Annotated in this window: 123 protein-coding genes, 5 tRNA genes, 1 riboswitch and 1 other annotated feature (1 of these 130 cut by a window edge); of the genes, 106 read left to right on the top strand and 22 right to left on the bottom strand. The window is 46.8% G+C overall.

Annotation, left to right across the window (positions count from 1 at the left end; translation table 11 throughout):
* The 55 genes from cysS to rpsI all read left to right on the top strand — a co-directional run.
* Positions 1–422: the end of a cysteine--tRNA ligase gene (cysS, locus tag AB1K83_RS10685; protein WP_413058188.1), read on the top strand. 979 nt of this gene lie to the left of the window's left edge; 422 of the gene's 1,401 nt are visible here — the last part of the coding sequence; the start codon falls outside the window, past its left edge; its stop codon occupies positions 420–422.
* A gap of 5 nt (positions 423–427) precedes the next feature.
* A complete protein-coding gene (locus AB1K83_RS10690) occupies positions 428–850 on the top strand; it encodes a Mini-ribonuclease 3 (protein ID WP_413058189.1) in 423 nt (140 codons plus the stop codon).
* The gene (rlmB, locus tag AB1K83_RS10695; protein ID WP_413058190.1) at positions 847–1,605 is read left to right on the top strand and encodes a 23S rRNA (guanosine(2251)-2'-O)-methyltransferase RlmB; all 759 of its coding nucleotides are present in this window, start codon (positions 847–849) and stop codon (positions 1,603–1,605) included. Before AB1K83_RS10690 ends, rlmB begins: the two co-directional genes overlap by 4 nt.
* On the top strand, positions 1,602–2,117 hold the full coding sequence (locus tag AB1K83_RS10700) for an NYN domain-containing protein (RefSeq protein WP_413058191.1): 516 nt from the start codon (positions 1,602–1,604) through the stop codon (positions 2,115–2,117). The genes rlmB and AB1K83_RS10700 overlap by 4 nt, the downstream gene beginning before the upstream one ends.
* A 98-nt stretch (positions 2,118–2,215) precedes the next feature.
* Positions 2,216–2,836 (top strand): RNA polymerase sporulation sigma factor SigH, encoded by a 621-nt coding sequence (sigH, locus tag AB1K83_RS10705; RefSeq protein WP_413058316.1) that lies wholly within the window; start codon positions 2,216–2,218, stop codon positions 2,834–2,836.
* A gap of 144 nt (positions 2,837–2,980) precedes the next feature.
* Positions 2,981–3,127 carry a 50S ribosomal protein L33 gene (gene rpmG / locus AB1K83_RS10710; protein WP_413058192.1) on the top strand — a complete coding sequence of 49 codons (147 nt, stop codon included), beginning with the start codon at positions 2,981–2,983 and terminating at the stop codon, positions 3,125–3,127.
* A gap of 53 nt (positions 3,128–3,180) precedes the next feature.
* Positions 3,181–3,366 carry a preprotein translocase subunit SecE gene (gene secE / locus AB1K83_RS10715; protein WP_413058193.1) on the top strand — a complete coding sequence of 62 codons (186 nt, stop codon included), beginning with the start codon at positions 3,181–3,183 and terminating at the stop codon, positions 3,364–3,366.
* Between the two features lie 144 nt (positions 3,367–3,510).
* Positions 3,511–4,044: a transcription termination/antitermination protein NusG gene (gene nusG / locus AB1K83_RS10720; RefSeq protein ID WP_413058317.1), complete on the top strand. Its 534-nt coding sequence runs from the start codon at positions 3,511–3,513 to the stop codon at positions 4,042–4,044.
* A 169-nt stretch (positions 4,045–4,213) separates the two neighbouring features.
* Positions 4,214–4,639: a 50S ribosomal protein L11 gene (gene rplK, locus AB1K83_RS10725; RefSeq protein ID WP_340746179.1), complete on the top strand. Its 426-nt coding sequence runs from the start codon at positions 4,214–4,216 to the stop codon at positions 4,637–4,639.
* Positions 4,640–4,760: 121 nt separating this feature from the next.
* Positions 4,761–5,459, top strand: coding sequence for a 50S ribosomal protein L1 (gene rplA, locus AB1K83_RS10730; RefSeq protein WP_413058194.1), 699 nt, complete (start codon positions 4,761–4,763; stop codon positions 5,457–5,459).
* A 44-nt stretch (positions 5,460–5,503) separates the two neighbouring features.
* Positions 5,504–5,649 (top strand) — a sequence feature (ribosomal protein L10 leader region).
* Positions 5,650–5,683: 34 nt separating this feature from the next.
* Entirely contained in the window at positions 5,684–6,184 is a 501-nt protein-coding gene (rplJ, locus tag AB1K83_RS10735; RefSeq protein ID WP_413058195.1) for a 50S ribosomal protein L10, read from the top strand.
* Positions 6,185–6,385: 201 nt separating this feature from the next.
* Positions 6,386–6,751 (top strand): 50S ribosomal protein L7/L12, encoded by a 366-nt coding sequence (gene rplL / locus AB1K83_RS10740; protein ID WP_413058196.1) that lies wholly within the window; start codon positions 6,386–6,388, stop codon positions 6,749–6,751.
* 122 nt (positions 6,752–6,873) lie between these two features.
* A complete protein-coding gene (locus AB1K83_RS10745; RefSeq protein WP_413058197.1) occupies positions 6,874–7,476 on the top strand; it encodes a class I SAM-dependent methyltransferase in 603 nt (200 codons plus the stop codon).
* A gap of 229 nt (positions 7,477–7,705) precedes the next feature.
* A complete protein-coding gene (rpoB, locus tag AB1K83_RS10750; RefSeq protein ID WP_413058198.1) occupies positions 7,706–11,239 on the top strand; it encodes a DNA-directed RNA polymerase subunit beta in 3,534 nt (1,177 codons plus the stop codon).
* 156 nt (positions 11,240–11,395) lie between these two features.
* A complete protein-coding gene (gene rpoC / locus AB1K83_RS10755) occupies positions 11,396–14,995 on the top strand; it encodes a DNA-directed RNA polymerase subunit beta' (protein ID WP_413058199.1) in 3,600 nt (1,199 codons plus the stop codon).
* A 134-nt stretch (positions 14,996–15,129) separates the two neighbouring features.
* Positions 15,130–15,378, top strand: a complete 249-nt coding sequence (locus AB1K83_RS10760; RefSeq protein ID WP_413058200.1) for a 50S ribosomal protein L7ae-like protein — start codon at positions 15,130–15,132, stop codon at positions 15,376–15,378.
* A gap of 101 nt (positions 15,379–15,479) precedes the next feature.
* Positions 15,480–15,899 carry a 30S ribosomal protein S12 gene (gene rpsL / locus AB1K83_RS10765; protein ID WP_413058201.1) on the top strand — a complete coding sequence of 140 codons (420 nt, stop codon included), beginning with the start codon at positions 15,480–15,482 and terminating at the stop codon, positions 15,897–15,899.
* 38 nt (positions 15,900–15,937) lie between these two features.
* Positions 15,938–16,408, top strand: coding sequence for a 30S ribosomal protein S7 (rpsG, locus tag AB1K83_RS10770; RefSeq protein WP_413058202.1), 471 nt, complete (start codon positions 15,938–15,940; stop codon positions 16,406–16,408).
* Positions 16,409–16,593: 185 nt separating this feature from the next.
* Entirely contained in the window at positions 16,594–18,672 is a 2,079-nt protein-coding gene (gene fusA, locus AB1K83_RS10775) for an elongation factor G (RefSeq protein ID WP_413058203.1), read from the top strand.
* Positions 18,673–18,803: 131 nt separating this feature from the next.
* Positions 18,804–19,991 (top strand): elongation factor Tu, encoded by a 1,188-nt coding sequence (gene tuf, locus AB1K83_RS10780; RefSeq protein ID WP_413058204.1) that lies wholly within the window; start codon positions 18,804–18,806, stop codon positions 19,989–19,991.
* A 538-nt stretch (positions 19,992–20,529) separates the two neighbouring features.
* Complete coding sequence (gene rpsJ / locus AB1K83_RS10785; RefSeq protein ID WP_041072006.1) at positions 20,530–20,838, top strand: 30S ribosomal protein S10; 309 nt, start codon at positions 20,530–20,532, stop codon at positions 20,836–20,838.
* A gap of 44 nt (positions 20,839–20,882) precedes the next feature.
* The gene (gene rplC, locus AB1K83_RS10790; protein WP_413058205.1) at positions 20,883–21,512 is read left to right on the top strand and encodes a 50S ribosomal protein L3; all 630 of its coding nucleotides are present in this window, start codon (positions 20,883–20,885) and stop codon (positions 21,510–21,512) included.
* 25 nt (positions 21,513–21,537) lie between these two features.
* Positions 21,538–22,161, top strand: coding sequence for a 50S ribosomal protein L4 (gene rplD / locus AB1K83_RS10795; protein WP_413058206.1), 624 nt, complete (start codon positions 21,538–21,540; stop codon positions 22,159–22,161).
* Positions 22,161–22,445: a 50S ribosomal protein L23 gene (gene rplW / locus AB1K83_RS10800; RefSeq protein WP_413058207.1), complete on the top strand. Its 285-nt coding sequence runs from the start codon at positions 22,161–22,163 to the stop codon at positions 22,443–22,445. Before rplD ends, rplW begins: the two co-directional genes overlap by 1 nt.
* A 45-nt stretch (positions 22,446–22,490) precedes the next feature.
* Positions 22,491–23,321 (top strand): 50S ribosomal protein L2, encoded by an 831-nt coding sequence (rplB, locus tag AB1K83_RS10805; protein WP_413058208.1) that lies wholly within the window; start codon positions 22,491–22,493, stop codon positions 23,319–23,321.
* Between the two features lie 60 nt (positions 23,322–23,381).
* On the top strand, positions 23,382–23,660 hold the full coding sequence (gene rpsS, locus AB1K83_RS10810; RefSeq protein ID WP_041071995.1) for a 30S ribosomal protein S19: 279 nt from the start codon (positions 23,382–23,384) through the stop codon (positions 23,658–23,660).
* A gap of 19 nt (positions 23,661–23,679) precedes the next feature.
* Entirely contained in the window at positions 23,680–24,024 is a 345-nt protein-coding gene (rplV, locus tag AB1K83_RS10815) for a 50S ribosomal protein L22 (RefSeq protein ID WP_413058209.1), read from the top strand.
* 3 nt (positions 24,025–24,027) lie between these two features.
* A complete protein-coding gene (rpsC, locus tag AB1K83_RS10820) occupies positions 24,028–24,684 on the top strand; it encodes a 30S ribosomal protein S3 (protein WP_413058210.1) in 657 nt (218 codons plus the stop codon).
* Between the two features lies 1 nt (position 24,685).
* The gene (rplP, locus tag AB1K83_RS10825; RefSeq protein ID WP_413058211.1) at positions 24,686–25,120 is read left to right on the top strand and encodes a 50S ribosomal protein L16; all 435 of its coding nucleotides are present in this window, start codon (positions 24,686–24,688) and stop codon (positions 25,118–25,120) included.
* Positions 25,110–25,310, top strand: a complete 201-nt coding sequence (gene rpmC, locus AB1K83_RS10830) for a 50S ribosomal protein L29 (protein WP_009499049.1) — start codon at positions 25,110–25,112, stop codon at positions 25,308–25,310. Before rplP ends, rpmC begins: the two co-directional genes overlap by 11 nt.
* 17 nt (positions 25,311–25,327) lie before the next feature.
* Positions 25,328–25,591 carry a 30S ribosomal protein S17 gene (rpsQ, locus tag AB1K83_RS10835; RefSeq protein WP_413058212.1) on the top strand — a complete coding sequence of 88 codons (264 nt, stop codon included), beginning with the start codon at positions 25,328–25,330 and terminating at the stop codon, positions 25,589–25,591.
* Between the two features lie 39 nt (positions 25,592–25,630).
* The gene (gene rplN / locus AB1K83_RS10840) at positions 25,631–25,999 is read left to right on the top strand and encodes a 50S ribosomal protein L14 (RefSeq protein WP_413058213.1); all 369 of its coding nucleotides are present in this window, start codon (positions 25,631–25,633) and stop codon (positions 25,997–25,999) included.
* Positions 26,000–26,035: 36 nt separating this feature from the next.
* The gene (gene rplX / locus AB1K83_RS10845) at positions 26,036–26,347 is read left to right on the top strand and encodes a 50S ribosomal protein L24 (RefSeq protein ID WP_413058214.1); all 312 of its coding nucleotides are present in this window, start codon (positions 26,036–26,038) and stop codon (positions 26,345–26,347) included.
* A 26-nt stretch (positions 26,348–26,373) separates the two neighbouring features.
* Positions 26,374–26,913: a 50S ribosomal protein L5 gene (rplE, locus tag AB1K83_RS10850; RefSeq protein WP_413058215.1), complete on the top strand. Its 540-nt coding sequence runs from the start codon at positions 26,374–26,376 to the stop codon at positions 26,911–26,913.
* Between the two features lie 20 nt (positions 26,914–26,933).
* Positions 26,934–27,119, top strand: a complete 186-nt coding sequence (gene rpsN / locus AB1K83_RS10855; protein ID WP_001085700.1) for a 30S ribosomal protein S14 — start codon at positions 26,934–26,936, stop codon at positions 27,117–27,119.
* 29 nt (positions 27,120–27,148) lie between these two features.
* Positions 27,149–27,547: a 30S ribosomal protein S8 gene (gene rpsH, locus AB1K83_RS10860; protein ID WP_191693418.1), complete on the top strand. Its 399-nt coding sequence runs from the start codon at positions 27,149–27,151 to the stop codon at positions 27,545–27,547.
* Positions 27,548–27,577: 30 nt separating this feature from the next.
* Entirely contained in the window at positions 27,578–28,117 is a 540-nt protein-coding gene (rplF, locus tag AB1K83_RS10865; RefSeq protein ID WP_413058216.1) for a 50S ribosomal protein L6, read from the top strand.
* A 34-nt stretch (positions 28,118–28,151) separates the two neighbouring features.
* Positions 28,152–28,514, top strand: coding sequence for a 50S ribosomal protein L18 (gene rplR / locus AB1K83_RS10870; protein ID WP_413058217.1), 363 nt, complete (start codon positions 28,152–28,154; stop codon positions 28,512–28,514).
* A gap of 22 nt (positions 28,515–28,536) precedes the next feature.
* The gene (gene rpsE, locus AB1K83_RS10875; RefSeq protein WP_413058218.1) at positions 28,537–29,037 is read left to right on the top strand and encodes a 30S ribosomal protein S5; all 501 of its coding nucleotides are present in this window, start codon (positions 28,537–28,539) and stop codon (positions 29,035–29,037) included.
* 13 nt (positions 29,038–29,050) lie between these two features.
* On the top strand, positions 29,051–29,233 hold the full coding sequence (gene rpmD / locus AB1K83_RS10880; protein ID WP_413058219.1) for a 50S ribosomal protein L30: 183 nt from the start codon (positions 29,051–29,053) through the stop codon (positions 29,231–29,233).
* Positions 29,234–29,266: 33 nt separating this feature from the next.
* Positions 29,267–29,707, top strand: a complete 441-nt coding sequence (rplO, locus tag AB1K83_RS10885; RefSeq protein WP_413058220.1) for a 50S ribosomal protein L15 — start codon at positions 29,267–29,269, stop codon at positions 29,705–29,707.
* A complete protein-coding gene (gene secY, locus AB1K83_RS10890; RefSeq protein ID WP_413058221.1) occupies positions 29,707–30,999 on the top strand; it encodes a preprotein translocase subunit SecY in 1,293 nt (430 codons plus the stop codon). Before rplO ends, secY begins: the two co-directional genes overlap by 1 nt.
* A gap of 47 nt (positions 31,000–31,046) precedes the next feature.
* Positions 31,047–31,703 carry an adenylate kinase gene (locus tag AB1K83_RS10895; protein ID WP_413058222.1) on the top strand — a complete coding sequence of 219 codons (657 nt, stop codon included), beginning with the start codon at positions 31,047–31,049 and terminating at the stop codon, positions 31,701–31,703.
* A gap of 418 nt (positions 31,704–32,121) precedes the next feature.
* Positions 32,122–32,340: a translation initiation factor IF-1 gene (infA, locus tag AB1K83_RS10900; RefSeq protein WP_060203457.1), complete on the top strand. Its 219-nt coding sequence runs from the start codon at positions 32,122–32,124 to the stop codon at positions 32,338–32,340.
* 38 nt (positions 32,341–32,378) lie between these two features.
* Entirely contained in the window at positions 32,379–32,492 is a 114-nt protein-coding gene (rpmJ, locus tag AB1K83_RS10905; RefSeq protein WP_084212378.1) for a 50S ribosomal protein L36, read from the top strand.
* A gap of 24 nt (positions 32,493–32,516) precedes the next feature.
* Positions 32,517–32,882 carry a 30S ribosomal protein S13 gene (gene rpsM, locus AB1K83_RS10910; RefSeq protein WP_060203459.1) on the top strand — a complete coding sequence of 122 codons (366 nt, stop codon included), beginning with the start codon at positions 32,517–32,519 and terminating at the stop codon, positions 32,880–32,882.
* 25 nt (positions 32,883–32,907) lie between these two features.
* Positions 32,908–33,297, top strand: coding sequence for a 30S ribosomal protein S11 (gene rpsK / locus AB1K83_RS10915; protein WP_413058223.1), 390 nt, complete (start codon positions 32,908–32,910; stop codon positions 33,295–33,297).
* 138 nt (positions 33,298–33,435) lie between these two features.
* Complete coding sequence (locus tag AB1K83_RS10920) at positions 33,436–34,380, top strand: DNA-directed RNA polymerase subunit alpha (protein WP_413058224.1); 945 nt, start codon at positions 33,436–33,438, stop codon at positions 34,378–34,380.
* Between the two features lie 32 nt (positions 34,381–34,412).
* Entirely contained in the window at positions 34,413–34,793 is a 381-nt protein-coding gene (gene rplQ, locus AB1K83_RS10925) for a 50S ribosomal protein L17 (protein ID WP_413058225.1), read from the top strand.
* A gap of 417 nt (positions 34,794–35,210) precedes the next feature.
* Entirely contained in the window at positions 35,211–36,056 is an 846-nt protein-coding gene (locus tag AB1K83_RS10930) for an energy-coupling factor ABC transporter ATP-binding protein (protein ID WP_413058318.1), read from the top strand.
* Positions 36,032–36,898: an energy-coupling factor ABC transporter ATP-binding protein gene (locus AB1K83_RS10935; RefSeq protein WP_413058226.1), complete on the top strand. Its 867-nt coding sequence runs from the start codon at positions 36,032–36,034 to the stop codon at positions 36,896–36,898. Before AB1K83_RS10930 ends, AB1K83_RS10935 begins: the two co-directional genes overlap by 25 nt.
* Positions 36,898–37,695 (top strand): energy-coupling factor transporter transmembrane component T family protein, encoded by a 798-nt coding sequence (locus tag AB1K83_RS10940; protein ID WP_413058227.1) that lies wholly within the window; start codon positions 36,898–36,900, stop codon positions 37,693–37,695. The genes AB1K83_RS10935 and AB1K83_RS10940 overlap by 1 nt, the downstream gene beginning before the upstream one ends.
* 12 nt (positions 37,696–37,707) lie before the next feature.
* Entirely contained in the window at positions 37,708–38,460 is a 753-nt protein-coding gene (gene truA, locus AB1K83_RS10945) for a tRNA pseudouridine(38-40) synthase TruA (protein ID WP_413058228.1), read from the top strand.
* A gap of 165 nt (positions 38,461–38,625) precedes the next feature.
* Positions 38,626–39,063, top strand: coding sequence for a 50S ribosomal protein L13 (rplM, locus tag AB1K83_RS10950; protein WP_413058229.1), 438 nt, complete (start codon positions 38,626–38,628; stop codon positions 39,061–39,063).
* A 19-nt stretch (positions 39,064–39,082) separates the two neighbouring features.
* The gene (rpsI, locus tag AB1K83_RS10955) at positions 39,083–39,475 is read left to right on the top strand and encodes a 30S ribosomal protein S9 (protein WP_340746154.1); all 393 of its coding nucleotides are present in this window, start codon (positions 39,083–39,085) and stop codon (positions 39,473–39,475) included.
* Between the two features lie 941 nt (positions 39,476–40,416).
* Here the strand turns inward: rpsI and AB1K83_RS10960 are convergent.
* Positions 40,417–41,337, bottom strand: coding sequence for an NERD domain-containing protein (locus AB1K83_RS10960; RefSeq protein WP_413058319.1), 921 nt, complete (start codon positions 41,335–41,337; stop codon positions 40,417–40,419).
* Between the two features lie 338 nt (positions 41,338–41,675).
* Entirely contained in the window at positions 41,676–42,194 is a 519-nt protein-coding gene (locus AB1K83_RS10965) for a YfiT family bacillithiol transferase (RefSeq protein ID WP_413058230.1), read from the bottom strand.
* Between the two features lie 202 nt (positions 42,195–42,396).
* On the opposite strand from AB1K83_RS10965, the gene AB1K83_RS10970 reads away from it, so the two are divergent.
* The 8 genes from AB1K83_RS10970 to AB1K83_RS11005 all read left to right on the top strand — a co-directional run bounded on the left by AB1K83_RS10970 (position 42,397) and on the right by AB1K83_RS11005 (position 51,551).
* Positions 42,397–43,764 carry a VWA domain-containing protein gene (locus tag AB1K83_RS10970; protein WP_413058231.1) on the top strand — a complete coding sequence of 456 codons (1,368 nt, stop codon included), beginning with the start codon at positions 42,397–42,399 and terminating at the stop codon, positions 43,762–43,764.
* A 495-nt stretch (positions 43,765–44,259) separates the two neighbouring features.
* Positions 44,260–44,628, top strand: coding sequence for a GntR family transcriptional regulator (locus AB1K83_RS10975; RefSeq protein ID WP_413058232.1), 369 nt, complete (start codon positions 44,260–44,262; stop codon positions 44,626–44,628).
* Between the two features lie 18 nt (positions 44,629–44,646).
* Positions 44,647–45,336: an ATP-binding cassette domain-containing protein gene (locus AB1K83_RS10980; protein ID WP_413058233.1), complete on the top strand. Its 690-nt coding sequence runs from the start codon at positions 44,647–44,649 to the stop codon at positions 45,334–45,336.
* Positions 45,333–46,160, top strand: a complete 828-nt coding sequence (locus AB1K83_RS10985; protein ID WP_413058234.1) for a hypothetical protein — start codon at positions 45,333–45,335, stop codon at positions 46,158–46,160. Before AB1K83_RS10980 ends, AB1K83_RS10985 begins: the two co-directional genes overlap by 4 nt.
* A 14-nt stretch (positions 46,161–46,174) precedes the next feature.
* Positions 46,175–47,380, top strand: a complete 1,206-nt coding sequence (locus AB1K83_RS10990) for a hypothetical protein (protein WP_413058235.1) — start codon at positions 46,175–46,177, stop codon at positions 47,378–47,380.
* Between the two features lie 205 nt (positions 47,381–47,585).
* Complete coding sequence (gene uvsE / locus AB1K83_RS10995) at positions 47,586–48,551, top strand: UV DNA damage repair endonuclease UvsE (protein WP_413058236.1); 966 nt, start codon at positions 47,586–47,588, stop codon at positions 48,549–48,551.
* A gap of 191 nt (positions 48,552–48,742) precedes the next feature.
* A complete protein-coding gene (locus AB1K83_RS11000; RefSeq protein ID WP_413058237.1) occupies positions 48,743–50,062 on the top strand; it encodes a Na+/H+ antiporter family protein in 1,320 nt (439 codons plus the stop codon).
* A gap of 67 nt (positions 50,063–50,129) precedes the next feature.
* Positions 50,130–51,551 (top strand): alanine/glycine:cation symporter family protein, encoded by a 1,422-nt coding sequence (locus tag AB1K83_RS11005; RefSeq protein WP_413058238.1) that lies wholly within the window; start codon positions 50,130–50,132, stop codon positions 51,549–51,551.
* A gap of 85 nt (positions 51,552–51,636) precedes the next feature.
* On the opposite strand, the gene AB1K83_RS11010 is transcribed toward AB1K83_RS11005, so the two are convergent.
* The 4 genes from AB1K83_RS11010 to AB1K83_RS11025 all read right to left on the bottom strand — a co-directional run bounded on the left by AB1K83_RS11010 (position 51,637) and on the right by AB1K83_RS11025 (position 56,277).
* Complete coding sequence (locus tag AB1K83_RS11010; RefSeq protein ID WP_413058239.1) at positions 51,637–52,476, bottom strand: pyridoxamine kinase; 840 nt, start codon at positions 52,474–52,476, stop codon at positions 51,637–51,639.
* A 120-nt stretch (positions 52,477–52,596) separates the two neighbouring features.
* The gene (locus AB1K83_RS11015; RefSeq protein WP_413058240.1) at positions 52,597–53,778 is read right to left on the bottom strand and encodes an amidohydrolase; all 1,182 of its coding nucleotides are present in this window, start codon (positions 53,776–53,778) and stop codon (positions 52,597–52,599) included.
* Positions 53,775–55,184 carry an MFS transporter gene (locus tag AB1K83_RS11020; protein WP_413058241.1) on the bottom strand — a complete coding sequence of 470 codons (1,410 nt, stop codon included), beginning with the start codon at positions 55,182–55,184 and terminating at the stop codon, positions 53,775–53,777. The genes AB1K83_RS11015 and AB1K83_RS11020 overlap by 4 nt, the downstream gene beginning before the upstream one ends.
* Positions 55,185–55,515: 331 nt before the next feature.
* Positions 55,516–56,277: a 3-oxoacyl-ACP reductase gene (locus AB1K83_RS11025; RefSeq protein ID WP_413058242.1), complete on the bottom strand. Its 762-nt coding sequence runs from the start codon at positions 56,275–56,277 to the stop codon at positions 55,516–55,518.
* Positions 56,278–56,345: 68 nt separating this feature from the next.
* A riboswitch (TPP riboswitch) is annotated at positions 56,346–56,444 on the bottom strand.
* Between the two features lie 207 nt (positions 56,445–56,651).
* Between AB1K83_RS11025 and AB1K83_RS11030 the strand changes: the two genes are divergently transcribed.
* The 6 genes from AB1K83_RS11030 to AB1K83_RS11055 all read left to right on the top strand — a co-directional run bounded on the left by AB1K83_RS11030 (position 56,652) and on the right by AB1K83_RS11055 (position 61,706).
* Positions 56,652–57,470 carry a squalene/phytoene synthase family protein gene (locus AB1K83_RS11030; protein ID WP_413058243.1) on the top strand — a complete coding sequence of 273 codons (819 nt, stop codon included), beginning with the start codon at positions 56,652–56,654 and terminating at the stop codon, positions 57,468–57,470.
* A gap of 42 nt (positions 57,471–57,512) precedes the next feature.
* The gene (fni, locus tag AB1K83_RS11035; protein ID WP_413058244.1) at positions 57,513–58,544 is read left to right on the top strand and encodes a type 2 isopentenyl-diphosphate Delta-isomerase; all 1,032 of its coding nucleotides are present in this window, start codon (positions 57,513–57,515) and stop codon (positions 58,542–58,544) included.
* Between the two features lie 110 nt (positions 58,545–58,654).
* Positions 58,655–59,164, top strand: a complete 510-nt coding sequence (locus AB1K83_RS11040) for a cupin domain-containing protein (RefSeq protein ID WP_413058320.1) — start codon at positions 58,655–58,657, stop codon at positions 59,162–59,164.
* A gap of 173 nt (positions 59,165–59,337) precedes the next feature.
* Positions 59,338–59,634, top strand: coding sequence for a rhodanese-like domain-containing protein (locus tag AB1K83_RS11045; protein WP_413058245.1), 297 nt, complete (start codon positions 59,338–59,340; stop codon positions 59,632–59,634).
* A gap of 223 nt (positions 59,635–59,857) precedes the next feature.
* Positions 59,858–60,571, top strand: a complete 714-nt coding sequence (locus tag AB1K83_RS11050) for an N-acetylmuramoyl-L-alanine amidase (protein WP_413058246.1) — start codon at positions 59,858–59,860, stop codon at positions 60,569–60,571.
* 76 nt (positions 60,572–60,647) lie between these two features.
* Entirely contained in the window at positions 60,648–61,706 is a 1,059-nt protein-coding gene (locus AB1K83_RS11055; protein ID WP_413058247.1) for an Mrp/NBP35 family ATP-binding protein, read from the top strand.
* 17 nt (positions 61,707–61,723) lie between these two features.
* Here the strand turns inward: AB1K83_RS11055 and gerD are convergent, their stop codons facing one another.
* On the bottom strand, positions 61,724–62,356 hold the full coding sequence (gerD, locus tag AB1K83_RS11060) for a spore germination lipoprotein GerD (RefSeq protein WP_413058248.1): 633 nt from the start codon (positions 62,354–62,356) through the stop codon (positions 61,724–61,726).
* A 143-nt stretch (positions 62,357–62,499) separates the two neighbouring features.
* On the opposite strand from gerD, the gene AB1K83_RS11065 reads away from it, so the two are divergent.
* Complete coding sequence (locus AB1K83_RS11065) at positions 62,500–63,177, top strand: KinB-signaling pathway activation protein (RefSeq protein ID WP_413058249.1); 678 nt, start codon at positions 62,500–62,502, stop codon at positions 63,175–63,177.
* A gap of 256 nt (positions 63,178–63,433) precedes the next feature.
* On the opposite strand, the gene AB1K83_RS11070 is transcribed toward AB1K83_RS11065, so the two are convergent.
* Positions 63,434–64,096: a hypothetical protein gene (locus tag AB1K83_RS11070; RefSeq protein WP_413058250.1), complete on the bottom strand. Its 663-nt coding sequence runs from the start codon at positions 64,094–64,096 to the stop codon at positions 63,434–63,436.
* Between the two features lie 183 nt (positions 64,097–64,279).
* Between AB1K83_RS11070 and AB1K83_RS11075 the strand changes: the two genes are divergently transcribed.
* The 15 genes from AB1K83_RS11075 to AB1K83_RS11145 all read left to right on the top strand — a co-directional run bounded on the left by AB1K83_RS11075 (position 64,280) and on the right by AB1K83_RS11145 (position 76,667).
* Positions 64,280–64,354, top strand: a tRNA-Asn gene (locus AB1K83_RS11075).
* Positions 64,355–64,361: 7 nt separating this feature from the next.
* A tRNA-Thr gene (locus AB1K83_RS11080) sits at positions 64,362–64,434 on the top strand.
* A gap of 195 nt (positions 64,435–64,629) precedes the next feature.
* Complete coding sequence (locus AB1K83_RS11085; protein ID WP_413058251.1) at positions 64,630–65,694, top strand: alpha/beta fold hydrolase; 1,065 nt, start codon at positions 64,630–64,632, stop codon at positions 65,692–65,694.
* 216 nt (positions 65,695–65,910) lie between these two features.
* Positions 65,911–65,985: transfer RNA gene (locus tag AB1K83_RS11090), tRNA-Glu, on the top strand.
* Between the two features lie 49 nt (positions 65,986–66,034).
* Positions 66,035–66,119, top strand: a tRNA-Tyr gene (locus AB1K83_RS11095).
* 51 nt (positions 66,120–66,170) lie between these two features.
* Positions 66,171–66,245 (top strand) — tRNA-Gln (locus AB1K83_RS11100).
* A 195-nt stretch (positions 66,246–66,440) separates the two neighbouring features.
* Complete coding sequence (locus AB1K83_RS11105; protein ID WP_413058252.1) at positions 66,441–68,174, top strand: putative bifunctional diguanylate cyclase/phosphodiesterase; 1,734 nt, start codon at positions 66,441–66,443, stop codon at positions 68,172–68,174.
* Positions 68,175–68,252: 78 nt separating this feature from the next.
* Positions 68,253–69,158 (top strand): arginase, encoded by a 906-nt coding sequence (rocF, locus tag AB1K83_RS11110; protein WP_413058253.1) that lies wholly within the window; start codon positions 68,253–68,255, stop codon positions 69,156–69,158.
* 198 nt (positions 69,159–69,356) lie between these two features.
* Complete coding sequence (gene sigW / locus AB1K83_RS11115; protein ID WP_413058321.1) at positions 69,357–69,920, top strand: RNA polymerase sigma factor SigW; 564 nt, start codon at positions 69,357–69,359, stop codon at positions 69,918–69,920.
* Positions 69,921–69,932: 12 nt separating this feature from the next.
* A complete protein-coding gene (locus tag AB1K83_RS11120; RefSeq protein ID WP_413058254.1) occupies positions 69,933–70,568 on the top strand; it encodes an anti-sigma factor family protein in 636 nt (211 codons plus the stop codon).
* Positions 70,569–71,029: 461 nt separating this feature from the next.
* Entirely contained in the window at positions 71,030–71,866 is an 837-nt protein-coding gene (gene cdaA, locus AB1K83_RS11125; protein ID WP_413058255.1) for a diadenylate cyclase CdaA, read from the top strand.
* Complete coding sequence (locus tag AB1K83_RS11130; protein ID WP_413058256.1) at positions 71,859–73,148, top strand: YbbR-like domain-containing protein; 1,290 nt, start codon at positions 71,859–71,861, stop codon at positions 73,146–73,148. Before cdaA ends, AB1K83_RS11130 begins: the two co-directional genes overlap by 8 nt.
* A gap of 26 nt (positions 73,149–73,174) precedes the next feature.
* Positions 73,175–74,524, top strand: a complete 1,350-nt coding sequence (gene glmM / locus AB1K83_RS11135) for a phosphoglucosamine mutase (protein WP_413058257.1) — start codon at positions 73,175–73,177, stop codon at positions 74,522–74,524.
* A gap of 144 nt (positions 74,525–74,668) precedes the next feature.
* Entirely contained in the window at positions 74,669–76,264 is a 1,596-nt protein-coding gene (locus AB1K83_RS11140) for a diguanylate cyclase (protein ID WP_413058258.1), read from the top strand.
* 37 nt (positions 76,265–76,301) lie between these two features.
* A complete protein-coding gene (locus AB1K83_RS11145; RefSeq protein WP_413058259.1) occupies positions 76,302–76,667 on the top strand; it encodes a response regulator transcription factor in 366 nt (121 codons plus the stop codon).
* A gap of 145 nt (positions 76,668–76,812) precedes the next feature.
* On the opposite strand, the gene AB1K83_RS11150 is transcribed toward AB1K83_RS11145, so the two are convergent.
* The 7 genes from AB1K83_RS11150 to AB1K83_RS11180 form a co-directional block, all read right to left on the bottom strand.
* Complete coding sequence (locus tag AB1K83_RS11150; RefSeq protein WP_413058260.1) at positions 76,813–77,685, bottom strand: AraC family transcriptional regulator; 873 nt, start codon at positions 77,683–77,685, stop codon at positions 76,813–76,815.
* Between the two features lie 391 nt (positions 77,686–78,076).
* Positions 78,077–80,902, bottom strand: a complete 2,826-nt coding sequence (locus tag AB1K83_RS11155; protein ID WP_413058261.1) for an ATP-binding protein — start codon at positions 80,900–80,902, stop codon at positions 78,077–78,079.
* A gap of 104 nt (positions 80,903–81,006) precedes the next feature.
* Complete coding sequence (gene pstB / locus AB1K83_RS11160) at positions 81,007–81,780, bottom strand: phosphate ABC transporter ATP-binding protein PstB (RefSeq protein WP_413058322.1); 774 nt, start codon at positions 81,778–81,780, stop codon at positions 81,007–81,009.
* A gap of 58 nt (positions 81,781–81,838) precedes the next feature.
* Positions 81,839–82,714, bottom strand: coding sequence for a phosphate ABC transporter permease PstA (gene pstA / locus AB1K83_RS11165; protein WP_413058262.1), 876 nt, complete (start codon positions 82,712–82,714; stop codon positions 81,839–81,841).
* 1 nt (position 82,715) lies between these two features.
* A complete protein-coding gene (pstC, locus tag AB1K83_RS11170) occupies positions 82,716–83,654 on the bottom strand; it encodes a phosphate ABC transporter permease subunit PstC (RefSeq protein WP_413058263.1) in 939 nt (312 codons plus the stop codon).
* A 206-nt stretch (positions 83,655–83,860) separates the two neighbouring features.
* Positions 83,861–84,802, bottom strand: coding sequence for a PstS family phosphate ABC transporter substrate-binding protein (locus tag AB1K83_RS11175; RefSeq protein WP_413058264.1), 942 nt, complete (start codon positions 84,800–84,802; stop codon positions 83,861–83,863).
* Between the two features lie 139 nt (positions 84,803–84,941).
* Positions 84,942–85,382: a YtoQ family protein gene (locus AB1K83_RS11180; protein WP_413058265.1), complete on the bottom strand. Its 441-nt coding sequence runs from the start codon at positions 85,380–85,382 to the stop codon at positions 84,942–84,944.
* A 156-nt stretch (positions 85,383–85,538) separates the two neighbouring features.
* Between AB1K83_RS11180 and AB1K83_RS11185 the strand changes: the two genes are divergently transcribed.
* The 6 genes from AB1K83_RS11185 to AB1K83_RS11210 all read left to right on the top strand — a co-directional run bounded on the left by AB1K83_RS11185 (position 85,539) and on the right by AB1K83_RS11210 (position 92,301).
* Positions 85,539–85,733 carry a YwbE family protein gene (locus AB1K83_RS11185; protein ID WP_413058266.1) on the top strand — a complete coding sequence of 65 codons (195 nt, stop codon included), beginning with the start codon at positions 85,539–85,541 and terminating at the stop codon, positions 85,731–85,733.
* A 185-nt stretch (positions 85,734–85,918) separates the two neighbouring features.
* Positions 85,919–87,073, top strand: coding sequence for a PstS family phosphate ABC transporter substrate-binding protein (locus tag AB1K83_RS11190; RefSeq protein ID WP_413058267.1), 1,155 nt, complete (start codon positions 85,919–85,921; stop codon positions 87,071–87,073).
* Positions 87,074–87,088: 15 nt separating this feature from the next.
* Positions 87,089–88,096: an NAD(P)H-dependent flavin oxidoreductase gene (locus AB1K83_RS11195; protein WP_413058268.1), complete on the top strand. Its 1,008-nt coding sequence runs from the start codon at positions 87,089–87,091 to the stop codon at positions 88,094–88,096.
* A gap of 137 nt (positions 88,097–88,233) precedes the next feature.
* Positions 88,234–89,973, top strand: coding sequence for a LytS/YhcK type 5TM receptor domain-containing protein (locus AB1K83_RS11200; RefSeq protein WP_413058269.1), 1,740 nt, complete (start codon positions 88,234–88,236; stop codon positions 89,971–89,973).
* Positions 89,970–90,701, top strand: coding sequence for a LytR/AlgR family response regulator transcription factor (locus AB1K83_RS11205; protein ID WP_413058323.1), 732 nt, complete (start codon positions 89,970–89,972; stop codon positions 90,699–90,701). The genes AB1K83_RS11200 and AB1K83_RS11205 overlap by 4 nt, the downstream gene beginning before the upstream one ends.
* A 142-nt stretch (positions 90,702–90,843) precedes the next feature.
* Positions 90,844–92,301: a carbon starvation protein A gene (locus AB1K83_RS11210; RefSeq protein WP_413058270.1), complete on the top strand. Its 1,458-nt coding sequence runs from the start codon at positions 90,844–90,846 to the stop codon at positions 92,299–92,301.
* 129 nt (positions 92,302–92,430) lie between these two features.
* Here the strand turns inward: AB1K83_RS11210 and AB1K83_RS11215 are convergent, their stop codons facing one another.
* Complete coding sequence (locus AB1K83_RS11215; protein ID WP_413058271.1) at positions 92,431–92,754, bottom strand: YbjQ family protein; 324 nt, start codon at positions 92,752–92,754, stop codon at positions 92,431–92,433.
* Positions 92,755–92,903: 149 nt separating this feature from the next.
* Between AB1K83_RS11215 and AB1K83_RS11220 the strand changes: the two genes are divergently transcribed.
* Positions 92,904–94,004, top strand: coding sequence for a serine hydrolase domain-containing protein (locus AB1K83_RS11220; protein ID WP_413058272.1), 1,101 nt, complete (start codon positions 92,904–92,906; stop codon positions 94,002–94,004).
* Between the two features lie 26 nt (positions 94,005–94,030).
* On the opposite strand, the gene AB1K83_RS11225 is transcribed toward AB1K83_RS11220, so the two are convergent.
* From AB1K83_RS11225 to AB1K83_RS11235, 3 genes are read right to left on the bottom strand one after another with little or no spacing between them, the layout of a single operon-like run.
* Positions 94,031–94,465, bottom strand: a complete 435-nt coding sequence (locus AB1K83_RS11225; protein ID WP_413058273.1) for an SMI1/KNR4 family protein — start codon at positions 94,463–94,465, stop codon at positions 94,031–94,033.
* A 48-nt stretch (positions 94,466–94,513) separates the two neighbouring features.
* Positions 94,514–94,903 carry a hypothetical protein gene (locus AB1K83_RS11230; protein ID WP_413058274.1) on the bottom strand — a complete coding sequence of 130 codons (390 nt, stop codon included), beginning with the start codon at positions 94,901–94,903 and terminating at the stop codon, positions 94,514–94,516.
* Positions 94,900–95,106, bottom strand: a complete 207-nt coding sequence (locus tag AB1K83_RS11235) for a helix-turn-helix transcriptional regulator (RefSeq protein WP_413058275.1) — start codon at positions 95,104–95,106, stop codon at positions 94,900–94,902. Before AB1K83_RS11235 ends, AB1K83_RS11230 begins: the two co-directional genes overlap by 4 nt.
* Before the next feature lie 178 nt (positions 95,107–95,284).
* Here AB1K83_RS11235 and AB1K83_RS11240 point away from each other — a divergent pair, with 178 nt between their 5' ends.
* The 9 genes from AB1K83_RS11240 (at position 95,285) to AB1K83_RS11280 (ending at position 104,963) form a co-directional block, all read left to right on the top strand.
* Positions 95,285–96,001 carry a MerR family transcriptional regulator gene (locus AB1K83_RS11240; protein ID WP_413058276.1) on the top strand — a complete coding sequence of 239 codons (717 nt, stop codon included), beginning with the start codon at positions 95,285–95,287 and terminating at the stop codon, positions 95,999–96,001.
* A 608-nt stretch (positions 96,002–96,609) separates the two neighbouring features.
* Positions 96,610–97,920, top strand: coding sequence for an ABC transporter substrate-binding protein (locus AB1K83_RS11245; protein WP_413058277.1), 1,311 nt, complete (start codon positions 96,610–96,612; stop codon positions 97,918–97,920).
* A gap of 85 nt (positions 97,921–98,005) precedes the next feature.
* Positions 98,006–98,872, top strand: a complete 867-nt coding sequence (locus AB1K83_RS11250) for a branched-chain amino acid ABC transporter permease (protein WP_413058278.1) — start codon at positions 98,006–98,008, stop codon at positions 98,870–98,872.
* Positions 98,873–98,878: 6 nt separating this feature from the next.
* The gene (locus AB1K83_RS11255) at positions 98,879–99,880 is read left to right on the top strand and encodes a branched-chain amino acid ABC transporter permease (protein ID WP_413058279.1); all 1,002 of its coding nucleotides are present in this window, start codon (positions 98,879–98,881) and stop codon (positions 99,878–99,880) included.
* A complete protein-coding gene (locus tag AB1K83_RS11260; protein WP_413058280.1) occupies positions 99,867–100,643 on the top strand; it encodes an ABC transporter ATP-binding protein in 777 nt (258 codons plus the stop codon). Before AB1K83_RS11255 ends, AB1K83_RS11260 begins: the two co-directional genes overlap by 14 nt.
* On the top strand, positions 100,627–101,331 hold the full coding sequence (locus tag AB1K83_RS11265; protein WP_413058281.1) for an ABC transporter ATP-binding protein: 705 nt from the start codon (positions 100,627–100,629) through the stop codon (positions 101,329–101,331). Before AB1K83_RS11260 ends, AB1K83_RS11265 begins: the two co-directional genes overlap by 17 nt.
* 27 nt (positions 101,332–101,358) lie before the next feature.
* Positions 101,359–102,867, top strand: coding sequence for a class I adenylate-forming enzyme family protein (locus AB1K83_RS11270; protein WP_413058282.1), 1,509 nt, complete (start codon positions 101,359–101,361; stop codon positions 102,865–102,867).
* Between the two features lie 13 nt (positions 102,868–102,880).
* Positions 102,881–104,035 (top strand): acyl-CoA dehydrogenase family protein, encoded by a 1,155-nt coding sequence (locus AB1K83_RS11275; RefSeq protein WP_413058283.1) that lies wholly within the window; start codon positions 102,881–102,883, stop codon positions 104,033–104,035.
* A gap of 46 nt (positions 104,036–104,081) precedes the next feature.
* Positions 104,082–104,963 carry a 3-hydroxyacyl-CoA dehydrogenase family protein gene (locus AB1K83_RS11280; RefSeq protein ID WP_413058284.1) on the top strand — a complete coding sequence of 294 codons (882 nt, stop codon included), beginning with the start codon at positions 104,082–104,084 and terminating at the stop codon, positions 104,961–104,963.
* 40 nt (positions 104,964–105,003) lie between these two features.
* On the opposite strand, the gene AB1K83_RS11285 is transcribed toward AB1K83_RS11280, so the two are convergent.
* Complete coding sequence (locus tag AB1K83_RS11285; protein ID WP_413058285.1) at positions 105,004–105,633, bottom strand: TetR/AcrR family transcriptional regulator; 630 nt, start codon at positions 105,631–105,633, stop codon at positions 105,004–105,006.
* Positions 105,634–105,859: 226 nt separating this feature from the next.
* Here AB1K83_RS11285 and AB1K83_RS11290 point away from each other — a divergent pair, with 226 nt between their 5' ends.
* Genes AB1K83_RS11290 through AB1K83_RS11300 form a run of 3 tightly spaced genes read left to right on the top strand, consistent with a single transcriptional unit; the run spans position 105,860 to position 109,355 of the window.
* The gene (locus AB1K83_RS11290) at positions 105,860–107,365 is read left to right on the top strand and encodes a long-chain-fatty-acid--CoA ligase (protein WP_413058286.1); all 1,506 of its coding nucleotides are present in this window, start codon (positions 105,860–105,862) and stop codon (positions 107,363–107,365) included.
* A 17-nt stretch (positions 107,366–107,382) separates the two neighbouring features.
* Positions 107,383–108,558 carry a thiolase family protein gene (locus AB1K83_RS11295; RefSeq protein WP_413058287.1) on the top strand — a complete coding sequence of 392 codons (1,176 nt, stop codon included), beginning with the start codon at positions 107,383–107,385 and terminating at the stop codon, positions 108,556–108,558.
* A 14-nt stretch (positions 108,559–108,572) separates the two neighbouring features.
* On the top strand, positions 108,573–109,355 hold the full coding sequence (locus tag AB1K83_RS11300; protein ID WP_413058288.1) for an enoyl-CoA hydratase-related protein: 783 nt from the start codon (positions 108,573–108,575) through the stop codon (positions 109,353–109,355).
* 151 nt (positions 109,356–109,506) lie between these two features.
* Here AB1K83_RS11300 and AB1K83_RS11305 read toward each other — a convergent pair whose 3' ends face one another.
* Entirely contained in the window at positions 109,507–110,316 is an 810-nt protein-coding gene (locus AB1K83_RS11305) for a helix-turn-helix domain-containing protein (RefSeq protein ID WP_413058289.1), read from the bottom strand.
* A gap of 315 nt (positions 110,317–110,631) precedes the next feature.
* Between AB1K83_RS11305 and AB1K83_RS11310 the strand changes: the two genes are divergently transcribed.
* Positions 110,632–111,228 (top strand): hypothetical protein, encoded by a 597-nt coding sequence (locus AB1K83_RS11310; RefSeq protein ID WP_413058290.1) that lies wholly within the window; start codon positions 110,632–110,634, stop codon positions 111,226–111,228.
* Positions 111,229–111,517: 289 nt separating this feature from the next.
* Here the strand turns inward: AB1K83_RS11310 and AB1K83_RS11315 are convergent, their stop codons facing one another.
* Entirely contained in the window at positions 111,518–112,393 is an 876-nt protein-coding gene (locus AB1K83_RS11315; RefSeq protein WP_413058291.1) for a CPBP family intramembrane glutamic endopeptidase, read from the bottom strand.
* Positions 112,394–112,731: 338 nt separating this feature from the next.
* On the opposite strand from AB1K83_RS11315, the gene AB1K83_RS11320 reads away from it, so the two are divergent.
* The gene (locus AB1K83_RS11320; protein ID WP_413058292.1) at positions 112,732–114,876 is read left to right on the top strand and encodes a DUF2339 domain-containing protein; all 2,145 of its coding nucleotides are present in this window, start codon (positions 112,732–112,734) and stop codon (positions 114,874–114,876) included.
* Positions 114,877–115,011 lie beyond the last annotated feature (135 nt).

Raw genomic sequence — 115,011 nt, forward strand, 5'->3', positions numbered from 1 at the left:
AGCATCGCCTGAAAACGTCGGCCGATCTTGGCGACCAGAAGGACATTTGGATCTATAAAGTCGATGAACTTGTCCGTTCCTTTGAAGCGGCGATGGATGATGACTTTAATACGGCAAATGGTATAGCTGCCATTTTTGAATTGGTGAAGTTGGCGAATGTGTATTTATTGGAGAAAAATACACAGACCGAAGTGCTGGAACATTTCATCGCCACATTCGACCGGTTGATGGGAGTATTGGGATTGCAACTTGCCGTTGATAATGAATTGCTTGATGGAGAAATTGAAGCATTGATTGAAGAGCGATTGGTCGCTCGTCGTGAACGTAATTTCGCCCGTTCGGATGAAATTCGGGACGAATTAAAAGCGAAAGGCATTCTACTGGAAGACACTGCGCAAGGCACGCGTTGGAAAAGGGGATGACGGCGATGTATACGTTGCGCGACCAGGACGTCAAACAGCTGAATGCCTTAGCCCTCGCCTATATGGGTGACGCCGTCTACGAACAGGCAATCCGGGAGCATCTGTTGCGCTCAGGCCGGGTGAAGCCCAACACCCTGCATAAAGAAGCGACACGCTATGTTTCGGCGAAATCACAGGCCGCTATTGTAAGAATGATGGAACAATCGGGTTTGTTGTCGGAGGAAGAGGAGGCTGTCCTTCGTCGCGGCCGCAATGCAAAATCCGGATCGGTCCCGAAAAATACGGATGTGGTGACGTATAACTATAGCTCTGGATTCGAGGCGGTGATTGGCTTTTTGTATTTACTTGGCAAGAAGGAACGGGTGGCAGAGCTGATTGGGGTCTCTATCCGATTCATCGAAGAACCGAAAGAGGAGGGGTCGCGATGACAGCGCCCGAAACAGAATTGATCGGAGGAAAAAACCCGGTTGCCGAAGCCTTGCGCTCGGGCAGGGAATTGAATAAGATCTGGATCGCGGAAGGTCTGAATAAAAAAAGCATCGGAGAGATTCTTGCTCTGGCCAAAGAGGCAGGCGTCCTTGTCCAAGCGGTTCCGAAACAGAAACTGGATGCCATGCTAGATATCAATCACCAAGGAATCATCGCTTCAGTCGCAGCTTACGCCTATGCGGAGTTGGAAGATTTGTTTGCAGTAGCGAAGGGTCGGGGGGAAGATCCGTTTTTCCTTATTCTCGACGAACTCGAAGACCCGCATAATCTAGGCTCTATTCTGCGTACAGCTGACGCCACGGGAGTGCACGGAGTCATAATTCCCAAACGACGTTCCGTCGGGTTGACAGGCGTCGTGGCAAAAGCGTCGACGGGGGCGATCGAGCATATCCCGGTCGTGCGTGTGAACAATTTGTCGCAAACTGTCGAGGAATTGAAAAAGCAGGGAGTATGGATTGCGGGGACAGACGCAACGGGCTCAGCCGATTACCGGATGATGGACGCGACGTTGCCTTTGGCTGTCATTATTGGCAGTGAAGGGAAAGGGATGTCCCGGATTCTGAGGGAAAAATGCGACTTCCTCTATCAACTGCCGATGGTCGGGCATGTTACGTCGTTAAACGCATCGGTGGCCGCTTCCGTGTTAATGTATGAAGTATTCCGGAATCGCCGCCCTCTTCCTGCAAGGAAATGAAAAAGGACATCCTGCTAGTAGACGGCTATAACGTCATCGGTGCATGGAAAGAACTTCGCCGGATCAAAAAGGAGCGGCTTGCCGATGCGCGTGACCGTCTCATCGAACTGATGGCGGAATATAAAGGGCATACGGGGTGGCGGGTCATCATCGTCTTTGATGCCCACCTCGTCCCTGGCATTGAAAAGCGGAAACGGCATCATGAGGTCGAGGTTGTCTTCACTAGAGAAAATGAAACGGCAGATGAACGTATTGAAAAGTTGGTTTCCGAATTAAGCGGACGTCGTGTGCAACTCCACGTGGCAACTTCTGATTTAACCGAGCAGTGGGTCATTTTCGCACAAGGAGCCCTCCGGAAATCAGCCCGTGAACTGGAAATTGAGATGGGGAAAATTCAAAAAGAAATCTCTGTCAAAGTGAAGGATATCCAAGACAAACGTCCAGTTTCAAAGATTCCTCTCTCGGATGAAGTTGCTGAAATTTTTGAAAAATGGCGGCGTGGAATCGAATGAACGGTTGACTGTAAAAAATTCCATACGGTATACTTGTTAAAACAGCAACAATGAACCGGGGTGATCTGTTGGTGGAGAAAGCATACTTTACAGGTGATATGTGGGATTTCACCGGCCTTTCCGATGCGGAGATCATTACGATCATCCATAAAGGAAATACAGAGGCGCTAGATTTTCTAATTACAAAATATCAACCATTTGTCAGATTGAAAGCGCGATCATATTTCCTCATGGGCGGCGATCGGGAAGATATCATTCAGGAAGGAATGATTGGTCTATACAAGGCGATCCGCGATTTCAAAGAGGATCGATTGAGCTCGTTCAAGGCATTTGCGGAGCTGTGCATCACAAGGCAAATCATCACGGCCATCAAGACAGCGACCCGCCAGAAGCATATTCCGCTGAACACGTCTGTTTCATTGGACAAGCCTGTTTTTGATGAAGAGTCGGACCGTACTTTGATGGACGTCCTTGCCGGGCCAATGCTCGACGATCCGGAAGATCTCATGATCCATAAAGAGGATTTTATCCGGATGGAAAAAGAGATGAATAAAGTGCTGAGCGGTCTGGAAAAGCAAGTTCTGTCCCTTTATTTGGAAGGGCAGTCCTACCAGGAGATTTCGGACGGCTTGAACCGACAAGTGAAATCGGTCGATAATGCGCTTCAGCGGATCAAGCGGAAACTTGAGCGCTACATGCAGGTCGGCGCTGTGCAATAGCCGTATTCCCCCTTGTATTGACACTATCCCCGTTAGATGGTACTCTTTAGCATGACCATAGGGAAAATAGGTAAACCTGATGGATGTGGAGACTTGCGGCTTACAAAGTCCGTTTATTGAATAGAATGTGTAGGATGAGGAAATATGAAGAAAATCAGTTTATGTTGCGATCAATGTGGATCACGTAATTATTCCGTCCCTGCCCAGAAAAATCGGCCGACGGAGCGTTTGACGATCAAGAAATTCTGCAAGCATTGCAATCAACATACCGTACACAAGCAGACCGCATGAGAAGTCCGCTCTGTTGACAGGCAATACATCTTTATTCGGAGGGTTACAGTAGAATGGGCAAGTTAACGGGTTTTTTCAAAGACGTCGTCTCTGAAATGAGGAAGGTCAGCTGGCCGAAACGCAGAGATTTGACGCGCTATACGATTGTCGTTATTTTTACCGTCATTATCATGGCAGTGTATTTCGGACTCATTGACCTCGGTATTTCACGAATCATGGAATGGTATCTAGCAATCTAAATTAGTGGCACGAATAATCCTCTTGAAAAATATCCCGTCTGTGTATGAACGGGTTTTTTCATTTTTCCGGGAATTCGCGCCTTGTGAATTTGATTAATACTTGACTAAAGGGAGGGGACGGGCGAGTCGTCCGCGTTTATGGAGATGGAGAAAAATTGGTATGTCGTTCATACGTATTCAGGTTATGAAAATAAAGTGAAAGCCAACCTGGAAAAACGTGTGGAAACGATGGGAATGCAAGATAAAATCTTCCGCGTCATCGTTCCGGAAGAAGAGGAAACAGATTTTAAAGATGGAAAAAAACGCACCGTCATGAAAAAGACATTTCCAGGTTATGTCCTGGTGGAAATTATTATGACGGATGATTCTTGGTATGTAGTCCGGAACACACCGGGCGTGACGGGGTTCATCGGATCCTCGGGAGGGGGCGCGAAACCGACGCCGCTGCTGCCGGAGGAAGTCGATTTCATCCTTAAACAAATGGGTGTCAAAGAGAAGAAAGCTGAAGTCGATTTCGCGCTCGGCGAAATGGTGCAAGTGCTGGAGGGGCCGTTTGCGCACTTCCAAGGAAAAGTGGAAGAACTTGATTTGGACAAAGGCAAAGTCAAGGTTTCTGTCGATATGTTCGGACGTGAAACGAAAATGGAATTGGACTTTGATCAAATTGAAAAATTATAACCAATTTCTACTTGCATGGAACGAGTAATAGTGGTATCATTTCAAAGGTCAGACTGTAATCTGATAGTCTGGACGGATTAACCAATTCTACCGGCGAAAGCCGGCAGGCACATATTGAGTGGGAGGGGCAACCCATTTACCACATCACGGACTTAAGGAGGTGTGTCTCGTGGCTAAAAAAGTGATCAAAGTTGTGAAATTGCAAATCCCTGCTGGGAAAGCGAATCCGGCACCACCAGTTGGACCGGCGCTAGGTCAAGCGGGTGTGAATATCATGGGATTCTGTAAAGAATTCAACGCGCGTACGGCGGATCAGGCAGGTCTAATCATTCCTGTTGAAATTTCCGTATTTGAGGACCGTTCATTCACATTCATTACAAAAACTCCGCCAGCAGCAGTGTTGCTGAAGGTTGCAGCAAATCTTCAAAAAGGTTCAGGTGAGCCGAATAAAAAGAAGGTTGCTACTGTGAAACGTGATAAGGTTCGCGAAATTGCAGAAACAAAAATGCAGGACTTGAACGCAGCGTCAGTTGAAGCGGCGATGGCAATGGTTGAAGGTACTGCTCGCAGTATGGGAATCACGATCGAAGACTGATCGAAGATCTTGTAAGGCGGTTTCTTTGGTAGTGGGGGTTGCGCTCGTTCCTTGGAACACGCAACCCTTATTCGTGGGAGGTTTAATCCGTTAAGACCACAAACAAGGAGGAAAATTTCAAATGGCTAAAAGAGGTAAGAAGTTCACGGAAGCTGCGAAGCTTGTGGACCGTACAAAAGCGTACGACTTGGAAGAAGCGATCGAGCTTGCGAAGAAAACAAGCACGGTCAATTTTGACGCAACAGTAGAAGTGGCATTCCGTCTAGGAATTGACACTCGTAAAAACGACCAGCAAATCCGTGGAGCAGTCGTGCTTCCACACGGTACTGGTAAAACACAACGTGTCCTCGTTTTCGCAAAAGGCGATAAACTTAAAGAAGCGGAAGCTGCTGGTGCAGACTATGCAGGCGATGCTGAATATATCACTAAAATCCAACAAGGTTGGTTTGATTTCGACGTAATCGTCGCGACTCCTGACATGATGGGTGAAGTTGGTAAAATCGGTCGTGTTCTTGGACCGAAAGGCCTTATGCCGAACCCGAAAACAGGTACTGTAACATTTGACGTCGCAAAAGCGATTGAAGAGATCAAAGCAGGTAAAGTGGAATACCGTGCGGACAAAGCGGGAATCATCCACGCTCCGATCGGAAAAGCATCGTTCGACAACGAAAAATTGGAAGGCAACTTCAAAACTGTTTTCGAAACGATCCAAAAAGCGAAACCTGCTGCAGCGAAAGGTACTTACATGAAGTCTGTCAACATCACGACTACTATGGGTCCTGCTGTTAAAATCGATCCTTCCAGCGTTGAAGTAAAATAATCATTGACATGCGAGAGAGTAGCTGATAAGATAGCTCTCGTTATGATTTATATCCATTTGTACCGTAGACAGCAGGGGCGGCTTGCCGCTTAATGATCCTGCCGAGGACAAGACGCTCTTTATTAGTAAAGATGACGACTTTTCTGCCCTCGTGTCTACTTCCGTAGACCGGGGGCTTTTTCATATCGGTATAAGTGACCCCAAACTTTTTAGGAGGTGTCCAGATGAGCAAAGTGTTAGAAGCTAAACAAGCAGTTGTTGGAGAAATCACGGATAAGTTGAAATCAGCGGCTTCCGTTGTTGTTGTAGACTACCGTGGCCTTAACGTCAGCCAAGTTACGGAACTCCGTAAACAGCTTCGTGAAGCAGGCATTGACTTCAAAGTTTACAAAAACTCGATGTCACGCCGTGCTGCTGAAGCTGCAGGACTGGAAGGGTTGAACGAACATTTGACAGGACCGAATGCAATCGCATTCTCTACTGAAGATGTAGTAGCCCCTGCGAAAATCTTGAATGATTTCGCAAAGAAAAACGACAAGCTTGAAATCAAAGCTGGTGTAATCGAAGGTACAATCGCGTCTGAAGCGGACGTTAAAGCATTGGCGGAACTTCCATCACGCGAAGGTCTACTTTCCATGCTACTCAGCGTACTTCAAGCTCCAATGCGCAACTTCGCACTTGCAACAAAAGCTGTTGCAGAGCAAAAAGAAGAACAAGGCGCTTAATCAAAATCAGCAGGAATTCAATTGCCAGCTGATTTCAATTAAGGCCTCCGGCGGATGTCACAGATTTTCAAAGGTAACTTTTCGAGCAAGCTCGAAAAAATCTGGACGCAATTACGCCAAGGCGCAATTGATTAAAAAGCAGCCTAACATACAACTTGCGGGGTAAGCCCGACAAAAAACAACTATTAGGAGGAAATACTAATGACTAATCAACAAATCCTTGACGCGATCAAAGAAATGACAGTTCTTGAATTGAACGACCTTGTAAAAGCTATCGAAGAAGAGTTCGGCGTAACAGCTGCAGCTCCAGTTGCAATGGTAGGTGGCGCTGCTGGTGGCGACGCTGCTGCTGAGCAAACTGAATTCGACGTAATCCTTGCTGCTGCTGGACAAGAAAAAATCAAAGTTATCAAAGCTGTTCGTGAAATTACAGGCCTTGGCTTGAAAGAAGCGAAAGAAGTCGTTGATAACGCTCCGAAAGCAATCAAAGAAGGCGCTTCTAAAGAAGAAGCTGAAGAAATCAAAACGAAGCTTGAAGAAGTTGGAGCAACAATCGAACTTAAGTAATCTCGTAAATAAGAAAAAGCTCGTCGGAAATAGACGAGCTTTTTCTTCATTTTATCTAATCGGCACAAGTGAAACCCATTTACACACGGTGGGGGAATCGATAAGGAGGGTGCGAAGACGGCATGTCTGAACATTATTACTCGGTTGATCCGAAAGTGAAAAGTGATCCGAAAGAATGGTCCGCTGAAATAAGAGGAATACGATTGCGATTTAAGACCGATGCTGGCGTATTCAGCAAGGGGGATGTCGATTTTGGTTCGAGGCTATTGGCGGAAGCGTTTGAATTGGCTGATGTAAATGGCGACTTATTGGATGTCGGGTGCGGCTATGGACCGATCGGCTTGTCGCTTGCGATGTCGTTCCCTGATCGAATCGTCCACATGGTCGATGTGAATGAACGTGCGCTTGCCCTTGCAAAACATAATGCGGAGCAGAATGGGATCAGCAATGTGCAAATCTATTCAAGCGATGCGCTCGATTCTGTGACGACGGAAGGTTTCGCGGCGATTTTGACTAACCCTCCGATTCGGGCAGGAAAAGAAACGGTGTTCAAGATTTATGAAGAAGCTTTTTCAAAACTTGGAGCCGGCGGCGAACTTTGGGTCGTCATTCAGAAAAAGCAGGGGGCCCCTTCGACGATAACCCGCTTGGAAGAACTGTTTGGAAACGCGGACACGGTCGTGAAGAAGAAAGGGTACTTCATTATCAAAGCAATTAAGTCTTGACTTGTGCTCTAATTTGCTCTATAATTATTAAATGCAGAAATTATTATATTGCGGTCGTATGCCCTTTTGCATGAAAATTGGAAATGAAAGGCATACTGACGATAGATAACGGATTGTCAAACCGAAAATGAGCTCTTGCCGGAACTCGTTTTCTTTTTGTTTTTTCGATATCATACACCATTTTTATGATTTCGCAAAGGACTAATATATGTTTTGAGGGGTGAAAGAGTTGACAGGTCATTTAGTTCAGTATGGTCAACACCGTCAGCGCAGAAGTTTCGCACGGATCAGCGAAGTGCTCGATCTGCCGAATCTGATTGAAATCCAGACGGCATCTTATGAGTGGTTCTTGGAAGAAGGATTACGGGAGATGTTCCACGATATTTCCCCGATCCAAGATTTCACTGGAAACCTTTCGTTGGAATTCATCGATTACCAATTGGGCGAGCCCAAATATCCAGTCGATGAGTCAAAAGAGCGTGACGTCACTTATGCAGCACCATTGCGTGTGAAAGTTCGCTTGCACAACAAAGAGACGGAAGAAGTGAAAGAGCAAGACGTCTTTATGGGGGATTTCCCTCTCATGACAGAAAACGGAACATTTATCATTAACGGTGCGGAACGGGTCATCGTTTCCCAGCTCGTCCGTTCGCCGAGTGTTTATTATAATGATAAAACCGACAAAAACGGAAAACGAGGTTTTGGAGCAACAGTCATCCCGAACCGCGGCGCGTGGCTCGAATATGAAACGGATGCCAAAGATGTGGTACATGTACGGATCGACCGTACACGGAAGCTTCCGGTAACCGTTCTTCTCCGTGCACTCGGATTTTCTTCCGATCAGGAGATTATCGAGTTGCTTGGGGATAATGAATATCTTCGAAACACGCTTGAAAAAGATAATACCGAAGGATCCGAGAAAGCCTTGCTCGAAATTTACGAAAGGCTGCGTCCGGGTGAACCGCCTACTTTGGATAGTGCTAAAAACCTCTTGTTCTCCCGTTTCTTCGACCCAAAACGTTATGATTTGGCCAATGTCGGCCGTTATAAAATGAACAAAAAACTACATCTACAAAATCGCCTGTTCAATCAAACCATTGCTGAAACGCTGGTTGACCCGGAAACAGGAGAAATTGTAGTTGAAAAAGATTCGTTGCTGGATCGTCGTACTCTCGATCGACTCATTCCGTATTTGGAAAAAGGAATTGGAATCCAAGAGCTTTCGCATGCAGGCGGAATTTTGGACGAACCGATCACTATCCAGTCAGTGAAAATTTATGCACCGAAAAGCGAAGAAAAACAAGTGATCAATGTCATTTCAAATGCCAGCATCGATGAAGCGGTCAAACATGTCACTCCTGCGGACATCGTGGCGTCGATCAGCTACTTCTTCAACCTCCTTCATGGAGTGGGGAATACGGATGATATCGACCACCTCGGCAATCGCCGTCTTCGTTCAGTAGGCGAGCTCCTACAAAATCAATTCCGTATCGGTCTTTCCCGTATGGAACGGGTTGTTAAAGAGCGGATGTCAATCAACGACACGCAATCGATCGTTCCGCAGCAGTTGATCAATATTCGTCCGGTTATTGCGTCCATCAAGGAATTCTTCGGAAGCTCCCAACTGTCGCAATTCATGGACCAGACGAATCCACTTGCCGAATTGACGCATAAGCGTAGACTTTCCGCGCTCGGACCTGGTGGTTTGACACGGGAACGTGCAGGGATGGAAGTCCGTGACGTTCACTATTCCCACTACGGCCGGATGTGTCCGATCGAAACACCGGAGGGTCCGAACATCGGGCTTATCAACTCCCTTTCGACATTTGCGAAAGTGAATAAGTTTGGTTTTATTGAAACGCCGTACCGGAAAGTTGATCCGATTACAGGAAAGGTTACTGCGCAGATTGATTACTTGACTGCGGATGTGGAGGACAACTATGTAGTCGCGCAAGCGAATGCCTTGCTCGCTGAAGATGGTTCATTTGTCAATGAAGAGATCGTCGGGCGTTTCCAAGGGGATAATACGGTATTCAAACGCGAACAGATTGACTATATGGACGTCTCACCGAAGCAAGTCGTCTCCGCCGCGACTGCCTGTATTCCGTTCTTAGAGAACGATGACTCGAACCGTGCCCTCATGGGAGCGAACATGCAGCGGCAAGCCGTTCCTCTCTTGAATCCGGAAGCACCACTTGTCGGTACAGGAATGGAGCATGTTTCCGCACGTGATTCAGGTGCTGCTGTACTTTCCAAAGTCCACGGTATTGTGGAACATGTCGAAGCAAAAGAAATCCGTGTTCGACGGATTGAAACAGTGGATGATAAAGAAGTGAAAGGCGACCTTGTCACATATCGTCTCGAAAACTTTATCCGTTCCAACCAAGGAACTTGCTATAACCAACGTCCGATCGTCAGCGTCGGCGACCGGGTCAAGCCTTTGGATATCCTAGCTGATGGTCCTTCCATGGAACAAGGGGAACTTGCGCTTGGCCGCAACGTTCTGACTGCGTTCATGACATGGGACGGCTTCAACTATGAAGATGCGATCATCATTAGTGAACGTCTTGTCAAAGATGACGTCTTCACTTCTGTTCATATCGAAGAGTACGAATCCGAAGCACGTGATACGAAACTCGGGCCTGAGGAAATCACGCGCGATATTCCGAACGTCGGTGAGGATGCACTCCGCAACCTTGACGACCGTGGAATCATCCGCATTGGTGCGGAAGTCCGCGACGGCGATATCCTAGTCGGGAAAGTAACTCCTAAAGGGGTAACTGAATTGACTGCCGAAGAACGCCTTCTTCATGCTATATTCGGTGAAAAAGCACGTGAAGTCCGCGATACATCATTGCGCGTACCGCATGGTGCTGGCGGAATCGTCTTGGATGTCAAAGTGTTCAACCGGGAAGATGGCGACGAATTGCCACCAGGTGTGAACCAGCTCGTCCGCGCATATATCGTCCAAAAACGGAAAATTTCCGTTGGGGATAAGATGGCGGGACGCCACGGAAACAAAGGGGTTATTTCTCGAATCTTACCTGAATCGGATATGCCGTACTTACCGGATGGCACGCCGATCGATGTCATGCTTAACCCGCTTGGGGTACCATCGCGGATGAACATCGGACAGGTCTTGGAAATGCACCTTGGTATGGCAGCTCGTAACCTCGGCATCCATACTGCTTCCCCTGTATTTGACGGGGCGAATGAAGAAGATGTCTGGAACACGATGGAAGAAGCCGGCATGAACCGTGACGGTAAAACGATTCTCTATGACGGACGTTCTGGAGAAGCGTTTGATAACCGCGTTTCTGTCGGGGTCATGTATTTGATCAAACTCGCCCACATGGTTGATGATAAACTGCATGCTCGTTCTACAGGGCCTTACTCGCTGGTCACGCAGCAACCGCTCGGCGGGAAAGCGCAATTTGGCGGACAGCGTTTCGGGGAGATGGAAGTATGGGCGTTGGAGGCATATGGCGCCGCTTATACACTTCAGGAAATCCTGACAGTGAAATCGGACGATGTCGTTGGACGCGTAAAAACGTATGAAGCAATCGTCAAAGGAGAAAGCGTTCCACAACCGGGCGTTCCGGAGTCCTTTAAAGTTCTGATCAAAGAACTGCAAAGCTTGGGCTTGGACGTCAAAATGCTATCCCTTGACTTGGAAGAAATTGAGCTTCGCGACCATGATGAAGACGATGATATGCAGCCGACCGATGCGCTGAATCTTATCAAAGAAGACCAGCCAGTCTGATTTCCGGAATGATATGCAGTGCTAAGAAGGGGCCCTTTGGTGCTCCTTCTCAGTATCTGCAAAAGTCCGGATTTGATGTACACGGAAAAAGTAGGATGTAGCGATTGATTTAGGGAAAGCCAACTGCAGCGATAAGACTAGAGGGAGGTAGGCTCCTTGATAGATGTTAACAATTTTGAGTATATGAAAATCGGCCTCGCTTCACCGGACAAGATTCGTTCTTGGTCATATGGTGAAGTGAAAAAGCCTGAAACGATCAACTATCGGACATTGAAACCTGAAAAAGACGGTCTGTTCTGTGAACGTATTTTCGGACCTACAAAAGATTGGGAATGCCATTGCGGAAAATATAAACGAGTACGCTATAAAGGTGTGGTCTGTGATCGTTGCGGAGTGGAAGTGACACGTCAAAAAGTTCGTCGTGAACGTATGGGACATATCGAGCTTGCCGCACCGGTGACACATATTTGGTATTTCAAAGGAATTCCGAGCCGGATGGGTCTCATTCTGGATATGACTCCTCGCGCTTTGGAAGAAGTCATTTATTTCGCCTCGTACGTCGTGGTGGACCCGGCAGATACGCCGCTTGAAAGAAAGCAATTGCTTTCTGAAAAAGAATATCGCGTATATCGTGAAAAATACGGCACTAAATTCCAAGCATTGATGGGTGCGGAAGCGATTGAAAGGCTTCTCATGGCAATCGATTTGGAGAAAGAGATGGAAACACTCAAAGAAGAGCTTAAGACAGTCCAAGGCCAACGCCGCACGCGTGCGATCCGCCGCCTGGAAGTTGTCGAGTCGTTCCGAAACTCCGGAAATAAGCCGGAATGGATGGTTCTTGAAGTGCTTCCGGTCATTCCTCCCGAATTACGCCCAATGGTCCAACTTGACGGAGGACGATTTGCGACATCTGACTTGAACGATCTGTATCGTCGGGTTATCAACCGGAACAACCGTCTGAAACGTCTTCTTGATCTTGGGGCACCTGGCATCATTGTACAAAATGAAAAGCGGATGCTGCAGGAAGCCGTCGATGCCCTCGTCGACAATGGCCGTCGCGGTCGTCCGGTTACTGGTCCAGGAAACCGTCCATTGAAATCCCTCTCTCACATGTTGAAAGGGAAACAAGGCCGGTTCCGTCAAAACTTGCTAGGAAAACGGGTGGATTACTCCGGCCGTTCGGTTATCGTAGTTGGTCCGAATTTGAAAATGTACCAATGCGGTCTACCGAAAGAAATGGCAGTTGAGCTATTTAAGCCGTTCGTCATGAAAGAGCTCGTCGAACGTGGTTTGGCGCATAATATCAAAAGTGCAAAACGGAAAATCGAGCGACTTCATTCGGAAGTATGGGATGTGCTCGAAGACGTGATCAAGGAGCACCCGGTTCTCCTAAACCGTGCCCCGACACTTCACCGCCTAGGGATTCAGGCATTTGAGCCGATCTTGGTGGAAGGCCGTGCTATCACACTTCACCCGCTCGTATGTACGGCGTATAATGCCGACTTTGACGGTGACCAAATGGCCGTACACGTTCCGCTATCGGCTGAAGCCCAAGCGGAAGCGAGACTTCTCATGCTCGCAGCACAAAACATCTTGAATCCGAAAGACGGAAAACCGGTCGTTACACCGTCCCAAGACATGGTATTAGGAAACTATTACCTCACTTTGGAACGCGAAGGTGCGACAGGCGAAGGAACTGTTTTCCGTGATGCGAATGAGGCGCTGATCGCCTACCAGAACGGTCACGTCCATCTACATTCCCGGATTGCGATCCAAGCAGGTTCATTGAATAATCCGACATTTACGGAAGAGCAAAATCGTCAACTTCTTCTTACGACAGTCGGAAAAATCATTTTCAACGAAATCTTGCCGGAATCATTCCCTTATATCAATGAACCGACGGATTTCAACTTGCAAATTGAAACACCGGAGAAATATTTCATTCCGGGAACTGTGGATCCGAAAGAGCATTTAAAAGAAATGGAAGTTGTTTCGCCGTTCAAGAAGAAAATTTTGGGGAATATCATCGCGGAAATCTTCAAACGTTTCCACATTACGGAAACGTCCCGAATGCTGGACCGGATGAAAGACCTCGGATTCAAATATTCTACTCGTGCCGGTATTACGATCGGTATTTCCGATATCGTTGTCTTGCCTAACAAAGATGAAATTTTGCAAGAAGCACAGGATAAAGTGGACAAAGTCATGCAGCAGTTCCGCCGTGGTTTGATCACGGAAGAAGAGCGATATGACCGCGTCATCTCGTATTGGAGCCATGCCAAGGATATTATCCAGGATAAGTTGATGGACTCCCTTGAACATACGAATCCGATCTACATGATGAGCGACTCTGGTGCCCGGGGTAACGCATCCAACTTTACGCAGCTCGCGGGTATGCGGGGATTGATGGCGAACCCGGCTGGACGGATTATCGAACTTCCAATCAAATCATCATTCCGTGAAGGGTTGACAGTACTCGAGTACTTCATCTCGACACACGGGGCACGTAAAGGTCTTGCGGATACGGCGCTTAAGACAGCCGACTCCGGTTACTTGACACGACGCCTTGTTGACGTAGCGCAAGATGTCATTGTCCGTGAAGATGATTGCGGTACGGACCGTGGTTTGGAAGTCGGAGCCTTGACAGAAGGTACGGAAATCATCGAGGGTCTCGAAGAGCGTATCGAAGGCCGCCATACGAAGAAAACGATCTACCATCCGGAAACGGGCGAAGTGATCCTTGCGAAAGACGCGTTGATCACTGCGGATGTTGCCCGTGCCATTATGGACGCTGGCCTCGAAACGGTGACAATCCGTTCTGCGTTCACTTGTAATACGAAGCACGGCGTATGTAAGAAGTGTTACGGCATCAACCTCGCAACAGGCGAGAACGTCGAAGTGGGAGAGGCAGTCGGAATCATTGCCGCCCAATCGATCGGTGAGCCGGGTACACAGCTTACGATGCGTACGTTCCATACGGGTGGAGTTGCAGGGGACGATATCACACAAGGTCTTCCGCGTATCCAGGAGATTTTCGAAGCGCGTAATCCGAAAGGGCAAGCGGTCATTTCGGAAATCAAAGGGGAAATTGTCGATATCGATGAAATCCGGGAAGGCCAGAAAGAAATTACGATCCAAGGCGACGTGGAGACACGTAAATACTTGGCGCCTTACAATGCCCGCTTGAAAGTGCAAGTCGGCGATACGATTGACCGGGGTGAAGTCATTACGGAAGGTTCGATCGATCCGAAAGAATTGATCGTCGTCAAAGACGTTGCCACTGTCCAAGAGTATTTACTGAAAGAAGTTCAAAAGGTATATCGTATGCAAGGGGTTGAAATCGGCGATAAGCACGTCGAAGTGATGGTTCGCCAAATGCTTCGTAAAGTTCGTGTCATCGAAGCGGGCGACACGGATCTATTGCCGGGGTCACTACTCGATATCCATCAATTTGCAGATGCGAATGCGGAAGTGCTGGTAGCAGGGAAAGTTCCTGCGACTTGCCGTCCTGTCATTCTCGGTATTACCAAAGCTTCACTCGAAACAGAATCCTTCCTATCGGCAGCATCCTTCCAAGAAACGACGCGTGTCTTGACAGATGCAGCCATCAAAGGAAAAACCGACGAATTGCTCGGTTTGAAAGAGAATGTCATTATCGGGAAACTGGTGCCGGCTGGTACGGGAATGCAGCGCTATCGTCATATCGAAATGGTGCATGACGAAGAGAACGCAGCCGAAAAAGTGGCAGCAGAGTAAGTTCTTAATTGAATAAACGGGGGGGGCTAAAAAAAATCCCCCCGTCTTTTCCTTTATGTGTTGACAGTTTTAACTTCAGGTGATAATATACAAAAGGTTGATAGTTACATGTCTGTGCTTTGGAGGATATGCTCATGTCTTATGAAAAAGTCGAACAGGCAAAAAAGACAATCATCGGTACAAAGCAAACAGTAAAAGCAATACGCGCCGGCAAGGTGACGGAAGTCATCATTGCGAAGGATGCTGAAGTTCGAATTGTTTCTCCTGTACTGGAAGAGGCGCAACTTCATGGCATACCCGTACACTATGTGGATTCGAAGGAAAAGCTTGGAAACGCATGTGGCATACAAGTCGGAGCAGCCGTCATCGCGATTACTGTATAATGGTTTTTGTGTGATTCACACAAAGACTTTGTTTTTACCCAAAAAATGAACCACCTGGATGTGTGGTCTTACAAAATCAAGTTCGAAAGGAGGAAAAACCGATGCCTACAATTAATCAATTGGTCCGTAAACCACGTAAATCTAAAGTGGCAGGATCCAAATCACCAGCGCTCGGAAAATCTTACAACAGCTTTAAAAAGTCAATGACCAACGTAAACTCTCCACAAAAACGGGGTGTTTGTACACGTGTTGGTACAATGACACCGAAGAAACCGAACTCGGCTCTTCGTAAATATGCGCGTGTACGTTTGACGAACTCGTTGGAAGTCAACGCATATATCCCGGGTGAAGGACACAACCTGCAAGAGCACAGCGTTGTACTAATCCGCGGCGGTCGTGTAAAAGACTTACCGGGTGTTCGTTACCACGTTGTTCGTGGAGCGCTTGACACAGCTGGAGTTACAGGTCGTATGCAAAGCCGTTCTATGTACGGTGCGAAAAAACCAAAAGAAAAGAAATAATTATCCTAAATTGATCATCTCGAAAGGAGGAAAACAACATGCCTCGTAAAGGTCCTGTTGCAAAACGTGACGTACTTCCGGATCCAATTTATAATTCGAAACTCGTCTCACGTCTCATCAACAAAATGATGGTTGACGGTAAAAAAGGTACATCCCAAAAAATCCTCTATGGTGCGTTCGAACTTATTAGAGAACGTTCCGGAAAGGAACCAATCGAAGTATTTGAAGCAGCGCTTAACAACGTTATGCCTGTACTTGAAGTCCGCGCACGCCGTGTAGGTGGAGCGAACTATCAGGTTCCGGTTGAAGTTCGTCCGGACCGCCGTACAACTCTCGGCCTTCGCTACCTTGTGAACTATTCCCGCTCACGCGGTGAAAAAACGATGGAAGAACGTCTTGCGAATGAAATCCTAGATGCTTCCAACAACACAGGTGCTTCCGTAAAACGCCGTGAAGAAATGCACAAAATGGCGGAAGCGAACAAAGCATTCGCTCACTACCGCTGGTAAGATCGGATCGTTCAATTTAACAGTCCTTTCCGTAAGGGCTGCTGAATTGAACATCCATTTTTACATTCAGCGTAACACTTATAGTTGAAGTGAGTGACTTTTGCACTTGTCGCTTCGCTTTCGGTATAAATCTATTTACTGAATGAAGTGAATACTCTAATCCGAATCGGAAGGAGATATACAAAATGGCTAGAGAGTTCTCCTTAGAGAATACTCGTAACATTGGTATCATGGCTCACATCGACGCTGGTAAGACAACGACGACTGAGCGGATCCTTTATTACACTGGTAAAATCCACAAAATCGGGGAAACGCACGAAGGTGCTTCTCAAATGGACTGGATGGAGCAAGAGCAAGAACGTGGAATCACGATCACGTCTGCGGCGACTACTGCACAATGGAAAGGTCACCGCATCAACATTATCGATACTCCGGGACACGTAGACTTCACAGTTGAAGTTGAACGTTCTCTACGTGTACTTGATGGTGCGGTAACTGTACTTGATGCTCAGTCAGGCGTTGAGCCTCAAACTGAAACAGTTTGGCGCCAAGCGACTACATACGGTGTACCACGTATCGTATTCGTCAACAAAATGGACAAAACGGGTGCAGACTTCGTATATGCTGTAAAAACACTTCATGACCGCTTACAAGCAAACGCACATCCAATTCAGCTACCAATCGGTGCAGAAGATAACTTCCGCGGAATTATCGACTTAATCGAAATGAAAGCTACTTTCTATGGTAACGACCAAGGAACGGATATTAGCGTTGAAGATATTCCTGCTGACATGGTTGAAATGGCAGAGGAATACCGTGAGAAACTAATCGAAGCAGTTGTTGATTTCGATGAAGATCTTATGGAAAAATATCTTGGTGGAGAAGAAGTAACGACCGAAGAAATTAAATCAGCTATCCGTAAAGCGACATTAGCTGTTGAGTTCTTCCCGGTAGTTTGTGGTACAGCGTTCAAAAACAAAGGGGTTCAACTTGTTCTTGACGCAACACTAGACTATCTACCAGCACCAACGGACGTAGAAGCAATGCAAGGTATCAATCCTGACACGGACGAAGAAGAAACACGTCCATCCAGCGATGATGCGCCATTCTCTGCACTAGCGTTCAAAGTTATGACGGATCCATTCGTAGGTAAACTTACATTCTTCCGTGTGTATTCCGGTGTTCTACAATCCGGTTCATACGTGAAAAACTCATCGAAAGGGAAGCGTGAACGTGTAGGACGTATTCTACAAATGCACGCGAACTCTCGTGAAGAAATCGCAGAAGTACATGCTGGTGAAATCGCAGCTGCGGTTGGTTTGAAAGATACAGGTACTGGTGACACTCTATGTGACGAAAAAGCACCTATTATCCTTGAATCAATGGAATTCCCAGAGCCGGTTATTTCTGTTGCAATCGAGCCGAAAACAAAAGCTGACCAAGATAAAATGGGAACAGCTCTTGCTAAGCTCCAAGAGGAAGACCCGACATTCCGCGCACATACGGACCAAGAAACAGGAGAAGTTATCATCGCTGGTATGGGTGAGCTTCACCTTGATATCATCGTTGACCGCCTAAGACGTGAGTTCAAAGTTGATGCAAACGTCGGAGCTCCACAAGTTTCCTACCGTGAGACATTCCGTGCTTCTGCTGAAGTCGAAGGGAAGTTCGTTCGCCAATCTGGTGGACGTGGTCAATTCGGTCACGTTTGGATCGAGTTCTCTCCAAACGAAGAAGGAAAAGGTTTCGAGTTCGAAAACGCAATCGTTGGTGGGGTTGTACCGCGTGAATATATCCCGGCAGTTGAAGCAGGTCTTCGTGATTCCCTCGACAATGGGGTTATCGCAGGTTACCCACTAATCGATATCAAAGCACGTCTATTCGACGGTTCTTACCACGATGTAGACTCCAACGAGATGGCGTTCAAAATTGCCGCTTCCATGGCATTGAAAAACGCTGTATCGAAAGTCAACCCAGTTCTTCTTGAGCCAATGATGAAAGTAGAAGTCATCATTCCAGAAGAGTATATGGGCGACATTATGGGTGACATCACGTCCCGTCGTGGACGCGTAGAAGGAATGGAAGCTCGCGGTAACGCACAAGTTGTACGTGCTATGGTACCGTTGGCTGAAATGTTCGGTTATGCAACTTCCCTTCGTTCCAATACACAAGGCCGCGGAGTATTCTCCATGGTATTTGATCACTACGAAGAAGTGCCGAAATCCATTTCGGAAGAAGTCATCAAGAAAAATAAAGGTCAGTAATTAGAACTCGTTCTTGTTTCCGACCATGAATACTTGTAAGATATGGGTAGTTGGTGGAGCCTCATGCTCTACCGGCGCCCGTAGCTATAGAAATACTACAAAACTTTTATATTTTAAGGAGGATTTCCAAAATGGGAAAAGAAAAATTCGACCGCTCCAAGGAGCACGCTAACGTTGGTACAATCGGTCACGTTGACCATGGTAAAACAACTCTAACTGCTGCAATCGCAACAGTTCTTTCGAAAAAAATGGGTGGAGAAGCGAAATCATACGCGGACGTTGATAACGCGCCAGAAGAAAAAGAGCGTGGAATCACAATCAATACTTCACACATCGAGTACGAAACTGATAAACGTCACTATGCACACGTTGACTGCCCAGGTCACGCTGACTACGTTAAAAACATGATCACAGGTGCTGCTCAAATGGACGGCGGTATCCTAGTTGTATCTGCTGCTGACGGCCCAATGCCACAAACTCGTGAGCACATCCTGCTTTCACGTCAAGTAGGTGTTCCTTACCTAGTCGTATTCATGAACAAATGTGACATGGTAGACGACGAAGAACTTCTTGAGCTAGTTGAGATGGAAATTCGTGACCTTCTATCTGAATATGATTTCCCTGGCGATGACATCCCAGTTATCAAAGGTTCTGCTCTTAAAGCTCTTGAAGGTGAGCCAGAGTGGGAAGAGAAAATCGTTGAATTGATGAACGCAGTTGACGAGTATATCCCAACACCACCACGTGACACTGAGAAGCCGTTCATGATGCCAGTTGAGGACGTATTCTCAATCACAGGCCGTGGTACAGTTGCAACAGGCCGTGTTGAGCGTGGACAAGTTAAAGTCGGCGACGTTGTTGACATCGTCGGTATCGTTGAAGAAGCAAAATCTACAACTGTTACAGGTGTAGAGATGTTCCGTAAACTTCTTGACTATGCAGAAGCTGGTGACAACATTGGAGCACTTCTTCGTGGAGTATCCCGTGACGACATCCAACGTGGACAAGTTCTTGCGAAACCAGGTACAATCGTACCGCACACGAAGTTCACTTCTGAAGTATACGTTCTTTCAAAAGAAGAGGGTGGACGTCACACTCCATTCTTCTCGAACTACCGTCCGCAGTTCTACTTCCGTACAACTGACGTGACTGGTGTTATCGAACTTCCAGAAGGCGTAGAAATGGTTATGCCTGGAGATAACATTGAAATGACAGTAGAATTGATCGCTCCAATCGCTCTTGAAGAAGGTACGAAGTTCTCTATCCGTGAGGGTGGACGTACTGTAGGCGCTGGCGTTGTAGCAACTATCAAAGCTTAATTATTACATTCGCGCGAATGAAAACCCGCCCCTGTGGCGGGTTTTTTAATGTGAAAGGTAGGATGAATGGCATTCGCTTATAACTCCGAAGAACCGCTCATATTTTTCGTGGCGCGCTCATAACTTCTGTCACACGCTCATAAGTCTAGAGAACCGCTCATATTCCGTAGGAACCGCTTATACCTTTCATGAAGCGCCTATAACTACTCAGCATCGCTTATACTTCACACAGAGCACCCATATACCCCAGCACCCAGTCCATCTTCACAGTCATCCTAGCCATTCGCCTATTAAAATGTTCGGACATTTAGTTGTACACTTGCTTTACAGGCACTAGGAGTTTATAATAATAAAGTCTGAAAAAGAATTTCGCCAAAAGGCTTGCGGGATTCTCTTTCTTTATGTATAATGTTGAATGTTGGTCTTTGACTGCGATGAAGCGGGAGGTTGCCGACACACCCGGCCGCTTTGCCATGGCAAGTGTGTGGGAAATTTCCGTGGAGAATGTCTAGAAAATAGGCGAGAGGGAGGGAAAATAATGGCAAAACAAAAGATTCGTATTCGTTTGAAAGCATATGATCACGGTATTCTTGATCAGTCAGCTGAAAAGATTGTAGAAACTGCAAAACGCTCGGGTGCTAGTGTGTCGGGTCCGATTCCACTACCAACTGAAAGATCAGTTTACACAATTCTTCGTGCGGTACATAAGTACAAAGATTCGCGCGAACAGTTCGAAATGCGTACACACAAACGTCTAATCGATATTGTTAAACCGACACCACAAACGGTTGATGCGTTGATGAAACTCGATCTACCATCCGGCGTTGACATTGAAATCAAACTCTAATTGATAAAAAAATATTATTCACATTAATTCAGGAGGTGTGACAAATGACCAAAGGAATCTTAGGAAGAAAAGTCGGCATGACGCAAATTTTTGCTGAAAACGGCGACTTGATCCCAGTAACTGTTATCGAAGCTGCTCCAAACGTAGTTCTTCAAAAGAAAACTGCTGAAACGGACGGTTACGAAGCAATCCAACTAGGATTTGATGATAAACGTGAAAAGCTTGCAAACAAACCTGAAAAAGGACACGTTGCAAAAGCTGAAACGGCACCTAAGCGCTTCATTCGCGAATTCCGCGGATTAGACGTAAATGGGTACGAAGTTGGTCAGGAAGTCAAAGTCGATACATTCGCTGAAGGCGATATCGTCGACATTACAGGTACATCAAAAGGTAAAGGATTCCAAGGTGTTGTAAAACGCCACGGATATTCACAAGGCCCAATGAGCCACGGCTCACGTTTCCACCGTGCACCAGGTTCAATCGGATCGGTTGACGCACAACGTGTATTCAAAGGGACATTGCTTCCAGGACGCATGGGCGGAGACACTGTAACAATTCAAAACTTAGAGATTGTACGAGTTGACGCTGAGCGTAACTTGTTACTTGTAAAAGGAAATATTCCAGGAGCGCGCAAATCACTTATTCAAGTAAGAAGCGCAATCAAAGGGAACTAATCATTAAAGGAAGGAGGAAATAGGAATGCCTAAAGTATCCGTACTTAGCCAGACAGGATCTTCAGTCGGCGAAATCGAACTAAATGAAGCTGTATTTGGAATCGAGCCGAACGAAGCTGTCTTATTTGAAACATTGGTTCAACAACGCGCAGCATTGCGCCAAGGGAATCATAAAGTAAAAACACGCGCGGAAGTCGCTGGCGGTGGTCGTAAACCATGGCGTCAAAAAGGAACAGGACGTGCTCGTCAAGGTTCCATCCGTTCACCACAATGGCGCGGAGGCGGTATCGTATTTGGTCCGACACCACGCAGCTACAGCTACAAAATGCCGAAAAAAGTCCGCAGATTGGCTCTTCTTTCTGCTCTTTCTACAAAAGTGCGTGAAGAGAACCTAATCGTTCTAGAAGGACTTGCATTCGATGCACCAAAAACAAAAGAATTCCTTAAAGTTCTATCCGCTCTTTCGATCGAAAAGAAAGCTTTGATCGTCACTGCCGACCCAGATGAAACTGTGGCATTGTCCGCACGTAATATTCCAGGAGTCAGCGTCGTCACAGCGAACGGCATTAACGTTCTTGATCTTATTGCACATGACAAGCTTGTCATGACGAAAGCAGCAGTCCAAAAAGTAGAGGAGGTGCTTGGTTAATGGAAGCACGTGATGTATTGAAACGTCCGGTCATTACCGAGCGTTCTTCTGAACAAATGGAACTTAGAAAATACACTTTCGAAGTAGACACGCGCGCAAACAAAACACATGTGAAGCAAGCTGTCGAAGAAATCTTCGGAGTGGAAGTTGAAAAAGTCAACGTTCAGAACTATAAAGGCAAGTTCAAACGTATGGGTCGTCACGCAGGCTACACGAACAAGCGCCGTAAAGCGATTGTTACCCTGACTGCAGACTCGAAAGACATCGAACTATTTGAAATCTGATTGAAAACACAATAGCTAGTCAATTATACGAAGGAGGGAACACCAATGGCGATTAAGAAATACAAACCTACCTCCAACGGACGTCGTAACATGACTTCTTCGGACTACTCCGCAATCACAACGGATAAGCCGGAAAAATCATTGCTTGCACCGATTACACGGAAAGGCGGCCGTAACAACACAGGTAGGACTACTGTTCGTCACCAAGGTGGCGGCCACAAGCGCCAATACCGGATCATCGATTTCCAACGTCGGAAAGATGGCATTCCAGGACGCGTTGCTACAATCGAATACGATCCAAACCGTTCAGCGAACATCGCTCTAATCAATTATGCAGATGGGGAAAAACGTTACATCCTTGCACCAAAAGGATTGCAAGTCGGCATGACAGTCATGTCTGGACCGGATGCAGATATCCGCGTGGGTAACGCACTTCCTCTTGAAAACATTCCAATGGGTTCAACAATCCATAACATCGAGTTGAAACCAGGAAAAGGCGGCCAATTGGTACGTTCTGCTGGTACTTCAGCACAATTACTTGGACGTGAAGGCAAATACGTCATCATCCGTCTACAATCTGGAGAAGTTCGTATGATCCTTTCTACTTGCCGTGCAACAATCGGTCAAGTCGGAAACGAACAACACGAATTGATCAACATCGGTAAAGCAGGACGCTCCCGCTGGTTGGGCAAACGCCCGGCAGTACGTGGATCTGTCATGAACCCGAACGATCACCCGCACGGTGGTGGGGAAGGCCGTACTCCAATCGGTCGCACAAGCCCAGTTACACCTTGGGGTAAACCGACTATCGGTTTCAAAACGCGTAAGAAAAACAACAAATCCGACAAACTTATTGTTCGTCGTCGTAAAAAATAATGTGGATGCACTGCGGTTCAATGATTGGACCGTAGTACAAACACGGAGGGAGGTTCCGACATGGGCCGCAGCTTGAAAAAAGGACCTTTTGTTGACGATCACCTAATGAAAAAGGTGGAAGCGCAAAAGGATTCAGAGAAAAAACAGGTAATCAAAACTTGGTCTCGCCGTTCAACAATCTTCCCGTCGTTCATCGGAATGACGATTGCTGTCTACGACGGTCGTAAGCACGTACCTGTATACGTGACTGAAGATATGGTTGGTCACAAATTAGGTGAATTCGCACCAACGCGCACATACAAAGGACATGGCGCCGACGATAAGAAAACAAGACGTTAATTGAGAGGAGGTTATTCCGATGCAACAAGCAAAAGCTACTGCCCGCACAGTCCGTATTGCTCCTCGCAAAGTCCGTATGGTCGTTGATCTTATCCGGGGCAAAAAAGTCGGTGAAGCTGTCGCGATTCTACGCCTGACGCCAAAAGCGGCATCTCCAGTTGTAGAAAAGGTATTGAATTCAGCTCTAGCAAACGCTGAACACAACTATGAAATGGATGTCGAAAACCTAGTAGTTAGCGAAGTTTTCGTTGACGAAGGTCCGACAATGAAACGTTTCCGTCCACGTGCACAAGGTCGTGCAAGTGCGATCAACAAACGTACGAGCCACATCACTGTAGTGGTATCAGAAAAGAAGGAGGGATAATTCGTGGGTCAAAAAGTACATCCTAACGGGTTACGGGTTGGTATCATCCGTGACTGGGAGTCGAAATGGTACGCAGAAAAAGACTATGCGACTCTTTTACACGAAGACTTGAAAATCCGTGATTTTATCGAAAAACGTCTTGTAGACGCTTCTGTTTCTAAAGTGGAAATTGAGCGTGCTGCAAAACGCGTTAATATTACAATTCACACTGCGAAGCCAGGTATGGTAATCGGAAAAGGTGGCTCCGAAGTCGAAGCACTTCGTAAAAGCCTGAACGATTTGACTGGCAAGCGTGTACACATCAATATTATCGAAATCAAACGTGCTGACCTTGACGCGAAATTGGTTGCAGAATCAATCGCACGTCAATTGGAAAGCCGTGTATCATTCCGCCGAGCACAGAAACAAGCGATTCAACGTACAATCCGCTCTGGCGCTAAAGGAATCAAAACACAAGTATCCGGACGTCTTGGCGGTGCTGACATCGCACGTGCGGAACACTACAGCGAAGGTACTGTCCCGCTCCATACACTTCGTGCTGATATCGACTATGCGCATGCAGAAGCCGACACGACGTACGGTAAACTCGGTGTCAAAGTATGGATCTACCGTGGAGAAGTCCTTCCAGTGAAGAAGAACTCTGAGGAAGGAGGCAAATAATATGTTAATGCCTAAACGCGTTAAATATCGTCGTGTATTCCGTGGTAAAATGCGCGGAACTACAAAAGGCGGAGCAACTGTTCAGTTTGGTGAGTACGGTCTACAGGCAACGGAATCTTCTTGGATTACCAACCGTCAAATCGAATCTGCACGTATCGCCATGACACGTTACATGAAACGTGGCGGTAAAGTATGGATCAACATTTTCCCGCACAAACCATATACGAAAAAGCCTCTTGAAGTCCGGATGGGTTCCGGTAAAGGTGCTGTTGAAGGATGGGTAGCGGTTGTAAAACCTGGCCGTGTTATGTTTGAAATCGCAGGTGTCTCAGAAGAAGTTGCACGTGAAGCACTTCGCCTGGCATCTCACAAACTTCCTGTCAAAAGTAAGTTTGTAAAACGTGAAGAAATTGGTGGTGAATCTAATGAAAGCTAAAGAAATCCGTGACTTAACAACTGCAGAGATTGAGCAAAAAGTGAAATCACTGAAAGAAGAGCTTTTCAACCTTCGCTTCCAATTAGCGACAGGACAATTAGAAAACACTGCACGCATCCGGGAAGTTCGCAAATCCATTGCGCGCATGAAAACCGTAATACGTCAAAGAGAAATCAGTGCAAATAACTGATGAAGGAGGTTGCAGCCATGACTGAGCGTAACCAGCGCAAAGTATATACAGGCCGTGTCGTATCCGACAAAATGGATAAAACAGTTACTGTAATGGTCGAAACGCAAAAGAAGCACTCTTTATACGGCAAGCGTGTAAAGTATTCTAAAAAGTTCAAGGCCCATGATGAATTGAACGAAGCGAAAATCGGAGATGTCGTCCGCATTATGGAAACTCGTCCATTATCAGCGACAAAACGTTTCCGTGTAACGGAAATCGTTGAGAAAGCGATCATCATCTAAATAACGTTCGGACAGTAAATCCGAGAGGAGGGTACCTCAATGATCCAACAGGAAAGTCGTATGAAAGTTGCCGACAACTCAGGCGCCCGTGAAGTTCTCACAATTAAAGTACTAGGCGGAACAGGCCGTAAAGTCGCTAACATCGGTGATGTCGTCGTATGTACAGTGAAGAAGGCTACACCAGGCGGCGTTGTCAAGAAAGGCGACATCGTAAAAGCAGTAATCGTTCGCACAAAAAGCGGAGTTCGTCGTAAAGACGGTTCCTACATCACGTTTGACGAAAACGCATGTGTTATCATCCGTGACGACAAGAGCCCGCGTGGAACACGTATTTTCGGACCAGTTGCTCGTGAACTACGAGACAGCAACTTCATGAAAATCATTTCACTCGCTCCAGAAGTTCTTTAATCCACATGATAGTGCCAATCAAGGAGGTGCGACAGAATGCATGTTAAAAAAGGTGATAAAGTAATGGTCATCACTGGTAAGGACAAAGGCAAAACTGGTGTGATCCTTGCTGCTTTCCCTAAAATGGACCGTGTGCTTGTAGAAGGTGTCAACATCGTCAAGAAACATACGAAACCCAACCAAGAAAATCCTCAAGGTGGAATTATGAGCCAAGAGGCAGCGATCCATGTATCGAACGTCATGGTTATCGATCCGAAAACAGGCGAGCCAAGTCGGGTAGGATACAAATTCGAAAATGGCAAAAAAGTTCGTGTTGCTAAAAAATCCGGTGAACCACTAGATAAATAAGCAGCAGATGAAAGGAGGTCCAATAGATGAGCCGTTTAAAAGAAAAGTTCAAAAGCGAAGTCACACCTGCTCTTATGAGCAAGTTTGAATATACATCAGTAATGCAAGTACCAAAAGTGGACAAAATCGTCATTAACATGGGTGTTGGTGATGCGGTCCAAAACACAAAAGCACTTGATGCGGCAGTGGAAGATTTAACAATCATCTCCGGTCAAAAACCGGTCATCACAAAAGCGAAGAAATCGATCGCTGGATTCCGTCTCCGTGAAGGAATGCCGATCGGAGCAAAAGTTACACTACGCGGTGAGCGTATGTATGAGTTCCTCGATAAGCTAATCTCGATTTCACTACCGCGTGTACGTGACTTCCGTGGTGTTTCCAAGAAAGCATTCGATGGTCGCGGAAACTACACATTAGGTGTAAAAGAACAACTAATTTTCCCTGAAATCGACTACGATAAAGTTTCTAAAATACGCGGTATGGATATCGTCATCGTTACGACTGCAAACTCCGACGAAGAAGCTCGTGAGCTATTGACGCAGTTCGGCATGCCGTTCCAAAAGTAAACTAAGAGGGAGGCGAAAACGTGGCTAAAAAATCAATGATCGCTAAACAAAAACGTACGCCAAAGTTCAAAGTGCAAGAGTACACACGCTGTGAGCGTTGTGGCCGTCCGCACTCGGTCTACCGTAAATTTAAACTTTGCCGTATTTGTTTCCGTGAACTAGCATACAAGGGACAAATTCCGGGCGTTAAAAAAGCCAGCTGGTAATCCCCTAATTTGGGAAGGAGGTAAATGAAATGACAATGAGTGATCCGATCGCAGATATGCTTACACGCATTCGTAACGCGAACATGGTTCGTCACGAGAAGCTTGAAGTACCTGCTTCAAACATGAAAAAAGAAATCGCAGAAATCTTGAAACGTGAAGGTTTCGTCCGCGACGTGGAATACGTGGAAGATAGCAAACAAGGTATCATCCGCATTTTCCTTAAATATGGTCAAAACAACGAGCGTGTCATCACTGGTCTAAAACGTATCTCAAAACCAGGTCTTCGCGTATACGCAAAATCTAACGAAGTACCAAAAGTTTTGAACGGCTTAGGCATCGCCCTCGTTTCCACATCAAATGGCGTGTTGACTGACAAAGAAGCACGCGCTAAACAAGTAGGCGGAGAAGTAGTAGCTTACGTCTGGTAATCCGCAACAAATGAATGGAGGTGCAATGGAATGTCCCGTATTGGTAAAAAGCCGATCGAGGTCCCTGAAGGCGTGACAGTTACTATCGCTGATAATAACTTCATCACTGTTAAAGGGCCGAAAGGCGAACTAACAAACACATTTAATCCGGATATTAAAATCGAGCAGGAAGGCAACGTAATCACGTTGACACGCCCTTCTGAATCCAAGGAACACCGTTCTATCCATGGAACAACACGTTCACTTCTCGATAATATGGTGACTGGTGTATCTAAAGGTTTCGAACGTTCATTGGAATTGATTGGGGTTGGATACCGTGCTCAGCTTCAAGGGAAGAAACTTGTCTTGAACGTCGGTTTCTCACATCCTGTTGAGTTCACACCAGAAGAAGGAGTCGAAGTAGAAGTTCCTTCTAACACAAAAGTTATCGTTCGCGGTATCAATAAAGAACGCGTTGGTGCACTAGCATCGAATATCCGACAAGTACGTCCACCAGAGCCGTATAAAGGCAAAGGGATTCGCTACGAAGGCGAACAAGTACGTCGTAAAGAAGGTAAAACAGGTAAATAATGCCGCTTAAAGGCATCCGGAAGGAGTGACCACGATGATTACGAAACAAGACAAAAACGTTGTGCGTAAAAAACGTCATAGCCGTGTCCGTACGAAAATCAGCGGAACTGCAGCTCGTCCACGTTTGAACGTTTTCCGTTCGAACAAGCACATCTATGCGCAATTGATCGATGATATCAACTCCGTGACAATTGCAAGTGCTTCAACGATGGATAAAGAATTTGCAGCAGATGCAAAAGCTGACACTGCAGCAGCAGCCAAAGTGGGCGAAATGATCGCGAAAAAAGCTGCAGAAAAGGACGTAAAAACGGTTGTTTTCGACCGTGGCGGATACTTATTTCACGGCCGTGTAAAAGCTCTCGCGGACGCAGCTCGTGAAAACGGTCTGGAATTTTAATTAAGAAGGAGGGACATATTTCATGCGTCGTAATGAACAAAACAAAAGTGAATTCGAAGAGCGCGTAGTTACGATTAACCGTGTAGCTAAAGTTGTGAAAGGTGGACGTCGTTTCCGCTTCACTGCTCTCGTCGTTGTCGGAGATAAAAACGGACGTGTCGGTTTCGGTACTGGGAAAGCACAAGAAGTTCCAGATGCAATCCGTAAAGCAATCGAAGACGCGAAAAAGAATTTGGTTGTCGTACCGATGGTCAAGGGAACTACGCCACACGAAGTGATCGGTCGCTTTGGTGCAGGACAAATCCTCATCAAACCAGCTGCACCGGGTACTGGAGTTATCGCTGGTGGACCTGTCCGTGCGGTACTTGAGCTTGCAGGTATCACAGATATCCTTTCCAAATCCCTCGGTTCTAGCACACCGATCAACATGGTCCGTGCAACTGTAGCGGGTTTGAAAGATCTAAAACGCGCTGAGGATGTTGCCAAACTACGCGGTAAATCTGTAGAAGAACTGCTAGGTTAAGGGGGGAAACACAATGGCGAACAAACTTGAAATCACCCTTAAAAAAAGCGTGATCGGCTCTAAGCCGGCACAACGCAAAACTGTAGAAGCACTTGGACTACGCAAACTGAACCAAACAGTTGAACACGAAGACAATGTCGCAATCCGTGGCATGATCAGCAGAGTGGAACACTTGGTCTCAGTTAAAGAACAATAATTCCTATTTTGAAATAAGGAGGTGCCAAAAAAGATGAAATTACACGATATGAAACCAGCCGAAGGCGCTCGCAGAAAACGCAAACGTGTTGGACGCGGAACAGGGTCAGGTCACGGTAAAACATCTGGTCGCGGTCATGACGGTCAAAACTCACGTTCCGGCGGTGGCGTGCGTTTAGGATTCGAAGGTGGACAAATTCCACTATTCCAACGTCTTCCGAAACGTGGATTCACCAACATCAATCGCAAAGAGTATGCGATCGTCAATCTAGATACATTGAATCGCTTTGACGAAGGTGCAGAAGTGACTCCAGAACTATTGATTGAGTCAGGCATCGTGAGCAACGCCAAATCTGGAATTAAGATTCTTGGAAACGGAACTCTTGAGAAAAAGATCACTGTCAAAGCTCACAAATTCTCCGCTTCTGCAAAAGAAGCCATTGAGAAAGCGGGCGGGCAAACCGAGGTGGTTTAATGTTTCAGACGATCTCCAACTTTATGCGTGTTAGAGATATCCGATCTAAAATCATTTTCACACTGCTTATGCTCATCGTTTTTAGACTAGGGACATTCATTCCCGTTCCAAACGTTGATGCAACTGCTTTACAACAAGAAACCAATCAATTCATCGGGTTATTGAATACATTTGGCGGGGGCGCTTTAGCGCAATTCTCCATTTTTGCAATGGGAATCATGCCATACATTACGGCATCCATCATTGTGCAGTTATTACAAATGGATGTTGTGCCGAAATTTACTGAATGGGCGAAGCAAGGGGATGTCGGAAGACGGAAGCTTGCACAGTTCACACGGTATTTCACGATAATCCTTGCGTTTATCCAAGCGATTGCCATGTCTTTCGGTTTCAACCGGATGTATGACGGCAAGCTGATCATAAGCGAAGGTGTTTCGACATATGTGGTTATCGCGATCGTATTGACGGCAGGAACTGCATTCCTTCTTTGGTTAGGCGAGCAAATTACGGCGAAAGGTGTCGGAAATGGGATTTCCATCATCATCTTTGCTGGTATTGTGTCGGCTCTCCCGAATGCAGTCAACCAACTTTACGCAACTCAAATCCAGGATGCGGGCGATGCGCTGTTCATCAAACTAGCGATAATGCTTCTTTTGCTCCTCGTGATTATAGCGGTAATTGTCGGAGTCATTTACGTACAAGAAGCTTTGCGTAAAATTCCGATCCAATATGCGAAGCGTGTCACTGGACGTAGCCAAACAACGGCTGGTCAACAGACACATTTACCATTGAAATTAAATGCTGCAGGGGTCATTCCCGTGATCTTTGCTGTGGCGTTTTTCATAACACCACAATCGATTGCTGCATTCTTTGAACCGAACAATGTGACATCGTTCATCATGAATACGTTCAACTACGAGAGACCGTTAGGATTGGTCTTCTATGTCGCATTGATCCTCGCGTTCACGTATTTCTATGCGTTCATCCAGGTGAACCCGGAAAACATTGCAGATAATCTGAAAAAACAGGGCGCTTATATCCCGGGCATCCGTCCAGGAAAGAACACACAAGACTACTTGACTAGCACGCTCTACCGACTCACATTTGTCGGCGCGATCTTCCTGGCAACTGTAGCTGTCATGCCGATTTTCTTCATCAAGTTTGCAAACCTCCCATCTGCCATGCAAATCGGTGGAACGAGCTTGCTCATCGTTGTCGGGGTTGCTCTGGAAACGATGAAGCAATTGGAATCGCAACTGGTGAAACGGCATTACAAAGGATTTATTAAATAAAGTCCACTGGGAGGTTCCTTCCCGTGGCATGAAGGAGGGCAAGGCGTATGAATATCGTATTAATGGGTCTGCCTGGAGCCGGTAAAGGTACACAGGCGGACGGTATTGTCGAAAAGTACGGAATCCCTCATATTTCTACAGGCGATATGTTCCGTGCTGCTATCCAAGAAGGCACGGAACTTGGAGTCAAAGCGAAGTCGTTCATGGATCAGGGAGCTCTTGTGCCTGATGAAGTGACTATCGGAATTGTACGTGAACGATTAAGCAAATCCGATTGCGATCAAGGTTTTCTGCTCGACGGGTTCCCGCGAACAGTACCTCAAGCGGAAGCGCTCGATGGACTGCTTGCTGATATGGAACGCAAGATTGAGCATGTTCTCAACATTCAAGTAGAGAAAGATGAATTGGTCGCAAGGCTGACAGGTCGTCGTATCTGCAAAGTGTGCGGTACTTCTTATCATTTACAATTCAATCCTCCAAAGGTTGAAGGAAAATGTGATAAAGATGGTGGCGAACTCTATCAGCGTGCGGATGACAATCCGGAAACTGTTACGAACCGTCTGGAAGTAAATATGAATCAGACGGCACCGCTTCTGGCTTATTATGAAGCTAAAGGTGTGCTGTCGAACATCGATGGGCAACAGGACATCAAGGACGTTTTCAATGATCTGGACGCAGTATTGAACAAAGCGAGCGTTCAGTGATCCTTTCCGGGCACAGAGTGTTATATGCAGGTTTTCACTGTGTTAGCTGCACGGAAGGGACATTACAACGAGCTGCAAAAGCATATGGTGCCCGGTATAGGAACTGGTCGGAGTTCAGTGGGTATGCCGTTCTGGAGCACACCGAATGCATTTTCCTGCATGTGCATGTATAATGTGTTTTGTGGAAAGAACTGTATAACACAATGAAAAACTCATCCATGGCCACTTGGTCATCCGTCATTGAAGCCGATGCGGATCCCATCATGTGGGCCAGGAGCGGCCAGCGGGAAACGAAATGTGACAGACGTCTTTCGAACATCACTCATGCAATCCGGACATATGTTGAGTTACGCTGAAAAGCGACCGAGGCCGCTCGATGGTGAGAACCTTTATTGGATATAGAAGGGAGACAGGATTGATGGCGAAAGACGATGTAATTGAAGTTGAAGGAACCGTAGTCGAAACGTTGCCTAATGCGATGTTCAAAGTGGAGCTGGAAAACGGCCACACGATTCTTGCGCATGTATCCGGTAAGATTCGTATGCACTTTATCCGCATCCTGCCTGGCGACAAAGTGACAATGGAACTTTCGCCTTACGATTTGACACGTGGTCGTATCACATACCGTTTCAAGTAAACTTTTGCACTCCGGACTATTGAAGGAGGTTGGGTAAGATGAAAGTAAGGCCATCTGTAAAACCGATCTGTGAGAAATGTAAAATCATTCGCAGACGCGGCCGAGTCATGGTAATCTGTGAAAATCCAAAACATAAACAACGACAAGGTTAATTCAAAGGGAGGTGCACAATCTATATGGCACGTATTGCTGGAGTAGACGTTCCGCGCGATAAGCGCGTTGTCATTTCATTGACTTACATTTTCGGTATTGGGAAAACAACTGCACAAAAAGTGTTAGCGGGAGCCGGCGTTTCGGAAGAAACTCGCGTTCGTGATTTGACTGATGCAGAACTTGATAAAATTCGTGAACAGATCGACAGCCTGAAAGTGGAAGGGGATCTTCGTCGTGAAACTTCCCTTAACATCAAACGTTTGATGGAAATCGGTAGCTTCCGTGGAATCCGTCACCGTCGCGGTTTGCCGGTTCGCGGACAAAACACGAAAAACAATGCACGTACACGTAAAGGTCCAAAACGGACAGTTGCTAACAAGAAAAAATAATAAGTAAAGGAGGGTTCTTCTTAACATGGCACGTAAACAACAAACTCGTAAACGTCGTGTGAAAAAGAATATCGAAGCGGGAATCGCGCATATTCGTTCGACGTTCAACAACACAATTGTAACTATTACTGACATGCAAGGAAATGCACTTTCATGGTCAAGTGCGGGTGCATTAGGTTTCAGAGGTTCCCGTAAATCGACTCCGTTCGCTGCTCAAATGGCTGCTGAAACAGCTGCAAGAGCATCTATGGAACATGGCCTTAAAACATTGGAAGTAACTGTTAAAGGACCAGGTGCTGGTCGTGAAGCGGCAATCCGTTCACTTCAAGCAGCAGGTATCGAAGTTACTGCAATCCGTGATGTTACTCCGGTTCCGCACAACGGATGCCGCCCACCAAAACGCCGCCGTGTATAATGGCTTTTATTCCATTTGATTGAGAAACACAATTTTTGTCAAAAATAGAATTGTGCGATTGCATTTTGCCGTCTGTGAAAATCGATTTCAATATGGAACGGCCTATATACATTCGACGTTTTGAAGGAGGGTAAATGAATGATCGAAATTGAGAAACCGAAGATTGAAACAGTTATGATCAGTGAAGATGCCAAGTTCGGTAAATTTGTTATCGAACCGTTGGAGCGTGGGTATGGGAACACATTAGGGAACTCCTTGCGCCGCATCCTTCTTTCCTCATTACCAGGAGCTGCCGTAACGTCTATTCAAATCGATGGGGTCCTTCACGAATTCTCAACTATTGAAGGTGTCGTGGAAGACGTTGCCACCATTATTTTGAATGTGAAGAAACTGGCTCTCAAAATCTATTCGGACGAAGAGAAAGTGATTGAAATAGATGTTAAGGGTGAAGGTACGGTTACTGCTGCCGATATCACGCATGATAGTGATGTTGAAGTATTGAATCCGGAACTTCAGATTGCGACCCTCGGTAAAAATGGACATTTACGCATGCGCATGTATGCGGTCCGTGGAAGAGGCTATGCACCTTCTGATCAGAACAAACGTGAGGATCTTGCGATTGGTGTTATTCCGATCGACTCTATTTACACTCCAGTTTCACGCGTCAACTTTCAGGTGGAAAACACTCGTGTGGGTCAAATGACGAACTTCGACAAGTTGACACTTGATATATGGACAGATGGCAGCATCGGTCCAAAAGAAGCGGTTTCGCTCGGGGCAAAGATCCTGACAGAGCATTTAAATATATTTGTCGGCATGACAGATGAAGCACAAACTGCTGAAATCATGGTAGAAAAAGAAGAAAACCAGAAAGAGAAAGTTCTTGAGATGACGATCGAGGAATTGGATCTTTCCGTGCGTTCTTACAACTGCCTGAAACGTGCAGGCATCAATACCGTTCTCGAACTTGCCAACAAGACCGAAGACGAAATGATGAAGGTGCGAAATCTTGGCCGCAAATCACTTGAAGAAGTGAAAGCAAAACTAGACGAGCTGAATCTTGAGTTGCGTACTGAAGATTGAGCGATCATATAGATTGAAGGAGGGAAACTTCGATGGCATACAGAAAATTAGGTCGTACAAGCTCACAACGTAAAGCGATGCTTCGCGATCTAGCTACAGATTTAATTGTACATGAGCGTATTCAAACGACAGAAGCGCGTGCGAAAGAAGTGCGTTCCGTTGTTGAAAAAATGATTACGCTTGGGAAACGCGGTGACTTGCACGCACGTCGTCAAGTGGCACAATTCATCCGTCGTGAACTCGTTACAACTGCTGATGCAGAAGGTAATGAACAAGAAGTGTTTGCAATTCAAAAATTATTCGATAACGTAGCTCCTCGCTATGCAGAGCGTCAAGGCGGTTACACTCGTATTTTGAAAATGGGTCCACGTCGTGGAGACGGCGCACCTGTTGTAGTAATCGAGCTTGTCTAATCCTTAGGCAGCGAATTTAGTAAGATCCAACCCCGGGCGGAAGCCGAAGGGGTTTCATTCGGCGCAAGCCGTGCAGATCGGTCCGCATCGGCGGGTTTCGATCTGCTTTCAAAAAGGGTGTGTCTGACTTGTGCAGAGCCACACCCTTTTTGAAAATAATTCTCTATTTATACGACAATTTGAAAAGCTGAGTGTTACGATCAGCGGCGTAGCAGTTGCCGACTGGTCTAGCTCTACGCACCTCATCCGCCGTGTCGGATTGAGCACCCGGCACCAGTCATAGATTTGTGCGCATTTCTTCGGATGAGGTGCGCGCTTTTTTTATTGGATTTAATAACGAAAGAAAGCTGTTACGGTGAACCGTTGCGATCATGCAACGCCATACATAGTGGCTGATGGACTCGGAGGTGGTTGATGATGAAGGAAATTCTGTCCATGGACCAAGTGAGCTTTTCCTATCATGTGGAAGGCGAAGAAGCGAGAAAAGCGGTCGATCATGTGTCATTCACCGTCAATGAAGGGGAATGGATTGCCATCGTCGGACATAACGGGTCGGGCAAGTCGACTCTCGCCAAATTGATGATCGGGTTGCTCTTTCCGAGTGAAGGGAACGTCAATTTATTTCTGGAGCCGTTGACGGAGGAGAACTTATGGGAGATTCGCTCCCGCATGGGGATCGTCTTTCAGAATCCGGACAACCAATTTGTCGGTTCGACCGTACAAGATGATGTGGCCTTCGCCTTGGAGAATAACGGAGTTCTGTTCGAAGAAATGGTGACCCGTGTGCACGAATCGCTGCAAAAAGTGAATATGGCCGATTTCCTTGATCATGAACCGCATCATCTATCGGGAGGCCAGAAGCAACGTGTGGCCATAGCAGGAGCATTAGCGTTGCGGCCCGAGCTTCTCATTCTGGACGAGGCGACGTCCATGTTGGATCCGCAAGGACGGGATGAGGTCATCCGGGTCGTCAGCGAGTTGAAACAGGAAACGGGCTTGACGGTCATCTCCATCACCCATGACTTGGAGGAGGTTCTGTTAGCGGACCGCATCATTGTCATGAATCGAGGCAAGATGCTAAAGGTCGGCACTCCGGCGGAGATCTTTGCAGATGGGGAGGAACTGGAGAGAATCGGATTGGATTTGCCATTCGCTTTGAAGGTATCCGGTTTGTTGCGGGAAGCGGGATTGCCACTGGATGGCGAGCATATGACGGAAGAAGAGTTGGTGAATGAATTATGGACATCTCACTTCAGCAAGTAGGGTATTTGTACGGGAAAGATACACCGTTTGAGAAGCGGGCCTTGCAAGACGTGAACGCGACGATCGATTCGGGATCCTATACGGCGATCATCGGTCATACGGGTTCCGGTAAATCGACGTTGCTCATGCACCTGAACGGCTTGCTCAAACCGTCGGAAGGCGTTGTACAGATAGGTAACGCGAAAATTTCCGCCGGGACCAAGGCGAAAGGGTTAAAGGACATCCGGCGCAACGTCGGGATCGTCTTTCAATTTCCGGAGCATCAGCTGTTCGAAGAAACGGTTGAAAAGGATATCATGTTCGGCCCGATGAATTTCGGCGTATCCGAAGTAGAAGCGCGGCGACGGGCCCATGAATTGATTGAATTGCTCGGTCTTCCTCCCGAAGTGGCGCAGAAGTCCCCGTTCGATCTCTCCGGTGGTCAGATGCGCCGTGTCGCCATTGCGGGTGTCCTGGCCTTTAACCCTTCAGTTCTCGTCTTGGACGAACCGACAGCCGGGCTGGATCCCAGAGGACGCAAGGAAATCATGGACCTGTTCTATCGGCTTCACCAGCAAGAGAAGCTGACGACGATTCTAGTGACGCATAGTATGGAAGATGCCGCCCGATATGCCGACCATCTGATTATTATGCACGGAGGACGGTCGGTCATGGCCGGAACGCCGGAAGAAGTGTTCAGCGATGAAACCAAACTTGCTGAATACCGGTTGGGCGTGCCACGTTCGGTCAAATTCCAGCGGGATATCGAAAAGTTGATCGGACGGACTCTGCCTGGATTGGCCTTGACGGAAGAACAGCTCGCTACGGCGATTGCTACTGCTGCGAAGGAAGGTGGCCGCTAATGCTTGAGAAGATGATTTTCGGCCGCTATATTCCGGGGGACTCGTTCGTTCACCGACTGGATCCCCGTTCAAAGCTGTTATTCGTCTTTTTATTTATCATCGCTGTCTTTTTGGCGAATAATGTCGCAGCATACGCGGTATTGTTAGGCTTTACGTTATTGACTATTTTCAGTTCGCGGATCCGGCTTTATTTCCTGATCAACGGGTTGAAACCGATCATTTTCCTCATTATCTTTACCCTGCTTATGCACATCTTTTTCACGAAAGATGGGGCTTTGCTGTTCGAATGGAAATTCATCAAGATATATGAAGAAGGACTCCGGCAGGGGATATTCATTTCCATCCGTTTCCTTGTCCTTGTGTTAATGACATCTGTCTTGACTCTGACAACTTCTCCGATCTCCATAACGGACGGGATGGAGGATTTGTTGGGGCCTTTCAAGCGGTTCAAGTTACCGGTCCATGAGCTGGCTCTCATGATGTCCATATCGTTACGTTTCATCCCCACATTGATGGACGAGACGGATAAAATCCTGAAGGCGCAATTGGCCCGGGGTTCGGACATTAGCACAGGCTCGATCAAAGAGCGGATCCGCGCGGTGATCCCATTGCTCGTCCCGCTCTTCGTCAGTGCCTTTAAACGGGCGGAGGACCTGGCTGTTGCAATGGAAGTGCGAGGCTACCGTGGAGGCGAGGGACGCACGCGATACCGACAGCTACATTGGCATTGGCGCGACACGGCCGCTATGGGGCTGCTCGTTGTCCTGGTCGTGATCCTCTTACTGGTGAGATCGTAAGGAGTGGAAGGAATGCAGACGAAACGTGTGAAAGCTACCGTTTCCTATGACGGGACCCAGTTCGCGGGGTATCAATTCCAACCGGGCATGCGGACCGTCCAAGCGGAAATCGACAAAGCCCTTCGGAAGATTCATAAAGACAAGACGGTCTATTCGGTGGCGAGCGGCAGGACAGATGCCGGGGTTCATGCGTATGGGCAAGTGATTCATTTCGATACGAAGCTGGATTTGTCACCCGATCGCTGGGTCATGGCGCTGAATGTCCTGTTGCCGAAAGATATCCGGATAGTCGGGGCGGAATATGTCGATGAAGACTTCCATGCGCGTTATTCCGCAACGGGGAAGACCTATATCTTTAAATGGTCGTACAGCGAAATCCAAAGTCCGTTCGAGCGCAATTACGCCGTCCACCTTGGCAAATGGAAGCCCGATGTGGAGCGGATGCGGAAAGCGGCTGCTTATTTCATTGGCCAGCATGACTTTACGAGCTTTTGCTCATCCAAAACAGCAACTGCCAATAAAGTGCGGACTGTCCGTCTGCTGACACTTGAGGAACGGGATAATTTGCTCGTTCTGACGATTGAGGGAGACGGCTTTTTATACAATATGGTGCGGACAATTGCGGGGATGCTGCTGGCGGTCGGGATCGGCTGGAACGCCCCCGAAGACGTGAAGGAAATCCTCAAGTCGGAGGACCGGAAAAAGGGACCCAAAACCGCACCAGCACACGGTTTATACCTCCATAGCGTAACCTATGGAGACTGAGGCAACTTTTCCTGGCGTTTTTCCGGAAATCGCTTGACTTATTGTGGAATATCCTATAAGATGAGTAATGGTATTTCAATAACCCCACAAAAAAGCCCCGGAAGGTTTCTTGTGTTTAGGGATAGAGAAAACGGAACAGATTGATTTATTAGGAGGATTACTACTATGCGTACAACATTCATGGCTAAAGGTCACGAAGTAGAACGTCAATGGTTCGTTGTAGACGCTGCAGGACAGACGCTTGGCCGTTTGGCAACTGAAGTTGCTTCGATCTTGCGCGGTAAACATAAACCGACATTTACACCACATGTTGACACAGGTGACCACGTCATCATCATCAACGCTGAAAAAATTGAATTGACAGGCAACAAATTGAAAGATAAAATCTACTACCGTCACACGGGCCACACAGGCGGCATCAAGCAACGTACAGCGCTTGAAATGCGTACCAACTACCCGACAAAAATGCTTGAATTGGCAATCAAAGGAATGCTTCCAAAAGGTCCACTTGGTCGTCAAACATTCAAGAAACTTCATGTGTATGCTGGAGCGGACCATCCGCACACGGCACAAAAACCGGAAGCCTACGAGCTTCGCGGGTAATTAAGAGGAGGAACCACCTTTGGCACAAGTACAATATCTCGGCACTGGCCGTCGTAAAAGTTCAGTAGCTCGTGTACGTCTCGTCCCTGGAGATGGCAAAATTGTCATCAACAACCGCGACGTCGAAGACTACGTACCATTCGAAACACTTCGCGAAGTTATCAAGCAACCACTCGTTGCAACTGAAACTCTTGGAAGCTACGATGTCCTTGTAAACGTCCACGGCGGCGGCTACACAGGACAAGCAGGCGCAATCCGTCACGGTGTTGCACGCGCACTATTGAACGTAGACCCTGATTTCCGTCCAACGCTTAAATCTGCTGGACTTCTTACACGTGACGCACGCATGAAAGAACGTAAAAAATACGGTCTTAAAGGCGCTCGTCGTGCACCTCAGTTCTCGAAACGTTAATATTTGTATCATATCAACCCTTTCCTGGTGTTTGCCGGGGGAGGGTTTTTTATTATTTGGCGGGGTTTTGATTTTGCAATCGTCCGAGAGTTGTTGATTGATTGGTTGATAGGAGCTTTATCGTCCGGAAGCGGTCCTAGGCGCGCTGGTTTGGTCGATTGTAGGGAGGAATAGCTTGGGGGTAGACCCGTTTGTACTGGTTTGGTCGTTTAAAGGGTTTTTAATTGCCCGGGAGCTGGATGTTTGTGCTCGTACGGTCGTTTAGAGAGGGTTTAATTGCCCGAGGGCTGTATGTTTGAGCTTATTTGGTCGTTTAAAAGGGTTTTAATTGCCCGGGAGCTGTATGTTTGTGCTCGTGTGGTCGTTTAAAGAGAGTTTAATTGCCCGAGAGCTGTATGTTTGGGTTTATTTGGTCGTTTAGCAGGGTTTTAATTGCTCGGGAGCGGTCCGTTTGTGCTCGTGTGGTCGTTTAAAGAGGGTCTAATTGTCCGAGAGCTGTATGTTTGGGTTTATTTGGTCGTTTAGCAGGGTTTTAATTGCTCGGGAGCAGTCCGTTTGTGCTCGCGTGGTCGTTTAAAGAGGGTTTAATTGCCCGAGAGCTGTATGTTTGAGCTTATTTGGTCGTTTAAAGAGTTTTTAATTGCCCGAGGGCGGTCCGTTTGTGCTCGCGTGGTCGTTTAAAGAGTTTTTAATTGCCCGGGAGCGGTCCGTTTGTGCTCGCGTGGTCGTTTAAAGAGAGTTTAATTGTCCGAGAGCTGTATGTTTGAGCCTATTTGGTCGTTTGTAGGAGTTTTAATTGCCTGGAAACGATTCATTAGGGTGTGTTCGGACGTTTAAAGGGATTTTAATAGCATAAGAGGAATCCGGGCAAATTCATCTAGTTTCGTTTAATCAAAAAAGCATTCGGAAAGCCTATAAGCTTACCGAATGCCCTTGAAACTCTATGTGCGGATTACATAATGTCTTTGTTTTTTACTGCCGACAGGTTGAAAGTTCTGCACCAGCACTCTGCGAATCGTTTTACGTGAATCGATGATCCTGCACCATTGTTGAATAATGGACGTCGTAATCCGTTGATCCGGAAAGAGCAGAGTCAATTCCTCTATACTTCTCATGATGCTGTTTTCAACTGATTCATCATATCCGCACTTGTTGCAAACGATTTTTCTTCCCGTCTTTATCATAAAAGAATGACACGTATTGCAAAGAATACCTTTCCCTAAGTGTTGGAAATGATAATCCGGCATCCGGGCGTACGGTGAAATCGGCAAGTGCATCTCCAATAAATGATCCGCGAGCTCCCGATGCTGCCTGCTCAGCAAGGATGGGTTCTGATTGATTCTCTCCAAAAATCGATGCAGTTGAGAAGGCAGGATAATGGGCGCATTCACCGGGGCCTCATACAGAGTAAATTGAGGATTCACAAAAGCGATATATCCTTTCACCGGGAGCTGGATTTTCAATTTACTCAGCAGGGAACGGAACAGGGTGATGCTGCGGTTCAATTGATGCAGCGGATTCAGAATCTCTTGATCGGAAGGGAGGATGCGGAAGTTTTCCGCCCCATATACATAGTCGCCTTCGTAATTTTTTATTTCAAAAAGCAATATCCCCTTCTCGGAGATCAGCAGCGTATCGATTTGGAAAACGGAGTGGTTCTGTTCCAGGCAGAGGTCGTGAAGCAGGTAACCGACATTCTGCAACCTCTCCATTAATAACTGATCGAACCGTTGCTCCCCTTGCCATCCTTTCTCAAGATGCATATGGCGTTTGCCGTCCTGTTGCAATAAGGACATTTTCCTCTGCAAGGAGCGCAGGATTTTCATTTCATTTGCTAAAGCACGGGGCTTTAGAACAATCACCAACTACTTCAACTCCTGTTCAAATAAAATCAGGGAATAGGTGAAGTATGGGGGAATGACATCAAGAGGGGATGGGCCCGCAAGAAGAGTATTCGTCAAGGGAGCCACGAATCCTTCTTTCACTTGAAATTCAGGTAGAATGTTAGGAATAAAAGGAGGGGGATCCGCTCAGGATAGCAGGGTTCGAGTTGTTTCCTGATAGATGGATAATGGATCGGCGTGCCTGGACTTGCGCTACTTTTACCAGTATCAATCAAACACCAGGCATCTGCTATTTGAGGATGCCTGGTGTTTTGCAATCGCGTAGTTCTGTGCGAGATCAACAATTGTTTGCTACGTCAGGACTCTCCGCCTGCCAACGCAATTTTGATATGGGCTAAATGATGTTCTTCGTGCCAGGATAATTTTGCCAATTTTGTTGCCACGGTGATTTCACCGTTTTCTCGATGAATGAACGGCCGATTTAACTGCTCTTCCGTTATATTGCTGAACAGTGCTGCAAGACGTTCATTTATGCCTTCTAGCATCTTAAGGGAGCTTTCTACGGGGAGCATGGTATCCGGCTGAACGACCCACTTGTCCTGATCGAAAGCCGGGACTGTTGGGTTGTCGTCTGTCAAAGCCAGTTTCAGACGTTGGTACATATTCAGCTGGGAATCCGCTATGTGATGAACCAACTGGCGTATGGTATAACTGCCTTCGCGGTATGTTTTTTCCAATTCCTCCTCGCTCAAAGAGCCAACCGTTTCTCTTAACCGATCCGTATACGTTTCAATTTCCTTCCGCCATTTTTCAATATCGGCTGTGCTTACATTATCAGGGACTTGCAATGACCCAATCGGAAACTTTACATCCATTTTGACATGCCCTCTTTCTCTGATATTTGTTTTGCTTGTCTACTAAATATAACACTATTTCTATTGTTGTTGAATTATTCCGAAGTTCTTGTTATTGCAGGAACAAACTACGCCATTCGGATGATTTTGCAAATCCGTTCTTTTGTCATCTATAAAATTCGCTATAATCGATTAAAAAGGCAATGACAAAGGAGAAAGAAGGATGAAGAAGCTTTTATATGGTCTGCTTTGTACGCTCATAGTGTTGGCAGGCTGTACAGCTAAAGAAGAAACGCAAGTTCAGGCGCAGGCGGAGACAAAAACGGAGCCTGCTGAACAAGAATCGACCGGTTTTGAACTGGCAGAGCCCGAGTATTATGAAATAGAAGGCGTTGATCGTGAATTGACAGACGTAGAAAAAGCTTTGCTCCGGAAACCGGGTATTTACAGCGGAGACAACTACGATGAAGAAAAAGTCAAGGACGCGATTGACGAGTGGCCGGACGATCTGACGGAGGAGCAGTATTTGAATGAAATGTTGCACCTTCTTGGAGAAGATTATTATGAAGGGATGAAGACTTTTCTAACGTTCAATCCGACGGTGGCTGTAGATCATGATAGGCCCGACGAGCAAGTGAACCAGCCGAAGCTGAAAACGGCCCATTACGCCATTCTGATCGATGCGAGTGGAAGCATGAAAGCGATGGCGGGCGGCAAGTCACGCATGGATTCAGCGAAGGATGCGGTCCTGGATTTCGCCAAACAGATTCCGGAAGATGCAACCGTATCGATGCGGGTGTATGGCCATAAAGGCTCCGGCAACCAAGCGGATAAGGAACTTTCCTGCAGTAGCACGGAAAACTTCTATAATGGGAAATTTGAAGAGACAGCATTCCGGGAGGCACTCAACAACGTGAAACCTGCGGGTTGGACGCCGATCGGACTTGTCCTGGAAACCGTAAAAGAAGATATTCCGGAAGATGTAGATGAAGCGGTTGTCTATGTAGTGAGCGACGGCATCGAAACCTGTGGCGGTGATCCGGTGAAAGCGGCGGGAGAACTCGTTTCCGGCAATATTCAGACGGTCGTCAATATTATCGGCTATGATGTCGATAATGAAGGGCAGACCTTGCTGAAAGCAGTGGCTGATGCAGGGAACGGGGAATTCATCTACGTTGATTCCGAGAAAGAACTGAAAAAATATATGCGGGAGCAATACGAAGTGATTCAGCAGCAATGGTGGGACTGGAAAGAGAAAGGCCAAGATGCAGCTTGGGATCAGAAAGTTGTCCTCCAAGAGCTTGCTTGGGATACAAAAGTTGAGCTGCAGGAAAAGTCCCAAAGGGAAAAAGAACGGCTGCAGGCTGCACAAGAGTATCTTCGGACGAAGTATGAGGACAGCGGTCATCCCGTCCGCAACCTGTACCGTAATTTGATTGCCGACCAGCATGCAAAATATAATTATGTCACAAAGACGGGCAACGATCTCTACAATGAAAGTACAAAAAACGGCAATAATTTGTACAATGAAATTACCAAGGAAGGCAATCAGAAATATAACGAAACGATTAAAAAGAAACTCTCAGAGTAAGCAGCTGCTGTATGTCCGAGAGTATAATCAGGCACCAGGCCCACCATCATTCAGGGGGCCTGGTTTTTTTCTGCAGGGCGCTGTGTATCTACTGGAGTTCCGGCAAGCAGAAGGGATAGGGCTTTGCGTGTGCTATTTGGGGCTCTAAGCATGAAAGTTTCCTTGTAAAACTTTATGTAGGCGGTTGGTAGTGTTGCGAAGTGTACGTTCAAATTATGGAAAATCCTGTTTGACTTTAGAAGTGTATTACGTATATAATACAAATTGCAACGTGTATTAACCGTTTAATACATTCGAAGTCATACTTTATGCGGTCAGTGTATTAACATAGTAATACACAACAGCATGTTTCTGGGTGGATTCTTTTATAATCATTGTATTAGAGAGTTAATACAATTTTGGTCAATGGGGTATTGTTCATATTTTTGCTTTTTGTGTATTAACCGCTTAATACAGGGTGTTGATAAACACATTATGTTTTTAGGAGTTGGGACTATGGCTGTAAAGTTTAATAATCGTGATCCTGTTTATGTCCAAGTGATTCGGCATTTTAAAGAACAGATTGCAAGAGGTACCTTTGAGCCGGGTCAGGAGATCCCATCAAGAAGGGAACTGGCAAATCGGCTAAAGATTAATCCGAATACGGCGCAGCGAGCGTATAAAGAAATGGAGGAACAAGGGTTGATTTTTACGGAAGGGAATTTACCTAGTCGCATTACGAAAGATGAGCAGGTGTTAAAAATGGTAAGAGAGGAACTGATTTTGGAGGCAGTTGAGACGTTTGTTCAGTCGGTTCGCACCATCAATGTGCCTGTCCAAGAGGCCTTAAATTTAGTGAAGAATACGTACGAAAAGGGAAACTAACTTAATGGGGGGATCTTGATGATTGAAATAAAAGATGTAACAAAGAAATTTGGCAAGAAGAAAGTGTTGAAAGGCGTGTCTTTTACTGCTGACAAAGGGAAAATCACTTGTTTAATCGGCATCAATGGTGTCGGGAAAACAACCATTATGAAAGCGATTATGGCATTAACACCGATTAATAGTGGTGAAATCCTCATTGATGGTGAAAGAATTCATAAAGAGAGCTATGAAAAAATTACCTTCATACCCGATACGATCACGATGCTGCCGCAAATGCAAATACGAGATGCTTTTACATTCATGGCTGACTTTTACGACAGCTGGAATCAGGAACGCGCCACTGAACTTCTTCACTTTTTTAAACTGGATGAAACAGATCGAATTTCCGAACTGTCGAAAGGCAATACCGCAAAAGTGAACCTAATTCTTGGTTTAGCCATGGATGTCGATTATGTCTTAATGGATGAACCTTTTTCAGGAATTGATATATTCAGTCGTGAGCAAATTGCCGATGTATTTACGAGTCATTTAATTGAAGGCCGGGGAGTTATTATAACGACTCATGAAATTAATGATATCGAACATTTAATTGATAAGGCGGTTCTGCTAGATAATGGCGTAGTTTTAAAAGAATTTGATACAGAAGAAGTTAGGGAAACAGAAGGGAAATCAGTAATTGATGTCATGAGAGAGGTGTATCAAGCATGAACCGTTATTTGAAGTTAGTCAATTTCGAGTTTACTCGTTTTTTTAAGCTATATCTTGTTTTGATTGGAATCACGATCCTTTCGCAAATTATTGGGGTTATTGTGGAAGCGCAATTGTATTTAAGTCGTAGAAGTAAGTTTAGTTACAATGAGTTAGTGCCAAAAAGCGAGTCTATCCAATATGCGAAAATGTCTTTTTTAGACATATATCGAACAGCTTGGTTTATGGGACCCATTGTAGTTTGTCTCGTTACCTTACTAATTTACGTCTTTTTTATTTGGTATCGTGATTGGCTTGGGAAAAATACATTTAGTTATCGTTTGTTCATGTTGCCAACAGCACGTCTCCATATATATTTAGCAAAGGCGACAACGATTTTATTTTATGTTTTAGGTCTCGTTGCCTTACAGCTATTATTACTGCCAGTTGAAATTAAAGTTTTACAGTGGATGGTTCCAAGTGAGTTCCGTACCGATCTCACTGTTCATGAAATTATCAATGTTCCTGATTTGGAGATCTTGTTTCCAAATACTTTTATTGAATTTGTGCTTTATTATGGTACTGGAATCGCGGCTGTTTGTATTGTTTTTACAGCGATCTTGTTTGAACGATCTTATCGCATCAAAGGGATTCTGTATGGACTGCTCTATTGTGCAGCTTCCATTTTCATCTTCATTGCACCGATACTAGTGAATGAGTTCATTTTAAGAAATTACTTTTATCCAACAGAACTATTTTTCATGGAAATAGTAGCAGGTCTTCTTGTTTTGGCTTGTGCAATTTGGACGGGTAATTTTCTGATTAAGAATAAAATAAGGGTTTGATGGGGGTCACATAGATGAAGCGCTATTGGAAAACCATTTCAATTTGTTTGGTGACGCTACTTGTTATCGGAACTTTTTATATACAATCAAGCTTCGCTGCAAACAACCATGTGAAAATTGAATTTGAAAAAGTTAGTGGCAATGAGGATGAAGTGAAACATTTGATGCTGGACGGTCATTACCCAGTAGGTCACATGTATCAGCCTTTACAAATTACTAGTGAAGAAACAATTGATCCAAGCAACCTATCATTTTTGAGAAAGTTAGAGAGATTAAGCGTTCCGCCACGTTTTGATGATTTAGTGAAACAGCACAGGGCTTTTATGCGGAGTAAGTATTTGATGCCTAATTATTTTTTTGAAAATGACAATCTAATAGCATATGCCAATATTAAAGCGAAAAACAATGTACACCCAATGACAGGGTTATCCTTTGATATTGAAGTGCTAAATAAAGAAACAAAAGAAATTACACCGATCCAGTTAGATATACCTGAAAGAGAGAATTATGGTTGGATGCAGGTTGAAGATGTCCAAGTCATAGATGGTGAATTAAAGATAATTACACGGGGCTCTCGGATAAAGAAAAATATTGAAAATGAATTACGAGTCTATACATTTGATGTGAGTGAGAAGAAATTGCTAAGTGATGAATCGATTATTTCTATTCCTGCGGTAGAGAATGGCTGGTCTGATGTAAGAATCATAAATGATCATTACTCCATGCAGCAAAATAAATTTCTGTTAATTAAAATAGAGGCTGTTGAAAATGAAATGGTACAAAGCGATGGAGAATTAAATCCAGTTATTAATGAATTCATGGTGTATGATTTAGAAAACAATCAGTCTAAAAAACTAGCCGTCCCGGAGGAAGCACTGAATTCAATAAATAATGCGTCTGCTATTCTTAATTCTACACTCTATATTCCATCACAGTCAGCCAGTGGTTTAGAAGTCCACCAGTATGACATTCAAAACGAAAAATGGGGCGAAACGCTGACATATGATTTAGATAGTATGGATGATGAGAATGCTCCTTATATGAAGGTGATGAATGGAAAGTTGTATACCGTTCATTCAACAGATAACGGAAACACCATTTTTATAGGAGATTTAGCAACAGGGGAATCCTTATATGAAGGAAAACTAAAAGTAAAAAATGAAAGAGAAGATCAAAAGGATTTTCAGCTGTATATTCATGAAATTGAGTATGTTCAATAATGAACCATTGAGAAACCCAAGAATGTTGAAACACCAACATCTTGGGTTTTGGTGTTTCGTTATGCACTTTTACTTCTTGGTGCAAGTGAGGTCAAGACGACCGCTATTTAGAAATTAGTCCCTTCCAACAGCCGTATATTTGTTGTCGCCATGCGGAAACTAACTTGAAAAGGTCTAATTACTTATGTAAGAAATGAGGCTGTTTATGATGATTGTGCGGCTGGGCTATGTGGCGATGAGTATGGAATTGAAAAATGCGTCTCCGTCGAAAACGATGACGTTTGCCCAGTTCCAAAAAATCGAGGATCGGGAAGCGGCGATCCGGAAGTTGGAACGGATTGCATTGGAGAATTTGGAAAATACACTCCGGCTACTAAAACATAATGTCTTTAATGACATTCACTTTTACCGCCTTACTTCTCGGCTGATTCCTTTGGCCAACCATGAGGAGCTTTCGGGTTGGGATTATATGCGGCCGTTAAAAGGGAAGCTGCGCGAAATCGGGGAGTTTGTCAGGAAGCACGATCTGCGCGTTGATTTTCATCCTGACCATTTTGTTGTGTTGAATTCCCCGAAACCAGACGTATTGATCAATTCGTTACGAACTTTAAAACTGCATTATATGCTATTAAAGGGAATGAAAATAGATCCGACTCATCGTTGTGTACTTCATGTCGGCGGCAACTATAAAGAAACGGAAACATCATTGGAGCGTTTTGTTACCAATTGGAGCGAGGTTCCGTCACCCATTCAGCAGCTGATCATGCTGGAAAACGATGACACTTCATTTACACTTGAGGATACGCTTTTTCTATGCGAGAAATTAGGAATTCCGCTCGTATTTGACTATCATCATCATCTAGCTCATCACCGTGAGGCATCGTGGGAGGATCAGTGGGATCGGGTCACTACGACATGGAAGGGCTCTCCTCTTCCGATTAAAATGCATATCTCTAGCCCGAAAAGTCAAAAAGAATTTCGCCATCATGCCGATTATGTGGACGCCGACATGTTTTTCAGGTTTTTGAACGGAATCAAAGGTTCCGTTCCACAAATCGATTGTATGATTGAGGCCAAACAGAAGGATGAAGCCCTGTTTACATTAATCAGGGAAATTGAAAAAAGGGAAGAAGTGGAGATAATCGATGGTTCTTCTTTTTATATAAAGTAAATTGTTGAGTATAAAAAAAGGAATAAAATACTTTCAACTAAACGAAGCGACAGGTGACAAAGTAAGGGCAGAAGATGGTATGATAAACATCGATCTTCTGTCTACTTTGCGTTGTCAGTAGGAATGTGAATGAATGCTGGTCTTCGAGAAGGGAGACTGGCAGAGGAACAGAGGTCTACGGGAGGACAATTATGTTATTGAGTTCAGTAGTTATTTCAGTCATTGTCATGGCAGTGCTCAGTTTGCTCCGTGTCAATGTCATTTTTGCCATCTTAGCTGCGGCCGGTCTTGCCGGCTTAATGGAAGGCTTATCATTAGCAGAAACAACAACAATTCTCGTCTCAGGAATGGGCGGACAGGCGAATACGGCGTTAAGCTATATTTTGCTCGGTATGTTTGCGGTCATGATCGGCATGTCTGGTATCGCCGGTTTCTTGGTGAAGAGCTTGATCAATGTATTGAAAGGTAAACGGGCGATCTTAGTGCTGGCGATTGCGGGGGTATCTTGTTTATCACAAAACGTGGTACCAATACATATAGCATTCATTCCGATTTTAATTCCACCGATGCTTCATTTATTCGATAAAATGCAAATTGACCGCCGAGCGTTAGCTGCTGCATTGACATTCGGCTTGAAGGCTCCGTATATTATGGTTCCTGCGGGCTTCGGATTAATTTTTAAAGGAATTATCATCGATGAAATGAAAGCGGGCGGCATGGATATTTCGCTTGCTACTGCAAATATGGCCATGCTTATTCCAGGCTCAGGAATGATTGTTGGTTTATTGGTAGCTATTTTTATTACATATCGTAAAAAACGTGACTACGGTGATGGACAGGCAGGGTTGGTCAATGAAGAGCGAGAGGAAGCTGTTCAAGAGCAGGACCTGCGTTTTACGTATCGCCACGTTTTTACGATTGCATCAATTCTCACTGCGCTGGCTGTTCAGCTGATTACGGACACTCTCATATTGGGAGCGCTCGCCGGAATCTTCGTGATGTTCGTAACGAATGTCATCCCATTCCGTGATGGGGACAAGATTGTAAATGACGGGATTGGCATGATGGGTATGATTGCCTTCGTTATGCTGATCGCTTCGGGATATGCCACCGTACTGAAAGAGACAGGCGCTGTAAATACGCTGGTAACATCTGCAGCAGACATCATAGGTGATAATAAAGTGACGATTGCCATCGTAATGCTACTCGTCGGATTATTGATAACGATGGGAATCGGTTCATCCTTCGGTACGATTCCAATTATTGCGGCACTATTCGTGCCAATTTGTGCAGCAGTCGGTTTTTCTCCAATGGCAACAGCTGCCTTGATCGGGACAGCGGGAGCGCTCGGAGATGCAGGTTCACCTGCTTCCGACAGTACCCTCGGACCGACAGCTGGATTGAATGCAGACGGCAAGCACAATCATATTTGGGATTCTTGCGTGCCGACCTTCCTTCATTATAGTATTCCTCTTTTTCTATTCGGGTTGATTGCTGCCGTAGTTTTATGAGATGAAGCTAAATAAAATTGCGTAATCCGCTTCCTTGCAGGGTATAGCACAGTAAGGAGGTGTCCGTATGGTTTCAGCTGTGTTGGAATGGTTAGTCGGGCCGTTGAATAATTTCATTTGGACGTATATTTTAATCGCCTTACTATTGGTGTTGGGTGTCTATTTCACCATCCGTACGAACTTTGTGCAAATCCGGCTGTTCGGGGAGATGTTCCGCCTCATTGTTGAAAAAAAGGAGAGCAATGACGGTGTTTCCCCTTTCCAGGCATTCACAATCAGTGCCGCGTCTCGCGTCGGTACGGGGAATGTCGCCGGGGTGGCTCTCGCGATCGGAATCGGCGGACCCGGTGCCGTGTTCTGGATGTGGATCATCGCCATTATCGGAATGGCAACCGCGTTTGTAGAGAGTACGCTCGCCCAAGTGTATAAAGTGCGGGATGGTGACACGTTCCGTGGTGGGCCGGCGTATTACATACAGAAGGCACTCGGCAAGCGGAAGCTTGGGGTCGTATTTGCGGTCCTTTTGACGATGAGCTTTGGTTTCGTGTTCAATTCGGTGCAATCCAATACGATCAGCCAATCATTCGTGGATGTCTTCGGCGTGCCGAATTGGGTTGTTGGAATCTTTCTCGTAATCTTGACTGCATTTATTGTATTTGGCGGGGTGAAGCGCATTGTTAAAGTGACGCAGGCGATCGTCCCGATCATGGCTACGTTCTACATCATTTTGGCGCTATTCATCGTGGCCATCAATATCACCCAGATTCCGGCGATGTTCTTCTTGATCTTTGAACATGCCTTCGGATTGAAAGAGTTCGTCGGCGGCGGGGTTGGGGCGGCGATGATGCAAGGGATCCGCCGGGGCCTGTTCTCCAACGAGGCGGGTATGGGGAGTGTGCCGAATGCCGCGGCGACGGCCAATGTGTCCCATCCGGCCAAACAGGGGCTTGTCCAAAGTTTGGGTGTGTTCTTTGATACAATCATTATCTGTTCGGCTACGGCATTCATCATCTTACTCGGCGGATTGTATGAAACGGGGGAACAGAACGGTATTTTGTTGACGCAGGCTTCGATGGCAGTCCATGTCGGTTCGTGGGCCCCTTACTTCGTCGCCATCGCCATCATGTTCTTCGCTTTCAGTTCCATCGTCGGGAACTATTATTACGGTGAAACGAATATCGAATTCATCAATGCCAATAAAAATTGGATGGTACTTTATCGGATTCTCGTGTTGGGGATGGTGTTTTTCGGGGCGATGGCCAAAGTGGGGGTCGTCTGGGATATGGCGGACTTGTTCATGGGCTTCATGGCGATCATCAACTTGGTAGTCATCGTGTTGCTGGGGCGGGTCGCTTTCAAAGTGTTGCAAGATTTTACAGCCCAGCGCCGCCAAGGCCTCAACCCGGTTTTCAAAGCGGATTCCATTCCGGGATTGAAAGGGGCGGAATGTTGGGAGGGCACGCTCGCCGATCCGGATGAACGGCTGTAAAACGGTACCGAACAATTAAAAAAGTAAATGCAAAAAGGAACCAGGTCCCCTGAAAATCAGGATGGGCCTGGTTCCTCGTTGTTCTTCATAACAATAACCTCAAATACCTTTCAAAATTCACCCCGGCTACAGTAGGTGTTCCTTCCGCATCAGTATCCTGAATGGCTGCCGTCAAAAACGTTTCCGCAAGCCGGATTGCCTGCTCAAGATCTTCCCCGCGCATCAGACTGCCCATTAAGACGGATGCGAATAAATCACCTGTACCGGAATAGCTTTTTCCATTAAACGGAGCAGAACTATACACGGTTCTGTCCCCGCTTACATACATATTTCCGATAACTTGGGTATCTCCCGGCGGATTAATTCCCGTTATGATGATTTGGGCGCCGGTTTCCTGCTGGAGTTGCTGGCCAGCTTCCTGGATCGCTTTTAAAAAGTCTTTTTCGTTTCCATAGCGATACAGCCTGTCATACGATAATCCGGTCAACAGGCAGCATTCCGTTACATTCGGCGTTATGACATCTGCCTGTTTAATCAGTTCTTTCATTTGCCCCAGCAAGTCATCATCAAAGTTCGTATACGCCTCTCCTATATCTCCCATTACAGGATCCACGAGTAACAAGGTATCTTTATTATAAAACGTATCTAAAAAAAGAAGGATGTGGGTAATTTGCTCTTTACCTGTAATGAAGCCCGTATGTATCCCGTCAAAATTTGCATTCAGCTTGTTCCATTCTTCTATAAAAAACGGCATTTTCGCTGTTAAATCCTCGCAGAAATAACTCGGATATTCCGTTTGCGCCGAAAAGATGGCAGTTGGTAAAGGGCACGCTTGGACTCCCATTACCGACAGGACGGGAATGGCAGCTGTGAGTGAGCATTTACCGAACGATGATAGATCTTGGATGACCGCGACTTTTTTCATGGTTTCCTCCGTAGATGTGTGCCTGATGATTTACCTTCATCATATCAAAGGTTAGTGCACCTGTGTAGGAGGATGGGGTTATGATGCCAGGTACAAAAATTAGAGTACCTGGCACCTCTTCTATTCCCCGATACTACAAACAACTTCGGCCACTGCTTTTGCCGCAACGAGTAGGGCATCTTCGTCAATATCCCATTTTGGATGATGGTTGAAATAGGCCTTTTCCACGCCTTTCGGTTTGCTGCCAATATAGAAAAAGCAAGCTGGGAATTTTGCTGCGTAGTAGGCAAAGTCTTCTGAGCCGGAGAATGGTTGAAATTCGACGATTTTCTTAATTTCCGGTTCCTTTGAATTTTCGACGGCTTTAACTACACCGGCTGTAATCTCAGGATCGTTGTAAAGCGGCGGATAATCCGGAACATACTCCAGTTCACATGTCACCCCGAATTCCGCTTCAATGCCCTTTACAATCCGATGGACTTCCTTATCAATCAATTCCTGCGTCTCGGCAGTCATATATCGAACATCGCCTTCAATCTCGATGCTGTCTTTGATAACGTTAAATTGACCTTTGCCGTCGAATGATCCGATGGTGATCACTCCCATGTCAAATGGGTTCAATCGACGACTGATTACGGTTTGAACGGCCGTTACGAAATATGCACCCGCTACGATGGCATCATTCGCTAAATGAGGGGATGATCCATGACCGCCGACACCTTGTATCGTCAATTTGAAGTAGGTGCGGCCTGCCATTGCATAGCCGCTGCGGTAACCGACGTCGCCGGCCGGATTCGTTGGGAATAGATGAATCCCGTATACCGCATCCAAGTCATCCAGGAGGCCGGATTCAACAATACTTTTTGCTCCACCGGGCGGTACTTCCTCCGCATGCTGATGGATGATTTTATAGGTCCCTGATAACTCTGCTTTTAATTGAATCAAGCAATCCGCAAGAATGAGTAAATAGGCTGTATGCCCATCATGCCCGCAAGCATGCATCACTCCTTCATTTTTCGATTTGAAGGGTACATCGGCTTCCTCATGGATGGGCAATGCGTCAAAATCCGCACGCAGACCAATCGTTTTACCAGGTTTCCCGCCTTTGATAGTCACGATGATACCATATCCATTTCCAACATTCGTTTGAATGTCAACGTCTTTCCCTTTGTAAAAATCGATAATATATTGCGCTGTCTTTTCCTCTTTAAAGGATAACTCCGGATTTTCATGCAAATGACGGCGGATTTGAATCATTTCTTCTTTTCGCTCGTCAAGCATTTTCATGAGTTGGTTCTTCATCCTTTCATCGCCCTTTCGTCCACGATATTTTCTTTTAGTCCTGTGTTATTTGGAATAAGAATGATGATAGAGAGTAATGCAACGACGGCGAAAATAACGTTTGCAGCAATCCCCGCGGATGCAGCCAACGAGACATTGCTCACCGCGGATATGGAAGCGTAGACTGTCGCGGAAATAGCTACACCGAATGCACCGCCCAGCGAGCTCGCCATCTTATATATTCCGGATGCTGCACCAATTTTATCATCGGGCGCATTCGCAACAGCCGTATCCGTAGAAGGTGTCGCATACATTCCCAAGCCGATGCCGAATAAAGCAAAACCGATAAATACGATAATCGTATAAGTGATTCCGGGTAAGAACGTGAGTCCCATGACCCCTACACCAATTACGGTTAAAATCGTCCCCCATACCATCGGTTTTTTTGCTCCCACTCTTTGCAGTATTTTCTCACCTACGCGAATCATCCCAAGAACCGCAACTAAATAGCCGAGCGATAAGATTCCTGCTTGAAAAGAAGTGAAGCCTCTCCCGACTTGGACATACGTATTTGCCACCACAAGCGTTCCAGCAACCGCATTTAGCAGGAAATTTGAAATGGTAGCTCCTGTATACGCCTTATTTTTGAATAACCCAAATTCGATCAGTGCGCCAGCTTTTCCTTTTTCGATTTTGATGAAGATGATAATCCCGATGATTGCTACGACCAGTAGCGTTAATGTGAGTGCACTCGTCCAACCTAGGTCAGCGCCCTGTGTGATGAAGATATTTAATGCAACCATTGTAATAATAAAAACAATCAAGCCGCTGATATCAAACTTGTTTCTCGATTTCTCACCTTTACTTTCAGGTACATCTTTCATCAACCAGAGAGCAAGTAGCGCAAAAACAATGGAGAAGATGAAAATCCATCTCCACCCTAAATAGGTTGCTATGGCACCACCCGCGAATGAACAGACACCGGAACCGCCCCAAGAACCAATGGACCAATAACTAAGGGCACGTTGCCGTTCTGCCCCCTCGAAATAGGCTTTCATTAAAGCGATGGTTGACGGCATAATACACGCTGCCGAAAGACCTTGAATAATCCGACCGACGATGAGTAGAAACGCACCGTTCGTAAAAACTAAACATAAAGAGCCGATGATACTTAAAATCAATCCAACATATGTTATTTTTTTACGCCCGACTTGATCCGCAAGGCCGCCCGCTGCCACAATAAAAATACCCGAGAATAACGCGGTTAAACTGATGGCGATGTTCAAAGTTCCTAGCGAAATACCCAAATCGGATTGCACTGCTGGAACTACGTTCACCATAGCTTGTGCAAAAAGCCAAAATGTAAGGACCCCAAAGACAATGCCCGTGATCATTTTATTGTTACCTTTGTAAGTTGTCGCCTCCATAGTAATCCTCCCTTACAACTAAAATCATTTCAGTCATAAGTATCTAACGAAAGCAACTTTTGATACGCAATGTTGGAGGCAAAACTTAATGGGGAATACAAGGTGGACGTTACGAGGGTGGGTGTAAACGTTGAGAAGTTGGGTTTGGAGCGTTTAGAAGTTTAAGTGAAACGTTATGGAGCCTGCTGTCAGCTAGGAAAGGACAACGGCTATTATCGCAAAATTTGCTTTGTATACCAAGACAAAAGGGTAACCACCCTCCGCTAACTGGCAAGTAAGCAGGGTGGTTACCATTTGGTGAAATTCATCAATTACCCATAATAATAGAGGATCAGTTCATCACCAAGCCGCCATCGACGATCAAATTCTGTCCCGTGACGGAACGGCTCCAAGGGGAGGCGAAGAAGAGGACCGCGTCTGCTAGTTCAGCCGGTGTGGTGACTTCGCCAAGAGGGGTGTTCTCCTTAATGATGTCAAACACAAAATCGGGTGTGGCCGCACTGGCGTCCGTTTTCAATAATAACCCGCCGGAGACCATGTTGACGTTGATGCCTTTTGGGCCGAGCTCTTTCGCCATATTGCGGGTCATCGACAGAAGGGCGGCCTTGCTCGTATTGTAGTCGTGGTACGGTACGACGGGATGTTGGAATAGGTTGGTTCCGATATTGATAATACGACCGAATTTATTTTTCACCATATCCGTTCGGCCTGCTTGCCATGTATTGAGTGTCGCCTTGACACTGCCTTCGAATTGTCCGGCGAAATCGCTCCACTCAATCGTGTCCAACTGCTTCCGATCGTCTCCGTTGAATGAAAAGTTGACAAGGGCATTGTTGACGATCGTTGTAATCGCTTGGCCGAAATGTTCTTTTGCCTGTTGGAATAATTGCTTCACATCTTCCGCGTTGCGCACGTCCGCTTGGATTGGAAGGGCATTATCCCCAATCTCAGCTGCGACCGCATTTGCCTTGTCTTCACTGGAAAAATAGTTGACGACCACTTTTGCACCTTCCCGCCCGAATGCCTTTGCAATTTCGGCTCCCAACCCCCGGCCTGCTCCTGTTACCAAAACGACTTGATCTTTCAATTCCATTTCATTCATCTCCCCATTCAATTTTTACATAAAAAAAGAGACCACTGGAGAAGTGATCTGCATCTACATAAACGTATCCGCCACTTCCCTCCGCCGGTTTAACCCGGATCAGGTTCTAAGGGTCGGAGTTGTCTCCTCTCAGCCGAATGGCGCCCCCAGTGATCTGTTTCCTATTGTCTTCGGAGTTAGTGTACCATACTTGGGTTAATGGTGACAGTCGCCCGTGTAATCGGAAACTTAGGGATAATTCGGAATGGTTGCTAGGTTGTGGGGTTGTCGCCTTTTTCACCACTTTCTGTTTTATTATATTTTTTTCAGGAATTGAGTTACCATGTTAGTAGGGGAAAAACTAAGGGTGGAGAGAGGAGCTTATTATGGCTGAGATTGCATTTCCAAAAGACGCCATGCGTGTACTAAAAGAGACGAGCCGTACATTTTACATCCCGATCACTTTTTTACAAAAGGAATTAAAATATTCGGTTGCCTCTGCTTACTTGATATTCCGTGCAATTGATGAAATTGAAGATCATGCCGACTTGGACAATGTCGTTAAATATGAAATTTTGCAGCAAGTCAGCGAATTATTTGAACGACCTTTTAATAACGAAGAGTATTTCCGGATTCTGGAGCCGGTAAAATCAATCATGCCTGACGTGACCATTCGTTTGGAAGAGTGGCTGCAAGCTTGCCCAATGGATGTTCGGCCGATTGTCGCGGACGCTGCCCGTGAAATGGCATGGGGCATGGCCAAATGGTCAAAGGCCAACTGGAACATCCGTACACGTGAAGATTTGGATGACTATACATATTACGTCGCAGGACTTGTGGGCGTCATGCTTTCGGATCTTTGGGCGCACTATGCCGATGAAAAAACCGACCGTGACCTTGCCATTGGTTATGGGCGCGGGCTTCAAGCCGTCAATATTTTGCGTAATGAGGAAGAGGATTTGGGGGAACGTGGGGTCAGTTTTGTGCCCGATGGCTGGACGCGCGCGGAACTATTTGAATACGCGGAAGAAAACTTGGCAAAAGCGGATGAATATATGAAGTCCCTTCATAAGAAAAGCATTTTGTTATTCTGCCGTCTCCCCCTTGCCTTGGCTCATAAAACGTTAAACGCCATGAAAGAAGGGCGAGAAAAAATGACACGCGCAGAAGTAGAGCAAACGGTAGAAGAAATACAAAGTGAGTAACAGAAAGATCATTCCATTTGAACATAAGGCAGGTGTCTACTGTTGACGGATTCAATTCAGCAGCGAAAATCCGAGCATATCACAATTTCATTGAATGAAAACGTGATGGGAGAGAACATTTCCACGGGCTTTGAATCGCTCGCTTTTATTCACAATGCGCTTCCGGAAATTGATTTTGCCGACATTTCCATAGAAACCTCCTTTTTGGGTCATGCGTGTAGAACCCCCTTCCTCATTAGCTCCATGACCGGAGGAACGGCCTTTGCGGAGACGATTAACCGGAATTTGGCGGAAGCTGCGGAAGAGCGGGGTTGGGTGATGGCGCTCGGATCGACGAGGGCGCTTCTTGACAAAGATGCGCATCATGCCTCGTTCGAAGTGAGGAAATACGCGCCGAATGTCCCGATCATCACTAATTTGGGCGCGGTTCAGCTCAACTATGAATTCGGTAATGACGAATGCCGGAAGATTATCGAGATGACGGATGCCGATATGCTCGTCCTTCATTTAAACAGTATCCAGGAAGTTATCCAGCCGAATGGCAACACGAATTTCGCCGGCCTGCTTGGGAAAATTGAGCAACTATGCGCTGTGTTGGACGTTCCGGTCGGAATTAAAGAAGTTGGTTGGGGAATTGACGGAGAGACGGCGCGGAAGCTGTGCGATGCAGGCGTGGCCTTCATCGACGTGGCGGGAGCAGGCGGGACGTCGTGGAGCCAAGTGGAGAAATTCCGCTCCGCAGATCCAGTCAAGGTGGAGGCGGCCGAAGCGTTCAGCGAATGGGGCATCCCAACGGTGGAAAGTATCCGGTCAGTTCGCGAATCTATAGATGAACAGCCGATCATTGCGAGCGGCGGATTGCGGACGGGCCTCGACGCCGCCAAAGCGATTGCACTCGGCGCCGACATGGCGGGATTTGGGCGAGCTCTATTGAAAGAAGCGACTGAAAGCGCGGAAGACGTCCTCCGGGTCTTGGAAACGCGTGAACTGGAACTCAAGATGGCGATGTTCGGCATCGGCGTATCGTCGATTGAAGCATTAAAACAGACTCCGCGACTTGTCGTACGAAACTAAAAGCGGCCTTTTCCCGGGATGGATAGTCGGGGAAGGGCCGCTTTTAAGTCGTACCTTCTTTCTCCAATTGGCATATAATGATGCGACCAATCCAGAAAGGAATGAGGACGATCTATTTTGTTCCCTATTGGTGTCCGTGCCATTGCCATCTGAATGTACCGATTCACCCCTATAGCGGTCCACTGCCGGTTCAGGGGAATAATCCACGCCATGAAGTGCTACGGGATTATGGAAAACAACCCTTTGTTTTGAATATTAATGAGGCTGCCAAGCAAAATAATACATTTCGAACCGCCATATGGACGGGAGATCATTTGCAAGTGACGTTAATGAGCATCGGAGTTGGTGAAGACATCGGTCTGGAAACACACCCTTCGGTAGACCAGTTTTTGCGCATTGAAGAGGGGCAAGGACTCGTCCGAATGGGAGATACGAGAGATAACTTGAATTTTGAAGCGCGTGTCCATGACGATTCTGCCATCATGGTGCCGGCCGGGAAATGGCATAATCTGATCAATACTGGGAATATCCCGCTTCGGCTTTATACCATCTATGCACCACCTGAACATCCATTTGGCACCGTCCATAGAACGAGAGCGGACGCTATGGCGGCGGAATGAACGGTAGGGGGCTCCATAAATTAACGTCCGCGGTAAATTTAGATATCGTGGGCGTATTTATGGCAGCCCTAAACCGTTTTAGATTGAATCTGGATGAAATACAAAGGAATAGACGAAACCGGATCGGCTCGCTATGATAGGACTATGACTGAATGTTGGGAGGCTTTTACGAAATGAAAGAGATTACAGCTGCAGAAGTGCAAGAGCGTTTGGAAAACGGCGAACAACTCCATTTGATTGATGTACGGGAAGCGGATGAAGTCGCTGCGGGGAAAATCCCGGGAGCGGTACATATCCCATTGGGAGACATTCCGTTGAAAATGCGGGAGTTGGATGAGTCTACGCCGTATATCCTCGTTTGCCGTTCAGGCGGTCGTAGTGGACGGGCGCAGGAAATCATGGCGGATGAAGGCTATGACGTGACGAATATGGTCGGCGGCATGTTGGATTGGAAAGGCGAAACAGAATAATTGGTGAACGTACGGGACCTTTATTTGCGAGGTCCTGTTTTTTGTTCATTTGTAAGGGGTATATTTTTGAAATTAAGTTCTTTACAACGTTATCCTTGAACTTTGCAACGTTTGATACGATCCTCACAACGTTTTCTATGGACCTCGAAACGTTTTAAGCACTTCACCAGGGCATATCCCACCCGCCTCCCGCGTATAGTGATGGAAAAAGGGCGGTGTCGGAATGAAGCGATGGCTTGTCATTTGTATACTTTTTGGAAGTTCTTTAGGACTGGTGTTATACGGTGTGAAGGCCTCAGATCGGGGTTTTTTCATGCCTGCCGAACTCGGTGGCGTGAAAATCGTCATTGATCCGGGTCATGGGGGATTGGATGGCGGGGCATCTTCTGGTGAGGTAGTGGAGCGAGATATTACGTTGAAAATTGCACATGAATTAAAGAAGCAGCTGGAGAAGAAAGGGTCCACCGTTGTCATGACCCGCTTGAAGGAAGGGGATGCACTGGCGGAGCATGCGCCGGGCGAGGAGTTCGGTACGGTGCGGGAACGCAAATTGGCGGACTTGAAATTGCGCGAGCAAATTGCGCTCGACGAAGAACCGGATATGTTCATTAGTGTCCACGTCAATGCTATTCCGGAATCGAAATGGCGAGGCTCCCAGGTGTTTTATCATCCCGAGGGTCATCCGGATGGTGAGCTATTGGCTAAATCCATTCAGTCATCCTTCCAGGAAAACCTAAAGAATACGGATCGGGAAGCGTTGGCAATTAAAGGTGTGTATTTATTAAAGAAAGTCCCAACACCGGCTGTGCTAGTAGAAACGGGATTTATCTCGAATGATGAGGAACGTTCGCTTCTTACTGATTCGACGTATCAAAAAAAGGTCGCGACAGCCATCATGGATGGAATCATCAATTTTCACCAGTCGGCTGAAAAATAAAGCCTTCTCGTCGTGACACCCCGCGGGCTGTGGTATACTTGGAAGGTGAATAATTAACCTCCAAGGGGTGTCCGAATTGATCAATGAACAGCAAGTCAGGGAATTGCTAGGTCCTCTGATGGATCCGTTTTTACATAAAACGCTTGCGGAGACAAATGGGATCGTGGAAGTTTCGATTAAAGAAGAAAAGCAACACGTCAGTGTCAAGCTGGCGATTGCTAAAATCAATACAGCTGAGCAGATGGCCCTTCAGATGAAAGTCGTGGAAACGTTGAAAGAAGCAGGCGCCGATTCTGTCGGCATCCGTTTCGAAGAGCTGTCGAAAGAAGTGCTCGAGCAATTCCGGGGCACAGCAACCGCCGCGGAAGCGCAGGATATCCTGTCGCCTTTGAGTAACGTAGAGTTCATCTCGATTGCGTCCGGTAAGGGCGGCGTCGGGAAGTCGACGGTTTCAGTCAACCTTGCCGTTTCCCTAGCGCGTCTTGGAAAGAAAGTCGGATTGATCGACGCCGATATTTATGGATTCAGTGTTCCGGATATGATGGGAGTCACGGAATTGCCCAAGATCGAGGGAGACCGGATCATTCCGGTGGAGCGTCTTGGCGTGAAAGTGATTTCCATGGGCTTCTTCGTGGAAGACAATGCGCCGGTCGTCTGGCGTGGACCGATGCTAGGAAAAGCATTGGATCAGTTTTTCCGTGATGTGGAGTGGGGAGACCTAGATTACCTCATCCTTGATTTGCCGCCAGGCACAGGGGACGTAGCGTTGGATATCCACCAGATGATTCCGATGTCCAAGGAAATTGTCGTCACCACTCCTCACCCAACGGCTGCTTTTGTCGCGGCGCGTGCCGGGGCGATGGCTCTTCAAACCGATCATGGGTTGCTCGGAGTCATTGAAAACATGGCTTGGTTCGAATCCAAAAAGACCGGGGAGCGGGAGTATGTCTTCGGCCAAGGGGGCGGTGTTCGACTTGCGGAAGAATTGCGCACGGAACTGCTCGGCCAAATTCCACTCGGACAACCTGACTGGAACGAAGAGGACTTCGCTCCATCCGTTTATGCGGAAGACCACCCGATCGGGACAATTTACATGGACATTGCTCAAAAAGTGATAACGAAAACGGATAAATGAAAAAGAGGCGGGGTGGGTCATTGACCTCCTCCGCCACCACCTTCTCCTCCTCCACCTTCTTCTTGACCGCCACCGCCGCCTCCTTGGCCGCCGCCTTCACCGCCACCGCCTTGGCCTCCGCCTTTCGCTTCGCCCGCTTTCATGATAAGCTCCTGCCATTTCGCCTGCATCAGAGGGCTGCTGATCGTTTCTTGTACGATTTTTTCCATTTCCTTTTTCATATTGCCAGACTGCATGACGGTTTCCAACTGCTTCTGCATATCCGGTTGTCCAAAAAACTCTTCCATTTCCTTGAGGAAAGAGGAGTCGTTCATCAATTCTTTCATCACGTCTTGTTGTTGATCCTTCATACTTTTTGCGATTGTCTCCATAAATTTTGGGTCTTCGAATTTCTTCTTCCAAAACTCCTCGCCTTTTTTGGAGAGCAACGTATCTTCAATGGATTTCTTCACTTCGGGCTGCTCCAAAATGAGCAATTCACGGAATTCCGGATCTGCCAGCATTTGACGGATCGCTTTTTTTCCATCTTCCGTCTGGAGAGCATCCGTCGTCATCTTTTTCAACTCGTCGTATGTCGGCCCGGATTGCTGCATGCTGCATCCGGTCAAGAGAAGCGCCGCTAATAGAAAATGAAAGCCCTTGTTTTTCATGGAATTGAACTTCCCTTCCATCACCATTTTCATTTATTGTTCACAAAATGACGGAGAATATGCATCGATTATGAAAGGAAATAGATTTTTGAGGAAAACGTTGTTACACTAAAGACAGTATGTACAAACGGAGGAACCAGGTCGTGACAATACGAAATTGGGTAAAATTCTTTTTTAATGCCTTATTCATAGGAGGAGCCATCACGGCGATCGTCGGATTGATCGTCCGGTGGGAGTTCTTTTCTACATATTTAGAAAACGGTGAGATTTGGCAGTTTGTCGGTGCGTTTCTCTGGATGATTTTTCTTGGATTCACGATGAGTGTCGTGGCACAGATGGGCTTTTTTGCCTATTTGAGCGTTCACCAATTCGGTGTCAATATTTTCAAGTCATTGACGCTATGGAATTGGGTACAGCTATTGATCATCACCGTCGTGTTATTCGATCTCGTCTTTTTCAGATTCCGGTTGACGTCCGGTGAACCGGGGCGCACGTTGCTATATCTCGGGTTGCTTGTCTCCCTTGTCGGAGTCGCGGCCATCACGGCTTATTTCAAAGCGAAATGGACGAAAAAGCATACGCTCATTTCAGCATTGTTTTTCATGATTGTCATCACGACATTGGAATGGCTGCCGGCTTTGATGGTGCGTTCGGGCAATATCGATACATGGGTGACGATCTTATTATTCCCGCTTCTTGCGGTCAATGCCTACCAAATTCTCGCGCTGCCGAAATACAATCGTCAGTCAGATGAAGATAAAGAACGTTTGGACGAACGAAAACGGCTGCGGAAAGCGGCCAAGACGGCAAAAGCGAAATAAGAAAAAACAGCACAGGCGTGATCCTGTGCTGTTTTTCGTTTTTAGGAAAGAGCGTCCGAGCTACTGCAATGACTACAAGCAAACTGGGGTGGAATGCAAGCAACACTGCCGCGATTGCAATGAACTGCGAGTTAAGTACAAGCAAACCAGGGAGTGCAAGCAAACTCAGATGGAACGCAAGCAACACTGCCGAAAGTGCAATGAACTGCTGGTAAAGTGCAAGCAAGCCCATGAAGAATGCAATCAATCGCAGCCTTCACTCCGGGATCTTCTTCGTTTTCACGGTTGTGCTGAAAAGGACGTCCTCCAGGGGACGGAAGGTTCGACCTTTAGACAATGAGTCGAGAGCGCTTAATTTAACCCGTTCGTGTCGATGGTGGGGAACCGCAATGATTTCGCCTTCTTGAGGAGGAGGCACTTTTCCGCCGCTCCAAATAAAAGTGGAGCCGAGCGCGTTTACTTCTGCCTCCCATAGTTGTTTTTTCAGGGAAGCGGGAAACCGTTCATCCATTGTGCGGAACCAAAGTGGTTTCGCTCCAAATTTCGTTTCAAACCGTTTCAGCTGATCGGCGAGCAAGGCGGGTTCTTCTTCATAGGCGGTTCCGCTGTTGCCGAGCAGGCCGACTGGAATGTTTTTTTCGTTGATCTGCCGAACGGTTTCAGGAAAACGGTCAGCCCAATCCATATCAACTAGGAGAAGTGGGTAGGGCGCTTGCAATTCCCGTATCCAGTTCTCCACCTCGACATCGCCGAACGATATATTGACGGTCAAAGTGGATCCGCTTGTCCCACGCACGATGGCGGCGGGTTGATCTGTGACGCGAAACACCGAGGTCAGCGTTCCTGATTCAAGGGATGGGGGAAGGAATAGGAAAAGTGTACAGAATACCATGCCGAAAAAAGCGATTTTATAGCGCATCCGATACCCCCTGTTTGCAAAGTTACTCCATCTTATGAAAAACGTTTGACGGATATGTCAGGTGCGTGGTAGACTGAAAAAGTCGTCAGGAATAAGATGAACATTTTCCAGAAAGAATGTAGTTGAAAAAGTAAAATTTACTGGTATAATGGAATTTGTCGTCAACCGAATACATATTACGATTCCGCAGTAGCTCAGTGGTAGAGCAATCGGCTGTTAACCGATCGGTCGTAGGTTCGAATCCTACCTGCGGAGCCATTTATATGCTTCCATAGCTCAGCAGGTAGAGTGCTTCCATGGTAAGGAAGAGGTCGCCGGTTCGAGCCCGGCTGGAAGCTTATTTTAATACATAATAGATTGCGATTTCCGATTTTATGGGAATCGCGTTTTTTTATTTTTTGAAATAAGTGTTGAACAAGGTGAGGAGATAATAGATAGTAAATATAAGGATATTGTAAGGTGTTACAACATGAGTGGGAATCCCTATGCGGATCTTTCAGAAGGAAAAATAATGAGGAAAAGGTGAGGGTAGAATGGTCTTGTTTCGGAAAAAACGGGATTTTACAATCCCCCCAACCGGCTTGGATACGGTTGAAACGGTTACCTTAGGCGGGGTAGAGCAATCGATTTTAATTCAGGCAACGGATCCAACCCATCCGGTATTGCTGTTTGTCCATGGCGGTCCTTGTATGCCGGTGCCGGGCGTTGCGTCGCGCGGTCAAGATTACGCCGTAGCGATTACGACCAAAGAATTAGTTCAACATTTCGTTGTCGTCTTTTGGGATCAGCGCGCGGCGGGGAAATCCTTTCATCCCTCGATCCCTCAGGAATCAATTCGGATGGAGCAATTTTTCAAGGATTGTGATGAATTGATCGATGTGCTGCGAAGTCGGTTTGATCAAAAGAAAGTGTTTTTGGCGGCCCATTCTTGGGGAACGGTGATCGGATTGACAGTAGCAACGCGCTCCCCTGAAAAACTGCATGCCTATATGGGAGTTTCGCAAATTTTGAATTGGACGGAAAATGATCAATTCTGTTACGACTGGCTTCATGCAAGAGCGATTCAATCAAATGACCGAAGAACCCTTAATGCACTTGAAAAGATTGGGCAACCTCCATACACGCATAACCTCCAAAACTGGCTTTCGTTCCGAAAATTGTTGGTTGCGAACAATTCGATGATTTACAAATCAAAGACCGTTAAACATCCGGGAATGCTTGGAGGAATGAAGATCTTCTTACGATCGCCCGATTATTCCTGGAAGGATATTTATCATGCTTTTAAAAGTGCATACGATTTAACCTATACGAAAGAAATTATTGAAGACTTTGCGAAGATTAATTTGACAGCGATTGAAAAAGTCGACGTTCCGGTATTTTTCTTTCATGGCAAACGGGATATCCATCTTGACTGGAAACCAGTTGAAGCATTTGTCGAAAAGTTGGATGCGCCGTATGGAAAAGAACTCATCTTGTATCCAAATTCCTCTCATATGTTTCATCCAGAGGAGGCAAGGCAAATTGAAGGCTCTGTGATTGGCATTGCCAAGGGAATACTGGCAAGGGAACTGTCTGAACATCAAGCTGTCTTCGAGTAATCGGCAAGGGAAGATTGGCGTCTTTGCGAATGAATAGCATAGGCGCCAAGAAGTCTGAATAATAGGATTATAAAGACTTGTAGAAAGCGCTTGCGCATTGCGGGCAAATTTGCTAATATAACATTTGTGCCGTTCAAGTAGATGGTTCGACAACATAACTAGACAAGTTATTACAAATGAATCAGAGAAGCGTAACGGACAAACGATGTTCAAGATGGCCCCTTGGTCAAGCGGTTAAGACACCGCCCTTTCACGGCGGTAACACGGGTTCGAATCCCGTAGGGGTCACCATTTTATTTTTAGAAACACACATAGTTTCCAGAAAATGATTTATACTATTGGTGGGGTAGCGAAGTGGCTAAACGCGGCGGACTGTAAATCCGCTCCCTCCGGGTTCGGCGGTTCGAATCCGTCCCCCACCACCATTATATTTGTTACTATAAAAGAGACACGCAGCTGATTGCCATTTTTAATGTTGGGGTATAGCCAAGCGGTAAGGCAACGGACTTTGACTCCGTCATTCGTTGGTTCGAATCCAGCTACCCCAGCCATTTTCTGTATTTGTTTTACCAAACCATGTTTATGTATATTTCGACAAAACCCTTAATTAATTTTAAATTAAGGGTTTTTTTCTATTTAGATAAGATTAGATTAGAAGAATTTTATTAGGTTTTACGGTACAATGGAAGGAATCCATGATACAAAAGTAGTGACTGTGGGAATATTCCATGTGATGAGGAGATACCATGCGGGAAGAAACTAACAAAACTATTCAAGATGTGATACGTTTTGACGGGACGCTTAGCGATCAAAAAGTATTTGAAGATATTACCTACGCCCTTGATCAGTCTGCGATCGTTGCTATTACGGACAGGACAGGGAAAATCTTGTACGTCAATGAGCAATTTACGAGAATATCGCAATATTCGATAGAAGAACTGATCGGTTCGAGTCATAGCATTGTCAATTCGGGCTATCATCCAGCGCGGTTTTTCAAAGATATGTGGGCTACGATTGGGAAAGGCAAGACATGGCGGGGAGAAATCCGGAACAAGAGAAAAGACGGCACCTATTATTGGGTAGACACTACAATTGTTCCGTTTTTGAATGAAATGGGCAAGCCGTATCAATATATTTCCATCCGTAATGATATTACGCAGCGCATCGAATCTGAAAAGATGATCCGGAATCTGGCGTACAATGACCAGCTGACCGAACTTCCGAACCGGATTTCTTTTCGAAAGGAAGTCCATCATGCGGTGGAAATGGCGGAGAAAAAGAAGAAGGAATTGGCGTATGTGCGACTCAATATCGATCGACTCCGCTATATCAATGATTCCCTAGGATTTGAGGCTGGGGATTATGTCCTTTCCGTCATTGGCAGAAGACTACGCACATTTTTTCAACATAAACAGATCCTTGGTAGATTATCTGGAGATGAATTTGCCTTCCTATTGAGCGGGCTGCAGGGTCGGGAAGAAGTCGAGCGAGTGATCTGTGAAGTGCAAACGTATTTGGAAGAACCGATTGAAGTGATGGGGCAATCCTATGTACCTTCTTTCAGTTTTGGGATTGTCCTCTACCCCGAACATGCGACAAAGGCATCGGAACTTGCGATGAAAGCGGAGAAGGCTTTGTCGATCAAGAAAGAGCATGGGGGCGGAGGGTATGAATTTTACCAGCATGGAACCGCCACCAAATCGTTGGAACGCATTTTATTAGAGAATGAACTTCGGAAAAGCGTGAAGTTGGGACAGTTCCATATTGATTACCAACCGAAAATCCATCTGCAAACGAATGAATTAATAGGGGTGGAAGCGCTCGTCCGTTGGAATCATCCGGATCTAGGTAGAATTCCGCCTGATAAATTCATCCCGGTGGCGGAAGAAACGAAAATCATCCTGCCCCTTGGCGAGTGGGTGTTGCGTGAGGGATGCAAGCAGGCAAACGATTGGTTGCAGAAAGGATTCTCGCCATTCCGGTTGGCAATCAATATGTCTCCGGTCCAAGTGGAAGATCCGGGAACCGTGGCAGTCATCCAGAAGATTCTTGAGGAGACCGGGACGCCTGCGGAACTGATCGAAATCGAGGTGACGGAGAGCACATTTGCTGACCGGGAAGGATTGCGTGGACAAATACAAGCGATTCGGGATTTGGGGATCACGGTTTCAATCGATGACTTCGGAACGGGTTATAGCACATTCAGTTATATTAAAGAGCTGCCTGCGGACACATTGAAGATCGATATGTCTTTCATTCGGGATATTCATGAGAATGAAGAGAGCCGGGCCATTGTCAAAGCAATCATTGCGTTGGCGGATACAGTCGGCTTGCGAGTCATTGCGGAGGGAGTCGAATACGAGGAGCAAGCCGAAATCTTGAGATCCTTCGGGTGCTTGGAAGCCCAAGGGTATTTATTCAGCAAGCCGATTCCTCCTGAGGTATGTGAGCAGTTCATGAGACGGGTGGGCGATGTATAAATATTCGGAAAGATGTCGAGTTGAGCCATCCTTGCCGGAAGCCTTACAATAGTTTCAAGGTCAAGGGAGGTTTGGCAAATGAACAACTTGCACATTTCGCTGATTGGGGTTCCGTTAGATTATGGGCAAAGCCGTCGCGGTGTAGATATGGGACCGAGTGCAATTCGCTATGCAGGGGCGGTGGCCCGTTTGGAAGCGATTGGCCATCGGGTGAATGACGAAGGCAATATTTACGTAGGAGCTGCTGCCAGCACGGAACCGAGCGACAATAAGTTGAAAAATTTCGAGGAAGTGGTTCAAGCGACCACGGCACTTGCGAAAAAAGTGGAAGAAGTGTTGGAGGCCGATCGTTTTCCGCTTGTTTTGGGGGGCGACCATAGCATTGCGATCGGAACACTTGCTGGACTGGCGACGAAATATAGAAATCTAGGTGTCATTTGGTATGATGCTCACGCGGATATGAATACGGCGGAAACGTCCCCTTCCGGCAATATTCATGGTATGCCGTTAGCAGTCAGTATGGGAATTGGCCACGAGCAACTTGTTAATATCGGGCATGCAGGACAAAAAGTGAAGCCTGAAAATATCGTCATTATCGGAGCCCGTTCGGTGGATCCCGGGGAGCGGAAGTTGATTAAGGAAAAAGGGGTCAAAGTGTATACGATGCACGAAATTGACCGGGACGGAATGACGACGGTTATGACAGATGCGATTGCATATCTGCGGTCCCGGGATGTGGATGGCGTTCACCTTTCGCTGGATCTCGACGGGCTTGACCCGCTGTATACGCCGGGCGTTGGCACGCCGGTTCCAGGCGGTATCAGCTATCGCGAAAGCCATCTGGCCATGGAAATGTTGGAGGATGCGGACATCATAACCTCGGCTGAATTTGTCGAGGTCAATCCGATCCTGGATGATAAAAACAGGACGGCCGATGTAGCGGTGGGTCTGATGGGCTCTTTATTTGGAGAAAAATTATTATAAAAGCGGTTTTGGATTGTAGATCAACCTGGTAACAAGGGTGATGTACAATCTTTTTTAAGTTTTGGAATATCTTACAACTTAAGGGGAAAAACCGAGCTATCTTTGATAAAATATAAAATAGTGATAAAAAATGAAACCTGTCGATACCTTCAACCGTATAGGTAGGGACAGCCGCATAGAGCGGGGGATGAAATGACAATGGATGACCTGGTCAATAAACGTATAAATGAAGTCTTAAAAGGCAACCAGGATGCCTTTGAGGAAATTGTAACTTTGTTTCAGCACCGGCTGTATCAAGTGTGTTATCGGATGCTGGGGAATGCACAGGAAGCGGAAGACATTGCGCAGGAAGCGTTTGTGCGTGCGTATATTAACATCCATACGTTTGATCAAAAACGGAAATTTTCGACGTGGATCTTTCGTATCGCGACCAATTTGTGCATCGATCGAATCCGGAAGAAGAAGCCTGATTACTACCTGGACGCCGAAGTGCCTGGAACCGAAGGCTTAAACCTGTACTCGCAAGTGGCAGCGGCCGATGAATTGCCGGAAGATCAAGTGGAAAAGATGGAGTTGCAGGAGCGCATCCAATATGAAATCGGCAGACTTCCAGACAAATACCGTTCTGTGATAACGCTTCGTTACATCGAGGAACTACCGTTGCAGGAAATTGGAGACATCTTGGAATTGCCGCTCGGGACCGTAAAGACCCGTGTCCATCGAGGGCGGGAAGCACTTCGAAAACAGATGGGTACTATGTAGGAGGGAATTAGTATGAATACGTGTCCTGATTATGTTGTTGAATATATGCACGCGTATTTAGACGGAGATATCAGCCGTGAAGAAGAGCGGCTGCTACGAGAGCATTTGGATGCTTGTGCCGAGTGCAAAGAGATCATGAATGGATTAAGCGAATCCATCGCCTTTCTAGGGAGTGCTACCCAAATACAAGCTCCGGAAAGATTTGTGGAAGGGGTCATGGCCCGGCTCCCGAAAGAGAAATCCCAAGCCGGTTTCAATCGTTGGCTGCGTAGACACCCGCTATTTGCGGCGGCTGCGATGTTTTTTGTCCTTATGAGCGCTACATTATTCTCAAGCTATGGCAATGATCAGCACTTTTCCGTATCGAAACAGCCGAACTTGATCGTCGAAGGGGAAACCGTCATTGTGCCGGAAGGGGAAGTCATCGAAGGCGACATTGTCGTGAAAAACGGCAACCTGCGCATCGAAGGACAAGTCGATGGAAACGTCACTGTAATCCGCGGCACGAAGTATATGGCTTCCACTGCCGTCGTTACGGGAAATAGCGAAGAAATCGACGAAGTCTTTGATTGGCTGTGGTATAAAATGAAAAAAGCGGTGAATGATATCATTCCTTCTTCGGATGGAGATCGTTCGACCGATGATTGATAGAAAATGACCGGATCGCCTTGGCGATGCCGGTTTTTTGGTTGGGGAGTCGGGGAAGGAGAGTTATGATCGCTTGCGCGGAAGTATGGGCGGTTCTCCGGAGTTATGATCGCTTGCGTGGAAATATGATCGGTTCTCCGAAGTTATGATCGCTTGCGCGGAAATATGGGCGGTCCTTCTGAGTTATGATCGCTTGCGCGGAAGTATGATCGGTTCTCCGAAGTTATGATCGGTTGCGTGGAGATATGAACGTTGCTCCGAAGTTATGATCGGTTGCGTGGAGATATGATCGTTGCTCCGGAGTTATGATCGCTTGGGTGGAAATATGTTCAGCTCTCTAAAAATATGAGCCGGGTCGCCTCAAAATCAGGGCGCCCTGGCTTTTGTAAATAATACACGCGCTTTTGTCATTATGCTATACTGGACGCATAGGAAATTGTGTAGGAAAGTAGGCGAAGCACATGCCCAATTGGCAAAATTTTATTGATTTAAGTCCGGTCGCAGCACTAATTAATATAGTGGATGTGCTTCTAGTCTGGTTTGTCTTTTATAAACTGATTACGATTATTCGAGGGACCAAAGCGGTCCAGCTGTTAAAAGGAATTATCGTCCTGATTATTGCCCGTCTGCTGACGGATGTGTTCGGACTGGATACGTTGCGTTGGATGATGGACCAAGTATTACCGTATGGGTTCCTGGCGATCATCATTATTTTCCAGCCGGAGCTCCGGCGGGCGCTCGAGCAACTCGGGCGGGGCCGACTATTTGCGCGGACGATGACGCAGGAAATGGAAGAACGGGATCGGCTCATCGATGCGTTCATGAAATCGGTCAGCTATATGGCCAAACGGCGGATCGGGGCATTGATTTCCATTGAAAAGGAAACGGGTTTGAGCGAATATATCGAAACCGGAACTCCGATGAATTCCGATATTACGACCGAATTGCTCATCAATATTTTCATCCCGAATACTCCCCTCCATGACGGAGCAGTCATCGTTACAAAAAATCGGATTGCTGCTGCGGGATGTTATCTTCCGCTTTCCGAGAGCCCATTCATCTCCAAAGAATTGGGGACACGGCACCGGGCGGCACTGGGTATCAGTGAAGTGACGGATGCGGTGACGATCATCGTGTCGGAAGAGACTGGGGCTGTCAGCATTACAGCGGACGGAGATATAAACCGGAATCTGGATATGGAGGAATTTGAAACCCAATTGCGTCGACTCTGGTTCGGTTCGGAATCCGAGCAATCGGAAACGCCTATCTGGAAATGGAGGAAGAAAAAGAATGGATAAACTTATGGATAGCCCTTGGTTTCTCCGTTTCACGGCATTGTTCCTTGCCATTGTGCTGTTTTTCTTCGTCAAAGCCGGGGATGAGACGACGGCAGGCAAATCGAATGGCGAAGCTATCATCCGTGACGTTCCGGTCGAGGTGATTTATGATACTGAAAACTCAGTGGTGACCGGGGTTCCAGAAACTGTCAACATGACCATTGAAGGACCTTCCAACTTTGTCCAGACGACGAAGTTGATGAAAGACTTCACCTTACGCCTGGATTTGGCCAACTTGCCAATGGGCCGGCATACCGTGGAAATCACAACTGAGAATATATCTGATAAATTAAAGGTCCGGCTCGATCCAGCTACGGTCACGGTAGATATTGAAGAAAAAATTACGCAATCATTCCGCGTCGATGCGGAGTTGAATGATCGGTTACTGGCGGAAGATTATCATATTGTCGATATGAAAACCGATCCGTCGGTCATTGAAGTGACCGGTGCCAAAAGTGTCGTCGAATCGATCAGTTTTGTAAAAGCCACTGCCACTGCGGATCAGGGCATTTCCAAGTCATTTGAACAGCAAGCCCGCGTCCGTGTGTTAGATAAAGATTTGAATAAGCTGAATGTCTCCATTGTTCCGGAAGAAGTGACAGTCAAGGTCGAGGTGGCCCAGTATCAAAAAGAGGTGCCGATCGTCCTCCGTGCTGTCGGGACACCGGAAGAAGGGGTCCAGATTCAAGGACTCTCGACAAAAGCGGAAACGATCACTTTGTACGGTTCGCGGAGAGCGTTGGAACAAATCGATGAATATACTGTCGATGTGGATGTTTCCAAGGTGAATGGACAAGGACAACTTGATGTCAATTTGAAAAAGCTCAAAGGGATCTCCAAGATGTCCTTGGATAAATTGAAAGTGACGATTAACGCCTCTTCTGCGGAGCGGACTACGGATGAGGAAGAAGCGTCGGCCGAGGAGCAGACAGAGACGCCTTCCCCAGCCCCGGAACCTGTCGTCACGAAGGAATTCAATAATATTGCGGTAGAGGTCAAAGGGCTTGATTCCAAATTTAAAAGTTCATACCAAAGACCGCCAAATGGTTCGGTATCTTTGAGTGTGACAGGGGAAAAAAGCGTCATCGACAAGATGGCGTCCTCTGATTTCAATGTCTACGTCGATGCCTCCGGAGCAGAAGAGGAAGGGGAGTTGACACTTCCCATTTCAGTCGATGGCCCTGAACAGGTGCAATGGAAACTATCTGAAGAAAAAGTGACGATGAAAATCGAACTGGCTTGATATATGTTTTGAAAGGGAGTTAAGAGATGACAAAGTATTTTGGCACGGATGGTGTCCGTGGAGTTGCAAATAAGGAATTGACCCCGGAGCTCGCGTATAAATTAGGGCGCATGGGCGGCTATGTGCTGACAAAAGACGTCCAGGAAAAAGCGACAGTACTCGTTGGCAAAGATACGCGGATTTCTGGCCAACTGCTGGAAAGTGCCTTGGTTGCCGGGCTCTTATCAACCGGAGTGGAAGTGATGACACTTGGTGTAATCAGTACGCCGGGAGTCGCCTATTTGACTCGCGCCATGAATGCGCAAGCGGGTGTCATGATTTCTGCTTCGCATAACTCTTACGAGGATAATGGCATCAAGTTTTTCGGCTCGGACGGCTTTAAATTGACAGACGAGCAAGAAGAGGAAATCGAGCGTCTGTTGAATGAACCACAGGACACGTTGCCCCGCCCGGTCGGAGCAAATGTTGGCACCATCACGGAATATTTTGAAGGCGGCCATAAATACATCCAATATTTGAAGCAGACTGTAGATGAAGAGTTCACGGGTATTCATATCGCCTTGGATTGTGCGAATGGAGCCACCTCCACGCTGGCAACTCATGTGTTTGCAGACTTGGATGCCGATTTGACGACGATGGGAACCTCTCCGAACGGGGTGAACATTAACGCAGGAGTCGGCTCCACGCATCCAGAAGAACTTTGCAAACTGGTGGTTGAGAAAGGCGCCGATATCGGACTGGCTTTCGACGGCGATGGAGATCGGTTAATCGCGGTGGATGAACATGGCGAGGTTGTGGATGGAGATCAGATCATGTACATTATCGGAAGCCACCTTCATGCTGAAGGACGCCTTAAATCGGGCACGGTCGTATCGACTATCATGAGCAATATGGGCTTCTATAAAGCGTTGGCCGACAAAGGAATGACAAGCGTTCAAACAGCAGTGGGCGACCGCTATGTTGTGGAGGAAATGAAAAAAGGAAATTACAATCTCGGCGGCGAACAGTCGGGACATATCGTCTTCCTTGATTTTAATACGACCGGCGATGGTCTCCTCACCGGCCTTCAGTTGGTCAATATCATGAAACGCACGGGACGGAAACTTTCTGATCTTGCCGCGGAAATGAGAGTGTTTCCACAAAAGCTTGTCAATGTGCGGGTCACGGATAAAAACGCCGTATTGGAAAATGACAAAGTCGCCGCGGCGATTGCGGATGTGGAAAAAGACATGGCCGGCAACGGGCGTGTGCTCGTCCGTCCATCCGGAACCGAACCAGTTGTCCGGGTAATGGTGGAGGCACCGACGGAAGAAGCTTGCACGGAGTACGTAGAGCGGATTGCTAATGTAGTCCGCCAAGAAATGGGAACAGAATAATACTTTAGGATTGGATTTGATATCCAATCCTTTTTTTTATATGCCTTTATTCTTAATTTGTATAATTTGGCAAGTTGGATTATAATCTAAGGATGTCTATGTATCTATTTTTGGGGAGTAGAATCATGCTGGAGGTTTTTCAAGATGGGTAAGAATTATCAAGATCTGCTGCGCGAACGGATTCAGAGTATATTTGCGGAGTGGGAAGAAAAAGCGATGATTACCGAGAAAGAATTATACAACTTTTTACATACCTTAAAAGGGACGTCAGGTACAATCGGATTGGATTCCCTATCCGCTTTTTGTTCCGCGCAGCTTGATATTTTATCTGCCCACAATGAAAGCACAATTCCTGTCCATACGCTGAATAATTTCAAAAACCGGATTTGGCGTGTCATGGAAGGGGACCGGGAGTTGAACGACTTCCAGGTTCCGGTCATGTACATGAATACCCTGGATGAGGAGACGGCTGTCCTCATCATTGACGATGATTTGGAATTTGTTTCGTTTGTCAAAGAGCTGCTCGAAAAGATGGGGGCGCAAGTGATTATTGCGTTGAACGGGAAGCGCGGAATCGAGCAATTTTATTCCGTTCGGCCGCATTATGTGTTGATCGACTTGTATTTGCCGGATATGTCGGGCTTTGAGGTGCTCGAGCATATCTCCGAAACAGCGCAAGCGCGCCAGGTCATCACGGCGATTACGAGCGTTGATGCTTCACAGGCCAATCGGGTGTCAGCATATGAAAACGGAGCGATGGATTTCCTCAAAAAGCCGTTGGATATGGAAATCTTCATACCGTATTTGTTGAATCGGGAAAAGATGCGAAAAACGATCGGCCGCTCGGTTATCACGGATGGGTTGACAGGTATGGGGAACCGGCGCCACTTCGATGAAATGATTTCTTACTTCGCGGAATTATCGGAGCGGTCGGATGTCGGTTTTTCGCTGGTCATGTTGGACCTCGATCACTTTAAAAAAGTGAACGATCAATATGGCCATCCAGCGGGGGATGAAGTACTGAAGAGGCTGGGAATGGTCGCCTTGGAGGAGAAGCGGGAGACTGATCACGTCTTCCGGTATGGTGGGGAAGAGTTCTCTTTTATTTTCCATGGGGCTTCCGCAGAAAAAGCGGTTGTTTTTATTGAACGATTGCGGGAGCGGTTTAATGCCATCGTATTTGAAGAAGGGGAGCACCGTTTTTCAGTCACGTTTTCTGCTGGGGTGGCGACATATGAGGGTAGCATAGAACAAGTGATTTCCGAAGCGGACCAGGCCCTTTATGAAGCGAAACGTGGGGGTCGGAATCGGACGGTGACGTACAACGCCACGATGCTGGCCAATCGGAAACTGCATATTATGATCATTGACGATGATACGTTGATCCGTACGATGCTGGCCGAAAAGCTAGCGGGCTTGACATTGCCTGGGGTAGAAGTTGACGTTCATGCGTATCCCGACGGACCATCGTTCTTGGAATCGGATTGGTACCGGCCGGAGGAATATTATATCGTGCTACTGGATGGGATCATGCCGGAAATGGATGGCCTGGAAGTGCTCAGCCGCCTGAAGCGGGATACGGATCAGAAAAACGTCCTCGTCTCCATGATGACCGCCCGCACCGGCGAATCGGATATTAAGGCTGCATTATGGCTGGGGGCCGATGACTATATCATGAAACCGTTCCAGCCGAAAGATATCGTCACACGCGTGCAAAAACTGTCAACACGGATTTTATAACAGAAAAGGGAATGCAGGAGAGGAGCCGGACGGGTCGATGGAAACAAAAAAAATACTGGTCGTGGACGATGAGGAAATACTGCGGATGCTCATCACGGACACCCTTGAATTCGAAGGGTATGCCGTCGAGGAAGCGGAGGATGGCAAAGAGGGTTATGAACGCATCGTCCAGGACCCTTTTGACTTGATCATCCTAGACTATATGATGCCTTATATGACGGGAATGGAAGTGCTGGAAAAGATCCAGCCGCTGCAACTCGGCGTCCCGATCATCATGCTGACGGCAAAGGCCCAGCAACATGATCGCGACATGGCCCATCAATTCGGTGCCAAATACTTCATGCCAAAACCTTTCAGTCCTTCTGAACTGGTTGCTTTGGTGAATGACATCTTGAATGGATAAGAAGGAAAAGCCTCGGAGGTGCGGCTTCCAAGGCTTTTTCTTATGGCGTTGCGCGGTTGTGTTCGTCTTGTCGCTTCAGAAACGTGCCCGACTCTGGAAGAGCAAGAGAATGTAATGATACAGCTCGGTGCTCTCCTATTATGTTTTATCTTTTCAATACTGGGATCCAAATTTCGCTTTTCACTGATGGCGAAGTTAAGTCTTTACTTTTAATCGACAAGATTTCAGGCCCCTCTGTTACTTGATAGCTGGAAGAGGGAAACCATTCAGAATAAATCCTTCCCCACGTTTCCTGTAGTGTACTGGGAAAAGGCCCTATTGAATCGAATACAGCCCATGTTAAGGCAGGAACTTCAAGTGTTGAAAAGTTATCAGGGCATTCTTCTGTGGTGGCAACTCCTATATACTGATCAAGCTCTCCTTTTTCTTCCATGCGTCCTTCAGAAAAGTTTGTAGAGGCTTGAATCATCCCTTTCGGTTCAATATTAGAGAGTTTTTTTAATTGATCTATTTTATCCATAGTCAAAGATTGCCACATAGCTGTAATTTCCGGATTTTCTCCTTCAAAAACAATGGGGACTCTTTTCATAATGCCAACTATGTTAAATGCCTCTTTTTGTTCAATTCGATAATTCATTTCATTACCTCCTCTAATTGATAATTGGAAGGTCATTAGTGGATAGGCTTTTAATTGCTGTCCGTTGTTTCTTGCCTCTGACGGTGTGATACCATGTATATTTTGAAAAGCTCTAGTAAAAGAGTCCGGTGAATGGTATCCATATTTAATCGCCACATCAATTATTTTTATGCCACTATTCGTAAGCTCGAAAGCTGCTAAGCTAAGTCTTCTACGGCGGATGTATTCAGATAACGGTATTCCGGCAAGGAAAGAAAACATTCTTTTAAAATGATATTCGGAACAATGAGCTAACCTGGCCACCATCTTGAAATCTATTTCGTTAGTAAGGTTTTCCTCGATATACTTCATGGCATCATTCATATTTTTAAGCAAATCCATTATATGACCTCCTTCCTCAATAGAATAGCAGGAGTTGAATTTGTATGTCCGACAATTTGTGCACCGTAATGTAGGACTTATCCTTTATTTCATCCTACACTTCAGTCACATCGCAACATCTCGGACGAACCTTACAATAATGTTGCCGAACTTCCCAACGTTCTGCGCCCACCTCACAACGTATTCCCCGAACTTCCCAACGTTTCCAGCACCTCACAACATTTTCTCCGAACCTCACAACATTTAAGCGCCACCTCAAAACGAATTGCATCCACTTCACAACTTATTCCCAAACCTCGCAACGTTCCCACCCAACCTTACAACGCTAACCACTAACCCTATCTCTACGTCAATCAAAAACAGGGAATCCATATCGGACTCCCTGTACCTATCATTCTATTGCCAAAGGCCCATCCGGATAAAGGATCAAGCCGTTTCGTTTTTGCAAAGCTTGTTCGATCGTGCCGGATAGTTCGTGCAAAGGGTACGGCTTGGTCATGTAGTGATCGACGTTGAACTGGCTGACGAGGTCTTCCCGTTTCTCCAAGGCGGAGGAGATGACGATTGGGATATGCTGCGTTGCTGGGTCCTCCTTCAAGCGCCGGATGAGGTCCCACCCTGTTTGTTTTTCGCCTAGCAGCAGGTCGACAACGATGCAATTTGGCTGCTCTTCTTTGGCGTAGGTGAAAGCCGGGTTCACTTTGGATTGGTGAATGACCGAGAAGCCTATCATTTTCAATTCTTCCCCTAAGAGCAGGGCGATGCTGGAGTCGTCTTCCACGATCATGACAGCGGGGCTGTTGGAAGACAGGAGCTCCGTTTTGGCCACTGTTTGTAAGGGCAATGCAAAGAATACGGCCGTGCCGACACCCTCCTCGGATTCAATCCAAATCTTCCCTCCGTGGTTTTCCACAATCTCACGGCAAATGGCCAATCCGAGCCCTGTGCCGCCGATTTTCCGGCTGTAACTATTATCGAAGCGCTGGAATTTCTCGAACATTTTCCCGATTTGATTGGCTGGAATGCCGATTCCTTCATCTTCAATCGACACGATGGCCCGGTCTTCTTCCGTCGCGATGGTGATGAGGACATTTCCTCCATCGGGCGAAAACTTCAAGGCGTTGCTCAACAAATTGGTGAACACTTGGACCATCTTGTCGTGATCCGCCATGATAATCGGCTGAATGGCCTTGTCGACGATGGCGATGGAATGATGGTCATCCACTTGAAATGTGTCCATCACTTCTTTAGCCACTTCGGAAAGATTCACATCGATCATTTGATACGACTGTTGTCCCGACTCCATCCGTTGCAAATCCAGGAAATCGTTAATGAGATTCGTCAGCCGCTGCGCTTCTTTGTGGATGGTTTCCAAATAGCGCTTTTGCCGTTTGGCATCCATCTCTTTCGATAATAAAAGTTCCGTGAAACCGAGCACGCTGGAAAGGGGAGTCCGCAATTCATGGCTCACCGTGGAAACGAGTTCCGTTTTCATCCGGTCGATTTCGTATTCCTGTGTAATATCCCGGTGTACAAAAATCGTGCCGCTCCGCTCGTTCTCAATGATGATCGGGACGCTGTAGACATTCATCACTTTCGGGTGGTCGCCCGGAATCTTATAAGACGTCTGGGACACGGCGTCCGACTCAAGTGCTTCTTCCAAAAAGGCCTTCAATTCTCCACTATCTTCCACCTTGTCCAGTACGTGGTTAAGCCATATTTCACGATCGATCCCTTCCTTCTCAAATTCTTTTGGGAACTCCAGTAAGCGGAAGAGGGCCTGATTGTATCGATCCTGTTCCCCGTTCACCGAAACGAACCGGATTCCTTCGTTAATAGTATCCAAGATATTTTGGCTCAACAGTCGCTCCCGGTTTACCTTTTCATATTGTTCCACCCGATCAATCGCCAGTTCCACCCGTTTCAGCAGCCCGTACATATCCAGTAGATCTTCCTCGGAAAATGGACGGCCAATCCGCGAGAAGGCTACGGTTATACCGAGTTGTGTGGAATGTTCTTTGATGCCGGCAAAGTAATCGTAGACGTAAGTTTGGTCGTTGGTGATGCCTTTTTCGTAATCCGCCTCCCGCTTCACTACGAAGTAAGGCTCCTTTTCCAATCGGTGTCGGATATATTCGAACTGCTTCTGCTTGAAACGGTCAAAGCGTTCCTCCGACAGCCCTTTCAAGCTGTATTCCCCGCTCTCTGGCAGCCAGACGCCGCCCAGGTCGAGCTTGTACAATTCATCGAAGTATTCGAGCACCAGATCCAGGATCTCCTGCTTGTCCAACGAAAACGACAATTGGTGATTCAGCCCATTGTAGCGTTCCAACCGGTATTTGGCGAAGCGAGCCGATGACAGCGCCATTTCCATACGACTTTGTTTATCCACCAGTTCCTCTTGTTGGGAAAGGAGTTCTTCGTTTTGTGCGGTCAACTCGTCCTCTTTCGTCTGGATGGTCCGGATCATCCCGGCAAAGGAATCCGAGAGTGCACCAATTTCATCCGTCCGCTCAATCGGCTTGAAGTTGAAATCCAAACCGTCCCGATACCGGTCCGCTGCCCACTTTATCTGTTCGATCGGCCGGATGATATCGTAGATGACACGCCGGACGATCCAGAAGATGACGAACAACAGCACCGCACCTCCGACCAAGATGTAGAGATAGAAAAGATTCAGCTGTTTCGTCAGTTTTCCGAACATGCTGAGGAGGCTGTCGTTCAGTTTGTCGTTGTATTGCTCCGAGTACTCGATGAGTTGATTGACGGTATCATTCGTCCCCCCCAGGGAAAGCTCCCGCAATCCTGCATAGTCATCCGAGTGGACGAGGGAAGTGGCGTAGGGAAGGGTCACGTTCTCATAGTGGATGAGGAACCCCTCGATTTCATCGATCAATTCCCGTTCCTCTTCCGTTAATTCACCGGACCGCAAATGAAGGATCGCTTCCCGGATGTTTCCCATTTCTTCGTATGCCGCGTCCAGTTCGGCATCGATCTTGAAGGCATAATATCCCCGTGCCCGTAAAAAGAGGTCGTTGACGGAACGGGATAGATCATCCATCGCAATCGCTTTCTCATAGGAAATTTGCCGTTCATTGGACAGATTTTCCCACTTGTTATGGAGAAATAGATAAGTCCCGAAGATGATGGGGACCAAAATGAGCAGCAAGACCAACGTTGAGAGTTGATATTTTCTTCTCAACCCGCCTTTATTCATATCAAGTCCTCATTCCATTATGAAATTTTTTCTAATTATCTACTATTCTACCATGATGATATAAAAAAAGTTATCCGCTTCTGCTTGCGGATAACTTCTTTGAATTAACCAAATCGGCCGTTGATATAGTCATCTGTCCGTTCGTCAGTTGGGGTGCTGAAGAGGGTGGTCGTTCGGTCGCATTCGACTATTTCCCCGTTTAAGAAAAACGCAGTGCGGTCGGAAATACGGGCAGCTTGCTGCATATTATGGGTGACGATGGCGACGGTGACGTCATTCTTAATGGAGTTGATCAGTTCTTCAACTTTGTGAGTCGAAACGGGATCGAGCGCGGATGTCGGTTCATCCATCAAAATCACTTCGGGATCGACCGCGAGGCAGCGGGCGATGCACAGCCGTTGTTGCTGGCCGCCGGAAAGGCCGTATGCACTCTTATGAAGACGGTCTTTCACTTCATCCCACAGAGCCGCTTTCCGTAGACTGTCTTCAACAATGGAGTCCAGCACGGCTTTGTTGCGGATGCCATGGATTTTCGGACCGAACGCCACATTTTCATAGATTGATTTCGGAAAGGGATTCGGTTTCTGGAAGACCATTCCGACTTTCGAGCGCAATTCCTCGACGGGCATCGCTTTACCAAGAATATTACTGCCCATCAAGGTGATATTTCCGGAAATCGTGACATTGGGCGCAGTCTCGACCATCCGGTTCAACGTTTTTAAATACGTGGATTTCCCGCAGCCGGATGGTCCGATGATAGCAGTCACTTCTTTTTCATTGATGGTCAGATCAATGTTTTTCAACGCATGGGACGTGCCGTACCAAACGTTCAGGCCATTCGTTTCATAGACGGGTTTCTGCCAGTTGGCATTTTTCATGACGCGGAACTGTTTCTCTTCTTGTCGGTCTCTCAATAAAGTCATCGGGAGGTTCCTCCTATCGGTTTTGAAGCTTTTTTTCTGATCTATTTCGGAAATAAATCGCAAATGCGTTCATTGTCACGAGAATGATGAGCAGCACAATGATTCCCGCGGACGCGGCATCAGCAAACTCAGGTTGTGGGCGCTTGGCCCAGTCGTAAATCTGCATCGGCAAGGCGGTGAATGTGCTCAATGGGCCGGTCGGTAAAAAGTGGACGATGACCGGGATGCCGAGCACGATGAGCGGTGCGGTTTCTCCGATGGCACGCGAGAACGATAAGATGCTGCCTGTCAGAATCGAGCCGATCGCGGAAGGGAGGACGACATGGACGATTGTCTGCCATTTTGTTGCTCCCATTCCATACGATGCTTCCCGCAAGGTGTCTGGAACCGCACGGATCGCTTCTTGCGAGGCGACGATGATAATCGGCAAGATTAACAGACTCATCGTCAATCCAGCAGCAAGTATACTGTTACCAAGTGAAAAAGCGCGGACGAAAACGGTTAAACCGAGCAATCCGAAGACGACGGACGGAACGCCGGCGAGGTTGCTGATGTTCATTTCAATAAAGGCGGTCCATCTGTTCTTGGGAGCATATTCCTCGAGATAGATGGCGGAACAGAGACCTAAGAACATAGACACCGGAATGACGACTGCCATGAGGGCCAAAGTGCCGACGAGCGCAGCTTTAATGCCAGCCTTTTCAGGGAAGCGGGAACCGAAATTCGTAAAGAACGAGAGGTTCAATCGCCCGAAGCCATCTGCGGCAATTCCGTAAAAAAGGAAGACGATAATGGCCAGCAACAGGAAGGCGGCCATACGGAACAACCACTTCATGGCTGAATCTTTGGCAAGCCGCTGGTTGGTCTTCGATGGAAGAACACGTACCATTTCAATACTCCTCCCTGAACTTCGTTTTGATGAATAAAGCGATCCGGTTCATTGCAAAAGTAAAGAGGAACAACGTAAAGCCGACCGCATAAATGGAATAGTAAATCGTTGTGCCATATCCGGCATCCCCCGTTGCCACTTGGACGATATAGGAAGTCATTGTCTGGATGGAACCGGTCAAGTCCAGATTGAATGCGGGTGTCGATCCGGCTGCTAAAGAGACGATCATCGTTTCCCCGATGGCACGGGAAGCGGCCAGGATGACGGAGGCAGCAATTCCTGAAATGGCGGCCGGAAAGACGACTTTGACGGCCGTCTCAAATTTGGTTGACCCGAGCGCATAAGAACCTTCTCGGAAGGAAGCGGGTACGGCAGATAACGCATCTTCCGACAGCGAGACGATCATCGGCAGGATCATGATGCCGACTACGATTCCAGCACTCAGTGCATTAAACAATTTCAACGCGGGAATGAAGGACTGCAACCAAGGCGTGACGAACGTCAGGGCAAAAAATCCGTAGACGATCGTTGGAATCCCCGCAAGCAATTCAATAACAGGTTTGATTAATTTCTTCACTTTTGGCGAGGCGTATTCACTTAGGAACAAGGCACATGCCAGGCCGGCGGGGACACTGACAAGTAGTGCCACGATAGCGATTTTCAATGTGCCGACAACGAGCGGCAAGACGCCGAAAGCCGGCGCTGCATTGGAAAATGGGGCCCACTCAGTGCCGAACAGGAAATCCGTCACTTTCACTTGGCTGAAAAACGTGAAGGTCTCTTTCAATAAGGTGAAAACAATACCGAACGTCGCCAGGATCGTAACGCACGTCACCGCCAGCAAGAGATGTGGAACGAGTTTTCCGAACGTCTCCTTCTTTTTTGCCGCGGCAATGAGGTCACGGGTCCTCGTCTTTTCGACAGGTTGTATAGCAGTCAACGCTAGCACTCCTTTATGCCGGATTTCTTTGTGTTCATAAAACAGGTGACTCGGGCGTTGTGAGGTTTTCCTGAAACGTTTCGAAGTTAGTTCCGAACGTTGTGAGGATCATCAATAATGTTTCGAGGACTGCCCATTGAAGAGCCTTGTTGATTCAATCGACAATCCGTGGGGGATGAAGAACCCCCACGGATTGCAGTTTCGCTTTATTTGATAGCATCCAATGCGTCGCGTGTCTTTTTATATTCTTCTTCCGGCAGTTGGACGTAGCCGACTGCTTCGGCCATTTCAGCCGCATTGTCGATGACGAATTCCATAAAATTACGCACTTCTTTTTTATTTTTTACAGCATCGTTATTGACGTAGACGAAAAGTGGGCGGGAGAATGGCGTATATTCGCCGGACTCGATCGTTTCAGAATTGGGTTCGACTCCATCGATCATGACCGCTTTCAAGGAATCTTTGTTTGCTTCATAGTACGCATAACCGAAGAATCCGATGGCGTTGGCATCGCCTTTGATTCCTGTCACGAGGACGTTGTCGTCTTCAGACAGTGTAGCCGCTTTTACAAGGTCGCCGTCTTTCAACACGACTTCATTGAAGTAGTCGTATGTTCCGGAATCGGTTCCTGGTGAGTAGAAGACAATTTCTTCATCCGGCCAGCTTGGATTGATATCCGACCATGTTTTCGTTGTACCGTCTTCGACCCAGATTTTTTCTAGGTCTTCCACCGTCAAGGAGTCAATCCAGTTGTTCTCTTTATTTACGACAACAGTCAAGCCATCGTACGCGATCGGTAATTCCGAGTAATCCACTCCAGCGGCTACCAGCTTTTCTTTCTCTTCCTCTTTGATCGGACGGGAGGCGTTGGAGAAATCTGTTTCACCTGCGATGAACTTTTCAAAACCGCCGCCGGTACCTGATACGCCGACAGACACGAGCACGTCTTTTTCCACTTGTGCGTACTCTTCCACGATCGCTTCCATAATCGGTGCGACAGTGGATGATCCGTCGCCGGTGACTTTCCCGCTCAAGCTTTGGCCCTCTGGCGTTGTATTGGCGGATGTATTTCCGTCTCCTCCGCTGCAGGCAGCAAGGAAAATCGAGCATGCTAGTCCAAGTGTTGCAAGTACTGACGTCTTCTTCATCTGTTGTTGTCCCCCTCAACTCATTTTCTTTACAACTCAAATGGTAACGGACAAATATTGAGGCTGTATGAATGAGATGTAAAGGTTTTGTAAACAAAAAAGAACCCGCTGACCACTCTGTCAGCAAGGTTCATTGTTTTTATTCAAAAATATAATGCAGCGCTTTGATCGCTTGGTCGACGTTTTCCAGCGTGGCATGCGCTTTGCGGGAGAGTTCTTTCAGTGCGTGGTGATGGGCTTCCGGGCGAATGAGGATCAAGGGCTTCCCGAGTGCGACAGCAGCGCTCGCATCCATAGCCGTGTTCCATTGCTTGTACTTTTCGCCGAAAAGTGCGATGACGAGGTCCGCTTTCTTCATTAGGAGCTCGGTCCGTAAATTATTGAAGTTGGAAGCTGCGGCGTCTTTGAAAATCGCATTGGGCTGCTTCCCCAGGATTTCCTCCCCGATGTTGTCGGAACGGTCATGATCCTCCATCGGCCCGACGAAGTCAATCGGCAAATTCAAGGCGGCGCTTTTCTGTTTCACTTCCTCCCGCCATGATGAATGAATTTCCCCGGCCAGATACACAGTTAATCTCATAATGTCATCCCTCCATCAAGTGATACTTCAAGTATAGCATTCATTCTCAGAAGATTGCCTCCGGTGCATCGGCGGTTTACACTTAAGGGAAGGAGGATGATCGTGAAAGTGCTCATGAATAACGGTCATTCCAAAAAGAGAGGGGGATTCCCAATAATGGATGGACGAAATCGTGCAGATGTAAAACCAGGTTTGAAAGTGGCGGTCATATTGAAGAAAGACCAGCGGAGCGGCATGAAAACGGAAGGGGTCGTCAAGGATTTATTGACCAACTCCAGCTTTCATCCGCATGGCATTAAAGTGCGGCTGGAAGACGGCCAAGTCGGGCGCGTTTGCGATATTTTAGAGTGAACGGCGGGGCGCGGGTGCAGTAGTAAACGTATTGCTTGCACTGCAGCCGCGTTTGGTTGCATTCGCCGGTTGTTTGCTTGCACTCAAGTTAGCTTTGCTTGCAGTCTAGCTCAGTTTGCTTGCACCCGCCGGTAGTTTCCTTGCAACTCGTGACTTCTCTCCCGCGTCCTTCATCGAAAGGGGGAATGGATTTGGGGAAAATCGGGAGTATTGTGTATGTTGTCGTGGTCATGGCATTTCTGTTGCCGATTGCCCTTGTAGGCGGAGTGGTTGTCTACATGATGGGGATGAAGTTCCTGCTACCGTTGATCATAGTAGCTTATCTCATTGTCGGGACGTTGATGGTCATGAGCTTTTTTCCTAGGGCCATTCATAAAAAGCTTATGAACCGCATTATGATAGGTGCCATCGCGTTGGCAGTCGTTGCAGCTATCCCAGGAATATACCATTATACACGTCCCGTCGTGCAAGACGGATACATAGCAACACATGACTATGCACCTTTCCAAGAAAGTACGAAAGCCGTCTCACTCGACGAGCCGGCTACCCTGAAACTGGAAGATGACCTTCCGATCTTGGACGGCGCCACTGCCCTTTATCCGATCTATTCCGCTTTCGCGCAGGCGGTGTATCCGGAAAAGGAGTACAACCAATACGACAGTGAAGTGATGTCCAATCGTACAGGGGAGGCCTATGACAATCTTTTCAGCGGCCGGGCGGATATCATTTTCGTGTCTGGCCCTTCCAAAGCGCAATTGGCGAAAGCCGAGGAAATGGGCAAAGACATGAAGTTGACACCGATTGGCCGGGAGGCGTTCGTCTTCTTTGTCAATGCGAGAAATCCGGTGAAGAGTTTGACGACGGATGAATTAAAAGGCATTTATTCGGGACAGATCACGAACTGGAAAGAGGTCGGCGGGAAGCGGAAATCGATTCGTGCGTTCCAACGGCCGGAAGATAGCGGAAGTCAGACCGCCTTGCAGCATTTCATGGGGGATGTTCCGATAATGGACCCGCCGGTGGAAGACATTGCATCGTTTATGGGCACCATTATCGACCAAGTGTCGGACTATAAGAACTACAATAATGCAATCGGATATACGTTCCGCTATTATTCCACTCAAATGGTGAAGAACAGTGCCATCCGGTTGCTGCAAGTGGATGGCGTGGAACCGACCGTCGAAACGATCCGTTCGGGAGAGTACCCGTTGACCGATGAATTTTACGCAGTAACGGCAGGAAGTGATAACCCGCATATCGAATCATTCTTGGAGTGGATCGTATCGGAGCAAGGGCAGGACATTGTAGAAAAGACGGGGTACGTGCCGGTCTCCGAATAAATAGGGGGAAGCGACATGACAATGACAGAGGTATTGGGAATCCATCATCCGATCATCCAAGCGCCGATGGCTGGGGTGACGACACCTGGATTTGTGGCGGCATCCGCCGAGGCCGGGGTGCTCGGCTCAATCGGGGCAGGTTATATATCCGCAGAGGAGACTCGGGATTTCATTCGCCAAGTGAAGGAGCGGACGGATCGGCCATTTGCGGTCAATTTGTTTGTGCCGGAGGCGGTTGAAGTGGAGGAAGCCCGATTGCAGAAAGCCTATGAAACGCTGCAACCGATCGGTGAACAATTGGGGATGACATCTTGGGATACGCCGTTATCCACATCTGAATTTGACGCACAAATTCAAGTGATCATCGAAGAAGGCGTACCGATTTGTTCATTCACTTTCGGCTTGCCGGACGCAGCTTCCATTCAGAAATTAAAAGAGGCCGGAATGTTGCTGATCGGAACGGCAACGACTGTCGAAGAGGCGGTGCTGGCCGAGCGGGCCGGGATGGATGCGGTCGTTGCACAAGGCAAGGAAGCGGGCGGCCACCGGGGCTCCTTTGCTGGGGAGCTGCAATTCATTCCATTGGACGAGCTGCTCCCGTCCATCGTGGAAGCCATTGGGATTCCGGTCATCGCAGCGGGCGGCATCGGGAATAAAGGGCGCATGGAGTGGGCGTTGCAGCAAGGTGCGCAAGCCGTGCAGATCGGGACAGCCTTGTTGGCCGCGGAAGAAAGCGGGGCCCATTCGGCTTATAAAGAAGCAATTTTGACTGCAGAAGAAGGAAGTACTGTATTGACCAAGGCTTTCTCTGGAAAAATGGCGCGGGGCATTCAGAATGAGTTCATCCGTAAGATGGAAAATGCCGTCATCGCCCCGTACCCCTACCAAAATGATTTGACGAAAACCATACGGAGTGAAGCGGCAAAACAAGGGAAGCCCGAATGGATGTCCTGTTGGGCGGGCGAAGGGGTGCAAATGAGCACGCAAGGTACGGTGAAAGAAATTCTCCAACGTTTTATTTGAATCAATCAGGGAACGCCTCAACAATAATTGTTGGGGCTTTTTGAATCTCTATTCCCTAGAAAGATAGATGCGGACAGCAACAAACATGGAGTATACTTTATCCACATCCAGTTTCGGGCAGGAGAGGGGGGATCGCCATGCTGGATTTGCTGGTCATCATGTTGGAGCGCGTCGGGATGATTGTTGCGGTGGCGTTCATCTTGACGCGATTGGACTTTTTCAAGAATATGGTGCATCAGGATAAGCTGAACCGGAAGCAGGAAATGACGGCCATCCTGTTCTTCGGTTTCTTCGGTATTATTGGCACGTATTTCGGAGTCGCCTTCAACACGGAAACACTGCATTTCAATAGCGTGGCCATGGAACTCGCAGCAGACGAGGCGATCGCCAATTCACGTGTCATCGGAGTTGTCGTCGCTGGGCTGTTGGGCGGCTATAAGCTGGGGGTGGGCGCGGGGTTGATTGCCGGACTGCATCGGATGTCGCTCGGCGGTTTCACTTCCATCTCCTGTGGATTGTCGACCATCATCTCGGGGTATATCGCCAGCGCCTTCTATCAAAAGGGGAAACATGTGAAGCCGTTGACCGCTTTTGGAATCGGGGCGATGGCGGAAGCTGTCCAGATGGGCCTGATTCTCCTTCTATCTAAACCTTTTGAGAAAGCGATCATCTTAGTGGACACGATTGGCATCCCGATGATCTTGGCGAACGGCATTGGAACGGCGATCTTTCTCCTTATCGTCTACAACGTCATCAGCGATCAGGAAAAGGCGACCGCTTTGCAAGCACAAAAGACCTTGCGCATCGCCGACCAAACCCTCGGACATTTGCGGCAAGGCATGAGTAACACGACAGCCCAAGCGGTTTGTACTATTTTATACCGCGAACTGAAGCCGAGCGCAGTGGCGATGACGAATACAACGGAAATCCTCGCGCATGTCGGGGAAGTCAGTGACCATCATCAAACGAATAGCCCCATCCAAACCGATATCACGAAAGAAGTGCTCCAGAAAGGGCAGCTTGTCGTTGTGAATGAAGGTGCCATTCATTGCATCCAACCCGATTGTCCGCTGGGTGCGGCAGTCATTGCGCCTCTCGAACAAGGCGGAGAGACGATCGGCACCTTGAAATTGTATTATCCATCCGAAAAGGCGATCACCGATGTGACGGTGGAGCTCATTTCAGGGCTCAGTTCACTCCTGAGCAATCAACTTGAAATTGCCGAAGCGAACCGGCTGCATCAATTGGCTAAAGATGCGGAAATCAAAACGCTCCAAGCCCAGATCAGTCCTCATTTTTTATTCAACTCGATGAATATTATCGTGTCGTTAATTCGGACCGATCCAGACCAAGCTCGCAAATTACTGACGTCACTATCGTATTTCTTGCGGCAGAACTTGGAGGGGACAACCGCAGAACAGGTGACGTTGGAACAGGAGCTCCTGCATGTTGAGGCCTACCTCAAGATCGAAGAGGCCCGATTTGTCGATAAACTGACCATTCGCTACGATATAGACCAGCGGATTTTGGATGAAATGATTCCGCCGTTGACACTCCAGCCGATTGTCGAAAATGCCATCAAGCACGGCATTAAAAACATGGAGAAAAACAGCGTCGTGAAAATTAGGATGCGGACCCGGGACAAGGGAATTGAAATCGCCGTGCAAGACAATGGGCAAGGCATCCCGCCGGATCGAATGGCCGATTTGGGGTCCAATCAAATCGCTTCTGCCACGGGAACCGGAATGGGCTTGTTTAACGTCAATCGCCGTCTCATCATGACATTCGGCGAGCAGGCGGCCCTGCAAATCCAAAGCGATCGCGGCAAAGGGACGACCGTATGCTTTATCATTCCGAAAAAGGAGGTGGCTAGCTGATGCGCGTAATTCGAACATTGGTCGTCGATGATGAGCGCTATGCGCGGGAGGAATTGACTTTTTTACTCGGCCAGTTCCCATCCATCCAAGTGGTGGGGGAGGCAGAGTCGGGGGAAGCGGCCATTATGAAAACGCTGCAGTTGCAACCGGATGTCGTCTTCTTGGACGTGGAAATGCCGAAGATGGGAGGCATGGAAGTTGCGAAATCACTTCAGGGATTAAAAAAAGTGCCCCTCATCGCATTTGCGACTGCCTATCCGCAATTCGCCGCAGAAGCCTTCCGTATTAACGCAGTGGATTATTTATTGAAACCGTATGATGAAGACCAGTTGAAGCAGACGATCGAGAGGGTTGAAAATTGGTTGGCCCCGCAGTTGCCGGGAGACGTGACAAGCCAACTTGGGAAACTGGCGGTGGAGATGGACGGGGAAATCGACTATATTCTCATTCGGGACATTTACTATATGTACCGGGAAGAGAAGGTGACGAAAATCATTACAGAACAGCAAGATTATGAAGTTCGGATCTCATTGAAAGAGTTGGAGAATCGGCTCGCTTCGTTTCCTTTTTTTCGCATTCATAAAAGCTACTTGGTCAATTTAAATTATGTCAGCCGATTGACGCCCTGGTTCAACGGGGCATATCAACTGGAATTGGAAGGGCGCCCGGAAAAACTGTCCGTCAGCCGGAATTATGTGAAGGACTTGCGCCAGCGATTGGAAATATAAGGTCCAATGCACGTCAGTCCGCCTCTTTTGCATGATAATCTCTCATTTCTACATGTTGCGGCGAAAATGGTCTTTTCGTCGCTCTTCTCTCTTACAATAAATGAAAGATTGAAAGCGCTATCATTTAGAGGGGGGAGCATTCATGTATACATTTTTATTCGGTGTTGTCTTGCTGATCGTCGGCTATTTCACGTATGGCAAATTCGTAGAGAAGATGTTTGGCGTTAAAGAGGAGCGTGCCACACCTGCTTATACGAGTGGCGACGGCGTTGACTACGTGCCGATGAGCACAACGAAGAACTCATTAATTCAGTTATTGAACATCGCGGGGGTGGGTCCGATTTTCGGTCCGATCATGGGGGCGCTCTATGGCCCGATCGCATTCATCTGGATCGTAGTCGGGGCGATTTTTGCCGGGGCGGTACATGATTATTTGACAGGCATGATTTCCATCCGCAACCGTGGCGCCCATTTGCCGGAGCTGGCGGGGAAATTCCTAGGGAAATTCATGAAGCACGTCGTCAACGCATTTGCGATTCTTCTATTGGTATTGGTTGGAACGGTTTTCGTTTCAGCGCCAGCCGGCTTGCTCTATAACTTGATGAATGGCTGGGCGGCAATGGGCATCATTGTAACGGCCATCTTCATTTACTATATTCTCGCGACTTTGCTGCCGATCGATAAAATCATTGGCCGGTTCTACCCGATTTTCGGTGCATTGCTCATCATTAGTGCGGTCGGAGTTGGCGGCGGGATGGTTTTGACAGGTGCCAATATTCCTGAATTGACGCTTGCGAACTTGCACCCGGATAAACTGCCGATCTTCCCGTTATTATTCTTGACGATTTCATGTGGAGCATTGTCCGGTTTCCACGCGACGCAGTCACCGATCATTTCACGCACGACGCAAAGAGAAGGCCAAGGACGTAAAATTTTCTACGGTATGATGATTGCGGAAGCGATCATTGCCATGATTTGGGCAGCAGCAGGCATGAGCCTCTTCAACGGTCCAGTCGGGTTGAATGAACTACTAGCAGCAGGCGGTCCGGCGATGATTGTCAGCGAAGCTTCCACGATGATGTTAGGAGCGGTCGGCGGAACATTGGCGATTCTCGGTGTCATCATCTTGCCGATCACTTCTGGCGATACGGCATTCCGCAGTGCGCGTATGATCATTGCCGACTACTTCAAAGTGTCACAAGTGAAGTTGGTCAGCCGTCTATGGATTGCCCTTCCGATGTTCGTCATCTCGATTGTTTTGACGAAAATCGATTTTGATATCCTATGGCGCTACTTCTCCTGGGCGAACCAATCGACTGCGGTCATCGCGCTGTTCGTAGGGGCCATGTATCTCTTCATTGCCGGGAAGAATTACTGGGTCGCACTGATTCCAGGAACGTTCATGCTCATGGCGACGACTACGTATATCTTGAATGCGAAAATCGGATTCGGTTTGCCGATGAACGTGGCGTATATCGGCGCAACCGTCATCTCCATCGCGCTGGTGGCTATCTTCTTCGTCGCCGCAAACAAGGCGAGGGCCGAGCAGATTCCGCTGGAAGAAGACATCTCGCATTGGAAAGGTATCACCACAAGTTAAAGTATGCCGAAAAAGCTATTCCCCAAGACAGCGGGGATAGCTTTTTTGATTGGGACAGCAGAATATCCGTCAAGTTCACAAGTTTATCCGTCAGTTCCGTCTCTTTATTCCCGAATCAGGACCTCCGTCTCACTCTCCATCCCGATACGTCACCGCAGTGCCTGTTGCGATGCACATCATCATACCTTCCCGGACTGTTTCAAAATCCAGATCGACTCCGATGACCCCATTCGCTCCCAATGTTCTCGCTCGTTGGGCCATTTCCTCCATGGCAATTTTCCGGCCTTCCGCCAGCTTGTCTTCATAGGCGGCACTTCTTCCACCCACGATATCGGTCACCGATGCAAAAATATCCCGGACGATGTTAGCTCCCATGATCGCTTCCCCTGACACGATGCCATGATACGTCTCAATTGTCTTTCCTTGCAACACATTAGTAGTTGTTAATAGCATATCAATTCCTCCTTTTGCTTGTATATACGATCTGAATAGAGAGAAGGTTCCAGGAATAAAAAATATTCGTCATAGAGGTGAATGGCAGTCTATCAGAGAAATATAATGAAGAGAAATTGAGCGGCAACTATAAAACAGGAGATGAGTAAATGAAGAGAAAACAGGTGGAAGCTTCCATCGAACATTTTTTCAGGAAAAGAGTGCAGAAGGACCCGAAAATCCACAATTCCACTTTGCTTGTACACTCGGAAAAGGCGGGAATTGATGTGCAAGTATCGGAAGGTGAGGATACCCATCACCCCCGGCAACCTTACTACATTGCGAGTGTCAGTAAGCTGGTCACGGCTGTTTTGGTCGGCATGTTGGAAGAGCGAAACTTGCTGTCCTTTGAGGACCCGATTTCCAAGTATATCGATGCCGATTTGATGAAGGACCTTCATGTGTATAAAGGCATCGATTATTCCGAAGGCATCCGGGTGAAGCATTTATTGAACCATACGTCCGGTCTGCATGATTTTGTGGAAGAGCAGCCGAAACAAGGGAAATCGATCATCGATATTTTAGTGGAGGAGCCCGACCGCAAGTGGACACCCCGGGAAGTGGTCGAATGGGCCAAACAGCATTTTGTGCCCCATTTCCCGCCGGGTGAGGGGTTTCATTACTCCGACACGGGCTACCATCTCCTAGGGTTGATTGTGGAAAAGGCAACCGGCATGTCGCTCGGAAAAGCATTGCAGACGATGATCTTCCAACCGCTCGGCATGACCCAAACCTATCTCGTATTCTCGGATGCTGTCGTGGAAACGGAACTTCCGGTGGCCCGATTGTATATGCGGAATGAGGATATTACCGATCATACGAGTTTGAGTCTCTTGTATGCGGGAGGGGGCGTCGTTTCCACTACGCAAGATCTGCTTCTTTTCATGAAAGCGTTGGTCCATCATCAGTTGGTGAATGACAATACGCTGGCCAAGATGAAAAGCGATTGGTCGAAGTTTTTTGTCGGCATCGACTATGGGTACGGCGTGATGAATATCAAAACTGTTCCTCTCCTGATGCCCGCGAAATACAATGTCTGGGGCAACGCCGGATCAACGGGGTCTTTCCTGTTTTATCATCCCCAATTGGATGCGTACGTGATCGGCAGCTTCAACCATTTCCGCTACGATAAAAAAGGGATCCGTTTCATGCTCCAGGTGATTGATAAATTATTGAAAGGGGAAAAGCATCGGACGGTGACGGCATCTTAAGGGATGCCGTTTTTTTACGCTGGCCTTTAGATGGAAATCCTGCCATTTGTCCACCCTTCAATAAAATCTTTCAATGAGGAAGCGACCCAAGTCCGGCTATCCGATTCGTGGTCCCAGACGAAAATATCGCCTCTCTGAATTTGTCCATTCAATATCGGGTAACCAAACAAATCGCCGGTCCCCGTATCAGAGAAAAAGAGGAGATGGTCAAAAGGCATATAGATATCTTTGTAATCCTCAAAATTCCGGAAGAACAAGTTATCTTTTATGATTTGATCGACAGACCAGATAAGTGGACAGTTGAATTCATCAAACACGCCGTTGGTTTCATTGAATAACGTACGTAAATCCTGAGGTAAGTCGACGTGGAGTTCCTTTTGAATTTGCTGTATGTCGGATGGATCAGCAGGCTCTTTGAAATGATACCCTCTTGTGACGGATTGAATATAACTTCTCCACATTAGATTTCCCGACCCTTCTTAGACTTTTTCTTGAATCGTAAGAGTGCTTCATTGATACTTCCTCGCCATGAGAAACTCGACGAAAGGCAATGTACACATGGCAAGTCCTAGAATAATTAGAAGAAAAATATTCGAAGCCCCGTTAACAAACTGATCCGCAGCTACCGCAATCAGGATGAAGACGAGTAGAACGAAATAACTGATTTTTGCGCTTTTCTCGGTAATCCGCTGCCCCAATTCTTCCTCTTGCAGGATTCCGTCCTTCTCCTCTTTCGTCCCCCAGGTGATCGCTGAAAAGTACATCATCAGCAACACGCCGATCGAACCGATTTCGTTGAACCCAATCTCTTTTCCTGCCACAAGCTTATAGATGGTGAAGATGATGACACCAAGCGTGGCCGTCCCGAAAATAATGCCGCCGATTCGTTTTGTGCTCATTGTTTCCCCTTCCTTTCATCCAAAAATAATTCATCCACCCGGACATCCAAAATACGGGCCAAATCAAATGCCAACTGCAAACTTGGGTCGTATTTGTCATTCTCGATTGCATTGATCGTTTGCCGGCTAACCTCACATAAATCCGCCAACTTCCCTTGCGACAGTCCTTGACGCTCCCGATATTCTTTGATCAAATTTTTCACGGATCATCCCCCTGAGGTGTCAAAAGTATTTTACAACCTCAGTGTAATGAAGTGCGAGGTTTCTGTCAAACATGTTTTACACTCAGGAATGTATTTTATGTTAGGAATCTCTTTTTTATCTCTTGACCCTCACGTTACGTGATGTTTTATAGTGAAGATAGAAGGGGGTGCAGGGAGGATGAAAGTGAAAGAAGTTGCGGAGCTGACGGGGGTGAGTGTGCGGACGCTGCATCATTACGATGAAATCGGACTGCTCGTACCGGATGATGTGACCGAAGCGGGGTATCGGCTGTATTCAGATGCGAATTTAGCGAAGTTACAGCAAATCCTGTTTTTCCGGGAACTCGGCTTCCCGTTGAAGAAAATAAAGGAGCTGCTTGACAGTCCGTCCTTCGACCGGCGGGAAGCATTCGAACTGCAGCGGGACATGCTGATCACCAAGCGCAAGCAACTGGACACCATAATTGAGACGATCGAAAAGACGATACAACATGAGAAAGGAGAAAGACCGATGACTAATGAGGAGAAATTCATAGGATTTGATTTTAGCCACAACCCATACGAACAAGAAGCGCGGGAACGATGGGGAGACCGGGCTGTCGACGAATCCAACCAAAAAGTCGCCCAATTCGGCAAGGAGTTGCAAGACGAGATGAATCGCGTCTATTTCAAACTGGCGGATCTCCGCCATCTCCCGCCGGACTCCACCGAAGCCCAGGAAGCGATTGGCGAATGGTACACGCTTTTGAACAAAATCGGCTCCTATTCCTTGGAAGCATTCAAGGGGCTAGGGGAAATGTACGTTGCTGACGAACGGTTCACTAAGAACATCGACCAGTTCGGAGAAGGGCTGGCGTTGTTTATGCGGGATGCGATGAGGGTGTATGGAGGGTGAAATGAATAAAAGGACTTGGAGGCAGAGGAACGGGTTGTTCCTCTGCTTTTTGCTGTTCACTTATGAGGAGTTGTTCAGCAGAGCAAAAGTATAGATTGAAATCCATTGAGATGAGCTATTACCGTTATGTTTTTTTCAATAAAACACCTACTTTGCTGTTCTTTTTATGAGGATGTATTCAAATTAAATAAAGATATTGACTGAAGTTATTGACAATACTTAATTATTGAACTAGTATATGTAACAAATGATGAATGATTCATATTAATATATTCTAATAAATAAGCTGTAAATAAGGGTTTTTATTTATTCAACTCTCTTGATTGGTAATAATAACCTATTATAATGAATGATATTCACCATTCTCTACAAAAAGTCTTTTGTTATAGAAAGTGCTAGTGAATTTTAATGATTTTTCTATTTGCTATAAGTGTAAGCGTTTACTTGTAGTTTAATTGAATTTGCGAAAGATGGAAAATGGTGTTTTATGAATGGTAATTCAGAAAATCTAAGGGGGTGTCTTTCCTATGACATTAGAAACGGAACTTCATAAGGAATAGAAGAAAGACAGCTAAATCTAAATAAAAAATTGAAGGAGGAATTATGAAATGAACAATCAAGGCAAAAGAATTAAGCGGAAGATGTACGGAATTAAAGGAATTCTATGTTTGTTGCTCATGCTGCTGTTGGCAGCCTGTGGTGGTCAAACGGAAGGGACTTCTAGTAGTGCTGCTGGCTCTAACGGCAGTTCCGGCACAACCGAAGGAAAAAGTGATTCTCCACAAGGTGTGACGGATAGCGAAATTCTGGTCGGGTTTGTAGGACCTCAAACAGGGGCTACAGCCATCTACGATTCAAACCGGAAAGCAATTGAATCCTATTTCAAATATGTAAATGAAAATGGCGGAGTCGACGGCCGGACATTGAAATTGATTGCCTACGATAACCAAGGGGAGCCGGCGAAAACGGTTCAAGCAGTGAAACGGCTTGTGGAACAGGACAAAGTGTTTGCGATGGTAGGAAATACGGGGTCCAGTGCGAACCTGGCAGTCTTGGATTATTACAAAAAGACAGGAATACCCGTTATTATGGCGGGAACCGGGAACGGACAATTGGTGAATCCGCCAGTTCCTAATGTTTTGGGGATTAGTGTCATCAACTATTCCATTGAAGCGAGATTGCTTCTGGACTATGCGGTGAACCAAGCGGATGCGAAAACGATTGCGATCGCTTATCAGAACGATGAGCTAGGAAAAGAGGGGTTGGAAGCGATCAAAGAAGCGATCGGAAACTATCCGGATGTTGAAATTGTAGAAGAAGTGAATTTCTTGCAAACGGACGTGGAGTTCAGTTCACAAGCGCAAAAAATCCAAAAAGCGAAACCGGATGCAGTCATCGTCCTCAGTACGCCCAATCCGGCAGCCAATTTGAAAAAAGCATTGCATCGGATCGGTGCGGATGATATTGCCTATGTCGTCACATCCGTAGGAGGGAACGATACCAATCTTTTCGAACTGGCCGGCGAGGACGTCTGGAATGGCACCATTTCAGCAGCCACGATCCCGATTCCGGGCGGGGATGATGACAGTGAGAGCTTGAAATTATTTGTCGAACGTTTTGGTGCAGATTATCCGAAAGAGCCGTTGATCGGCGTGAGCCAATCGGGTTGGGGAAGTGCGGAAGTGTTCGTCGAGGGCTTGAAGCGGGCCGGGGACAATTTGGATTGGCCGAGCTTCTTGGAAACGTTCTACACATTCGATAACTGGCAAGATTCCATTTACGCAGGGATTTCATTTTCGGAGGACAATCACTATGGCGTCACGTCGCTGTATATGACGGAAGCGAAAGATGGGAAAATCGAATCCACTTCGGTCATTATGACGGTCGATCCGAAAACGGGCGAGGTCACTTCGGAATAAGGGAAGGTGAAAAGAAGAAAAGGTGACATGCCTCTTCTTCTTTTTATCCCAATTCGACAACTGAAACGAAAAGGTGGGAAGCGACATGCAAATTATTATCAGTGGATTGATCTTCGGCTGCGTGTATGGTCTGGCCGGGTTAGGGATGGTACTCATTTATAAGACGACCGGTGTAGTGAACTTTGCGCAAGGGGAAATGGCGATGATCACGACGTTTGTCAGTTTCCTGTTTCTCTCCAGCCTGAATATGCCGTACCTTGTCTCCTTTTTCCTGGCACTCGCCTTTGCTGCGATACTCGGGATTGTCATCTACCAGGTGTTCATGAAGCGGATTCAGAACCAGTCCCATATTTTCCAGATGGTGATGACGCTTGGGTTGTTTTTGATCTTGAATGGGATTGCTGGATTAATATGGGGTCATCATCCGACGAGTTATCCGGAAGCGATACAAGGGGCTCCTTTTCAGATCGGTTCGGTGTTTGTGACGCCGAATGAGCTGTTTGTAGTTGGATTGACTGCTGTTTTGATGCTCCTATTCTTCTTTTTCTTCAAATATAGCAAAGTGGGGCTCGCGATGCGTGCCTCGTCGCAGGATATTACCGCAGCGGAACTGATGGGAGTGAAAGTGTCGACGGTCTTTCTGTCCATCTGGGCGATCGGCGCCATCCTTGGCGGAGTGGCCGGCATGATGACTGCGCCGATCACGTTCCTGAATATCAATATGATGTTCACGGTGTTGGTCATGGCGTTTGCGGCCGCGGTGCTAGGCGGGTTCGTCAGTTTGCCGGGTGCTTTGATCGGCGGGTTGATTGTCGGGGTGTTTGAAAATCTGGTCAGCTACTACGGCTCACCGGAAATGAAGATGGTCTATACATTCCTGTTGATTGTGGTCGTGCTTTACATTCGTCCACAAGGCATATTCGGCGGTGAAAAAATGGTGAAGAAGGTGTGATGGACTATGAAACAACTTCTTGGGAATAAAAAAGCATGGATCGGCTTGTTAATCCTATTCGCCCTGGCATTTCCTATGCTGGTCGGGAATTCGGGTTACTTCATGACACTCTTCGTCCTGGCCTGTGTCTATGTCATCGCGGCGATGGCCCTGAACCTGCTGGTCGGTTTTGGTGGACAGATCTCCGTCGGAAATGCGGCGTTCCTCGTAATTGGAGGATATACGGTTGCTATTTTAGCAGGAAAATATAACTTGCCGATTTGGTTGTTGCTCCCACTTGCTGGAGTGGTGACGGGTGTGATCGGTTTGGTGATCGGCTTGCCGGCCGTCCGGTTGAGCGGCCATTTTCTGGCGGTGGCGACGCTCGGGTTCGGGCTTTCCGTTCCGCAGATTGTCTTGAATTGGGACTCTGTGACGAACGGCTATTCAGGCCTCTCGGTTGCCCGGCCGGCCTTCCTTTCGTCGGATATCCAGTTCTTCTATGTCGTCGTTCTCATCACCCTGCTCATCGTTTGGATCATGGGCAATATTGTGAAAAGCGGAATGGGCCGGGCGTTTGTTGCCATTCGGGACAGTGAAGTGGCGGCGCAGGCGAATGGTATCCATATCGCGTTCTATAAAACGATGATGTTTGTCATCAGTGCGTTTTTCACAGGCATCGCGGGCGGTTTATATGCGTATTGGATCGGTTTCGTCAGTCCGGATGATTTCAGCATCGTGACATCGCTCATGTTACTCGCCATGATCGTGGTCGGTGGGATGGCTTCGATTCCGGGCGCCATCATCGGTGCGGTGCTCTTCACGATCATCCCGCATTTCACTAATGCGTTTGTCGGGATCACCAATATTGTCATCGGGTTGGCGGTGGTGCTCGTGCTGTTTTTCCGTCCGAAAGGGATTGTATCCCTCTTTGATTTTGCGAAAAAACCACAAGTGGAACAGGAGCCAAGTGAACCTGCATCTGCTTCCGGAACTGTGAAAGGAGTGGCGAGAGATGTTAACCTTTGAAAATGTGACGGTCCAATTTGCTGGGTTGACGGCTGTTGATCGTCTGTCATTCACCGTACCGGAAGGCAGCATTTATTCCATCATCGGGCCGAATGGGGCAGGGAAGACGACGGTGTTCAACTGCATCAGCCGTTTCTACACGCCAACAGGCGGCCGCATCCTATTCGATGACAAGGATTTACTGAAAGCGAAACCGCATGAGGTTGTGCGGCAAGGGATTGCCCGGAGTTTTCAAAATGTTGAGTTATTCGCGGAGATGACTGTGTTGGAAAACCTGTTGACCGGTCTGCATCCTTTGATGAAACGTAATATTTTCTCCATTGCAGTCCATGCGCCATCTGTACGGAAAGTGGAACAGGAAGCGAAGGACAAAGCCTATGAGGTAATGGAAATGCTTGGTATTACGGAACTCGCCCATGAACAGGTATCCGACCTCTCTTTTGGTTATCAGAAAATGGTCGATATCGGCCGCGCTATGATGGCGGAACCGAAACTGTTGCTGCTCGATGAACCGGTTGCGGGCATGAACCCGGTGGAGACGGAGCAAATCAGCGACTTGATCATCCGTCTGAAAGAGGAGATGGGGTATACCGTTTTATTGATCGAGCACGATATGTCACTAGTGATGAAAGTGTCGGATTACTTGACTGTTGTCAATTTCGGTCAAAAAATTGCGGAAGGGTTGCCGCAGGACGTTCAAAACGATCCGGTCGTCATTGAAGCTTATTTAGGGGAGGTGGAACCTCTTGTTGAAGCTAACTGATATCCATACGTATTATGGCAAAGTGCATGCGTTGAAAGGCATCTCCATCCAAGTGGAGAAAGGGGCGATTGTCTCATTGATTGGCGCAAACGGAGCCGGCAAATCAACGACATTGAAGACCATTTCCCGTTTGATCCAACCGAAACAAGGCCAATTCGAATGGAATGGAACTTCGTTCATACGAAAGCCTTCCAATGAAATCGTCAAACAGGGGATCATCCATTGTCCGGAAGGGCGTCGCGTATTTCCCTTGCTGACCGTTGAGGAGAATTTGAAAATCGGGGCCTATCAATCGAAAGACAAGAATGCGGATGAGCAAAATTTGAAAAAGGTGTTCACCTATTTTCCGCGCCTGAAAGAGCGGCTCCAGCAAAAGGCGGGCACTTTGAGTGGGGGGGAACAGCAGATGCTTGCGATCGGCCGGTCGCTCATGGGGAATCCCAAAGTATTATTGCTGGATGAACCGTCCCTCGGGATTGCACCGATTATTGTGCGGGAGATCTTTGAGATTATCCGTGAAATCAATAAGGAAGGGACCTCTATCCTCTTAGTTGAGCAAAATGCGCATATGGCATTGGAGATTTCCGATTATGCGTATGTGTTGGAGAATGGCCGGATTGCCTTGGAAGGAAAATCGGAAGAACTGCGTCAAAACGAGGAAATTAAACAATTATATTTGGGTAAATAGAGGGGCATGAGTTTGGGAGGTGTACGTATGATTTCGACCATTTTACAGGAAGGATTACGGAAAAATCCTCGAAAAATTGCAATATACGAGAAGGACAAAACATTCTCGTATGAAGACCTCGATCGAAAGGTCGGACAGTTGGCGAAAGGGATGAAAAAGTTCCTTCATCTTGAAAAAGGGGATGTCTTGGCCATCCAGGCTTCCAACCGGATCGAGTTTGTGTGGACACTATACGCTTGTTGGAGACTGGGAGTGTCTGTGACAACGATGAACCCTGCCTTGCAGGTTGATGAAATCAAACATCAGTTGGAGAATTCCGGAGCGAAATGCTTTGTGTATGAAGGCCCTTGCAAAGAAAAAGCGAGAAAGGCGCTCCAACTGATGAAGGAGAAGCCGGATCCGGTGATGCTGGACAATCCGGATGCTATTGAAATTCCATTTTCTTCTCTTTTTTTGGATCCGGGTATGCCTGCGCAGAAGATCGATTCGGAAACGGTAGCGCTCATCATTTATACATCTGGGACAACCGGCAAGCCGAAGGGTGTGTTATTGACTCACCAGAACGTATTCAGCATGATTCACGGCGTGATTGAAAGCCTTCATTTGGATGAAACGGATCGTTCGTATTTGATCTTGCCTTTATTCCATGTGAACTCTATCCATTTCACATTGAGCGCACCGATTTTTCTTGGCGCGAGTGTTGTGTTGACGAATCGTTTCCATCCAGAAGAATTTTTAAGAAATGTGGAGCGGTTCCGGCCTACCTATACAGTCGGGGTGCCAACAGTCTATAAAATCCTTTCCGATCTATCCTCGGAGGAGATCGGGAAATATGATATCAGCTCATTGAAGTTTGGCTTATGTGGGGGAGCTCCTCTGACGGAGAGCGAGTTTCATAGATTCCAGAAACTTTACCCATTCCAATTTTTAGAGGCGTGGGGTTTATCAGAAGCTGCAGCCTGCTCAACGTCCAATCCTTTGCGTGGCACACAAAAAATCGGCTCGATTGGCATCCCGCTTCCAGGTCAGCAAGTAAAAGTGGTCGACGAGGGAGGGAAGGAAGCTCCTCGGGGGGAGCGTGGGGAATTGATCGTCAAGGGGGATGTTGTCATGGCGGGTTATCTGAATGATCCGGAGGCGACGGATGAGGCGATTCGTGTTGGCTGGCTATATACCGGGGATATTGGATACCAAGATGAAGATGGCTATTTCTATATTGTCGGAAGAACAAAGGACATCATCATACGTGGCGGCATCAATATTTACCCGAAACAGATTGAGGAAGTCCTATATGAAATTTCTTCTATTAGAGAGGCAGCCGTCGTCGGTGTCCCTGATGAGAAATACGGGGAAGAAGTGGTGGCCTATGTCAGCGTCCAAGAGGACGATCATTTGACGGAAGAAGTGATTATTAACTACTGTAAAGAAAAAATGGCGAATTATAAATGTCCTGTCAAAATTCATTTTCTGGATGCCTTACCTAAGAACTCGGTTGGCAAAATTGTGAAGCATGAACTTGGGAAAATCACTGTATAAGGGGCTGAGGAACATGGCGGTACTAGAGAAAGAAGCTCAAGAGGAAATGGATATATTCTCCAGTACGATACGAGGGTTTGCACAGGAGAAAATCGCGCCTGTGGCAGCCTCCATTGATGAAAATCATAAAGTCCCTTCGGATCTTATGGAAGAAATGAAAGAAATGGGAATGTTCGGCGTTCCGTTTCCAGAAGAGTACGGAGGCAGTGGGTTCGGATGGAGAGCGTATTATGTGATGGTGGAGGAGCTTGCAAAAATCGAAGGCTCGATTCCGGCGATTATCGGGGCGCACACCACGATTGCATCCAATACCATTTTTGTGGCAGGGACGGACGAACAGAAAAGGAAGTATCTCACGCCGCTTGCCCAAGGGAGGTATCTGGGGGCCTTCGCTTTAACCGAACCGGGGGCCGGGTCGGATGCGGCAGGAATCCGGACGGTGGCTACGAGGGATGGGGACAGTTGGATCATTAATGGAAGCAAATGTTTTATTACCAACGCGCCTTCCGCGGATGTGTTCATCGTGTTTGCCAAAACCGATATGGAAAAAGGAGCCCGCGGCGGAATCACTGCGTTTATCGTAGAAAAAGGGGCAGAGGGCTTATCCATCGGAAAAGTGGAGAGAAAATTGGGAATCCGCGGTTCTGAAACAAGTGATGTCATTTTGGATAACGTTCGTGTCCCTGACTCCCAGGTTCTCGGAGAAGTGGGAGAAGCCTTCAAATATGCGATGAGAGTCATGCAGAATGGTCGGTTGTCGATTGCCGCCCAATCGCTCGGTTTGGCCAAAGGGTCCTTTGAAATGGCGGTTACCTATGCCAAAGAAAGACAACAGTTTGGAAAGTCGATTGCGAGCTTTCAAACGATCCAAAACAAAATTGCGGAGATGAAAATGGAGCTTTTTGCCATTGAATCCATGCTGGAAAGTACCATACGCCTAATGGAAGCGGGGAAACCGTTCAACTTGGAAGGTTCCATCGTGAAGGCGTATGCTTCGGAAAAAGCGGATGCCATTATCAATGAATCGCTTCAAGTATTTGGTGGCTACGGATATACGATGGATTTTCCGATCGAACGAATGCTTCGTGATTCGCGAGTCAATCGGATTTATGAAGGAACGAGCGAGATTCAGCGAATGGTCATTGCGAAGGAAGTCTTTCGTGGATAAGCATATGGCATCATGAAAATTCACAATTCCGGAGGTCGTTATGAATATGATCAATGAAAAAATCAACCAAGTCGCCGTAGTAGGCGCAGGCGCGATGGGAAGCGGCATAGCCCAAGTATGCATTCAATCCGGCTACTCTGTCATCTTGTTTGATGTCAATGAGAGCCAATTAAAACTAGCGGCTTCCAATATAGTGAAGCGCGCGAAAAAATGGGCAGAAAAAAGAAATCAGCAAGAGGAGCTCCCTCTATTGGAAGAACGTCTGATGATTGGGGAACGGTTGGAAGATCTAAAGGATGCGGATTTCGTCATCGAGGCTGTTGCGGAACGGTTAACTGTCAAGCGTGCGCTATTCAGCCGATTGGAAGACATCGTTTCTTCTGATACGATTCTGGCTTCCAATACGTCAGGCATTTCGATAACAGACATTGCACATGATTGTAAGAACAAAGAGCGAGTGGTCGGCACGCATTTTTTTAATCCGGCTCCCGTGATGCCGGTCGTGGAATTGATACAAGGAGAATGTTCTTCAAAGGAAGTTGTTGAGATCGCAACAGCTTTTATCGAGAGTTTAGAAAAGAACGTGGTGTTGGCAAAGGATGTTCCTGGTTTCATCGTAAACCGTATCATCACGCCTATGCTAAATGAAGCGATGCTTTCGTATGAGCAAGGGATCTCAACGAAAGAGGATATTGATACGGCGTTGAAGAAAGCGATGGGTCATCCGATGGGGCCGTTGGAGTTATCCGATTATATCGGCCTGGATACGCTGCTGTACTTTATGGAACATGTCTATGCTGAAACCGGGAACGAGGCGTATAAACCAGGGGAGTTCCTCAAGGAGCTGGTCAGAAAAGGGCATCTTGGTCTGAAGACAGGGAAAGGCTTTTACGAATATGCAGAAGCGAATGCAAAAATAACGGGATGATAAGTAAAAGAAGCAGCATGTTCGCCGCTGCTTCTGTTAGTCAATTTTTCCTGGAGGATACTAGCCATTGCTCTCTTTCGTAGCTAGAAAAGTTATAGATGGATTGCAATAGCAATTTATAGGCATCCTCTACTTTGCGCATTAATGGATAGTCATGTTCAGATAGAACCCAGGCAGTTACGAATTCATCCAATGTGCCGAAGATTAATTTTTGCAAGGAAGAGGTCGATACATCCGTTCGGAACAGACCTTCCTCTTGCCCTTGTTCTATAATCTTTCTCAATAATTGAAAATAGCGTTTTGTTCCTTTTTTAACAACACTTCTCGAAGATTCGGTCGGTTGGCGTGATTCGACCTGAATGACTTTCGCGATGTCATAATCTTTTCCGAAAAAATCAAAGTGGTTGCGGATTAATTCATAGAGCATAATTCGCGGATCTTGGACTTGTTCAATCAGGCTTTCCGCTTTCGGGCTAAGAACGTGGTAAATAGCAGTATCAAATAATTGGATAAGGATGTCTTCTTTATTCTTAAAATATAAATAGACAGTTCCATCGCCAATGTCAGCTTCTTTCGCTATTTTGGATATGGAGGAGCCGTGATAACCTTCCTGCGCAAAAACTTTTTTAGCGGCATCTAGAATAGCATAATATTTGTCGTTTTTTTTCATTCGCTTTCACTCCAATTTAAACTAGTTGAATTGACGTTGTGTTCAGTTAAAGTTATAAATACAGCTAAATGAGGCTAATATTTTGACAATTATATTGTTTTTCAATAAAATTATGAATATAAATTCACTTGATAAATATTGTAAAACAAAGGGGTAAACTAGTCAACTTAGATTTTGGTATGATTTTTTGAAATATGATTCATTAAAATCGATCGGAGGACTCATAATGAACGTAATGAATGAGATTACGAAGTTTTCTGTTTCCAGTCCTAATAAAATTGCTTTAAAAAATCAGTATTCAAAAATTACATATGCAGAATTAGAACAGAAGATCAATCAGACCGCAAACGCATTCGTGTCATTTGGGGTCGAAAAAGGTGAACGAATCCTCATTCAGATTGGGAACCGTTTCGAATTTATCTATTGTTATTATGCGGCCATGAAAATCGGTGCCATCATTGTGCCGATCAATCCTTTATATACTCCGAGTGAGATGAGTTTTATAGTGGAAGATTGTCAACCTGTCGTCTATGTTTGTGAACAATCGGCTGAAAACAATATTGAAACAGTGAAAAAGTATTCGAAAGTAGTTAAGAAAATAGTAGTGCTCGATGATGAATCCGAAGAATTGAATTTTGATAGACAGCTTTCCGGACAGTCAGGAGAGTACCAGGCGCAGATTGAAGATGACGATGCTGTCTGTCAAATCCTTTATACATCCGGGACGACAGGTCATCCGAAAGGAGCTATGTTGACGCATGATGGGCTCGCCGGAAATGCAAAGGCTTACAGTAAACGGCTGAAGTGTAATCCTGATGATATTGGATTGATCGTCGCGCCTCTTTATCATGCAGCGGCACAAACGAACTGCTTGAATACGATGATTCTTTCGAACGCGGCCTGCTACATCCTTGAGAAATTTAACCCACAAGTTGTATTGGACACAATGGAAAAGGAGCAAATCACGTATTTTTTTGGTCCGCCGACGATGTATTCGATGCTATTGAATGACCCGAACATCGAGAACTATCAACTCAAATTACGGATTGCCTTCACGGGTGCAGCATCCATGCCAGTGTCGGTCCATAAACGTTGGAAAGAATTATTCGGATTTGACATCTTGGAAGGCTATGGCTTGTCCGAATGTTCGCCGGTCGTTAGCAATCACGGTCCAGACGGCCCGATCAAGCACGGATCGATCGGGCCCGCAATCGAAGGTGTGACGGTCAAAATCTTTGATGAAAATGATCAGGAAGTGCCCGTTGGTGAAGTCGGGGAAGTCGTTGTCCAAGGTCCGAATGTCATGAAAGGGTATTGGAACCAGCCGGAAGCGACAAAAGAGGCGATGCGTGGAGGATGGTTCCACACGGGAGATGTTGGTTATCAGGACGAGGACGGTTATTTTTATATCGTCGATCGGAAAAAAGATATGATCATCCAAGGCGGTTTGAAAATCTATCCCCGTGAAGTTGAGGAAGTTCTTTATCAATACGGCAGTTTCCTTGAAGTGGGCGTTGTGGGAGAACCGGACGAGGTTAAAGGGGAACAAGTCGTAGCCTATGTGACATTGAAAGGTTCGATAGACAAGGCATCCGTTGATTTCGATGAGGTTACAAAGTTTTGCAGAACCAACTTGGCTCCTTATAAAATTCCGAAGAAATTCTATGTTCTCGATGAAATGCCGAAAACATTAAGTGGGAAAATATTAAAAACGGAATTGGTGAAAGCCTGAAAGAGGGGGTTAGAGAAATGAAAGATGTAGTCATTGTCAGTGCCAAAAGAACAGCGATCGGCACATTTAATGGAATGTATGAAAATGTCTCCGCCAAAGAACTGGCCAAAACAGTAATGAAAGCGGTTGTGGAAGAAAGCAATGTATCTCCCGATGTAATTGACGAAATCATCGTCGGAAATGTAGATCAATCGTCCGCATTCTCAAATGTCGGTAGAATTGCCGCGTTGGAATTAGGGCTTCCCGAAAAAATTTCGGCCCATACCGTTGGCCAAAACTGTGCTTCCGGCATGCAGGCTTTGGTGAACGGTATCCAGGCCATCAAATCAGGAGATGCGGAAACGGTTCTCGTCGTCGGCACTGAAAATATGAGCCAAATCCCACATTTATTAAAAGGGACCCGGTCTGGTTATCGGTTAGGGCACCATCAAGTGACCGATAAGATTGTGGAAATGCTCCATGACCCGTTTGTCGATATGACGATGGGCGAAACGGCGGAAGTGGTGGCGGAAGAACATGGCATTACACGGGAAGAGCAAGACGCCTTTGCACTCCGCAGCCATGAACGGGCATTGCAAGCGCAGCGAGACGGAATCTTCGAAAGGGAAATTGTCCCCGTTACGGCAACAAAGCGCAGGGAAACCGTGACATTAAAAGAAGACGAAGGGCCAAATGAACGAACATCCCTCGAAGCACTATCCTCCTTGCGGGCAGCTTTTAAAAAGGATGGAACGATCACCCCTGGAAATGCGTGCGGATTAAATGACGGGGCTGCCGCTATGCTGATCATGTCCAAGGAAAAAGCGGAGGAACTAGGGGTCAAGCCGATTGCCCGGATTGTGGCGAACGCTTCGGTCGGGGTTGATCCAAAACGGATGGGCTTGGGGCCTGCTTATGCTGTACCGAAAGTATTGGAAAAGGCAGGCTTAACGATGGAGGACATTGACCTCGTGGAACTGAATGAGGCCTTTGCTGCACAAGCGCTTGCATGCGTGAAGCAGTTGGAGCTCGATATAGAAAAAGTGAATCCGTTCGGTGGCGCCATCGCGTTGGGGCATCCTGTCGGAGCGACCGGCCTGCGTCTGATCGTCACTTTGCTGAACGGTTTGGAACACTTTGAGAAAAATCGCGGCATCGCGACGTTATGTGTCGGGGGCGGCATCGGCGGCGCGGTCATCGTGGAGAGAGTATAGGGGGGGAGAATTTCATGAAAACAATAGATATTGTAGACATCGAAATCAAAAATGAAGTGGCGATCTTGACAATCGAAAATCCGCCGGTCAATACGATCAGCAATGCGACGATGGCATCGTTAAATTTTGCGCTCGATCAAGTGGAAAAAGCGGATGACGTCAAAGTGGTCTTATTACGCGGCGCCAATGGACATTTCATGGCGGGGGCGGAACTGAAGGAATTTAACGAGATTGAAACAAAAGCGGAAGCGAGCCGCGTATCGTATATAGGCCATCACTTGATGAACCGCATTGAATTTTTCAAAAAACCGGTCATCGCGCTAATCGAGGGGGCTTGTCTAGGTGGGGGCTTAGAACTGGCGTTAGCTTGTCATATGCGGATCGGCAGTAACAACAGCCAATACGGATTTCCGGAAATCACGCTGGGTATCATCCCGGGAGCAGGCGGCACGCAGCGTCTGCCTAAACTCATCGGAATCGGAAAAGCCCGGTATTACATATTATCAGGAGAACGGATCCGCGCAGAACAGGCGGAAGCGTTAGGCATCATCGACCGGGTCGTCGAAGTCGATGAGCTGTTCGAAGCGGGCATGCAATGGGCCGAAACCATCGCGAAAAATAGCCGCATCGCCATCCACCATGCCATGGACGCCATGAACACCGGTCTCTTCGGCACACACTTCGAAGGCTACAATCGCGAAGCTGAGCGCTTCGGCGAATGCTTCGAAACCGAAGACAAAAAAGAAGGGGTCGCGGCGTTTTTGGAAAAGAGAGAGCCGAAGTTTCGGAATCGTTGATAGCCGGTTACAATCCGAGTTAAAGAGTCTAGAGTATCATGAATTTGATGAATATTGTCGCATTCCCGATGCAAGATTGAAACATCGCGGGCGCATGGATATCACCCTACTGCACCAGGCTATAGAATGCCTGGTGCTTTTTCACGTAGTTTCATTCTCCATTTCGATAAAACTCAAACAGATCCCGCTCATACAATTTCTCAAATATCCCTACGTAATAGCCCGCCACGTTGCGGAGCTTTTTTTGTTTCATCGCTTGTAAGGTAATGATAAGCGTCTGATAACCAAGTGTCTCGTAGAGTTCAGTGAATTGCGGGAAGGATTTGGTGACGCGGTAACTCAAACTTCGGTAGACGCCGTATAATTGGCTGACGGTTTTTTGATCGTTCCCGAGCATGCTGAAGATGGTAGCTTTGAATCTTTGATAGTAGGTTGGGGTTTGTTCTATCCCCAGATTATTCACATTATCCACAATACCCACAACTCTCACATTTCCCTCTTCGGAATACGTATTATGTAATAATTTATTGTTTTTGCTTAAGGAATGATCGGTTTCCTTTTTTGAAAATTGACCTTCGAAGCTTGTGGTTGAAGGGTTTCCATCCTCTGAACGACTTGTCATTTGCGAGTTGTCATCAAACGGCAAAATGATGAGGATGTTGGCGCCATAGCCTTTGGATACTTTACGTATCGTGGATAACTTGTTGATAATTTTTAATTTTTCCAATTTACGTAATGCCCGGCGGATGGTGGCGTCGGATTTTTTGATTTCTTTGCAGATCGTTTCGACTTTTAAATGCGCCGCTCCCGGGTATTTGCAGGCGTAGCGGGCGATGCAGGAAAGCACATCCCGTTCCGTGTCCGTCATCTTCCGGTAGTGTTCAGTTGTGTGTTGCCTGATGTGGACGTCCATTTCTTGTACGTTGTCGAATGATTGGTAAGTTTCCAGATAGATGGTCATGTATATTTCCCCCTCCATGTCAGGTGAACCGACAAGTCAAGCGGTTCTGTTATCCGCTATATAGAAGGGGGTAGAGCAAAGGGATACACTTGGGAATCAAATATTTTTTCTCTAGTTGGAATCTCGAACTTGGAGTTAATTAGTAGACTATGAAACGTTTCTCCGTTTGAAACGTATCATTATATAGAGAGTCGAAATCATTCCATACTTGCCGTCTACATCCTAGGTCTTAGTCTTTTTCCAACCACGGTCGGTTCCGATTGATTGTCGAACCGAGCATACTGGGAGTATAGAGATAGGCAGAGGGTGGACGTAATGGAAAAGAGGATTTATATAGTGCTGACCGATACAGGGACACTGTTATCCAAGTCGATAGCCTTGTATACGAAGGATCGGTTGAATCATGTGTCGATCGCGTTCGATGCGGAGCTGCGCGACATGTACAGCTTCGGACGGAAGCGGCGACATAATCCGTTCATCGGGGGCTTTGTAAAGGAAGATGCGACCACCGGCATTTTGGGGCAGGCGCAATGTGCGGTGTTTAGCTGTACGGTGTCTCTGGCGGAATATGAGAAGATGCGTAGGGCAATCGGTCAGTTCGAGGAGAACCCGGAACAATACCGCTATAATTTCATCGGCTTATTTGCTGTAGCGATGAAGAAAGAGATCCGGCGGGAGAACGCGTTTTTCTGTTCCCAATTTGTCGCCACGGTGATGAATGAAGGTGGGATCTCGCTGTTTTCATGGAAACCACATTTCGTACAACCCGGCCATTTTGCACAGCTTCCGCACTTGCGGAAGGAGTATGAAGGGAGTTTGCAGACCTACTTTCAACGGACGAGAGGAACCGAAGAGCGCCCCCCGTTGCAGAGTGGGTTGTGGCGAGGATTGGCTTTGCGACTGTTGGCGTGAGAGAGTGACTGTGTGGGCAGACAGTTGCTCTTTTTTATTGGGATGGATGGAGGCGAGGGGGGTCTGCCGGAGCAAGACGATTGCTTCCTCTTCTGTTGGGTTTCCTTTAACCATCAGTCTAAACTTCACATATTTCTTACCATCAATACTGATGCTGTTGTTTCTATTTCCTCTAATTGTCTAAAGTAATTTTCAGATTTTCCTATGTTATATTAATGTCAATATTGGAATGTTGGCTAAAACCAAAAGTTATGAATTATAGAGATAATGAATATAAGGTTAAATTTTCTCATAAAGTATCTCCCTCTGTGGGCGCACGAAATGTATGCTTATGATGCGCTCCGCTTTTCCAATAGATAAAAAGGACAATTAGAAACGATACTGCCTGAGCAATTGAAATGCGCATCACTTGTAATTCGTCTGCTCCAGAGATAGTCACAATATGTAATAGATTGATGATGGTGTTATTGAGGAAATGGTCAGCCATAGGCATCCAAAGTGAACCAGTAATTTTAGTTAGTAAACAGAATTTTGCTCCTGTGATTCCCGTTGTTAATATAAGCATAAGTGCATACATCACAGCTCCGTTAGCGCTTATTTCTCCGTCCAACAGATTTCGTACAGGTGCTGCTATATGCCAGAATCCAAAGAGAATAGAAGATATAAGGACCGCTTTAATAAATGAATATTTCATTTCCGCAAGCTTGATGAACAGGCCACGAAATATTCCTTCTTCCATAACGACATTAATAATGTTTCCGATAATACAAAAAGAAACAAATAAAAGGCCGGTTTGATTACCTAGATTCCCATCAATAGCATAGCTTGTCACATATAACTGTAAAGTAGGTTTTTTGTCTCCAGCAAGTTGTATGAAGTACTCGACTCCATAGGCGATAATGAACATCGAAGTACCCAGCAGCAGTCCATATAATACATTTTTCCATGCTGATTTGATTGTAAAACCTACCTCAGACCACTTGAATGAGAAATGTCTTATTGCCAACACAAGAATAAGAATACCGGCCAATTTGTGTATGAACGCCTCGCCGAAAATGCTTTGATCCGTACGAATGAACATGTATTCAATTGCCCTAAACAGAAAGCATATTATGTAAATGAGTATTATCGCTTGTATTAGAGGCCGCTGCTTTCTTTCTTTCATACTAACTCTCCTCCAGTTTTTATTCAGAATAGTAGTAATTGCTGTATTACTGATTATTTGTTGTTTACGGTCTTAATAGAATTTATCTGTATTTAATATTCAAACAACTATACCATATATATCCAATTGGAAGAGGAGTTTACTCAAGAAAATGGTCCGTTTGCATTGGCTGAAATCACACATCAGATCGGCAACCATAAATAAGGGTAGAAGGCCCTCTTTCAACAGGCAAGAACTTCTTCTCAATGCACTCCGCCTAGCGGTTTTTCATTTACAACATGATTACGGGACATCTGGAATATTGTGTTACAATCGAGTGAAAAAAAGGAGGAGTAGCCATGAGGGACGATTTGGAGTCGGTTTTGCAACGGGTGTCTCATCTGGAAACGGAAGTGGAATCGCTCAGAAGGGAGGTGGCTGAACTCCGAAGGCGGGAAACTGAAGTGCCCCAACGTCAAGGGCCACTACCGCGTCCTGTGGAAACACCGAAACCAAGTATTCCAAAAGTAGGCTTCCGTCCGCTCCGTCCGAAGGAAGCCACCGATCCGGACATGCCTAAGCAACAAACTCAGCCGCAACCTGAGTTAAAGCCGCAATCGGAATTCAACTTGGAACGGGCGCTCGGCATTTGGCTGCCGCGGGTTTTCATGTTCATCCTCTTGCTCGGCTTATTGTGGGGATTGAAAGTGGGCATGGACTACGGGGTGATCACCAATCCGGTGCGTATAGCGCTCGGGTATGGTGGAACGGGTCTCTTGTATTACTTGGGGATGCGGTTTATTCGGAACGGGAAAAAGGGGTTCGGCTTGACGCTGCTGGGCGGTTTTCTAGCGCTCGGCATCTTGACGACGTTTGCCGCACATCATCTATATGGCTATTTCTCGTTCGCTGTCGCATTTGTAGTAGGGGTCGCCTATATTGTTGGCGGTTTGTGGCTGTCACAGAAGATGCGGTCGGAGACGTTGACGATTTTCTCGGCGATTGCCGGTTTCCTGTTGCCGTTCCTGCTAGAGGGGGAGGGGGCAACTGCCGTCCAGTTTTGTCTCTATATCCTATTGTTGTTCCTGTCGCTTTTTTACGTTTCGCTCAGTCAGAAGCATAAGTATACGTTTTACGTGACTTTCCTGCTGTTCCATATGACGCTTTTGATCTACGGCATCTTGGATGGAACCTATGGGGATGAAACGATTCTCGTTGGTACGGTTTTAATTCAACATTTGGCTCTCTTATTCTTTTACGTCCGGGGTAGAGTCGCCCGGCACGTCTTTACAGAGGCACTTCTTTATACGAACTTCGTTTTTTCCATCGGTTGGATCAAACTGCTGGCACATTCCGAGGAAATGGTCGTCTATGGGCTGCTGGCGTTGTTGTATATCATATTGGTTTGCCTGATGTATTGGAAAAAAGACAGTTTGTTGCAGGGCGTGTTATCGGCCGTTGCGGTATTCGCAGTGAGTGCCTTCCTCCTGTCTTTCCGTATGGAGCAATACCCGGTTCGCTTGTTGTTGCTCTTGCTCAACGGGGCGCTCGGCATTTGGGTCGGGCTGCGGTTCCGTACGTTGCGGACGATTGTAACAGGGTCGATCGTCTATGGCTGGGTCGCGTTGATCATTGTAGGGACGTTGCGATTGCCTGAATTCTTCTCCTTGGAGCATGCTGTCTGGCTTGTCTTCCTAGGGACTCTGCTTTGGATCTATTTTTCGCTCTATCGGTTCCCACCAGTTTTCCTGCATGGAAAAGTGAAACGGTTGGACCAGAGCCTGGTCGCGGGTCAGGTGGTCTTCCTCTTTTATCTTTACCAGGTGACGAATTGGTGGTTGGAAAGAAATCCATTCTCCTTTGCGACAGCTACGCATATTCAGTATCTCGTCTTCATCTGCGTGTTGGTGGCGATGTATGGCTTCCATAGATGGAAACATGGGCTTTATTTGACACATGCGGCGGTTTTCGGATTTTTGATGATTGGTCTTTTTCTCCTATCGATGGAGCTGTCGAATTCGATTGATGACAGTGGATTTTTATTCAACCTGGCTGTACAAATCTTGTATGTCTTCCTTCTGACGGAGATGATCCGGGCGATTTTGAAGGACACTTTCTATATGAAACGGGACGCGTTGAAGCTGAAGGTCTCCGGCTTGGCGGTCGCCATGCAGATCCTCTATTTCCTGTTTTTGAATAAATGGTATTTCGCCTTTGTGGAAACGTATGACTGGGAACGGGAATTTGTCTTGCTCATCCACACATTCCTGCTTTTTGCCTTCGCGTTCCTGTCGATCAGCATCGGACGGAAAATGGAGTGGCGGCCAGTGAAAGTGCTTGGCGTCGCCTTGATCGGGCTATGTATCTTGAAACTGTTTTTTGTCGATCTCGCGTCGATTTCCATCATGATCCGTGCGATTCTGTTCATCGTCGTGGGAATCGTCGGACTTGTCTACTCCCGTACACTGCTGAAGGAGCCGGAGAATGAAGAGTTAGAAGAATAGATAAGGATAATTGTTATATGAAAAAATAATATATTTAACTATGAAAAAACACCTTTGCGCAAGGTGTTTTTTTACGTGAATCCATTTCTGTTAAACTTTTAAATAATGCTAATATATTAAATAATGTGATATGAT

Source organism: Sporosarcina sp. 179-K 3D1 HS (genome assembly GCF_047228905.1).
Lineage (GTDB): Bacteria > Bacillota > Bacilli > Bacillales_A > Planococcaceae > Sporosarcina.

Coding starts and splice junctions, on each gene's coding strand:
- AB1K83_RS11175 (WP_413058264.1), bottom strand. CDS start 84,802: ATGAAGAAGACGTCAGTACTTGCAACACTTGGACTAGCATGCTCGATT.
- AB1K83_RS10985 (WP_413058234.1), top strand. CDS start 45,333: ATGAACCGTTATTTGAAGTTAGTCAATTTCGAGTTTACTCGTTTTTTT.
- sigW (WP_413058321.1), top strand. CDS start 69,357: ATGGATGACCTGGTCAATAAACGTATAAATGAAGTCTTAAAAGGCAAC.
- AB1K83_RS10980 (WP_413058233.1), top strand. CDS start 44,647: ATGATTGAAATAAAAGATGTAACAAAGAAATTTGGCAAGAAGAAAGTG.
- AB1K83_RS11305 (WP_413058289.1), bottom strand. CDS start 110,316: ATGACCATCTATCTGGAAACTTACCAATCATTCGACAACGTACAAGAA.
- AB1K83_RS11320 (WP_413058292.1), top strand. CDS start 112,732: ATGAGGGACGATTTGGAGTCGGTTTTGCAACGGGTGTCTCATCTGGAA.
- cdaA (WP_413058255.1), top strand. CDS start 71,030: ATGCCCAATTGGCAAAATTTTATTGATTTAAGTCCGGTCGCAGCACTA.
- AB1K83_RS11200 (WP_413058269.1), top strand. CDS start 88,234: ATGCTGGATTTGCTGGTCATCATGTTGGAGCGCGTCGGGATGATTGTT.
- AB1K83_RS11230 (WP_413058274.1), bottom strand. CDS start 94,903: ATGAGCACAAAACGAATCGGCGGCATTATTTTCGGGACGGCCACGCTT.
- rpsM (WP_060203459.1), top strand. CDS start 32,517: ATGGCACGTATTGCTGGAGTAGACGTTCCGCGCGATAAGCGCGTTGTC.
- rplP (WP_413058211.1), top strand. CDS start 24,686: ATGTTAATGCCTAAACGCGTTAAATATCGTCGTGTATTCCGTGGTAAA.
- rplR (WP_413058217.1), top strand. CDS start 28,152: ATGATTACGAAACAAGACAAAAACGTTGTGCGTAAAAAACGTCATAGC.
- AB1K83_RS10990 (WP_413058235.1), top strand. CDS start 46,175: ATGAAGCGCTATTGGAAAACCATTTCAATTTGTTTGGTGACGCTACTT.
- AB1K83_RS11255 (WP_413058279.1), top strand. CDS start 98,879: ATGAAACAACTTCTTGGGAATAAAAAAGCATGGATCGGCTTGTTAATC.
- rplV (WP_413058209.1), top strand. CDS start 23,680: ATGCAACAAGCAAAAGCTACTGCCCGCACAGTCCGTATTGCTCCTCGC.
- AB1K83_RS11050 (WP_413058246.1), top strand. CDS start 59,858: ATGAAGCGATGGCTTGTCATTTGTATACTTTTTGGAAGTTCTTTAGGA.
- AB1K83_RS11290 (WP_413058286.1), top strand. CDS start 105,860: ATGAACGTAATGAATGAGATTACGAAGTTTTCTGTTTCCAGTCCTAAT.
- rplN (WP_413058213.1), top strand. CDS start 25,631: ATGATCCAACAGGAAAGTCGTATGAAAGTTGCCGACAACTCAGGCGCC.
- AB1K83_RS11185 (WP_413058266.1), top strand. CDS start 85,539: ATGGATGGACGAAATCGTGCAGATGTAAAACCAGGTTTGAAAGTGGCG.
- AB1K83_RS11245 (WP_413058277.1), top strand. CDS start 96,610: ATGAACAATCAAGGCAAAAGAATTAAGCGGAAGATGTACGGAATTAAA.
- nusG (WP_413058317.1), top strand. CDS start 3,511: ATGGAGAAAAATTGGTATGTCGTTCATACGTATTCAGGTTATGAAAAT.
- rpsE (WP_413058218.1), top strand. CDS start 28,537: ATGCGTCGTAATGAACAAAACAAAAGTGAATTCGAAGAGCGCGTAGTT.
- sigH (WP_413058316.1), top strand. CDS start 2,216: ATGTGGGATTTCACCGGCCTTTCCGATGCGGAGATCATTACGATCATC.
- infA (WP_060203457.1), top strand. CDS start 32,122: ATGGCGAAAGACGATGTAATTGAAGTTGAAGGAACCGTAGTCGAAACG.
- tuf (WP_413058204.1), top strand. CDS start 18,804: ATGGGAAAAGAAAAATTCGACCGCTCCAAGGAGCACGCTAACGTTGGT.
- rlmB (WP_413058190.1), top strand. CDS start 847: ATGACAGCGCCCGAAACAGAATTGATCGGAGGAAAAAACCCGGTTGCC.
- rplB (WP_413058208.1), top strand. CDS start 22,491: ATGGCGATTAAGAAATACAAACCTACCTCCAACGGACGTCGTAACATG.
- AB1K83_RS11025 (WP_413058242.1), bottom strand. CDS start 56,277: ATGGAATTGAAAGATCAAGTCGTTTTGGTAACAGGAGCAGGCCGGGGG.
- AB1K83_RS11000 (WP_413058237.1), top strand. CDS start 48,743: ATGTTATTGAGTTCAGTAGTTATTTCAGTCATTGTCATGGCAGTGCTC.
- AB1K83_RS10690 (WP_413058189.1), top strand. CDS start 428: ATGTATACGTTGCGCGACCAGGACGTCAAACAGCTGAATGCCTTAGCC.
- AB1K83_RS10975 (WP_413058232.1), top strand. CDS start 44,260: ATGGCTGTAAAGTTTAATAATCGTGATCCTGTTTATGTCCAAGTGATT.
- secE (WP_413058193.1), top strand. CDS start 3,181: ATGGGCAAGTTAACGGGTTTTTTCAAAGACGTCGTCTCTGAAATGAGG.
- pstA (WP_413058262.1), bottom strand. CDS start 82,714: ATGGTACGTGTTCTTCCATCGAAGACCAACCAGCGGCTTGCCAAAGAT.
- AB1K83_RS10970 (WP_413058231.1), top strand. CDS start 42,397: ATGAAGAAGCTTTTATATGGTCTGCTTTGTACGCTCATAGTGTTGGCA.
- rplC (WP_413058205.1), top strand. CDS start 20,883: ATGACCAAAGGAATCTTAGGAAGAAAAGTCGGCATGACGCAAATTTTT.
- AB1K83_RS11140 (WP_413058258.1), top strand. CDS start 74,669: ATGGGTAAGAATTATCAAGATCTGCTGCGCGAACGGATTCAGAGTATA.
- rplA (WP_413058194.1), top strand. CDS start 4,761: ATGGCTAAAAGAGGTAAGAAGTTCACGGAAGCTGCGAAGCTTGTGGAC.
- rpsS (WP_041071995.1), top strand. CDS start 23,382: ATGGGCCGCAGCTTGAAAAAAGGACCTTTTGTTGACGATCACCTAATG.
- AB1K83_RS11215 (WP_413058271.1), bottom strand. CDS start 92,754: ATGCTATTAACAACTACTAATGTGTTGCAAGGAAAGACAATTGAGACG.
- AB1K83_RS11020 (WP_413058241.1), bottom strand. CDS start 55,184: ATGGAGGCGACAACTTACAAAGGTAACAATAAAATGATCACGGGCATT.
- AB1K83_RS10930 (WP_413058318.1), top strand. CDS start 35,211: ATGAAGGAAATTCTGTCCATGGACCAAGTGAGCTTTTCCTATCATGTG.
- AB1K83_RS11210 (WP_413058270.1), top strand. CDS start 90,844: ATGTATACATTTTTATTCGGTGTTGTCTTGCTGATCGTCGGCTATTTC.
- AB1K83_RS11150 (WP_413058260.1), bottom strand. CDS start 77,685: ATGGATTTGCTTAAAAATATGAATGATGCCATGAAGTATATCGAGGAA.
- rplE (WP_413058215.1), top strand. CDS start 26,374: ATGAGCCGTTTAAAAGAAAAGTTCAAAAGCGAAGTCACACCTGCTCTT.
- rpmC (WP_009499049.1), top strand. CDS start 25,110: ATGAAAGCTAAAGAAATCCGTGACTTAACAACTGCAGAGATTGAGCAA.
- AB1K83_RS11195 (WP_413058268.1), top strand. CDS start 87,089: ATGACAATGACAGAGGTATTGGGAATCCATCATCCGATCATCCAAGCG.
- rpmG (WP_413058192.1), top strand. CDS start 2,981: ATGAAGAAAATCAGTTTATGTTGCGATCAATGTGGATCACGTAATTAT.
- AB1K83_RS11315 (WP_413058291.1), bottom strand. CDS start 112,393: ATGAAAGAAAGAAAGCAGCGGCCTCTAATACAAGCGATAATACTCATT.
- AB1K83_RS11270 (WP_413058282.1), top strand. CDS start 101,359: ATGATTTCGACCATTTTACAGGAAGGATTACGGAAAAATCCTCGAAAA.
- fusA (WP_413058203.1), top strand. CDS start 16,594: ATGGCTAGAGAGTTCTCCTTAGAGAATACTCGTAACATTGGTATCATG.
- AB1K83_RS11260 (WP_413058280.1), top strand. CDS start 99,867: ATGTTAACCTTTGAAAATGTGACGGTCCAATTTGCTGGGTTGACGGCT.
- AB1K83_RS10745 (WP_413058197.1), top strand. CDS start 6,874: ATGTCTGAACATTATTACTCGGTTGATCCGAAAGTGAAAAGTGATCCG.
- uvsE (WP_413058236.1), top strand. CDS start 47,586: ATGATGATTGTGCGGCTGGGCTATGTGGCGATGAGTATGGAATTGAAA.
- AB1K83_RS11295 (WP_413058287.1), top strand. CDS start 107,383: ATGAAAGATGTAGTCATTGTCAGTGCCAAAAGAACAGCGATCGGCACA.
- rpsH (WP_191693418.1), top strand. CDS start 27,149: ATGACAATGAGTGATCCGATCGCAGATATGCTTACACGCATTCGTAAC.
- AB1K83_RS10940 (WP_413058227.1), top strand. CDS start 36,898: ATGCTTGAGAAGATGATTTTCGGCCGCTATATTCCGGGGGACTCGTTC.
- AB1K83_RS11225 (WP_413058273.1), bottom strand. CDS start 94,465: ATGTGGAGAAGTTATATTCAATCCGTCACAAGAGGGTATCATTTCAAA.
- AB1K83_RS11120 (WP_413058254.1), top strand. CDS start 69,933: ATGAATACGTGTCCTGATTATGTTGTTGAATATATGCACGCGTATTTA.
- rpmJ (WP_084212378.1), top strand. CDS start 32,379: ATGAAAGTAAGGCCATCTGTAAAACCGATCTGTGAGAAATGTAAAATC.
- AB1K83_RS11030 (WP_413058243.1), top strand. CDS start 56,652: ATGGCTGAGATTGCATTTCCAAAAGACGCCATGCGTGTACTAAAAGAG.
- rpsJ (WP_041072006.1), top strand. CDS start 20,530: ATGGCAAAACAAAAGATTCGTATTCGTTTGAAAGCATATGATCACGGT.
- AB1K83_RS11085 (WP_413058251.1), top strand. CDS start 64,630: ATGGTCTTGTTTCGGAAAAAACGGGATTTTACAATCCCCCCAACCGGC.
- rocF (WP_413058253.1), top strand. CDS start 68,253: ATGAACAACTTGCACATTTCGCTGATTGGGGTTCCGTTAGATTATGGG.
- AB1K83_RS11310 (WP_413058290.1), top strand. CDS start 110,632: ATGGAAAAGAGGATTTATATAGTGCTGACCGATACAGGGACACTGTTA.
- rpsQ (WP_413058212.1), top strand. CDS start 25,328: ATGACTGAGCGTAACCAGCGCAAAGTATATACAGGCCGTGTCGTATCC.
- rplQ (WP_413058225.1), top strand. CDS start 34,413: ATGGCATACAGAAAATTAGGTCGTACAAGCTCACAACGTAAAGCGATG.
- rplD (WP_413058206.1), top strand. CDS start 21,538: ATGCCTAAAGTATCCGTACTTAGCCAGACAGGATCTTCAGTCGGCGAA.
- AB1K83_RS11220 (WP_413058272.1), top strand. CDS start 92,904: ATGAAGAGAAAACAGGTGGAAGCTTCCATCGAACATTTTTTCAGGAAA.
- AB1K83_RS10700 (WP_413058191.1), top strand. CDS start 1,602: ATGAAAAAGGACATCCTGCTAGTAGACGGCTATAACGTCATCGGTGCA.
- AB1K83_RS11240 (WP_413058276.1), top strand. CDS start 95,285: ATGAAAGTGAAAGAAGTTGCGGAGCTGACGGGGGTGAGTGTGCGGACG.
- rplF (WP_413058216.1), top strand. CDS start 27,578: ATGTCCCGTATTGGTAAAAAGCCGATCGAGGTCCCTGAAGGCGTGACA.
- AB1K83_RS10760 (WP_413058200.1), top strand. CDS start 15,130: ATGTCTTATGAAAAAGTCGAACAGGCAAAAAAGACAATCATCGGTACA.
- AB1K83_RS10935 (WP_413058226.1), top strand. CDS start 36,032: ATGGACATCTCACTTCAGCAAGTAGGGTATTTGTACGGGAAAGATACA.
- rpsG (WP_413058202.1), top strand. CDS start 15,938: ATGCCTCGTAAAGGTCCTGTTGCAAAACGTGACGTACTTCCGGATCCA.
- glmM (WP_413058257.1), top strand. CDS start 73,175: ATGACAAAGTATTTTGGCACGGATGGTGTCCGTGGAGTTGCAAATAAG.
- rplJ (WP_413058195.1), top strand. CDS start 5,684: ATGAGCAAAGTGTTAGAAGCTAAACAAGCAGTTGTTGGAGAAATCACG.
- pstB (WP_413058322.1), bottom strand. CDS start 81,780: ATGAAAAATGCCAACTGGCAGAAACCCGTCTATGAAACGAATGGCCTG.
- AB1K83_RS11280 (WP_413058284.1), top strand. CDS start 104,082: ATGATCAATGAAAAAATCAACCAAGTCGCCGTAGTAGGCGCAGGCGCG.
- AB1K83_RS10895 (WP_413058222.1), top strand. CDS start 31,047: ATGAATATCGTATTAATGGGTCTGCCTGGAGCCGGTAAAGGTACACAG.
- AB1K83_RS10920 (WP_413058224.1), top strand. CDS start 33,436: ATGATCGAAATTGAGAAACCGAAGATTGAAACAGTTATGATCAGTGAA.
- AB1K83_RS11155 (WP_413058261.1), bottom strand. CDS start 80,902: ATGAATAAAGGCGGGTTGAGAAGAAAATATCAACTCTCAACGTTGGTC.
- AB1K83_RS11250 (WP_413058278.1), top strand. CDS start 98,006: ATGCAAATTATTATCAGTGGATTGATCTTCGGCTGCGTGTATGGTCTG.
- AB1K83_RS10965 (WP_413058230.1), bottom strand. CDS start 42,194: ATGGATGTAAAGTTTCCGATTGGGTCATTGCAAGTCCCTGATAATGTA.
- rplW (WP_413058207.1), top strand. CDS start 22,161: ATGGAAGCACGTGATGTATTGAAACGTCCGGTCATTACCGAGCGTTCT.
- secY (WP_413058221.1), top strand. CDS start 29,707: ATGTTTCAGACGATCTCCAACTTTATGCGTGTTAGAGATATCCGATCT.
- rpsL (WP_413058201.1), top strand. CDS start 15,480: ATGCCTACAATTAATCAATTGGTCCGTAAACCACGTAAATCTAAAGTG.
- AB1K83_RS11275 (WP_413058283.1), top strand. CDS start 102,881: ATGGCGGTACTAGAGAAAGAAGCTCAAGAGGAAATGGATATATTCTCC.
- AB1K83_RS11145 (WP_413058259.1), top strand. CDS start 76,302: ATGGAAACAAAAAAAATACTGGTCGTGGACGATGAGGAAATACTGCGG.
- AB1K83_RS11010 (WP_413058239.1), bottom strand. CDS start 52,476: ATGAAAAAAGTCGCGGTCATCCAAGATCTATCATCGTTCGGTAAATGC.
- rpmD (WP_413058219.1), top strand. CDS start 29,051: ATGGCGAACAAACTTGAAATCACCCTTAAAAAAAGCGTGATCGGCTCT.
- rplO (WP_413058220.1), top strand. CDS start 29,267: ATGAAATTACACGATATGAAACCAGCCGAAGGCGCTCGCAGAAAACGC.
- AB1K83_RS11070 (WP_413058250.1), bottom strand. CDS start 64,096: ATGCGCTATAAAATCGCTTTTTTCGGCATGGTATTCTGTACACTTTTC.
- AB1K83_RS11180 (WP_413058265.1), bottom strand. CDS start 85,382: ATGAGATTAACTGTGTATCTGGCCGGGGAAATTCATTCATCATGGCGG.
- rplM (WP_413058229.1), top strand. CDS start 38,626: ATGCGTACAACATTCATGGCTAAAGGTCACGAAGTAGAACGTCAATGG.
- gerD (WP_413058248.1), bottom strand. CDS start 62,356: ATGAAAAACAAGGGCTTTCATTTTCTATTAGCGGCGCTTCTCTTGACC.
- AB1K83_RS11190 (WP_413058267.1), top strand. CDS start 85,919: ATGGATTTGGGGAAAATCGGGAGTATTGTGTATGTTGTCGTGGTCATG.
- AB1K83_RS11005 (WP_413058238.1), top strand. CDS start 50,130: ATGGTTTCAGCTGTGTTGGAATGGTTAGTCGGGCCGTTGAATAATTTC.
- AB1K83_RS11045 (WP_413058245.1), top strand. CDS start 59,338: ATGAAAGAGATTACAGCTGCAGAAGTGCAAGAGCGTTTGGAAAACGGC.
- rpsK (WP_413058223.1), top strand. CDS start 32,908: ATGGCACGTAAACAACAAACTCGTAAACGTCGTGTGAAAAAGAATATC.
- truA (WP_413058228.1), top strand. CDS start 37,708: ATGCAGACGAAACGTGTGAAAGCTACCGTTTCCTATGACGGGACCCAG.
- AB1K83_RS11130 (WP_413058256.1), top strand. CDS start 71,859: ATGGATAAACTTATGGATAGCCCTTGGTTTCTCCGTTTCACGGCATTG.
- AB1K83_RS11300 (WP_413058288.1), top strand. CDS start 108,573: ATGAAAACAATAGATATTGTAGACATCGAAATCAAAAATGAAGTGGCG.
- AB1K83_RS11285 (WP_413058285.1), bottom strand. CDS start 105,633: ATGAAAAAAAACGACAAATATTATGCTATTCTAGATGCCGCTAAAAAA.
- AB1K83_RS11015 (WP_413058240.1), bottom strand. CDS start 53,778: ATGAAGAACCAACTCATGAAAATGCTTGACGAGCGAAAAGAAGAAATG.
- rplX (WP_413058214.1), top strand. CDS start 26,036: ATGCATGTTAAAAAAGGTGATAAAGTAATGGTCATCACTGGTAAGGAC.
- rplL (WP_413058196.1), top strand. CDS start 6,386: ATGACTAATCAACAAATCCTTGACGCGATCAAAGAAATGACAGTTCTT.
- AB1K83_RS11105 (WP_413058252.1), top strand. CDS start 66,441: ATGCGGGAAGAAACTAACAAAACTATTCAAGATGTGATACGTTTTGAC.